General features: G+C 43.5%; 102 protein-coding genes, 2 rRNA genes and 2 riboswitches (1 of these 106 running past the window's edge). Of the genes, 13 read left to right on the top strand and 91 right to left on the bottom strand.

The window, feature by feature from the left end:
- Positions 1 to 107 carry the 3' portion of a hypothetical protein gene (locus MHZ92_RS16655; RefSeq protein WP_239432837.1) on the top strand. 94 nt of this gene lie to the left of the window's left edge, so 107 of the gene's 201 nt are visible here — the last part of the coding sequence; its start codon lies off the left edge, out of view; it ends in the stop codon at positions 105 to 107.
- A 675-nt stretch (positions 108 to 782) separates the two neighbouring features.
- The gene (locus tag MHZ92_RS16650) at positions 783 to 5279 is read left to right on the top strand and encodes a S8 family peptidase (RefSeq protein WP_304649718.1); all 4497 of its coding nucleotides are present in this window, start codon (positions 783 to 785) and stop codon (positions 5277 to 5279) included.
- A 202-nt stretch (positions 5280 to 5481) separates the two neighbouring features.
- On the opposite strand, the gene MHZ92_RS16645 is transcribed toward MHZ92_RS16650, so the two are convergent.
- From MHZ92_RS16645 to MHZ92_RS16570, 16 genes are all read right to left on the bottom strand, one after another.
- Positions 5482 to 6084 carry a response regulator transcription factor gene (locus MHZ92_RS16645; RefSeq protein ID WP_239432835.1) on the bottom strand — a complete coding sequence of 201 codons (603 nt, stop codon included), beginning with the start codon at positions 6082 to 6084 and terminating at the stop codon, positions 5482 to 5484.
- Complete coding sequence (locus tag MHZ92_RS16640; protein ID WP_239432834.1) at positions 6081 to 7199, bottom strand: sensor histidine kinase; 1119 nt, start codon at positions 7197 to 7199, stop codon at positions 6081 to 6083. Before MHZ92_RS16640 ends, MHZ92_RS16645 begins: the two co-directional genes overlap by 4 nt.
- A 2-nt stretch (positions 7200 to 7201) precedes the next feature.
- Positions 7202 to 7939 carry an ABC transporter permease gene (locus MHZ92_RS16635; protein ID WP_239432833.1) on the bottom strand — a complete coding sequence of 246 codons (738 nt, stop codon included), beginning with the start codon at positions 7937 to 7939 and terminating at the stop codon, positions 7202 to 7204.
- Entirely contained in the window at positions 7940 to 8839 is a 900-nt protein-coding gene (locus MHZ92_RS16630) for an ABC transporter ATP-binding protein (protein WP_239432832.1), read from the bottom strand. It abuts the gene before it with no gap.
- A 61-nt stretch (positions 8840 to 8900) separates the two neighbouring features.
- Positions 8901 to 9305 carry a hypothetical protein gene (locus tag MHZ92_RS16625; protein ID WP_370644769.1) on the bottom strand — a complete coding sequence of 135 codons (405 nt, stop codon included), beginning with the start codon at positions 9303 to 9305 and terminating at the stop codon, positions 8901 to 8903.
- A gap of 51 nt (positions 9306 to 9356) precedes the next feature.
- Entirely contained in the window at positions 9357 to 10436 is a 1080-nt protein-coding gene (gene rsgA, locus MHZ92_RS16620; protein ID WP_239432887.1) for a ribosome small subunit-dependent GTPase A, read from the bottom strand.
- Between the two features lie 253 nt (positions 10437 to 10689).
- Positions 10690 to 11211, bottom strand: coding sequence for a hypothetical protein (locus MHZ92_RS16615; protein WP_239432830.1), 522 nt, complete (start codon positions 11209 to 11211; stop codon positions 10690 to 10692).
- A 3-nt stretch (positions 11212 to 11214) separates the two neighbouring features.
- Entirely contained in the window at positions 11215 to 11793 is a 579-nt protein-coding gene (locus tag MHZ92_RS16610; RefSeq protein WP_239432829.1) for a VanZ family protein, read from the bottom strand.
- A gap of 280 nt (positions 11794 to 12073) precedes the next feature.
- On the bottom strand, positions 12074 to 13147 hold the full coding sequence (locus MHZ92_RS16605) for a metallophosphoesterase (RefSeq protein ID WP_239432828.1): 1074 nt from the start codon (positions 13145 to 13147) through the stop codon (positions 12074 to 12076).
- 103 nt (positions 13148 to 13250) lie between these two features.
- Positions 13251 to 14006, bottom strand: a complete 756-nt coding sequence (locus MHZ92_RS16600) for an energy-coupling factor transporter transmembrane component T family protein (RefSeq protein ID WP_239432827.1) — start codon at positions 14004 to 14006, stop codon at positions 13251 to 13253.
- Entirely contained in the window at positions 13987 to 15357 is a 1371-nt protein-coding gene (locus MHZ92_RS16595) for an ABC transporter ATP-binding protein (RefSeq protein ID WP_239432826.1), read from the bottom strand. Before MHZ92_RS16595 ends, MHZ92_RS16600 begins: the two co-directional genes overlap by 20 nt.
- Positions 15350 to 15931: an ECF transporter S component gene (locus MHZ92_RS16590; protein ID WP_239432825.1), complete on the bottom strand. Its 582-nt coding sequence runs from the start codon at positions 15929 to 15931 to the stop codon at positions 15350 to 15352. Before MHZ92_RS16590 ends, MHZ92_RS16595 begins: the two co-directional genes overlap by 8 nt.
- A gap of 1 nt (position 15932) precedes the next feature.
- Positions 15933 to 16514, bottom strand: a complete 582-nt coding sequence (locus MHZ92_RS16585; protein ID WP_239432824.1) for a Ykof family thiamine-binding protein — start codon at positions 16512 to 16514, stop codon at positions 15933 to 15935.
- Positions 16515 to 16591: 77 nt separating this feature from the next.
- A riboswitch (TPP riboswitch) is annotated at positions 16592 to 16698 on the bottom strand.
- Positions 16699 to 16973: 275 nt separating this feature from the next.
- Positions 16974 to 17456, bottom strand: coding sequence for an NUDIX hydrolase (locus tag MHZ92_RS16580; protein WP_239432823.1), 483 nt, complete (start codon positions 17454 to 17456; stop codon positions 16974 to 16976).
- A gap of 168 nt (positions 17457 to 17624) precedes the next feature.
- A complete protein-coding gene (locus MHZ92_RS16575) occupies positions 17625 to 17939 on the bottom strand; it encodes a hypothetical protein (protein ID WP_239432822.1) in 315 nt (104 codons plus the stop codon).
- An 84-nt stretch (positions 17940 to 18023) separates the two neighbouring features.
- Positions 18024 to 19019, bottom strand: a complete 996-nt coding sequence (locus MHZ92_RS16570; RefSeq protein WP_239432821.1) for a YecA family protein — start codon at positions 19017 to 19019, stop codon at positions 18024 to 18026.
- A gap of 250 nt (positions 19020 to 19269) precedes the next feature.
- Here MHZ92_RS16570 and MHZ92_RS16565 point away from each other — a divergent pair, with 250 nt between their 5' ends.
- A complete protein-coding gene (locus MHZ92_RS16565; RefSeq protein ID WP_255723619.1) occupies positions 19270 to 19650 on the top strand; it encodes a helix-turn-helix domain-containing protein in 381 nt (126 codons plus the stop codon).
- Positions 19651 to 19696: 46 nt separating this feature from the next.
- Here the strand turns inward: MHZ92_RS16565 and MHZ92_RS16560 are convergent, their stop codons facing one another.
- The 3 genes from MHZ92_RS16560 to MHZ92_RS16550 form a co-directional block, all read right to left on the bottom strand.
- On the bottom strand, positions 19697 to 20188 hold the full coding sequence (locus tag MHZ92_RS16560; protein ID WP_239432819.1) for a hypothetical protein: 492 nt from the start codon (positions 20186 to 20188) through the stop codon (positions 19697 to 19699).
- Between the two features lie 87 nt (positions 20189 to 20275).
- Positions 20276 to 21205 (bottom strand): polysaccharide deacetylase family protein, encoded by a 930-nt coding sequence (locus MHZ92_RS16555; RefSeq protein WP_370644768.1) that lies wholly within the window; start codon positions 21203 to 21205, stop codon positions 20276 to 20278.
- Positions 21206 to 21277: 72 nt separating this feature from the next.
- Complete coding sequence (locus tag MHZ92_RS16550) at positions 21278 to 21874, bottom strand: ATP-binding protein (protein WP_239432817.1); 597 nt, start codon at positions 21872 to 21874, stop codon at positions 21278 to 21280.
- Positions 21875 to 22005: 131 nt separating this feature from the next.
- On the opposite strand from MHZ92_RS16550, the gene MHZ92_RS16545 reads away from it, so the two are divergent.
- Complete coding sequence (locus tag MHZ92_RS16545) at positions 22006 to 22335, top strand: DUF3889 domain-containing protein (RefSeq protein WP_239432816.1); 330 nt, start codon at positions 22006 to 22008, stop codon at positions 22333 to 22335.
- A gap of 161 nt (positions 22336 to 22496) precedes the next feature.
- Here the strand turns inward: MHZ92_RS16545 and MHZ92_RS16540 are convergent, their stop codons facing one another.
- From MHZ92_RS16540 to MHZ92_RS16530, 3 genes are all read right to left on the bottom strand, one after another.
- Positions 22497 to 23342, bottom strand: a complete 846-nt coding sequence (locus tag MHZ92_RS16540; RefSeq protein WP_239432815.1) for an MBL fold metallo-hydrolase — start codon at positions 23340 to 23342, stop codon at positions 22497 to 22499.
- Between the two features lie 30 nt (positions 23343 to 23372).
- On the bottom strand, positions 23373 to 24422 hold the full coding sequence (locus MHZ92_RS16535; RefSeq protein WP_239432814.1) for an LLM class flavin-dependent oxidoreductase: 1050 nt from the start codon (positions 24420 to 24422) through the stop codon (positions 23373 to 23375).
- Between the two features lie 291 nt (positions 24423 to 24713).
- On the bottom strand, positions 24714 to 25376 hold the full coding sequence (locus MHZ92_RS16530) for a ribonuclease H family protein (protein WP_239432813.1): 663 nt from the start codon (positions 25374 to 25376) through the stop codon (positions 24714 to 24716).
- 156 nt (positions 25377 to 25532) lie between these two features.
- Between MHZ92_RS16530 and MHZ92_RS16525 the strand changes: the two genes are divergently transcribed.
- On the top strand, positions 25533 to 27287 hold the full coding sequence (locus tag MHZ92_RS16525) for an EAL domain-containing protein (protein ID WP_239432812.1): 1755 nt from the start codon (positions 25533 to 25535) through the stop codon (positions 27285 to 27287).
- A 37-nt stretch (positions 27288 to 27324) separates the two neighbouring features.
- Here MHZ92_RS16525 and MHZ92_RS16520 read toward each other — a convergent pair whose 3' ends face one another.
- From MHZ92_RS16520 to MHZ92_RS16465, 12 genes are all read right to left on the bottom strand, one after another.
- Entirely contained in the window at positions 27325 to 28092 is a 768-nt protein-coding gene (locus MHZ92_RS16520; RefSeq protein WP_239432811.1) for a polysaccharide deacetylase family protein, read from the bottom strand.
- Between the two features lie 58 nt (positions 28093 to 28150).
- Positions 28151 to 29143, bottom strand: coding sequence for an LLM class flavin-dependent oxidoreductase (locus tag MHZ92_RS16515; protein WP_239432810.1), 993 nt, complete (start codon positions 29141 to 29143; stop codon positions 28151 to 28153).
- 132 nt (positions 29144 to 29275) lie between these two features.
- Positions 29276 to 29722 (bottom strand): YueI family protein, encoded by a 447-nt coding sequence (locus tag MHZ92_RS16510; RefSeq protein ID WP_239432809.1) that lies wholly within the window; start codon positions 29720 to 29722, stop codon positions 29276 to 29278.
- Between the two features lie 81 nt (positions 29723 to 29803).
- Entirely contained in the window at positions 29804 to 30742 is a 939-nt protein-coding gene (gene arcC, locus MHZ92_RS16505; RefSeq protein ID WP_239432808.1) for a carbamate kinase, read from the bottom strand.
- A 95-nt stretch (positions 30743 to 30837) separates the two neighbouring features.
- Entirely contained in the window at positions 30838 to 32112 is a 1275-nt protein-coding gene (locus tag MHZ92_RS16500; protein WP_239432807.1) for a DUF1116 domain-containing protein, read from the bottom strand.
- A 71-nt stretch (positions 32113 to 32183) separates the two neighbouring features.
- Positions 32184 to 33932 (bottom strand): acyl-CoA synthetase FdrA, encoded by a 1749-nt coding sequence (gene fdrA, locus MHZ92_RS16495; protein ID WP_239432806.1) that lies wholly within the window; start codon positions 33930 to 33932, stop codon positions 32184 to 32186.
- Between the two features lie 118 nt (positions 33933 to 34050).
- Positions 34051 to 35100, bottom strand: a complete 1050-nt coding sequence (gene allD / locus MHZ92_RS16490) for an ureidoglycolate dehydrogenase (protein ID WP_239432805.1) — start codon at positions 35098 to 35100, stop codon at positions 34051 to 34053.
- Positions 35101 to 35154: 54 nt separating this feature from the next.
- On the bottom strand, positions 35155 to 36204 hold the full coding sequence (allD, locus tag MHZ92_RS16485; protein ID WP_239432804.1) for an ureidoglycolate dehydrogenase: 1050 nt from the start codon (positions 36202 to 36204) through the stop codon (positions 35155 to 35157).
- Between the two features lie 25 nt (positions 36205 to 36229).
- Positions 36230 to 36997, bottom strand: coding sequence for a (S)-ureidoglycine aminohydrolase (allE, locus tag MHZ92_RS16480; protein WP_239432803.1), 768 nt, complete (start codon positions 36995 to 36997; stop codon positions 36230 to 36232).
- 38 nt (positions 36998 to 37035) lie between these two features.
- Positions 37036 to 38286, bottom strand: coding sequence for an allantoate deiminase (allC, locus tag MHZ92_RS16475; protein ID WP_370644773.1), 1251 nt, complete (start codon positions 38284 to 38286; stop codon positions 37036 to 37038).
- 255 nt (positions 38287 to 38541) lie between these two features.
- Positions 38542 to 40167, bottom strand: a complete 1626-nt coding sequence (locus MHZ92_RS16470; RefSeq protein WP_255723618.1) for a PucR family transcriptional regulator — start codon at positions 40165 to 40167, stop codon at positions 38542 to 38544.
- An 88-nt stretch (positions 40168 to 40255) separates the two neighbouring features.
- Positions 40256 to 40426, bottom strand: a complete 171-nt coding sequence (locus MHZ92_RS16465; protein WP_239432801.1) for a hypothetical protein — start codon at positions 40424 to 40426, stop codon at positions 40256 to 40258.
- 136 nt (positions 40427 to 40562) lie between these two features.
- On the opposite strand from MHZ92_RS16465, the gene MHZ92_RS16460 reads away from it, so the two are divergent.
- Entirely contained in the window at positions 40563 to 41432 is an 870-nt protein-coding gene (locus tag MHZ92_RS16460) for an alpha/beta hydrolase (protein WP_239432800.1), read from the top strand.
- 188 nt (positions 41433 to 41620) lie between these two features.
- Here MHZ92_RS16460 and MHZ92_RS16455 read toward each other — a convergent pair whose 3' ends face one another.
- Together MHZ92_RS16455 and MHZ92_RS16450 are read right to left on the bottom strand one after the other, a co-directional pair.
- Positions 41621 to 42994, bottom strand: coding sequence for a uracil/xanthine transporter (locus MHZ92_RS16455; protein ID WP_239432799.1), 1374 nt, complete (start codon positions 42992 to 42994; stop codon positions 41621 to 41623).
- Complete coding sequence (locus tag MHZ92_RS16450) at positions 42981 to 43955, bottom strand: DUF2877 domain-containing protein (RefSeq protein ID WP_239432798.1); 975 nt, start codon at positions 43953 to 43955, stop codon at positions 42981 to 42983. The genes MHZ92_RS16455 and MHZ92_RS16450 overlap by 14 nt, the downstream gene beginning before the upstream one ends.
- A 213-nt stretch (positions 43956 to 44168) precedes the next feature.
- On the opposite strand from MHZ92_RS16450, the gene MHZ92_RS16445 reads away from it, so the two are divergent.
- The gene (locus MHZ92_RS16445; protein ID WP_239432797.1) at positions 44169 to 45818 is read left to right on the top strand and encodes a PucR family transcriptional regulator; all 1650 of its coding nucleotides are present in this window, start codon (positions 44169 to 44171) and stop codon (positions 45816 to 45818) included.
- A 643-nt stretch (positions 45819 to 46461) separates the two neighbouring features.
- On the opposite strand, the gene MHZ92_RS16440 is transcribed toward MHZ92_RS16445, so the two are convergent.
- The 20 genes from MHZ92_RS16440 to MHZ92_RS16345 all read right to left on the bottom strand — a co-directional run bounded on the left by MHZ92_RS16440 (position 46462) and on the right by MHZ92_RS16345 (position 68595).
- Positions 46462 to 47802, bottom strand: a complete 1341-nt coding sequence (locus tag MHZ92_RS16440; protein ID WP_239432796.1) for an allantoinase — start codon at positions 47800 to 47802, stop codon at positions 46462 to 46464.
- 70 nt (positions 47803 to 47872) lie between these two features.
- Positions 47873 to 49231, bottom strand: a complete 1359-nt coding sequence (gene allB, locus MHZ92_RS16435) for an allantoinase AllB (protein ID WP_239432795.1) — start codon at positions 49229 to 49231, stop codon at positions 47873 to 47875.
- 82 nt (positions 49232 to 49313) lie between these two features.
- The gene (gene allW, locus MHZ92_RS16430) at positions 49314 to 50783 is read right to left on the bottom strand and encodes an allantoin permease (RefSeq protein ID WP_239432794.1); all 1470 of its coding nucleotides are present in this window, start codon (positions 50781 to 50783) and stop codon (positions 49314 to 49316) included.
- A 302-nt stretch (positions 50784 to 51085) separates the two neighbouring features.
- On the bottom strand, positions 51086 to 52474 hold the full coding sequence (locus MHZ92_RS16425) for an NCS1 family transporter (protein WP_239432793.1): 1389 nt from the start codon (positions 52472 to 52474) through the stop codon (positions 51086 to 51088).
- A 179-nt stretch (positions 52475 to 52653) separates the two neighbouring features.
- Entirely contained in the window at positions 52654 to 54042 is a 1389-nt protein-coding gene (locus MHZ92_RS16420; RefSeq protein ID WP_239432792.1) for an NCS1 family transporter, read from the bottom strand.
- Between the two features lie 303 nt (positions 54043 to 54345).
- Positions 54346 to 54918: a GNAT family N-acetyltransferase gene (locus tag MHZ92_RS16415; RefSeq protein ID WP_239432791.1), complete on the bottom strand. Its 573-nt coding sequence runs from the start codon at positions 54916 to 54918 to the stop codon at positions 54346 to 54348.
- Between the two features lie 67 nt (positions 54919 to 54985).
- Positions 54986 to 55522: a DUF4256 domain-containing protein gene (locus MHZ92_RS16410; protein ID WP_239432790.1), complete on the bottom strand. Its 537-nt coding sequence runs from the start codon at positions 55520 to 55522 to the stop codon at positions 54986 to 54988.
- Between the two features lie 81 nt (positions 55523 to 55603).
- Complete coding sequence (locus MHZ92_RS16405; RefSeq protein WP_239432789.1) at positions 55604 to 56311, bottom strand: DUF4386 domain-containing protein; 708 nt, start codon at positions 56309 to 56311, stop codon at positions 55604 to 55606.
- Between the two features lie 61 nt (positions 56312 to 56372).
- Positions 56373 to 56885 carry a DinB family protein gene (locus MHZ92_RS16400; protein ID WP_239432788.1) on the bottom strand — a complete coding sequence of 171 codons (513 nt, stop codon included), beginning with the start codon at positions 56883 to 56885 and terminating at the stop codon, positions 56373 to 56375.
- 143 nt (positions 56886 to 57028) lie between these two features.
- Entirely contained in the window at positions 57029 to 57796 is a 768-nt protein-coding gene (locus tag MHZ92_RS16395) for a 3-hydroxybutyrate dehydrogenase (protein ID WP_239432787.1), read from the bottom strand.
- Positions 57797 to 57873: 77 nt separating this feature from the next.
- A complete protein-coding gene (locus MHZ92_RS16390; RefSeq protein WP_239432786.1) occupies positions 57874 to 58593 on the bottom strand; it encodes an ABC transporter ATP-binding protein in 720 nt (239 codons plus the stop codon).
- The gene (locus tag MHZ92_RS16385) at positions 58565 to 60379 is read right to left on the bottom strand and encodes a branched-chain amino acid ABC transporter ATP-binding protein/permease (protein WP_239432785.1); all 1815 of its coding nucleotides are present in this window, start codon (positions 60377 to 60379) and stop codon (positions 58565 to 58567) included. The genes MHZ92_RS16390 and MHZ92_RS16385 overlap by 29 nt, the downstream gene beginning before the upstream one ends.
- A 1-nt stretch (position 60380) precedes the next feature.
- Positions 60381 to 61283, bottom strand: coding sequence for a branched-chain amino acid ABC transporter permease (locus MHZ92_RS16380; RefSeq protein WP_239432784.1), 903 nt, complete (start codon positions 61281 to 61283; stop codon positions 60381 to 60383).
- Between the two features lie 150 nt (positions 61284 to 61433).
- Positions 61434 to 62690: an ABC transporter substrate-binding protein gene (locus MHZ92_RS16375; protein ID WP_239432783.1), complete on the bottom strand. Its 1257-nt coding sequence runs from the start codon at positions 62688 to 62690 to the stop codon at positions 61434 to 61436.
- Between the two features lie 238 nt (positions 62691 to 62928).
- The gene (locus MHZ92_RS16370; protein WP_239432782.1) at positions 62929 to 64269 is read right to left on the bottom strand and encodes a sigma-54 interaction domain-containing protein; all 1341 of its coding nucleotides are present in this window, start codon (positions 64267 to 64269) and stop codon (positions 62929 to 62931) included.
- 148 nt (positions 64270 to 64417) lie between these two features.
- A complete protein-coding gene (phoU, locus tag MHZ92_RS16365) occupies positions 64418 to 65077 on the bottom strand; it encodes a phosphate signaling complex protein PhoU (RefSeq protein WP_239432781.1) in 660 nt (219 codons plus the stop codon).
- Between the two features lie 43 nt (positions 65078 to 65120).
- Positions 65121 to 65888, bottom strand: coding sequence for a phosphate ABC transporter ATP-binding protein PstB (pstB, locus tag MHZ92_RS16360; protein ID WP_239432780.1), 768 nt, complete (start codon positions 65886 to 65888; stop codon positions 65121 to 65123).
- 69 nt (positions 65889 to 65957) lie between these two features.
- Positions 65958 to 66782 carry a phosphate ABC transporter permease PstA gene (pstA, locus tag MHZ92_RS16355; protein ID WP_239432779.1) on the bottom strand — a complete coding sequence of 275 codons (825 nt, stop codon included), beginning with the start codon at positions 66780 to 66782 and terminating at the stop codon, positions 65958 to 65960.
- Position 66783: 1 nt separating this feature from the next.
- The gene (gene pstC / locus MHZ92_RS16350; protein WP_239432778.1) at positions 66784 to 67698 is read right to left on the bottom strand and encodes a phosphate ABC transporter permease subunit PstC; all 915 of its coding nucleotides are present in this window, start codon (positions 67696 to 67698) and stop codon (positions 66784 to 66786) included.
- 54 nt (positions 67699 to 67752) lie between these two features.
- Positions 67753 to 68595 carry a phosphate ABC transporter substrate-binding protein gene (locus tag MHZ92_RS16345; RefSeq protein WP_239432777.1) on the bottom strand — a complete coding sequence of 281 codons (843 nt, stop codon included), beginning with the start codon at positions 68593 to 68595 and terminating at the stop codon, positions 67753 to 67755.
- 311 nt (positions 68596 to 68906) lie between these two features.
- Between MHZ92_RS16345 and MHZ92_RS16340 the strand changes: the two genes are divergently transcribed.
- Positions 68907 to 70973, top strand: coding sequence for a S9 family peptidase (locus tag MHZ92_RS16340; RefSeq protein ID WP_239432776.1), 2067 nt, complete (start codon positions 68907 to 68909; stop codon positions 70971 to 70973).
- Positions 70974 to 71040: 67 nt separating this feature from the next.
- A complete protein-coding gene (locus MHZ92_RS16335) occupies positions 71041 to 72249 on the top strand; it encodes a DHH family phosphoesterase (protein WP_239432775.1) in 1209 nt (402 codons plus the stop codon).
- An 86-nt stretch (positions 72250 to 72335) separates the two neighbouring features.
- On the opposite strand, the gene MHZ92_RS16330 is transcribed toward MHZ92_RS16335, so the two are convergent.
- The 9 genes from MHZ92_RS16330 to MHZ92_RS16295 all read right to left on the bottom strand — a co-directional run bounded on the left by MHZ92_RS16330 (position 72336) and on the right by MHZ92_RS16295 (position 83600).
- Positions 72336 to 73907 (bottom strand): SagB family peptide dehydrogenase, encoded by a 1572-nt coding sequence (locus MHZ92_RS16330; protein ID WP_239432774.1) that lies wholly within the window; start codon positions 73905 to 73907, stop codon positions 72336 to 72338.
- Between the two features lie 22 nt (positions 73908 to 73929).
- Entirely contained in the window at positions 73930 to 75870 is a 1941-nt protein-coding gene (locus MHZ92_RS16325) for a TOMM precursor leader peptide-binding protein (RefSeq protein WP_239432773.1), read from the bottom strand.
- Positions 75867 to 77801 carry a putative thiazole-containing bacteriocin maturation protein gene (locus MHZ92_RS16320; protein WP_239432772.1) on the bottom strand — a complete coding sequence of 645 codons (1935 nt, stop codon included), beginning with the start codon at positions 77799 to 77801 and terminating at the stop codon, positions 75867 to 75869. The genes MHZ92_RS16325 and MHZ92_RS16320 overlap by 4 nt, the downstream gene beginning before the upstream one ends.
- Positions 77802 to 77932: 131 nt before the next feature.
- Positions 77933 to 78190, bottom strand: a complete 258-nt coding sequence (locus MHZ92_RS16315; RefSeq protein ID WP_239432885.1) for a hypothetical protein — start codon at positions 78188 to 78190, stop codon at positions 77933 to 77935.
- Positions 78191 to 79108: 918 nt separating this feature from the next.
- Positions 79109 to 79276: a hypothetical protein gene (locus MHZ92_RS16310; protein WP_239432771.1), complete on the bottom strand. Its 168-nt coding sequence runs from the start codon at positions 79274 to 79276 to the stop codon at positions 79109 to 79111.
- A 259-nt stretch (positions 79277 to 79535) separates the two neighbouring features.
- Positions 79536 to 80897, bottom strand: a complete 1362-nt coding sequence (gene rlmD / locus MHZ92_RS16305) for a 23S rRNA (uracil(1939)-C(5))-methyltransferase RlmD (protein WP_239432770.1) — start codon at positions 80895 to 80897, stop codon at positions 79536 to 79538.
- A 209-nt stretch (positions 80898 to 81106) separates the two neighbouring features.
- Positions 81107 to 81217, bottom strand: a complete 111-nt coding sequence (cydS, locus tag MHZ92_RS21685) for a cytochrome bd oxidase small subunit CydS (RefSeq protein WP_441347715.1) — start codon at positions 81215 to 81217, stop codon at positions 81107 to 81109.
- A 14-nt stretch (positions 81218 to 81231) separates the two neighbouring features.
- On the bottom strand, positions 81232 to 82257 hold the full coding sequence (locus tag MHZ92_RS16300; protein WP_239432769.1) for a cytochrome d ubiquinol oxidase subunit II: 1026 nt from the start codon (positions 82255 to 82257) through the stop codon (positions 81232 to 81234).
- Positions 82254 to 83600 (bottom strand): cytochrome ubiquinol oxidase subunit I, encoded by a 1347-nt coding sequence (locus MHZ92_RS16295; protein WP_239432768.1) that lies wholly within the window; start codon positions 83598 to 83600, stop codon positions 82254 to 82256. The genes MHZ92_RS16300 and MHZ92_RS16295 overlap by 4 nt, the downstream gene beginning before the upstream one ends.
- Before the next feature lie 285 nt (positions 83601 to 83885).
- On the opposite strand from MHZ92_RS16295, the gene MHZ92_RS16290 reads away from it, so the two are divergent.
- Entirely contained in the window at positions 83886 to 84320 is a 435-nt protein-coding gene (locus MHZ92_RS16290) for an NUDIX hydrolase (RefSeq protein ID WP_239432767.1), read from the top strand.
- A gap of 21 nt (positions 84321 to 84341) precedes the next feature.
- Here MHZ92_RS16290 and MHZ92_RS16285 read toward each other — a convergent pair whose 3' ends face one another.
- The 12 genes from MHZ92_RS16285 to MHZ92_RS16230 all read right to left on the bottom strand — a co-directional run bounded on the left by MHZ92_RS16285 (position 84342) and on the right by MHZ92_RS16230 (position 99008).
- The gene (locus MHZ92_RS16285) at positions 84342 to 85289 is read right to left on the bottom strand and encodes a diacylglycerol kinase (RefSeq protein ID WP_239432766.1); all 948 of its coding nucleotides are present in this window, start codon (positions 85287 to 85289) and stop codon (positions 84342 to 84344) included.
- A 112-nt stretch (positions 85290 to 85401) separates the two neighbouring features.
- Positions 85402 to 85971 (bottom strand): thioredoxin family protein, encoded by a 570-nt coding sequence (locus MHZ92_RS16280; RefSeq protein ID WP_239432765.1) that lies wholly within the window; start codon positions 85969 to 85971, stop codon positions 85402 to 85404.
- Between the two features lie 323 nt (positions 85972 to 86294).
- The gene (gene gatB / locus MHZ92_RS16275; protein ID WP_239432764.1) at positions 86295 to 87725 is read right to left on the bottom strand and encodes an Asp-tRNA(Asn)/Glu-tRNA(Gln) amidotransferase subunit GatB; all 1431 of its coding nucleotides are present in this window, start codon (positions 87723 to 87725) and stop codon (positions 86295 to 86297) included.
- Positions 87725 to 89191, bottom strand: coding sequence for an Asp-tRNA(Asn)/Glu-tRNA(Gln) amidotransferase subunit GatA (gene gatA, locus MHZ92_RS16270; protein ID WP_239432763.1), 1467 nt, complete (start codon positions 89189 to 89191; stop codon positions 87725 to 87727). Before gatA ends, gatB begins: the two co-directional genes overlap by 1 nt.
- 24 nt (positions 89192 to 89215) lie before the next feature.
- The gene (gatC, locus tag MHZ92_RS16265; protein ID WP_239432762.1) at positions 89216 to 89503 is read right to left on the bottom strand and encodes an Asp-tRNA(Asn)/Glu-tRNA(Gln) amidotransferase subunit GatC; all 288 of its coding nucleotides are present in this window, start codon (positions 89501 to 89503) and stop codon (positions 89216 to 89218) included.
- Positions 89504 to 89620: 117 nt separating this feature from the next.
- Positions 89621 to 90733 (bottom strand): CamS family sex pheromone protein, encoded by a 1113-nt coding sequence (locus MHZ92_RS16260; protein WP_239432761.1) that lies wholly within the window; start codon positions 90731 to 90733, stop codon positions 89621 to 89623.
- Between the two features lie 7 nt (positions 90734 to 90740).
- Entirely contained in the window at positions 90741 to 92762 is a 2022-nt protein-coding gene (gene ligA, locus MHZ92_RS16255) for an NAD-dependent DNA ligase LigA (RefSeq protein ID WP_239432760.1), read from the bottom strand.
- Positions 92763 to 92774: 12 nt separating this feature from the next.
- A complete protein-coding gene (pcrA, locus tag MHZ92_RS16250) occupies positions 92775 to 95009 on the bottom strand; it encodes a DNA helicase PcrA (RefSeq protein ID WP_239432759.1) in 2235 nt (744 codons plus the stop codon).
- Positions 95010 to 95064: 55 nt separating this feature from the next.
- Entirely contained in the window at positions 95065 to 95757 is a 693-nt protein-coding gene (locus MHZ92_RS16245; RefSeq protein ID WP_239432758.1) for a heptaprenylglyceryl phosphate synthase, read from the bottom strand.
- 88 nt (positions 95758 to 95845) lie between these two features.
- Positions 95846 to 96163: a YerC/YecD family TrpR-related protein gene (locus tag MHZ92_RS16240; RefSeq protein WP_239432757.1), complete on the bottom strand. Its 318-nt coding sequence runs from the start codon at positions 96161 to 96163 to the stop codon at positions 95846 to 95848.
- Positions 96164 to 96197: 34 nt separating this feature from the next.
- Positions 96198 to 97280 carry a DUF3048 domain-containing protein gene (locus MHZ92_RS16235; RefSeq protein ID WP_239432756.1) on the bottom strand — a complete coding sequence of 361 codons (1083 nt, stop codon included), beginning with the start codon at positions 97278 to 97280 and terminating at the stop codon, positions 96198 to 96200.
- Positions 97281 to 97289: 9 nt separating this feature from the next.
- Positions 97290 to 99008 (bottom strand): adenine deaminase C-terminal domain-containing protein, encoded by a 1719-nt coding sequence (locus tag MHZ92_RS16230; protein ID WP_239432755.1) that lies wholly within the window; start codon positions 99006 to 99008, stop codon positions 97290 to 97292.
- Positions 99009 to 99195: 187 nt separating this feature from the next.
- Between MHZ92_RS16230 and MHZ92_RS16225 the strand changes: the two genes are divergently transcribed.
- The 3 genes from MHZ92_RS16225 to MHZ92_RS16215 are packed head-to-tail and all read left to right on the top strand — an operon-like array spanning position 99196 to position 102781.
- Complete coding sequence (locus MHZ92_RS16225) at positions 99196 to 100569, top strand: spore germination protein (RefSeq protein ID WP_239432754.1); 1374 nt, start codon at positions 99196 to 99198, stop codon at positions 100567 to 100569.
- The gene (locus tag MHZ92_RS16220; protein ID WP_239432753.1) at positions 100566 to 101684 is read left to right on the top strand and encodes a GerAB/ArcD/ProY family transporter; all 1119 of its coding nucleotides are present in this window, start codon (positions 100566 to 100568) and stop codon (positions 101682 to 101684) included. Before MHZ92_RS16225 ends, MHZ92_RS16220 begins: the two co-directional genes overlap by 4 nt.
- Entirely contained in the window at positions 101663 to 102781 is a 1119-nt protein-coding gene (locus tag MHZ92_RS16215) for a Ger(x)C family spore germination protein (protein WP_239432752.1), read from the top strand. Before MHZ92_RS16220 ends, MHZ92_RS16215 begins: the two co-directional genes overlap by 22 nt.
- A gap of 52 nt (positions 102782 to 102833) precedes the next feature.
- Here MHZ92_RS16215 and purD read toward each other — a convergent pair whose 3' ends face one another.
- The 14 genes from purD to MHZ92_RS16145 all read right to left on the bottom strand — a co-directional run.
- Positions 102834 to 104087, bottom strand: coding sequence for a phosphoribosylamine--glycine ligase (gene purD, locus MHZ92_RS16210; protein WP_239432751.1), 1254 nt, complete (start codon positions 104085 to 104087; stop codon positions 102834 to 102836).
- A gap of 18 nt (positions 104088 to 104105) precedes the next feature.
- Positions 104106 to 105641, bottom strand: coding sequence for a bifunctional phosphoribosylaminoimidazolecarboxamide formyltransferase/IMP cyclohydrolase (gene purH, locus MHZ92_RS16205; protein WP_239432750.1), 1536 nt, complete (start codon positions 105639 to 105641; stop codon positions 104106 to 104108).
- Positions 105638 to 106237 (bottom strand): phosphoribosylglycinamide formyltransferase, encoded by a 600-nt coding sequence (purN, locus tag MHZ92_RS16200; RefSeq protein ID WP_239432749.1) that lies wholly within the window; start codon positions 106235 to 106237, stop codon positions 105638 to 105640. The genes purH and purN overlap by 4 nt, the downstream gene beginning before the upstream one ends.
- Positions 106234 to 107292, bottom strand: coding sequence for a phosphoribosylformylglycinamidine cyclo-ligase (gene purM, locus MHZ92_RS16195; protein WP_239432748.1), 1059 nt, complete (start codon positions 107290 to 107292; stop codon positions 106234 to 106236). The genes purN and purM overlap by 4 nt, the downstream gene beginning before the upstream one ends.
- A 12-nt stretch (positions 107293 to 107304) precedes the next feature.
- Positions 107305 to 108732, bottom strand: coding sequence for an amidophosphoribosyltransferase (gene purF / locus MHZ92_RS16190; RefSeq protein WP_239432747.1), 1428 nt, complete (start codon positions 108730 to 108732; stop codon positions 107305 to 107307).
- The gene (purL, locus tag MHZ92_RS16185) at positions 108708 to 110939 is read right to left on the bottom strand and encodes a phosphoribosylformylglycinamidine synthase subunit PurL (RefSeq protein ID WP_239432746.1); all 2232 of its coding nucleotides are present in this window, start codon (positions 110937 to 110939) and stop codon (positions 108708 to 108710) included. Before purL ends, purF begins: the two co-directional genes overlap by 25 nt.
- Positions 110923 to 111609: a phosphoribosylformylglycinamidine synthase subunit PurQ gene (gene purQ, locus MHZ92_RS16180; protein WP_239432745.1), complete on the bottom strand. Its 687-nt coding sequence runs from the start codon at positions 111607 to 111609 to the stop codon at positions 110923 to 110925. The genes purL and purQ overlap by 17 nt, the downstream gene beginning before the upstream one ends.
- The gene (gene purS, locus MHZ92_RS16175) at positions 111606 to 111860 is read right to left on the bottom strand and encodes a phosphoribosylformylglycinamidine synthase subunit PurS (RefSeq protein ID WP_239432744.1); all 255 of its coding nucleotides are present in this window, start codon (positions 111858 to 111860) and stop codon (positions 111606 to 111608) included. The genes purQ and purS overlap by 4 nt, the downstream gene beginning before the upstream one ends.
- A gap of 52 nt (positions 111861 to 111912) precedes the next feature.
- Entirely contained in the window at positions 111913 to 113031 is a 1119-nt protein-coding gene (gene purK, locus MHZ92_RS16170) for a 5-(carboxyamino)imidazole ribonucleotide synthase (RefSeq protein ID WP_239432743.1), read from the bottom strand.
- On the bottom strand, positions 113028 to 113516 hold the full coding sequence (gene purE / locus MHZ92_RS16165) for a 5-(carboxyamino)imidazole ribonucleotide mutase (RefSeq protein WP_239432742.1): 489 nt from the start codon (positions 113514 to 113516) through the stop codon (positions 113028 to 113030). The genes purK and purE overlap by 4 nt, the downstream gene beginning before the upstream one ends.
- A 184-nt stretch (positions 113517 to 113700) precedes the next feature.
- Positions 113701 to 113801: riboswitch (purine riboswitch) on the bottom strand.
- 84 nt (positions 113802 to 113885) lie between these two features.
- Positions 113886 to 114077, bottom strand: a complete 192-nt coding sequence (locus tag MHZ92_RS16160; protein WP_239432741.1) for an NETI motif-containing protein — start codon at positions 114075 to 114077, stop codon at positions 113886 to 113888.
- Positions 114074 to 114601 carry a DUF2179 domain-containing protein gene (locus MHZ92_RS16155; RefSeq protein ID WP_370644767.1) on the bottom strand — a complete coding sequence of 176 codons (528 nt, stop codon included), beginning with the start codon at positions 114599 to 114601 and terminating at the stop codon, positions 114074 to 114076. Before MHZ92_RS16155 ends, MHZ92_RS16160 begins: the two co-directional genes overlap by 4 nt.
- A 427-nt stretch (positions 114602 to 115028) precedes the next feature.
- A 5S ribosomal RNA gene (gene rrf, locus MHZ92_RS16150) occupies positions 115029 to 115144 on the bottom strand.
- 84 nt (positions 115145 to 115228) lie between these two features.
- Positions 115229 to 115343: ribosomal RNA gene (locus MHZ92_RS16145) — 23S ribosomal RNA — on the bottom strand; the annotation flags it as partial.

Here is a 115343-nt window from a genome sequence, read left to right as displayed (position 1 = left end):
TTAGCCTATTCGACATGCATGAAGATATGCAAACAGTAGATACAATAAACTTGGATGACATGAAAGAGGATTTACGGAAAGAAAGGATCCATAAGAATCCGAGATAACCTACAAAAGCGAAAGCCGTTACGGAGAACGGCTTTTGCGAGCACAAGCGCAGCGTTGCGAGCAAGAATGGAATTAGCAATTTCTTTGCCACGCAGTAGCTTTGACTTATGACCCGAGTGGCTAGCGCCCGGAGTCTAGACGAATACAAAAGCACAGAGAAAGAAGCCGGGAGAAGTTATCGGCTTCTTTTTTATGGGCGACTTGGGAAAATTTATAGAATCATTTTCCCTATTTTTTCAACATAATCAATTCTATTGAATAATACCTAAAATACAATACTTTATAAATAAATAATATCCAATTACTTCTCAAAATAGGACCTTATCATTATCCCCTTCCCTCCTTTTTTCTTCATAGCAAACCTCTCTCATACTAAACAGCAATATAAACCTTATAACAACAGCATTTCTATTTTAAACTTGACAATTCACAACCATTTATGAAACACGAATAAATTCTCATTCCAGTCATCTCCTAGTTAGTTACTTACTATTATTTTTTAACTAGTCGGACGATTTAGCTTTTTATCAACATTTTATGAATGTATAATATTGATAGACAGCCAGATACGGAGTTTCCGACACCAAGAGAACCTGAACGATTAAGAGGAAGGGGGCATCGGGTGTTTTTTTCTTTGGCTTATACAAAGGGAGCGGTTAAAAACAAAAGGAGGAATGGAATTGAGGAAACGTAAGCAGATGAAGTTATTCAGCGTTGCAGCGTCACTCCTAATGGTTGTCTCATTGACGACACCAGCGATGGCAGCAAGTACAGAGATAAACAACAAGCTGCATCAATCGTTACGAGGCTCGAACGAACTCTCTCAGGAAAAAGTCAGCCAACGATTGCTTGATAATTTCAAAGAAGAAGACATGGTCACTTTTCTGGTCAAGTTCAAAGAACAGGCTGATACGGAAAAAGTCGCTGCTCAGGCAAAGCAGCAGGCAAGCCAAGCAAATCTTTCCGGAAAACAATCGGTTATGTTAACAAGATCGGCTGTCGTTTCGGAACTACGATTGACATCCCTTGAAACTCAGCAAAATGTCATGGAGTATCTTGAACAACAAGTGGCAGCCGGCAATGCGAAAGACATTACTTCCTACTTCATCGTCAACGGCATGGCCGTGACGGCGACAAAGGAAGTGGCAGAAGTGATTGCTACTTTCCAGGAAGTTGAAAAAGTCCTTCCGGATGAAATTCGTCAACTGAACGAAACGACAATCATCGAAAATTCGGTTGTTCCGAACTCGCAGCTAGCGAGCGTCGAATGGAATATTGAGCGCGTCAACGCCCCTCAAGCTTGGGATATGGGAATCGATGGGTCTGGTACTGTCGTTGCAAGCATCGATACCGGCGTTCAATGGGATCATCCTGCATTGAAAGAAAAGTACCGGGGATACAACTCGGTGACAGGCGAAGTGAACCACGACTATAACTGGTTCGATGCAACAGCTGGTCGGACAACCCCTTACGATGATAATGGGCACGGAACACATGTAACGGGTACAATGGTCGGAAGCGACATGAACGGGACTAACAAAATCGGAGTCGCTCCAGGCGCGAAATGGATTGCCGTTAAGGCATTCACGGCTAGCGGAGGAAGAGATAGTCATTTATTGGCTGCGGCCCAATGGATTCTAGCTCCTACGGACGCAAACGGAAATGCTCGGGTCGATTTGGCTCCGGATGTTGTCAATAACTCTTGGGGCGGTGGCGCAGGTCTGAATGAATGGTATCGCGATGTCGTCAGAAACTGGCGTGCCGCTGAAATCTTCCCTGAGTTTTCTGCTGGTAACACAACTTTATCGAATCCGGGAGGCGCTGGATCGGTCGCAGCACCTGCGAACTATCCGGAATCCTTTGCAACGGGTGCAACAGACATCAACAATAGGGTCGCAAGCTTCTCACTTCGAGGACCTTCACCTTACGAGGAAATAAAACCTGATATTTCTGCACCGGGTGTCAATATCCGTTCATCCGTACCGGGCGGCGGCTATGAAGGCGGCTGGAATGGAACGTCTATGGCAGGTCCTCATGTTGCAGCAGTGGCAGCATTGCTACGACAAGTGAATGCAAATATTTCTGTCGATGAAATGGAACAAGTCCTATTGAATACGGCAACGCCGTTGACGGACAGTGCATACCCTACATCTCCTAACCACGGATATGGGTATGGCCTTGTAGATGCATACGCAGCTGTTTCCTCCATCGCGAGCGGACTTGGAAAGCTTGAAGGCCAAGTGACGAAGCAAGGCGATGACAATCAACCGCCTACTTTCGAACATTCAGCCCCAAGAGAAACTTACGCTGGCATGGATTTGGATTTACGAATTCACGTAACGGATAATATCAGCATTTCCTCTGTGACATTCCAATACGTAAATTCCGATGGTCAATGGAACTCTATTAGCGCCGAGAGGAAGTCCGGGGATTATCTATCCGGAGAGTTTGGCGTCACTGTTCCAGGCGATAAAATTTCCGGAGAAACATTCACTTATAAATGGGTGATCAATGACTTCGGAAACAATGAAGTATCGAGCGAAGAATACACGGTGCTTGTCAAGCCAGGAATCACCGTCGGCTATTTCGAGGATTTTGAACAACTGCCGGTAGGATGGACTTCGTTTGGAAATAAAAACAGCTGGGAATGGGGTAAACCGACTTCCGGTCCTGGCAACGCGGCTTCCGGCGAAAATGTGTATGCCACGAATTTGTCCGGAATGTATGAGAACAATATGAATGCAACTCTCGTTATGCCTCCAGTCGATCTTCCGGAAGGTGCTGCTTACTTGCAGTTTAAACAATGGCATAATTTCGAGCAGTCCTCTACAGGAAGAGCTTGGGATTATGGACATGTCTTCATTTCCACGGATAGGCAAGAGTGGACGCAGCTACTCATGATCCAAGGAGCTTCGAATGGTTGGATCGATGCGGAAGTCGATTTATCTGCCTATAGCGGTCAGCGTGTCTACATCGGATTTAATGCATTCTCCGATGGAAGCGTAGTAAGGGAAGGCTGGTATATTGACGATGTCGCTTTAAGCGATCAATCTCAAACCGCCACAAACTCAATCACTCCAGGAAATAACAAAATGAAAAATGAAAAGCAAAATGGCCCTCAAGCCTTAAAACCTGGCAAAGGGAAAAATCCAGATCTCATTATTGAAAAAGGAAAAGATGCACTTGAAACACCGATCGATCCTAAAACAATCAAGCCTGTAATGCCGAAAGTTGAGCCGGCACCTCCTGTTGAAGAAGGAAATGCCTCACCTCTCCTTCTGCCATTGGGTGCACAAGTGAATGTCCTTGAGACGAATCGCTCCGTCTATACAAATCCAGCTGATGGATCGTATACGTTAATACACGGCGCGGGAACATTTACTGCAAAAGCAGAGGCATATGGATACCAATCACAAGCACAATCCGTAACAATCAATGCAGATCAAACAACTCGCGCCAACTTCACATTAGAAGAAATGCCTCAGGCAACAATCAGTGGAACTGTGACAGACCAGTCTACAGGTCATCCGATTGCAGGAGCGACATTGCTTCTCATGGAAGATGCGAACATCACACCTGTCCAAACGGACGCAGCGGGACAATTTGCAATTACTGCATATGAAGGCGACTACACGTTGAAAGTCGTGGCACGCGGTTATCATGGCCAAGAGGCAACCGTCAACATTGGCGGACAAACAACTTTTGATTTCGTACTTGAACCGTTCTTCACGTATCCGGGTGGAGAAATCGGCTACGATGATGGAACTGCCGAAAACGCACGGGCGTTTTACGATGCGGGCAACGGTTGGGCCGTAAAAATGTCTCTTCCGGAAGGCAATGATACAGGAATTGTCACAGAAGGTGTATTCCGTTTCTGGACTACTGAATGGCCTGTACCAGGCGGAACTGCGTTCGCTGTTGAAGTTTGGGATGCAACGGGTGCTAACGGAGCTCCGGGACAAAAAATTGCAGGACCGATTGATGCACAAGCGAAACGGAACGGTGACTGGACTGTCGTTGATTTGACAGAGCACAATATCGTCGTGAACGGTGACTTCTATATGGTGTACATTCAAACGGCAGCGAATCCGTATGCCCCTGGTCTCGCAACAGATGAGAATGGAACGAACGCGAAAAGAAGTTACCAGTTCGTCGGCGGCTCTTGGTCACCTGCCCCTACATCTGAAGGGAACTATATGATTCGAGCACGCGTTAGCTTCGAAGTGTCCAAACCAATGATCACTTCCCCTCAAACGGGTACTGTTACGAATGAAGAAAACATCGTCATCGAAGGTACAGCATCACCGACAACGACAATCTCTCTTCGTAATAACGGCGAAGAAGTCGACTCCGTAGTTATCGGGAATGATGGAAGATTCTCATTCCAAACTGTCCTGACAGAAGGCGATAATGAATTTACCGCTGTCGGTTTACTGGATGGACGTGTGACAGGAACATCAGACCCTGTGACAGTCGTGCTAGATACGATGAAACCGGAATTGACGATTACGAACCCGAAAAACGGTGATAGAACCAACCGTGAAACTGTCACAGTAGAAGGTACAGTAGCGGATGCTAATCTCGAATCTGTAACCGTAAATGGCCAAAAAGCTGCTGTTTCGGAAAATGGCACATACTCTAAACGGATCCTTCTGGACGATGGCGTGAATGAAATCACTGTCATTGCAACGGATGCAGCCGGTAATGTAGAGAGTAAAACTATTTCCATCACTGCGAAATATACTGCACCTGAGATTTCGAATTTGACACCGAAACAAGATGTCCATTTAGTAACTGGAAAATCCATTAAATTCGAATTCGACAGTGAACCAGGTTTGACAGCAACTTACGTTATCCATATGCCTCTTACGAATCTCGGAGACAAAGAGATAACGAATGCGACCGAATTACCGATGCAAGAATTATCACCAGGACATTACGTCGGCTACTGGACTGTTCCATTAGGCGTCATAGCTGACGGAGCACGCGTCGAAGTGAAAGTCGTAGATGCTTTTGGAAATGAAAGAAGGAAGCTTGCGGACGGAAAACTGTTCATTAATCTCGGTCAAGTGAACGAAGTGGACGAGGCTAAAGAAGGAACGGTTGAAGAAAGTGAAGAAGGTACTGTGGAAAACGATAGTGCAGAAGAAACAGCTGACGCTATTGAATAACTAAAAGGCTGCGGTCTCATCGGAATATCGATGATGACCGCAGTTTTACTTATCTATTGAATATGATGTTTTATCTATTGAATGACTATAAATATCTATTGATTATTGCGGGTTATCTATTCAATGAAGAAAGTTATCTATCGAATCCCGTAAGTTATCACCATTTCATGACCTTCTACCTAAAATAAATTCTAATGTAAACTCAAATCCATCCTTTCTCCCGACAAATTGAAATGGCTTCTACTTTGTTTTTCGCTTCCACTTTCTGCAAGACCTCTGACATATAATTTCGCACGGTTCCTGGAGATAAATATAGTTCTGCCGCAATCTCCTTCGATGTCTTCCCATCTGCTGACAGCTTCAATACTTCCTGCTCCCGTTCCGTCAAAGGATTATCATCGTGATAGGAATTCATGATCAACTCAGGAGCGAATTCCCTCTTCCCTCGCATGACGTTCCGGATTGCCGCCGCCAAATCATCAATCGACCCGTCCTTCAACAAATAGCCATGGACTTTAGCTTTGATCGCTCTTTCGAAAAAACCTGGCCTCGCAAACGTCGTCAGTATGATCACTTTACAAGGTGAACCGCATTCCTGTAATTCATCAGCTACTTCAAGACCGCTTTTCAACGGCATTTCAATATCCAAAATACAGACATCTGGCCGCAAATCCCGAACAAGACTCACTGCCTGTTCCCCATTTTCTGCTTGGCCAACTACTTTCATATCTTCTTCAAAGTCAAGAAGAGTCCCTAAAGCCCCTCTTAATATGCGCTGATCTTCAGCGATCACAATCCGTATCATAAAGCAACCACCTCTTCCTTCGTCTTGACGACAACCGGGATTGAAATCAGAATAGCAGTCCCTTTCCCAGACTCGACCTTCATGTCTCCTTCGATCAACGAAAGGCGCTCTGCCATTCCCTTCAATCCATTGCCCCACGTTCGGTCCGGCATACCAATTCCATTGTCTCGGATCTGCATCTCAAGTTCATGCGAATTATACAGTATCGTCACCGAGCTTTGAGTCGCTTTACTATGTTTCACAATATTTGTCGAAGTTTCCCGCAAGCACATCCCTGCAATATTTTGCTGAAGTGGTGACAGCTCATTGATTGCCCCGTCTACCGTACACTGAAATTCAATATTACCCGCTACAAGGAGCTGTTCCAAATGGACGAGCTCTTCCTCGATGGTACTCACCCTCATATCTGACACAAGTTCTCTGACTTGTTGAAGGGCAGAACGGGATGTTTTCTCAATTCCCTTAGCTTCTGCCCTCACTTTATCGGGATCATTTGCAACTCTTTGGATAACTTGGCTCTGCAATGTGATAAGCGACAATGTATGCCCCAATGTATCATGCAAATCGCGGGCAATCCGCACTCTTTCCTCTTGCTTGATCAACGTTTTGATCTGTTCATTCGCCTCATTCAACTGGTTTTTCAATTCCATTCGTTCATTCATATGCCTGATACCGTATGGGGAGAGGATGATGACAACCAAAAAAGGTAAGAGGTTCATAAAACTAGATAATCCATATTGGAACAATATCCAACCAGCGCAAGATAAAACGATACTAGTATATATTTTCAGTGTAATCAGGAATTTCTTCTTATCGTCTATCCAGCCGACAAAGTGAGAGGTATAAAAACTTAAAAAGATCATGTATGGATCATAAAACACTACGAAGACAACAGTGACAGCCACTTGAACTACCAGCCAAGCGTAAAATTTCTCTATACGGATCGGCTGATAGCACTGCCTGTAGGTGATGAAAAAAAGCATTATCAGCCCATAGCCGATTACCGCTTTCACTCCTACTTCACTGTTCACTTGATAGAGCGGCATTATTAGATAAACTAAAAAAATATAAGGAATGTAGCCAAATCTTTTTGGAAACAACCTAAAGTTTTTCATGTTTACACCGCTTCCTGTTTCCTTCTGATATATATTGATAATACCATGAATACAAGCAAGTAGATTGCCAATATTGCAATACTTTTCAGTTCAGGTATTTGACCACGGACGATTCCCCATGCACCACTGCCATAATGATATGCCGGCAGCCAAGAACCGATCAGTTGAATGGTCTTCGGCATGATTTCCATTGGCATCCACAGCCCTCCTGTGATGGCCAAGGCTAAATAAATAATATTACTGACACCGGAAGCTGTATCGACCCGTTTCATCGTACCGACTAGAACTCCTAGTGCAAGGAACGGGAAGGACGCTGCCAATATCCACGCGGCACTTGCCAACCATTGTACAAATGGCATCGAAACTCCGTTTAAAATGATACCTGATAAGAAAATGACGGCGATCGAAAATACATGGACTGCCGATTGGCCAACCATCTTTGCAATGAAATAACTAGAACTCGGCAGTGGTGTTACTTTAATCCACGTTGTCCATCCTTCGCTCCTCTCCTGCACCATCCGGATGCCAAGCGTCATAATAGCGCTCCCCATCACACTGAACACCGCAATGGACATAAGGAAATGCCTATTCCACAAAGCCTGGTCATCTGCCCCTGTATCGACGACTTTCGTGAAAATGAAATAGAACACAATCGGCATGAATAACGACCAGAATACGAAATAGGGATTGCGGAAAATACGAATCATTTCAATCTTGCATTCATTCAATAGCATTTTCATTTAAGATACCCCCTGTTCTACTGTCAGTTGCTCAAACGCATCTTCAAGTCTTCCTTTGTCGATGGAAATGTCCGAAATGGGAATGCCTTCGGAGAAGAGCGATAACAGTACATGGTCGGTATCGTCTGTTTGGATGACAATCTTTCCATTTTCCGATTGAATGTCGGATACACACTCCATTGACAGGAATCTTTCGAACGGGAAGATCCCTTCTGCCTTGAACGACACTGTCTTCTTTAATAACCGCTGTTTAATTGTAACGGGGCTGCCATCCGCGATGAGTTTCCCTTCATCGAATAACAGGATACGTGTCGCTACATCATCCGCCTCTTGCAAATAATGAGTGGAAAAGAGAACCGTTTTCCCGGCTTTTGAAAGCTGTTGAACTTTTGTCCAAAACTGCTTGCGGGCAGTACTGTCCATCCCTACGGTCGGTTCATCAAAAAAGACAAGATCCGGATTTCCTGCCATCGCAAGTGCGAAGCTGACCCGACGCTTTTGCCCGCCCGATAATTTTTCTGTCCGTTTTTTTAATTCATGTTCTTGCAGGCCTGTCAGCCGGATCATTTCTTCCATTGATAACGGATTTGGGTAATAGCTTCTGAACACGGCGAGCACTTCTTTCACTTTCAGTGCGTCCATGAGACTCACTTGCTGAAGCATGACACCGATCCGTTCGCGTACCTTTTGATGGTGGGGGCTTTGATTGAAAAGCGATACTTCACCCGATGTCGGATGCAGCAAACCGAGCATCATAAGGATTGTCGTACTTTTCCCCGCTCCATTTGGTCCGAGAATCGCTACGACTTCTCCGGATTGAATAGAGAACGAGACATCGTCCACTGCCTTTTTGCCTTTGAATTCCTTTGTTAGATTTTTACATTCAACTATAGTTTCCATACGTTCACACTCCCTTATCCAAACTATAAAGGATAAGAGAAGTTTTTTTCAGTATGCTCTGTCACGATTTGAGATGACATTTGTCATGAAAAAGCGGAGAGTCGTCCAGCAAATAAAACGGTGACCGCCTGAAATAACATGAGGACCGCCTGATAACATCGACAAACCGCCTGAAATAATATGAAGACCCTGATAACATCGACAAACCGCCTGAAATAATATGAAGACCGCCTGATAACATCGACAAACCGCCTGAAATAATACGAAGACCGCCTGATAACATCGACAAACCGCCTGAAATAATATGAAGACCGCCTGATAACATGGACGAACCGCCTGAAATAATATGAAGACCGCCTGATAACATCGACAAACAGCCTGAAACAACATGAAGAACGCCTGATAACATGGACAAACCGCCTGAAATAATATGAAGTCCGCATAAAAGAAAAAGAAGGGGTGTCACAGAAAGTCAGTTTCTACTGACCTTTTGACAACCCTCCGCTTTTGTAATTGCTTATTTCTTATTCGATGGATGCTTTCGCATGCCTTTCGTTATCTTCTTCCATTTATCCCGTTCGGCGGCTTGCGCTTGACGATCCATTTTCCGGTCGAGAAATGCGAGTTCTTTCTGGAGTTTTACATAGTTCCCGTAACGTTCTCTCGACAATTCGCCAGAATCGAGTGCTTGTTGAATCGCGCAACCCGGTTCGCTTTCGTGGCGGCAATCTCCGAATTTGCAGGATGCTGCCAATTCCTCGATATCTTTAAAGCCGGAGTCGAGGCTCTCACTTTCATTCCACAACTGGAATTCCCTCATCCCCGGTGTATCGATGAGCACTCCTCCTGTTGGAATTTTAATGAGCTCTCGGTGGGTCGTTGTATGCCTTCCTTTTGCGTCATCTTCGCGAATGCCTTGCACCGCCATCTTCCCTTCCCCGCAAATCGAGTTGACGAGAGATGATTTTCCGACACCGGAAGATCCTAGTAATGCTGCCGTTTTGCCGTTTTTCAGCAAATCCGTAATCTGTTCGACGCCTTCTCCGGTCGTATTGCTAACCGAGAAAACATCCGTACCGAATGCAATGGCTTTCGCCAATTCCAAATAATGATCGGGATCATCGGTAAGATCCTTTTTTGTGAGGACGACAACTGGCGTCGCTCCAGAATCATAGGCTGCGACAAGATAACGTTCCAATCGTCTTGCATTGAAATCATCGTTCATCGACATGACGAGAAAAACGATGTCGACGTTCACTGCAATGATCTGTTCGGAAATCGTCGAACCTGCCGATTTTCTTGAAAAGAGCGATGTCCTAGGCAGAATCGCATGGATAATGCCGCGCTCCTCGCCGGGCATTCTTTCAACGACTACCCAATCCCCGACTGCCGGATAATCCCTTCGTTCATACGCGGCATGTTGAAATGCCCCCGAACAGACGGATAGCCATTCCCCTTCCGCAGTCATGACTCGGTACATCCTTTTATGTTCAAGCGTGACGCGTCCCGCACCGCAATTTTCCGCTTTCAATTCTTCAACTATCGTATCCATATTTTCTTGATGGAATTGATTCCAACCGTATTCGTTTAAATTAATCAAATTACTTCCTCCTATTATGGGCATATAAAAAAGCATGGTTCCGGATCGGACACCATGCTTTCACGCGCATAACAGAAGAAACATGCCTATTACGAAGGCATGGCAGGTGAAATTATGGTGCCGATCAAATTTGCAATAGCCGTATTGATTTTAACCATAAAACATCACCTACTTTCTGAAAAGTTAAGCTAACTATAACTGAACTACGTAGAATTGTCAATGACCCAATTGGATAAAATCTCTATTCTTTCTACTCCACATCAATTTCCTTTTTCACGTAGTTTGCGATATCCGAATCCCCGTCACGGAACTCTTTGTACCAACCATTCCTTTTGCCCTCAGCTATTGTAATGACTTGCCCAAGTACCGTCCTCACAAGCAAGACATCCTCATGCATCCGAGTTTTCTTTTCTTCACTGAGAGTACCCTCTTCCTTTAATTCCTCTAAATGATCTCCAATAGACTTAAGTGGTACAGCGACCCTCGAAATGGAACTGTCTAAGAAAAGAAAATACCACTCAGACTTACGGAGCTCCGAGATATACTGCTCTAATAAAATCTCCCCATTTTCTTGTTTAATCTTTACTTCCCAATAGGAATGATCCTTGTCATAAACGTTTTTCAGTTTCTCAATCGTTTCGTTTACAGCCCTTTTGTTTTCCCATCCTGCTTCTTGTTTTAATTCACGATTTTCTTTAAATAAGTTTAAACTCGCATACCCCAATAACAAAAGCATGGCGACCAATATCTTAATGACGTTTTTTGAGTTCATCCCTCACTCCCCCGTTGGTTTCCAAACTTTTCGATAGCCTATATTTACGAAATACCCAATAAGAACCCCAACCGTATTCAAAATAATATCGTCAATATCGGTGCTACGACCGATGAAGTATTGTATGCTTTCAATAAAACATGTGACGCCCAAGCCGATAAAGAAGATGGATGTGAATGAATCAAACCTTCTCCATAACAGCGGAATGAAGAATCCAATTGGTGAAAAAACGAACACATTTCCGAGCAGGTTCACGAGCGAAACACTATCCCAATCGCTCACATATTGAGAGTAACTGAAGATTGTTCGAAATGGGATGAAGTTGACAGTCGTAAGATTATTGTAAAGGTAAACGTCGAAATAAAATCTGCCTCCCTCCACGCGTATATTCCACTCTGGAATAATCGTTTGAGAAGCTAGCCCAACTAAGTACAAGACAAATAGTGCGAGCAATATTTCTCGCGATTTACTGACCGGCCGTTTCCTTATTTTAACGAAAATTAGTCGTGCGATGAGATATATCGGCAAGGCAACAATCATATATCCAAACATATTCACGAAGTATGTAGCAATTAATCCCATGGCTCCTCCTCTTGACTCCGTTTACTTCTCATAGAGCTTGACGTGTCCATGTTGAGAGATGTTCCAATCAACTATTCTTGAATGTTTACCACCTGCTACTAGTTATCAATCATTTCCCGGAAGTTATCGGTCATTTCCGGGACTTTATCGGTCAATTCTCAAATTTTATCGATCATTCTAGACGAGTTATCGGTCATCTTCACAACTTTATCGTCATTCTATGACCTTTAACCTATAATGAAAAGCTTCGACAGGCCCCTAGCCTTCGAAGCTTTTATCATCAAACCAAGCAATTCTTCGGAATCCAACCGACTTCGCCAGTCCGCAATTTCACTAATGTATATCCCGCTTGTCGCTCATCAATGATTGAGACGGTTTCCCCTTTTTCAACAGATAAAAAACTTGTGCTCAAGTCATTTTTACATTGGTTATCTTGGATAAATTCATTTTTGATCCACTGCTCTATGCCTAGATTTGTATTCTCGCATAATGTAAAAAACTCGTCTTCCTGAACAATGCGTACTTCATAATTCGGGTATGTTACTGTTCCGACCCGTCCCATATCCTCTGTATGACTCCGTAAAATCGTTTTTTCATTCAAACCGTCCACATATGTATAACTGATGTCTTCACCCGTCATCAATAGTGCATTTAGCTGCCCATCGCTTTTGATTTGATTCCCGCCATCTATGGAAATAATCCTCTTTTCCAGATCAATCAGCGGGCTGTTCGAGCTAACTGAATTTGCCCGATAGTTGACGACCGGCCAATGCCCAACGATGACCGTCTTATCCGCCTGATGCCCTTTCTCGTAAAATGCAGGAGTATAAAGAGCAACTTCTCGGCTCGTCTCCTTCCAATCCAGAATGTCCTCAACGCCTGCATGAATGATGATGAAATCGTCTGTCTCAAAGGCAATTGGCAGTTGATCCAGCCAGTCAAGCACATCACCGAACTCACTCCGATAAAAGTCTCCAAGTTGCTGGAGCGTTTCAAACTCGTCAAGCGTTTTCCCGTGGCGGTCAAGCATTTCATTCAAAATAGAGTTCTTCCTTTGACGCATGTAGTTTTTAATGCCTTCCACATGATTGAATACGTAATCGTGAACGACATCGCAATTCCCTTTTGTAATAAAAACCCGATCTGACTCGGCGCTTAGCCTTCTTGCAAATGCTACTGTCGACAAGCTGTCCGGCCCTTTTTCGCAAAGGTCTCCGTTGATGAATAAATAATCTTCTGTCGTATAGTTCACTTTCTCAAGTAACTCTTGAAACAACGGGAGATTGGCATGAATATCTGAAGTGACAATGACTCTTCTGTTTTTATCTAATTTCAATTCTCTTACATCGATCATCTCTATATCCCCTTTAGCAGAATCATCTATATTCTCTAAGAATGACTATACCATATGGAAGTTAAAGGGTCCCACTGAAACAGACAGGTGGGACCCTCGAAACTTAATTTATATAAAATACACTCGTACAGCTTACGACAAGCAGGATCATGAAAAGGCCCACCATATACCCGTCTACTTTGCCAACGCGAATGACCTTGTAAAAGCTGTTCCTTTTCTCTCCCGTAAATCCCCTTGCCTCCATTGCGAATGCAGCCCTTTCCGCTTTTCGGACAGCACCCGCGAGCATCGGCAGAAGAATTTTTCGCATATGCATCAGCCGGCGAAACACATTTTTCTCCTGTGCCGCTCCTCTAAGACGATGGGCTTGCTGGATTTGGACGAATTCATCTTTCAAGACAGGCAGAAACTGATACCCTACGAGTATGCTATATGCAATTTTCGGTGATAGTTTCATTTGCTGCATTAAACTTAAGATGAACGAAACAGGATTGGTCGTCAATGCGAAAAGCAGTGATAATCCGGAAAACGCCAAGACACGAAAGCTTAGAGATAGAGCATGATTCAGCTGGACTTCTGTAATATGGAACGACCAAATTGAAAGGACGACTGGCCCTGACTTATCTTCAGCAAAAACGAGCGTCGTCCAAAAATAACCGAACGCCATGATGAAGAACGGAATCATGAATAGAATCCATAGTTTCCAATCGATCCGGCTGAAGAGTAGTTGCAATGCCAGTACACCGATCCAGACAAACAGCGGTGTCCAAGGATTGAAATAGAAGGCGAGCGTGAACATGCAAACTGTTACGGCAATGAACTTTACAGAAGGGTTCATATTATGCAAAGCTGTATTCACGCTGCACCCATCCTTTCGGCTGCAATAAATGATGCTTAGCAAGCATTTCCTCGTCTTCCCAAACTTGCTCAGCGTCAAACTTCCCAGTCAGAGTACCATTTTTCATTAACAAAATCGAATCCGCCACATGGTAAGCAAATTCCATATCATGAGTGACAAGTAAGAAGGTAGTCCCTTCCCTTGCCCGCTCATCGATCAACCGAAACAACTCCGCCATGGAAGCGGCATCTTGCCCGGACGTCGGCTCATCCATCAATATGATTTCTCTGCCGTCGCACAACATCGAAGCGATGGCCACTCTCCTCTTTTGCCCATGGCTGACGGCAAAAGGGTGGGCATCATCAACTGTCAACAAATGCAAACGATCAAGCAATTCGTCCACGCGAGTGCCGCCACCGAACGCAATTTCGTTACGAACTGTTTTCGTCACGAATAAAAATTCAGGTGATTGAGGGACATATCCTAGGTTAGAAGGATGCACTGTTCCATTCGCAGGAATCAATCCGCATAACGCTTTCAACAAGGTAGATTTGCCACTTCCATTCGGACCCGCAAGGACTGCCACTTCCCCTCGGTCTAAAGTGAATGAAACCTCTTTCAGGAATGAATCCGTATGAACTTGACTAACATCAAGTGATCGCTGGTTTTGTTTGCTGCTCATCCTTTTATGCATTGGAGAAGCGATAGCTTTTTTCTCCAACTGAATTTCCCGGTCGAAGAAATCACCCCAGACATCCAACCGATGCTCAATGGCCAAAATCGTCAAGGACCGTTTCCTTTGAAGCTCATCCAACCAGCTAATAAACTTTTTCGCTGTATAAGGATCCAAATGAGAGATTGGTTCATCAAGCAGAAGAACTTCGGGCTCCATAATCAATGCACAGGCTGTAGCAATCCGTTGCTTTTCCCCGCCCGACAGCTGTTGAATGACGGAATGACGGAAATCGGTCAAATCCGTTAACTCCAAAACATCTTCGATTCTCGCATCCATTTCAGCTCGATCCACGTTCAAGTTTTCAAGCGTGAAGGCAAGCTCTTCTTCTACAGTTTGCATGCAAAATTGTGAATCAGGATCTTGGAAAACTGTCGCTATTCGATGATTCACTTCACCAGGCTTATAGGAGTCGCTTTCCCTATCGAATAATTTGACAGAACCTCTCACAATGCCATCGCAATTTTCCGGGTACAACCGGTTGCATAAATAGAGCATCGTCGATTTGCCGCTTCCGCTCGACCCTGTGATGACAACCCTTTCCCCGCTTTCCACGGAAAATGAAAGGTTTTCAAAAATCCATTTCTCCTCATCGGGAAAGCAGAAACTTACTTCATCGAACCGGATGACTTCAGGCACTGGCCTCACCCTTCTTCGTACGTGTAATCGCATATCCGCGGAGCGAACCCGTCGCTAGTAAGCCATCGACGACTACCTTGCCACCAATTCCCGCGAGCACCGCTCCACTCACAATCCGGATGCCTAGCATAAGTAGCACATAACCTGTACTGAACACCGTAAATCCACCTAATAGATAGCCATAGGTGAAGCTGAATATCGAGGCGCCAACACCCGCCAACATCAGCACCCATAAATCAAATCGCTTATAGCGTGTTGCCGCAAAAGCCGCCTCGGCCCCTAACCCTTGGATGACACCTGCCAGGATCAAACGAGGACCTACCGCATTTCCAAGCAAGACCTCAATAGCTGCGGCAATCGTTTCCGAAATAACAGCAGCTCCAGGTTTCCGGATAATATACATACAAATGATCGAGACGATAAACCAGATGCCGAAGATCCATTCATAAGCGATTGGCCCAATAAACCCCGCCCAAATATTCCCGACATGCAAAAAGAGCAAATAGACGATCCCGAACACGACCGAAAACAATGACATCAGGACAACTTCTTTCAACTTCCATGACTTCAACATGTCACTGCACTCCATGAGACGGACTGTTAATGCTCATCGAAACAGTCATGACCAAATGTTTATGTTCTTCTGAGCGTGCATGACTGAATGTCTCCTCGTAAAATGCAAATACTTCATGGATATCTCCGTGAATACCACTCGCATAATGCATCGATTCGTTATAGACGCCCCACTCTTTCGCCCTCTCCACCTCGCGATAAATGACATCCATATAATTTGGATTATTCATCGGATAGAGCGCAAATTGAGAGGAGACATACTGTTTCGTATCATCCGTATTCGCCGCTTCATCACCTTTATCTAAATACACATCCCCCGCTGTATCACCAGGGCATCCTGCTGAAAAAGTTCCCGATAACGCGATATGCTTGCCTGTTTTCGCCGCATGGAGCGTAATTGCCTTCGCCACGTTAAACACATGTACCTGTTTGCCTCGAATAACAGTCGACACATCATCTGTATGCATCCAAACATTCGACGTATCCGTTTGTTCAAGCGCTCCTTTAATCACACTTACAAAATCATCTGCCATCGGATGTAATGAAAAACGAAATCCGACGATTGGGCTTAATCCACATTCCATTTCCTTCGACCTCCCGAAAATTTTCATAAAAAAAACTACATCCCGGAAGATGTAGCACTTCTCCAATATGAAAACAATGGAAAGCCACTACACTTCCCCACGCAGGTATTATCCTGATCGGGTTATAAGGGATCGGAGCTCTTGCTCGCATCTCAGCCAATATTGGGCACCCCTAGTGCAGAAACGGTATGTAGTTGTCTTTTATGTTGCCACTAGTATAGACGATGAATTTTTAATTGTAAATGAAATCTGGCAAACTCGTACTTTCGTCCATATCTTTCCACTAATTTCTCACAACTACGCATAAAACTAGATTTTCAAGCTTAAATTCATGCATTCACGCATAAACCCAAATACTTACGCATAATTCCATAGAAACGCGCATAAAGCGCTAAAACGACGTATAAAGTAATTTATTCACGCATAAATGAACAAGCATTTCTATCTCAACTGCTTCGCTTACACCTTTCTGCTCAATTTAACTTTAAACTCCGGATGCGTGACATATTCTTGATATTCCACTTGGCCGTCAAACGCAAGATATTCTTCAATTCGGGTCCGGATCGCAGGTTGTGTAATATAATCCAATACTTCTTCTTTTGGAACCCACTTGCAATCCGTTGTCTCATCTGATGTGCAAAGCTCCCCACCAACCGGCTTGCATGCAAAATCGAACATCACTTTCGTTGGGACGTCCGTCACTCCGTCATACCATTTATAGATGGCTGAGTTTGTATACATCCCAATTAAGTGGCTCACTTCCACATCGATGCCACTTTCCTCTTTCACTTCACGGATTACTCCATCGATGAGATTTTCCCCCACTTCAACTTGTCCACCCGGAAACACCCATCCACCATGATGCGTTTTCACGATTAATAAATTCCCTCTTTCATCCTCAACGAGCCCTCCACAGGCTATAATATGCGTCGGCCAGGCCATTTTCCCCATCCCCTATTCTTTGAATACTTATTCTATTCATAATAACAATCTTTTCCTATTAATTAAAGCTCTTCTTCGAGATGATTGATCTTACTTGCTAAACAAAACCCTTTGACCAATACAGTCAAAGGGTTTGATGAATGAATTGCCTCGATGCTTGCTACTTTATTAAAAATTACTAAAGCCTCCGTGCATTCCATGCATTCCGTGTTGGTGCATATGGTGGTGCGTATGGTGGTGTGTATGGTGGTGACTATGGTGGTGACCCATATGGTGGACACCTGTATGATGGACACCCGTATGATGGACACCTGTAGGATGGACACCTGTATGATGGACGCCTGTATGATGGACACCTGTATGATGCATACCATGATGGCTCATTTGTCCCGTGTGAAAATGGTGATGGTGATGGTGATGATGCTCATGCCGGTGATCATGATGGCGCCTTTCCCCCATGTGATGTTGTTCAGGGTTTCTCACATCTATACCTCCTTCATTTCTCATTCATCTATAGGGTATGTATGAAATGAAATGAATTGTAGGTGTATTACACACTCGTGTAAGTTAATTAGTAATTTTAGAACGATAATATGCATCCAATTCTTTATAATATTTATTCATCGATGAAGGTGAAACCCCGAACCATTCTGCTATTTCTTTCATCGTCATGGAAAGCGGTTCGTAAAAGGAGTGTTCTTGGCCGAAACGAATAGCACCCGCTGCAATGGCTGTCTCTTTACGCGCATTCGGTTGTTGCTCGACTAAGAAATCTTCCACAATCTCCAATAGCTTATTTGGATTGCGATCATGTTTTTCTAGAAAATCCATGGCGTCTAGTAATACACCAGCTTCAAATTCGGTAAACTCTCCGCCTTGATAGCCGTTTTTCCCAAGCAACAGCCAGAATTTAATTGTATTTTCCTTTATGAATTCGTTAACCTTCTGTTCTTGCGATTCAAATTGCTTTGCAAATTCCTCGAACACTTCTGCATGATCTGTCGGGAAGAAGAGTAGGCTGGAGACGGCCAAATATTGATTTTCCTCCCCTGTCTCGTCAGGGAGAATGAAACAGAATAGGTGAACACCGACAGGAATCGGCTTTTCATTTTCCCGCCGTAACCGAACCACTTCTTCGTTAAAGATCAACTTCACAGTTATGTATGCATCGTCAACATCGATAACTTCTCCAATAAATGCACGGGGCTGCTGCCAAGTGTCAAGTATTCGTAATACAGAAGGACGCAATTGCTTTTTCCTCTGTTTGTCCAAATAGCCAATCCAAATATCCGGTCGATGATGGAAGAAGAATTCATCCAACACAATCGCTTCAATCATCTCTTCTTCAGGCAAATAAGTGCCCAGCGACTGCTTCCATTCATTCGCTAGCTTCAAATATTCCGGGATATCTTTCCGCTCAGGATATTCATCATAAAACGTCTGTAAAATTCGCTCCAGTTCTTCCGTATGGACCGTCTCAACGGAGATGGCCTCTTTAGATTGACAACATTTCTTATATTTCTTTCCGCTGCCACAAGGGCAAGGATCATTACGTCCAATCATTTAAAACACTTCCCTTACCAAATTTACAACTCTTCCAGTTTACCATTTTTATGGCGTATTCGAAACGGTTCCAACTTCTTGTTTTGCTTTGGCAACTGGTCCTTTAGGCTTTTAGTGATTGATTTTACAATAAAATTGTCGAGATTTATCCTATGTACGTTATATAGTACAAAGAATGATATTTGTAGCATTTATAAGGATAATCAACTTCCAATTTTTACTCTACGCTCATAAGTAGAGGTGATAGGTCATGGTTGCGTCTTCAAACTTCATACGTCTTGTTGGAGAACATTTACAGATGATTAGAGAAGCAAAGGGAATGAATCAAGAAGAATTGGCGGAAAAAGCAGGGATTGCCCGAGCACGAATTTCTGAAATCGAAAACGGAAGAGGCAATGCGACATTAGCAACTTTGGAAAAAGTCATCGATGCTCTTGAAATAACGCCAATGGAGATATTCAACTTCCAAAACCTTTCAGATACAAAGGATATTACAGACAAAAAGCTACTGATAGAAATCCATCGGTCCATGCTTATGGAACGTGACATTAGTGAAATTCAATATGTCATTGATAATACCAAAACTGTTTTACGGTTAATGGATAAAAAGACGGATTACGGAAAAGAATGAAAAGAGCCAATCGGCTGGGCGGTCGGCTCTTTCGTATAAGTTAAGTTTAACAAAGCACAATGATTTTAAATGGTGTCGTTTGCGCTGGAATGCTTCTCGTCGAAGCACCATAGATGACAACCAGATTTCGGTTTGCAGGATTCCCAGTAAAGGCTTGCTCGTTTTGGAGAACGATTTCTGTTTGCCTCGATAAATTCAATTTCAAATTACCGTCGCTGCTTATGAATTGGCTATTAAAGAAACTCACTTCCACAAAGTAATTTGGATTTTCCTTCGCCATTACAATTGCCCGATATTGCGGAGGGTAAATTAATGGCACTGGCGCGTCCACATCGAAAAACCCCGTTACAATATCCCCTACCTTCACTTGTACATGATCCACAAAATAAGTGGAAGGTTCGACAACAAAATTAACAGTCTTACCGTCTCGATCCGTCAGTGAAAATAACTTATAACAGCCTAATTGGGGATCATTTTGTACAATTGGAAAGTTATCGATTCCCATCACCCTGCCTGTAAAAGAAAGAAAGTTCGTCAATAACATACCTCCATCACGATTGGAACGTTCGCTACATAGTATGCATCTTCATTAGAAAGTGATGGCCTTTGAATGTTGATTGACCTTTCAATTAATCCGTTCCTCACTCATTAACTCACTGACTGTCCCGAGCTGATATCCTTTTGCCTTGATGTCGGCTATCATTGCGCTTAATCCTTGTGCAACGGGCTCTGTAGGATGCATGAGAATCATTGCACCGTTTTCCACTTTTGAGACGACACGATTGACCATTTCGGTTGGTGAAGGCTTTTTCCAATCCACCGTATCGACCGTCCATAAAATCGTTTTCATTTGAAGCTCGTGGGCGACATCGACAGTTTGTTGATTAAAACTTCCGCTTGGTGGTGCAAACCATTTCGGCTTGAACCCGATCGTCTTTTCGATGACATCATTCGTTTTTGAAATTTCCTCCATCGTCTCAGTCCTTGAACGTTTCTGAAGATCAGGATGGCTGTAGGCATGATTTCCGATTTCATGGCCTTCATTGTAGATCATTAACGCTAAATCTGGATTCTTTTTCGTCCAACTGCCATCGAAGAAAAACGTCGCTTTCACTTGATGCTCATTCAAGACGTTAAGAATGGTTGGAATGTATTCATTTCCCCATGCAACATTAATATTCAAAGATACCATCGGCTTTTCCGGATTTCCGCGAAAAATCGGTTGAGGATCGAGATCGTCCAAATGGACATTCGGTGGCACTTGTTCAAATACGAGCAACGTTTCATCGAACTTCCCTTTTGCCTTCATTTTTTCATAACTCGCTTCAACGTTAATACGCAATCCGTTATACCCCGGTATCGCTTTCCAAACCCTGTCCACTTTTGCATCGATGGGCTTAATTTCATGCTGTTCGCTGTAGGTTTTGATTTTCTGAAAAAGAGCTTCATTTCGCAAAGTTTTTTGTATGTTTGAATCTAAAAAAATAGCATTACTTGGAATTGCAAAGCAGCAAAATGCAAAAATTAGTGTGCTAATGAGCAGTCCGTATTTCATGACATTTTCACCAAGTTATCGTTTGTCATCGTAAGTCCTCCATTTTGATGATGTTGGCTTTACGATTCCCGTTCACTTCGGAACTATACTTCGCGTATCGTTACCAATCTCCAGTTCGTCAATCATTAGTATTCTATCGATAACATGTTCCACTTCTTCACTGTTTTTAATTACAAATAAATGATCCGCTTCACCTTCGACAGGATCCACAACATCTTCCTTGAGAGAATCAGCATTTTGTCGATCAAGCACTTGTTCAAAATTAGAAGCACTTCTGAATATATCCGTGCTGCGTTGGCTGTTTAGTACACGAGCATGAAGTACGTGATCTGGTAAATCGAAATGGACAAGGATGCGGATGAATTCATGCTCCGGAAATAACTGTTCAAGCAAATATGTTCGACCGCTCCGACTTCGATTCGAATTGCAAATGATTAAATGACAGTCATTATGTTCTTTTGCATAATCGACGATTAGTTGAGAAATGGCATGCTTAAGCGTATTTGGCCCTGTTTTCGGTTGTAAGTTCTTGTAATACTTATTGATGAATGCCCCATGATTATCTTGATCCATCACAATAGAATTTTTAAGCTCTTGCTCCAACTTCCGCGCAAATGTAGTTTTCCCACTATGCGTCTTGCCAACTGTAATGACGACTAACCTTTTCATTACCACAGCTCCTTATCTTTCATTCTCTGAAACTGTTTACGACTTTCCCTTCTTACTCGTGCACGAACGGAATGAATCTACACAATTGACTCATCCTACAACTACTTAATGTAGAATGGAGTTGGTGTCTGATGAGAAATTTAATTATGGCCCTTGGGCTTTTGATGGCTGCTTATCCCTCACTCATATACATCCCAAACCTCACTCCCGCACAGCAAGAAAACCCAGCATACGCTAAGTGGGGAATGCTTGCGATCAAAGAAACAAAACAAAAATATCCCGACGCAAATATTATTGACTATTTGCATGTCGGGAGCGAAACAAATGGCGATACAACGATTGAAAAATTTAAGTTATGGCTAAAAGAAGACCGCCACGAATTCGGCGTATTCGTCAACATCACATTCAATACCGAAACCGGCAAATTCCTGAAAATCAATTTCCAAGAAACATCCAAGTAAAAAAGCGGTGCCTGTGCAGCGAACAATTCTGTTTATTCAATACAGTTGTATAAACAGATAATCAAGTCCCCTATATAATAGACTTTCACCACAATATAAATGAATTAATATATATGATGATGAATAGTCATAAATGTGTCTTGCACAGGCACCGGCACAATTTAGTGGCCGTTTACGAAGAAGGTGATTGTTTCAAGTTCGTCTTCGTTGAGATTTCGTTGTAAGTGGACGGACAATTCTTGACGAATGGCTTCTTCGTTGCCGGCGTGTTTCTGAGTGAGCTCGGCGACGCTTTTTAATAAGTACACTAACGAGTTGAAGGCCTCTTTCGTCAATGGACCTGGATGATGGGAAAGGAAAAAGATATCCGCATCATAGGTCTCCAGTTTCTGTACAAGTTTGAGCGTTTTTTCTACTGTATAATTCCATTTTTCGGCGTACATGTTTGCGTATAGACAATCTCCTACAAACAAAGCCTTTTCTTCTGGGACGAAAATGACACAGGAATCGCTTGAATGGTCGCCGCCTACATGTTCAATTTCACACGTCAAGTCGCCTAAATGGATCGTCATGCGTTCTTTAAATGTCATCGTTGGAAGCTTGACTTCAATGTTTCGCTCATTCCCAAATTCCAACTTGATCGCATCTGCACAAAATTCGATTTCTGTCCCTTCCCGAACACGTTGATCCAGGTCTTCGTCCTCCCAGGAGAGGGATTGCATTTCTTTCATATTCTCGTATGACTCTTGAAAGGCAATGCTAGGCATATCCACTTCACTCAAACCGAAGACATGATCCCAATGCCAGTGAGTAAGGGCGAGCAGATCGGGTTCAACCCCAATTTCCTTTAGTTGTTGTAAAAATAGGTTTGTATGTTGCGAGGAGTTCCCCGCGTCAATGAGCAGCGTCTTTTCTTCTCCAATAATTGCTCCTAAAATTGGACGGTCCGTTTCTTGGACAGACGGTAAATAATAGAGGCGATCAGTCACCTTTACTAGTTTTTGCATATTTGTACTCCTAACATATAGCTATCACTTTTATTGTTCATTTTCCCAACGTTCGATTTCAGCTTTCACAATTGGCGCTACCTTAGTTCCGAGCAGCTCAATCGCCTTCATGACTTCTTCTTGCGGCATGGAACCGACAGGTACGTGGAGCATGAACCGTTCTACCCCCACATTTTTACGAAGGAAGATGATTTTTTCCGCCACGGTCGCTGCGTCCCCTACGTACAAGGCTCCTTCCAAACTACTCGCTGCCTCGAATGTATCCCGTGTGTACGGTCCCCAACCACGCTCTTTCCCTAACACATTCATTGCCTGTGCAGTGGACGGGAAGAACTTGTCCTTCGCTTCCGCGGTTGTCTCTCCGACAAATCCATGGGAATGGGAAGCGATTTTGAGCTTCGATACGTCATGCCCTGCCTGTTCTGCCGCTCGCTTATATAAGTCGACGATTCGGGCAAAGTGCAACGGGCTTCCTCCGATGATGGCAAGGACTAAAGGCAATCCAAGGACTCCTGCCCGAACTGCAGATTGCGGGGTACCGCCACTTGCAATCCAAATCGGCAATCGGTCTTGTTCAGGGCGTGGATACACACCTAGATTGGGAATGGATGGACGATGCTTTCCATTCCATGTGACCTTTTCCGATTCATTTATTTTCAATAATAACTCCAGTTTCTCATCGAATAATTCATTATAATCCTGAAGATCATAGCCGAATAGAGGGAATGATTCGATGAATGATCCACGGCCTGCCATGATTTCCGCCCGTCCGTTTGAAATGGCATCGACTGTCGCGAATTGCTGATAAAGTCGTACAGGGTCATCAGATGATAGGACGGAGACCGCGCTCGTCAATTTAATCCTACTCGTCCGTGCAGCAACTGCAGCGAGTAATACGGTAGGCGCTGAACAGGCATAATCCGCGCGGTGGTGTTCCCCCACGCCGAAGACATCCAATCCGACCTGATCTGCCAATACGATTTCTTCCACGACTTCGCGGATACGCTCCGCATGACTTATGACTTGACCCGTTTCGACATCCGGAGTCGTTTCTACGAAAGTTGTTACACCAATTTCCATTACAATTTCCTCCCCATTGAATAAACACTTTTGCATTTATTGTATACCAACTTGCATGCAACAACTGTTTTGAGCGCTTCTTCATAATTTTATTGTCCAAGCTTTGGTAGTGCATATCTGTGATTCCATTTGAATAAAGTTGGATATAGCCTCGTAAAGGAGTGAGCGTGTGGCAAAATGCAAAAAATGTGGTAAGTCGGAATGCAAGACTTGTAAAAAATAAAGTTACACATACTTATTCGCTGTTAAAAACTATAAGTTAAAATCCTTGGTTCCCAATTGGGGACTTTTTTATTCCTTACTTAATTCACTCGTCGCCGTTATTTCAATACCGTTCATTGCCTGGCCTGCAAGCCGGTCTGCCTCCGTATTTGCTTTACGGGATACGAGCTCATACTCCGGACGAATGCCCAGTTCTTTCATTTTCGCTTCGATTCGGTCCGCCCAACTGAATAAGTTCTGTTCAATGACCGGCCATTCCTCACTCAAATGGTTGATCACGACACGGGAATCGCCGATAAATCGCACGTCCAAGTTATGGACATTCAACAGTTCCAGCTCTTGCAATGAAAAATAAAGTGCTGCGTATTCCGCCTCATTATTCGAAATAACTTCATTGATGGAAGCATTTCTCCTAAGTCTGTACGATTTTCCATTTTGGTTGTAATAAATGACACAACCTAATCCCGCCACTTTCGTTGTTACGTCGAATCCCCCGTCAAAATAGACTGTTATATTATGCGGTTCCGTTTCAATCCCTTTCAAGTAGCCCTTCATTTCCTTAACTGTCCACGAACTATCAAACCGATCGATAAATACAATTTGTTTCGTAAGGCCTGTCTTTTCCAAATCCTCTGCAATGATGACTGCTTGTGCTGCGTCCATTTCTTCGGAACGGAAGACCGTTTCAGGTCCCTTACGAGCTTTGTATGTCCATTCGACGCTAACGTACATATTTACCCCTCCCATTGCAATCCTTGTTGCCTAGTAGTATTCATCTATTCCCCAATTAATTTACAAACTCTTTACACAAAATTTACCTTCCAACGATAATAGTCCCATTTTTTTCATTATAATGATAGTAATGACCTACCGAATGGAGAGAGAGCCTTGATCAGGTTGAAGGAAGACCATTTGAAAGAATTACTTTTCCGCACAATTCAAAACGAAGATATTCAAACGGTTTTCCAACCGATTATTTCTTTGAAAGATGGAGAACTTCTTGGGTATGAAGCGCTTAGTCGAGGGCCATCGAATACTCCATTGCAAAATCCCGAGAAACTATTCTATTACGCGATGGAACATGATTTGCTTTGGGATTTGGAATATTTATGTCGTACAAAAGCATTAGAATCGGCTTATACACTTCAATCTGAAGGTAAACTGTTTTTAAACGTAAATCCTAATATAATGAACGATCCGAAGTTCAAGCATGGGTTTACAAAAGAATATTTAAGTCGGTATAAATTTGAATCTGATAAAATCGTTTTTGAGATTACAGAGAAAGAAGCGATTTCAAAGTTATCACATTTTAAAAAGACCGTTGACCATTACAAAGAGCAGCTTTATCAAATTGCAATCGATGATGTAGGTTCCGGATATTCCGGCTTGAACATCGTTACAGATATCCATCCCCACTTCATGAAGCTCGATATGAAGTTAATAAGAGATATTGACAGCGACGCAACAAAGCAATCACTTGTGAAGAGTTTAAATGAATTTGCGGCTCAATCACAAATAAGTATCATTGCTGAAGGAATTGAAACGAAAGAGGAATTATGTAAATTAATTGATTTAGGAGTTCGATATGGACAAGGTTATTTCATTCAAAAACCTAAGTCTAACTTGTTGCCAATTGCTGATCATATCATTGACATCATTGTGAATGAAAATGAGCGCAAACGTAAGAATTCATTGAGTCGAAAAATGGATACAATCATCGGGGACATCTCGACCCCCTTACCTACTATTGATGTGGCAACGTTAATTGGCGAAGTGAAATCTATGATGGATCAAGATAACTCCATACCGGGCCGCTGTATAGTTGAACAAAATCGATTAGTTGGCGTTATCACTCGAAATCAATTGCATTTTAAAATTAGTGGGCCTTACGGGTACAGTTTATATAGCAAACGAAAAATACAAGAAATTATGGATACGAATTTCTTACAAGTCGATGTGGATACACCCATTCATGTAGTTGCAAAACTTGCTATGATGAGGGATTCAAACCGCTTATATGATTTTATAACGATTACGAAAGATAGACAGTATTATGGAATTGTCACGGTCAAGGAATTATTGGAGAAGTCGATGGAAATCGAAATCAATGTTGCAAAACATATGAATCCGTTAACCGAGCTACCCGGGAATGTATTAATCGAACAGCAGTTGCAGCACTGTATTGACTCAACTGACAGTTATGGCATTCTCTATTTAGATCTAGATAATTTCAAGCCGTACAATGATGTATACGGATTTGAAAAAGGCGATCAAGTGCTTATGCATCTTGCTCATATTTTGAAAGAAGTCGTGTCTCCAAATGATTTCATAGGACATATTGGGGGCGATGATTTTATTGTTGTTGCGCCTTCAGCTCTAAGTGTCGCGTATAGTGAACAAATTATTGAACAATTCGATGCAACGATCACTCAATTTTATACCGAAGAAGATGTAAAGGCTGGCTGGATCGCTTCAAAAAACAGACATGGGAAAGATGAATTGTTCCCATTACTGACAATTTCAATCGCCATCATAGCCAATCATCCTTTTCAATCTACATATGAGTTAGCGAAAGAAGGCAGTGAAGTAAAAAAGCAATGCAAGCAATTACCCGGAAGTAACTATATACTTTCGACAAGATAGTTGAATATCCCCCACTTCTTTAAGTGGGGGTAGTTGATTAATTTTTATCAACTTGTTGCTCGTTTTGGTTTTCTTCCCTTATCTTCATAAGCTCGGATATCGTCACAAACGTATACCCTTTCTCTTCAAGATCGGGAAGGATTTTTTCTAATGCTTCGACTGTTTGATGGCGGTTACCGCCACCATCATGGAACAGAACAACGTTCCCTTCACTCACTCCTTCCAAAACAAACCTTACAATCCTTCCAACCCCCGGATTCTTCCAATCTAAAGTATCCAAATGCCATGACCACATGACTATTTTATACCCTTCCTTGACAACTGCCTCTACCAGCTCGTCTGTATAAATCCCTTCCACTGGGCGAAATAATGTAGTTGATTGACCACTAATTGAAAATAGCACTTCATTTGTTTTTTTTATTTCCTCCATTACATAAGGGACGCTCCGATTTCTCGAATGCGTATACGTGTGATTCGCTAATTCGTGGCCTTCTTCCGCCATTCGCAAAACGATATCTGGATTCTTCTCGGCATGTGCTCCAACAATAAAAAAAGTAGCTTTAGCATTATGTTTTTTCAATAGATCTAATATTTGAGGGGTATACTTTCGATGAGGACCATCATCAAATGTTAGAGCAATCACTTTTGCTTCAGTATTGATTTCCCAAATAATGTGACCCGCTTCTTCATAATACTGTCTTCCCCTGTCTGCGTGTGTTGTATCCAACACCGAAAAGAGGAGCATGACGGCTAGTAACGGCATTAAAACTTTTTTCACAACAACACCCCTTAGCAAAGTTTTCATGCCATTAGTATTCGCCTTTTTGTAATATACATGCCTATCCTAGAACATTTCAAAATACTTACAATAACTCGCGTGCTAGTAATCGGTACACTTCCAACCTCTTTTCTTGTGAGTGGGTAATGCTGCAGATCATCGCTTCGTCAAACCCATAATAATCTTGCTCTTCTTGTAGAAAAGCTGCAACCTCCTTCACATCTCCTACGATATGAATTTTACGGTTTTCCTGAATGGTCATCCGATCCATTTCAGTTAACGGGTAATTTTGTGCTTCTTCAGGTGTGAGCACTTGACCAATCTTCCCTCTCATTAACCATAGCCTCGCAATGTCCTGAGGAAGTGCTTCAAATTCAGCCTCTTCCTTCGTTTCTGCAGTCGTTACTAAATAAGTCACTTTAATGTTCGGCTTTTCCATGAACGGTGTCGGTTTAAAATTCTTCCGGTAGGCGTCCAATATCTCCGTTGTCATACCGCCCATGAAAAACTGTGCAAAGGAGTACCCAATGCCCATCAAACCGGCTTGTATCGCGCTATTCCCTGTTGAACCGAGCAACCATGCTTCCGGTAAGACGACGTTGGAAGGGGTCGCAATCGTTCGGCTATACAAGTCATCGGCAGGTACTTCATCGTTCAGCAATTGCAATGTAGTTTCCAGTTTTTCATACATATTATTCGTCATTGGTTGACGGCCTTCTGACAGTGCGTAAATGGCATGATTGTCTCCTCCAGGTGCACGGCCTACTCCGAAATCGATACGCCCAGGAGAGAAGGCGCTCAATGTTTTAAATACCTCGGCTAACTTTAAGGGGGAATAATGCATCATCATGACCCCGCCTGTACCGATCCGGATATGTTTAGTTTTGGCTGCCAAATGGGCCGCCGTCACTTCAGGCGCAGAACTGGCTAAACTGTTTGTTCCATGGTGTTCAGCCATCCACATACGCGTGTAGCCTAGTTCATCCGCCAAAATCGCTAATTCTTCCGCTTTTTTTAATGCATCGGGTGCAGGATTTCCCTTCGTTATCGGTGCTTGGTCCAATACGCTTAGTTTCATGGTATTCCGTCCTTCCTTTCATCATCTATATATGTAAGGGTAACGTAAGTAAACTCGAACAAGATAGCATTCTGTTTCTAGAAGGATCTAACGAAATCAAAAAAGGCAGCTAATCGCTACCTTTGGGGTTTACTAACTATCTGTCTTAAACAGCCTTGCCAATTTGGATAACAGACCTTTATTATTACTCTGCTGTGGCTCTTCAGCCACAACCTCCTTTTTCACAAAAATCTCGTCTTTATTAACAGCATAGTCATGTTTTAAGACGAGGCCAATTTCAGTAGTATGATTTTTATTTGTAACATATCGATAAGGTACGTTGTATTTAGAAGCAATCTTCGTGTATTTTAGAAGCACTTTATAGTGGATATTTCCATTCAAAAGTAGAAGAGCTTTTCTGTTTTCCTTTATGGCATCCTCGACTTGACTATAAATTCCTTTTTCTCTCACTTGTTCTTGAGTAAGGACTATAACGATCTGTTCACGAGTTGTCCCAAGAAATTTCCGGCGCTCGTCTGGCTTCGTTTCTTTAGGACCATAAATCCCTTTTTGAATGTAATCATCAATATTACCTGACATCGAAACACCCCCTTCTTTGAAGGTCCATGTCATATAAAAATGCACAAAAAGACAGCTTCAAAAGCCGCCTTTTTGTTTCTATTATAGAGTTACACGCGTACCTGTTTTGCCTTCAAGTGCATCTTTTAGTTTGTCGATTGAAGTGATGACAACGTTCTTGCCGCCTTTTTCTAGGAACATAATCGCTGCTTCGATTTTTGGACCCATGCTTCCTTTCGGGAAGTGGCCTTCTTCCATATAACGAAGTGCTTCCTCAACTGTCATTTCAAGCAAATTTTGTTGTTGTGGAGTTCCGAAGTGGATCGCCACTTGTTCAACACCTGTTAGGATGAAGAGGTAATCTGCTTTTACTTCCGCTGCAAGTAATGCACTTGCGAAGTCTTTATCGATAACGGCATCTGTACCTTTTAGAATACCGTTTTCTTCAGTGACAGGGATTCCGCCGCCGCCAGCTGTAATAACAGTGATTTCCTTGTCAAGAAGTGCTTCAATCGCTTCTTTCTCAACGATCTTAACCGGTTTTGGAGAAGCGACAACGCGTCTATATCCTCTACCGCTATCTTCAATGTATGAAATTTTCTCTGTCTCAAGGATTTTGTCTAATTCTTCTTGAGTGTAGAATGGACCAATTGGCTTTGTCGGATTATCGAAAGCTGGATCCTCTTTAGAAACAACGGATTGTGTAACAACTGTTGCAATAGGTCTGTTAATATTACGTTCAACCATTTTGTTCTTAAATACTTGCTGGATCAAATAACCAAGGTTACCTTGTGTTTCAGCATCCAATACATCTAGTGGATAAGAAGGAACAACAGATTCCGCCATTTGGTTTTTAATTAACGTATTCCCCACTTGCGGACCATTTCCATGAGTGATCACAACTGTGTTACCTTGTTCAATCAAATCAAGGACTGGACCGCTACTTTCACCGATGTTTTGGATTTGCTCTTCAAGCGTACCTTTTTGACCTTCTTTAATGATCGCGTTTCCGCCGATGGCTAGAACGATTTTTTTACTCATCGATAACTCTCCTTTAATTAAGAAAAATAAACTTCATTTTCAAGAGAAAAGAGGAGAGGAACGAGCCTACAACCATCCCTCTCCACTTTCATTCCTTATTCCGCTTCGATTAAACCAAGTTTCACTGCATATGCATCGATCGCTTTTTCGAAAGCAGCCAAAGGAGCACGAACAGTACCTGCACCGATTTGCCCAACGCCAGCTTCTTTGTGAGCGATACCCGTGTTGATAATCGGTTCGATTCCAGTTTCAACGACTTTACGAGCGTCAATTCCTAGGCAAGAACCTTTGAAGTCCCAAGTAGGGATTGAGAAGTTCGGGTTGTGGTCGATACAAATATCCATCATATCGTTACTTGTCGTAACAGCATCGTCCATTCCGCCTGCACCTACGAAACGTGTAACACCCGGAGCAGCGATCATTGCAAATCCACCAACACCGAATGTTTCAGTGATTGCACTGTCACCCATGTCTTTACAAGCCATGTCTTGATCGTATCCTGTGAAGAATAGACCTTGTGGCGTGTTAACCGGTGCTGTGAACCATTGGTCGCCCATACCTGCGATACGGATTCCGAACTCGTATCCGTTACGGCACATTGCTGTAACAACTGTACCATGTTGGATTTGTCTTGCTGAATCCATTACTGCTTTTGTGGAAGCCATTGCAATGTTCAAGAAGTATTGATCTGTGTCAGCAAGGAATTGGATAACGTCTTGCTTGTCTTTTTCATTTACATCTGTTTGTAGGATGTAAGGAACGATCTCTTTTAAGAAGATAAGTGATCCAGCAATATTACGTTGGTGGAATTCGTCACCCATTGTAATTGCTCTAGCCATCATAACGTTAACGTTTAGACCGTCACCTTTAATTTTAAGAGCTTTGGATAATGTCGGGCCCAGGATATCTCTAAACCAGTTAAGACGGTTAATAACTTCTTCTGAGTATGCGCCGAAACGAAGTACTGCACCGATTCCTTCGTTCATTGTGCAATATGCGCGGTTTCCGCCGTCCATATTTTCAACGACAAGAACAGGCATATTTCCGGAAGTGATACCGCCCATTGGACCAACTGCGTTTACGTGGTGACATGGAATGAATTCGATTTCTCCGTTTTCAAGCATGGCACGTGCCTCGTCCGCATTCGTAGCCCAACCTTCAAATAGTGTAGCACCCACACAAGATCCTTGCATCGGGCTTGTCATGTTTTCCCATTTAATTGGCGGGCCAGCGTGAAGTAATACTTTCCCGTTAAGTTCTTCAATAACAGATTTAGCTGGAGCTACATCCAATAAGAAAGGTGTCCCTGATACAACTTTATCGATAACCGCTCGGTTTGCTTCATCAATTGTTTTAAATTGTCCGTACATTGTGGTTTCCTCCTGAAAAATCAATATTTCTAAAAAGATTATCTACTTTGAGCTTCGACCTACTCTTAAGCTTATTTAAGAAGGCTCAAGATTTTGCGAAGTCTTGGGTTTCCGCCAGCAACTGGACGCCAGTCATATTGAACAACTCTGCCACCGTTTGCAGTAACCGATTTAGTGAAGCTCTTCAAACCAACGTTAACAACACTCGGTTTTTCATTCAATAGCTTCTCGATTGCTTCTGAAACTGTAAAGTCTACATTTGCAGTTTCTACTTTCGCAGGAACTACTTCTTTTGTTACTTCTTCAACTTGATGGCCGAGCATTGCTAAAGCAGTAAGAGTAGCTTGGTTGTTGCTATCACGGATGATAACCCCAGCTTTTTCTAGTTTCGCTTTTTGCTCATCGATGCCTTGTGGGTCTTGGTCCGTACCACAAACCGTTGCAACGAAGTAGATGTTTTTGCCATTTGCTTTTGTTTCTTGTTGGATTTTTTCGATGCCTGGTAGCAATGCGCCAGCCATATCTTCGTGTGCACCATATCCAAGAACAAGGTCAAATAGGATGACTGCTGTTGATTCATCTTGTGCAGCTTTTTGGAAGAATTGAATTCTCGTATCCGGATCGATCATCGGATGCGGTTTACCTTGCGTGTAAATATCATCACCAAGGTCGATGATTTCAAAACCGTTCGCATTTAGAAGGTAGCCAGCTTGGTCATGATCAGTTTCTCCAAGGTTCAAGCCTCTGCTAATCAAAGTAGCTGCTTCATACCCAAGCGTACCGCCGGAATATAGACCTTTGATTGTTTTTTGTTCTAGCTTCAAGTCAACCGCAGGTACGTCTGAATGTAGCGTGTTGTAATTTGGTTTAATTGGGTTGCCTTTTACAAGATCTACAGCGATTGCTGCTGTTTCTTCAAGAGTGTTTGCATAGTACACATTTCCTTCATGGTTATGTGGCTCTTCTCCAAGGAAAATTGCAACAACCGGTTTAGAAATGCTGTGTAGCAATTGTACAACTTCGTCACGAACTTCTTTCGCAGGTGGCTTCGAAACAAGTGTAATCACCTCTGTTTGGTTATGTTGCGCCAATGCTTTAAGGCCGTCCAACATTGTGATTGCACCGATCTTGTCTGATAGGTCGCGTCCGCCAGTACCGATTGCATGGCTTACACCTGCGCCTAGACGGTCGATTTCAGTAGTAACTTCCTGGATACCAGTTCCGGAAGCTCCGATTACACCAATTTTTCCAGTTTTCACAACGTTCGCGAATGCAAGAGGAACACCGGAAACGATGACTGTACCAGCATCAGGACCCATAACGAGAAGGCCTTTTTCATGTGCTTTTTCTTTAATGCGGCGCTCATCTTCAGTCGTTACATTGTCACTGAAGATCATAACGTGCATATCACGGTCAAGTGCTTTTTCTGCTTCTTCAGCAGCATATTGACCCGGTGTAGAGATAACTGCAATATTTGCATCAGGTAGTGCATTTACAGCTTTATCCCATGAGTTAACAGTTTCGAAAGCTTCTTTACCAGCGCTAATTGCTTGGTTGCTTAAATAGTTATCCACTTCGTCGAGTACTTCTTGGATTTTCTCTTCCTGTTCCGTGTCGACAACGATACACATATCATTGGAAGCAGCACTTTCAAGTTCCTCAGTGTAAAGACCTGCAGCTTTGAGGATATCCTTGTTAGCAGGCGTCCCCATCATGATTTGAACTTTAGTAATGCCTTCCATTGTTGAAATTTTATTTGTTAGAAGCATTAGGTTTACTGAATCCTGGTATGAATTCTGTTTGACTATCGTGTAAAGCATGTTTTCACGCACCTCTTATTGTTATTTTTTCTACATTCACTACTTAAAATCAAAGACGCCAACGTAAAATCGGCACAGAAAAGCGGGTGGCCGCAAATTGACCACCCTTTATAAAGTTTTACTTAGCAAAAGGGCTTTTATGATCATACGAGTTGTTGTGTACAACATCTGAAATCAAATATTCATAAATATGATCTACAATTTCGATTCCGTTTTCTTCGTAGTTCTTTTCCCTTTCAGCACTTCTTTGTCCAGGGTAAGAAACTTGGTCGAAACCAGGAGCCGGTTTAATGTTGTTCAAATCTTGCATAGTTGTCGCAATGCTTTCTTGGAATGCGTTTAACGTTGTAAAGTATTCCGGATTAATAACAATGTGAAGCTGTCCAAGATTTCGATATTCAGTTAGATCATGGTACATGGAAGATACTTTGTTTCCAAATGGAAGGCCAAGTAAGATTCCAGATAAAACGTCCACCATCATCATTAGGCCGTATCCCTTTGGACCAGCAATCGGTACTAACGCATTTACTTTAAATGGATCAGTCGTCGGGTTTCCATCGCTATCAACTGCCCATGTATCTGGAATGGATTCGTTTTTCGAACGAGCGTGAAGAACTTTCCCCCATGCTTGAACGGTAGTAGCCATATCAAATGTAATATTCTCTCCGTTTTTGCCCGGAGCTGCAAAAGCAATCGGATTTGTTCCGTAATAAGGCTCTGCTCCGCCGAAAGGAACGACCATCGGATCCGATTGGCAAACCGAAATACCAATCAAATTCTCATTTGCTGCTTGTTGAACGAAGTAAGAAAGTGCACCACTATGTCCGATTCTTCTTACGCCTACAACAGCTACTCCATTTTCTTTTGCCATTTGAATTGCTTCGTCCATTGCCAACTTAGCTGCTACATGCCCTACCGCATTGTCGCCATCAAAAATAGCTGTGGCAGGACCGGTTTTTTCAAATTTGAATTCCGGATTTGCATTCAAGCCGCCTTTTGCAATTCGTTCTGCATAATACTCAACTCTCATTGCCCCGTGAGAATGAACTCCTCTGGCATCTGCATGAACAAGTACATCTGCAACGCCACGTGCATGTTCTTCAGTTAATCCAGCCTTATGCAGCTTTTTCGTAATCAACTCATTCAATTGCTCACTACTTAATCTCATTCCACACACCCCTATTAAGTTTTTCAACCGATAGATATATTCGAATAATGAATATTACTCAGCAAACGGGTTCTTATGGTCATATTGGTTATTATGGATGACATCCGATTTTAAATACTCATAAATGTCATCGACAATCTCAATTCCATTTTCCTTATAATCCTCGATGACAACATCGTTGTTTTGTCCAGGATAAAGGACTTTTGAGAAGCCCGGTGCAGGTTTGATTTGATTTAGATCGCTCATTGTTTCAGTGATACTATTTTTGAAATCATTCAGACCTGTAAAGAATGCCGGATTGATGACAATATGAAGCTGTCCTAATTTCCGGTACTGAGATAAATCTTCATACATGGAAGAAACTTTGTTACCGAACGGAAGGCCAAGAAGGATTCCAGATAGTACGTCTACCATCATTGCAAGACCATAGCCTTTTGGACCTGAAATCGGCAATAATGCATTTACTTTCATCGGATCTGTTGTTGGTTCGCCGTTGCTGTCAACAGCCCATGTGTCAGGAATGGATTCATTTTTTGAACGAGCATGAAGAATTTTACCCCAAGCTTGTACCGTCGTAGCCATATCCAATGTAATCATTCTGCCGTCACTGCTTGGTGCAGCGAAAGCAATCGGATTTGTTCCGTAATATGGCTCAGCACCGCCAAATGGAACGACCATCGGATCTGATTGACATACCGAGAAGCCGATTAAATCTTCACTTGCTGCTTGGTTCGTGAAGTATGAAATCGCTCCGCTATGAGAGATGTCTCGTACGCCGATAATCGCGACTCCACTTTCTTTCGCCATTTTAATTGCTTCATCCATAGCTAATTTCGCTGCTGTGTGGCCATTTCCGCCATCGCCATGAAATATACCAGAAGCAGGACCCGTTTTTTCAAATCTAAAATCCGGGTTTGTATTCATTCCGCCTTTGGCAATGCGTTCTGCATAATATTCCACACGGATTGCCCCGTGGGAGTGAATGCCTCGTTCGTCGGCAAACGTAAGGACGTCTGCCGCGACATCAGCATGCTCTTCATTCAGACCAGCTTTGTGAAGCTTCGTTTTTATAAGATTTTTTAATTCATCTCTACTTACTCTCATCATGACACCTCTTCATTGGGGATTTTTATAGCGATGCATCCCGATTGCAATCTTTGGAATAAACATATGTCAATGGCTCTCTACCAACTGCATACGCTGCTTGGTGTACATATGGCGCCATGAAGATATAATCGCCTTTTTTAACCGGAATCCATTCATTGTCAAGGTTATACATACCCTCACCAGACAATAGGTACGCACCGTGGCCTTGATAATGTGTTTCGACAAATGGGTGGCTTGCAGCCGGGTCGAATGAAAGAATATGGAAGTTCATATCGAACTCAACATCCAATGGCAACAAGTCTTTTAAGTGAACGTTGTGCATTTCATCATAGTCCATATACTCGATGTCGTTCGCATGGCCAGATACAACCCATGGCTTACGTCCGTCAGCAAGTGGCTGGTGTTTACGTTTGTAAAGGAATAGACGGGAATCACCTGACTCCATGTTTTCCAAATACATTTTCACGCCTGGTGGGCAATATAGATAGCCGCTCTCTTCTAGAATGAATTCTTGGTCATCTGCTTTTGCTTTCACTTTACCGCTAATAACGTAAACGAAGCATTGTACATCTTCTTCACCGCAGTATCCTTCAGTGTTTTTTCCACCTTCATGCAGTGTGACCATATAGTCTACAAAGTCTGCACCAAGTTTCGGTGAAGCTAAGATAGAGATTCTGCAATTTTCAAATCCAGGGATTACATTATTTACTAACCCTTCTGGAGCGATTAGTGCATATTGTCCAGGTTTAATAATAGATCTGCTTGTAAGAATATCTTTTGGATAACCCATCGTTACATTCTCCTCTGTTTGTCTATTTTTTCTTTGTGTTACTCTTTATACCCTAATTCGTAAAGTGCACCAATAAGTGCTTTTACGCCCTCTGCCAAGTCTTCTGGCTCTGTAAATTCAGCCGGATTATGGCTAATTCCTTTAAGACTTGGAACAAACAGCATCGCTGTCGGTACAACTGGAGCAAAGATTTGGGAATCATGCCCTGCACCACTGTGCATCAATTTGTAATTGAGTCCGTTGTCTTTACATTGTTTCTCGATAAGTTCAACGACCTTTTGATCCATTGGAACTGGATCTTCATCCATCCAAAGATCAATATTCATTTCCACTTCATGTTCTTTTGAGATATCCTGCATTCTCACTGTTATTTGTTCTGTAAAAGAAACAATGGCTTCTTTGTCAGTATGACGAACGTCGATTGTAAAAATGGCTTTACCCGGAACGACATTAACGATATTCGGAGAAGCTTCGATTTTACCGACTGTCGTAACAAGTGGATCACCGATTTCTCTTGCCATCGAAATGATTTCATGAATCATATGGCTAGCTGCATATACAGCATCTTTCCGATAACCCATCGGCGTTGTACCCGCATGGTTAGCTTCACCTGTTATTTCTACCGTATACCGTCTTTGCCCGACAATGTTGTTTACTACACCTACTGGGATTTTTTCTGTTTCTAGCACGCTTCCTTGCTCAACATGAACTTCTACGAAAGCCTTTAAGTCCTTACGCGGACCCTTTGACTCATCTCTGAAGCCGAAGCCTGCATTCTTCATTGCCTCGACAAACGGAATACCGTCAAAATCCTTGATCTCTTCAACATCTTCTCGTTTAGCTAAGCCAACGATGTTTTTAGATCCCCAGAACGAGTAAGGAAAACGGCTTCCTTCCTCTTCCGCCATCGAAACGACTTCGATATTCCTGACCGGTTGACCAAAATGCTTTTTCAAGTATTTCAATGCAAGAATTCCCGCGACAATTCCGTATGCACCGTCAAAACGGCCACCATTCTTCACAGTATCCACATGGGAGCCAGTCAAAACCGTTTCGTTTGTATTTGTACCTTTTAACGTCCCATATAAGTTCCCGATTTCATCAAACCGGGCTTCCAAGCCTTCGTTCTCAATCCATTCTTTCAGTGCGTGTTGACCATCCACCCACTCTTTTGTATAGAGTAAACGAGAAACGCCGCCTTCAGGGTCTTTTCCATATTCGGCTAACCATCTAAGCTTTCCAGCTGTTTCTTCAGCTAGTTGATCTAGCTGTTGTATAATGTCTTTCACATCGTTCACCTATTTCACCACCCTTTTCCACGCTATGTAAGTAAAATTATTTGGGTAACACTATTTATTGTTTGTAATACATGTGGATAGTATGCACTGAAATGTCTTTCATTTGAGTACGGTCTATCTCCACCCTTAATTGTAAATGTTGCTATCAAAATAGTCTTTGGCAACTGTAGATAAAGTTTTATATTTTATTTACCCACTTTGGATAGTTCGCATGAAAAAAGAGGCAGCATAACCAGCTGCCTCATCCTATTCTATCTTTTCCCTCTGAATCAGTTCGTAAATCTTCAGCCCCACTCGAACGGATAACATTTCTTCCGAATCATCAAAATCCATTCCTGTTATTTCTTTAATCCTCTCTAACCGATACACAACGGTCTTATAGTGTACAAAAAGGAGTTTGGCTGTTTGAGCGGCGTTTTGATTGCAATCCAAAAACGTTTGTAACGTTTCCAGCAAGTCTGATTGATTCGCTTGTTGATAATCTAGCAATTCCTTTAGCGATTGTGGAATAAATTGAAGCAACGCAGAGGAATCGTTAATATGGCGCAGCAATCTAAAAATCCCCAATTCCGAAAATGCGGTGATGGATGCTAAACCGTTCAACGTCGCACCTAAATCGAGTGCATCGTGAGCTTCCCTATAACTTTTAGGTATTTCGGAAATTTGATCTACTACATTCCCGATCCCGACTTGGACATCAATATCCTTCACTTGCTTAGCTAACAGTGATTGGATTGCTTCTGATGTTTTTTTAATTTCTTTCATCCAGGACGTATCATTTTTACCAGTCTTGTCAACTTTCCATAGAACAATAAATAAATTACTTTTCGTAGAAACGATGCCATTCGGTAAATAATGATGAATCGCTTCACGTAAAAGGTATTGGCTTCGATCGGATAAGCCACTCTTTTGGTTTGAAGAGCTTTCCGGATGACGATTGATTTTGAATAATACCGTAGTAAATGCGCCTGTGAAGTCCCAGCCGATGACATTCGCCTTTTCAAACACACTGTCCATTGATTGGATTCTTCCACTAATGAGTTCCTCAATCAAATCGTTTTTATATTTGTTTTCTACCTCTGCAACTGCAAATTGTTTTACTAATTCAAGAGATAAGGAAGTTGCCGCATTTTCAACAGCAATTAAATCAAGTTCCCCTAGTGATTTATTGAACTCACCAATCATTAAATACATTTTGTTATGGTTAAGCGTTTCAATCGGAACGACCATTTGATGGCCTTTAATATTATCCATTTCGGGGTATTTTACGATTTGCCGGTAATGAGGAAACTTTATTCCATCGGGTTGATCGTAGAAATGGACTTTCTCCACCATCTCAAACTTTTCAAGCTCAGGATTCGTAGAAACAATACAGCTGAAATTCCGATCAAACAGCGCGACGGGATTTCCGATGAGTTTCTCAAGTGTATGAATAATTTTTTCAAGACCTTTATCAGCAAGTGCTAAAGCGGTAAACCGGTCATGAATCTCTTTAAAATATTGTAGTTTTGTAACCTGTCTATTGAATAGCTCCCCCATGATTGGATACATGATATCGACAAATGGAATTTCCATTGGAAGCTGAATGATTGGCAATTTATTTTGTTCGGCCGCTTCAATCAACGGACGAACGATTTCTTCACTTTGTTTTTTGATGACAAGAGCACTTACTCTCTTTTCCCCTAAGTTCGCAATAAAATCTCCTAGCTCTTTTTCATTAAAATTACGAATTGAATAGAGGCTCGTTAAGATCACTTCTCCGCCCTTAATCCATTTTGCGATATCGGGCCCTTCCATGATTGTCACACCTGCTATTACATTATGAATATAATGATGCCCGCCTAAAACTTCAGCGTTCTTCATAGGTTCCATCGCTAATAAATCTTTAACCTGCAACTCCAATTGCGACAGTCCTTTCTACTTATATAAAGGCCATGTTAAATAACAGTGTTGATTTCCGCTACAGGCGGACGCTTTCCGCGGGCGTCGCCTCAGCCAATCGAACTGCGAAGGGTTCGATTTGCCGTATTTCTGCGCCTTTTGCAGAAATTAAGGCATCCTCAACAAATTCTGCTCGCAACGCTTCGCTTTTGCTCGCAAACGCCGTTCTTCGTAACGGCGTTCGCTGCAATCAACGTAGCTCCCTTAAATTAACAATGTAATGTAACAAAGCCTATATAAAAAAATTCCATAGCATGAAATATAATTCATCCTATTATACAATACTTACACAAAGCATATCTTACTTCAGAAAAGAGAGTGGCATCATGTCAAAAACAACGGTTATTTATAAACAAAGAGAAAATTACGAGCTTAAAGCCGACTTCTACCCGGCTTCCGATAAATCTCGACCGATAATTGTCTATATACACGGCGGTGGTCTTGTTTGGGGTTCCCGTGAAGATATGAAGCCCGAACAGATTGATTTTTATCAACGAGCCGGTTTTAATATCTTTTCAATCGATTATCGATTAGCTCCAGAAACCAAACTTCCCGCGATTAAAGAGGATATAGAAGACGCCCTCTATTGGGTTGAAAATGAAGGTACTCAGCAGTTTGACTACGATCCAACTAAGATTGCGGTCATTGGAAGCTCCGCGGGTGGCTTCCTTGCCCTTCTAACAGGAACCTTCAAGAATAAACCGAAAGCGATTATATCCTTTTATGGTTACGGTGAAATTATTGGCGATTGGGCAGTAAAACCGAGCCCTCATTATTCAGCTATGACAAACGTGCCAAGAGAGCTAGCCAAGATGCTTGTGAAGAACGATATTATATCAGTCGGCCCGATTGAAAAGCGGTATGCGATCTATATGCATGCAAGGCAGCATGGTGTTTGGATAGAGGAGATAAGTGGACTTATTCCAATGATTGAGAAAGAAGAGCTGTCAAAGTACTGTCCTCTGTACCACGTTGAAGCTGATTATCCACCAACTCTGCTTTTACACGGCACGAATGATGAAGACGTCCCCTACGAACAATCCGTCTTAATGGTGGAAAAACTACAAGAAATCGGGGTCGAAAGTAAACTCATCACAATTCCAGATGGCAAGCACCAATTCGATGAAGATTGGCAAAGCCCAGTCGTTCAAAATGCTTTCGAAGAAGTCGTTACCTTCTTAAATAACAACTTATAAAATCAATCACGCCTCGAAGTGATTGCGTCAGGATTTTGAATTGCGCTTGCGCAATTCACTCCCCTCAAAATCCGTGACATCATCCGGAGGAAAAACTTAAATTAGCAGTGGAACTGCTGATTTAAGTTTGTAAGACAAAAGGGCATGAGAGTAGAGTATACCTCACCGCCCTTTTTCTTTATCCACATTTAGTTTATATCGTTTGTATCGGTAACCGTCGTGCTCACTGTTTCCGTTTGCTTGCCTTGTACTTCATTACCGTATTCGTCCCAATCAAATAGGTTCTCCAATAGGAGTGCTAAAATGATCCCTACCAATAAACCGCTGCTAAGAACTGGACGAACGATACTTGGGATTGTAACAAAATAAGTAGCAGGAAGAGTCATAATGACAACACCTACAAACAATGGAACAGCTGAACGATAAACATTGACCGTATTGAATTTGACCTCTTTGAAGAAATTCAAGGAAGAGTTCAACAGAAGTAAGTAAGAGACGAACAACGCCGCGCTACCAATGCTTAACGGAAGCTGTGAGAAAAAGTGGCCGACTGGCGGAATAAGTCCCATAACGAGGAACATAAAGCCGCCAAGAACAAATGGAATTCTTTTTATAATTCCTGTTTGGCTCAAGAAACCAATTGATGAAACGTAAGGTGAATTCGGAACAAGTCCAAAAATACCTGCGATTAATGTGAAAACACCTGTAATCGTAAAGGATGCTCGATATTCGGATTTAGTCGTTTTCACGTTATACATATCTTCCGTACCTTTTAACGCACCAAACGTATTCGCCGCATTTAATAATCCCGCAATGACTGTCGTAATAATAATTCCCATGTCCCATGCTGGCTTCCCTAACGGAAATAGTTCGAGGCCAAACGATGTTGCTTCGCTAACTGCACTTTCCGGTTTGAAAATAATCGCATAAATGATCCACCCGCCGATGATTCCAATAAGTAAACCGTATCGACGAATGCTTGATGGTGCCTTTACGCTGATCACGATCACAATAATTGCGATAACGATCGATAATAACGATACACCTACATCGATAGACGCGTCCGCAGCCTGGTTACCAAATGGAATGCCTAGCATCCCCTTTAAAAAGATGCCTATCAATTGACAACCGAATAAAAACATAAACACGCCCATGACAGCAGGGGTGAATAACTTAGCGATGCGAGGACCTATCCCCGTTACACCAATTAAAAACGTCAAAATCGCGACGATAATAATTCCGACTGTCAAACTGCCGCCCAAGATATCTAAAGGCATCCCTTGTGCCACAGCCGTAGAAACGAGCGTTAAAATGACTCCCCACCAAAGGCCTGATTGCCCTTCCATAATAGCTCGCTTATGGCCGAAAAATGCTTGGATTATACATGCCAACCCTGTCACGATAAAGGATAGCTGAAGCATATTGACTATTGTCCCTGGCGAAAGTTCAAAAGCCGCTCCAACGGTAATTGGGATGACAACGATGTTCGTAAAAATAAAAAAGAGCCACTGTAAGCCCGAAATCCAGTTACTTGATTTTAATAACTCGTTAATAATAATCACCTTTCTTTTTATGCATAACAACAGCTTTAATGCCTATGAGAATGCCGACTAATGTATCTGCACCGGATGTATGACCAATCCCCTTCATCTCTTCAATCGCTTTTGAAAATTCGGTTACTGGTCGTTTGCCCAAAGCATTGCACACGTTTAGAAGATGTGAATGAAACTTATTTTCAGTCGCGTAAAGAAGATACTCAAGTGCAATATGTGTCGTTCTTTTCCGGCCCCGTTCGACCAAATAGGATTGGAGCTGGTGTATAAACGCTTGGTTTGTCCCTTCAAGTGCTGAAAAGACCGCACAAATCCCAGTTATACAATCATCGCCGCTAGGAGTGAGCCCAAGACCTCTGCCGATCCAGTAATCGAAGACCTTTTCAGCATCGGTACTTTCTTCATTGAATGCGAGATTTTGCAACCTCTCCAATTCATCTATAACGGGGAAATCCTTGGTAGTAGACGATGAAGGATTCAACACATACTGAATGAAACGCTTTTTTTCTTCCTCTGATTGGGCCAGGCCGATTTGCCAATCAGCTTGCATCAATGTATTTGCGAGTATTGTAAAATTTTCTTCCAATCTCATCAATTCATAGTGAGCTTGTTGTACTTTATGGTTTGTCCAATTCACCCGGTCGAGCGACAGTATAATCCCTTTAGGAAAAATGAGTGAAACGGATCGTTCATCCCAATAAACGTCCGAGTTCACAGCAAGCAGCTTCGTAAGCAATGTTGCCTGTCCTTGCTCCATGCCAATTCCAAACGGAGCAACACCATTCCCAACCGCGCCAACATGAACAAGATGGTCGCCAAACGCTAAGTTGAAGCTCGTATTAAAAACACTATGGATATGGCCTTTCGACTGTTTATCAAAAATCCGGGTAATATCATCACTCGCTACGAAGGCAGTCAATACAAAAGCTCTGCCATCATGATCGGGATTTAAATTCTTTGAATTAAACAATATGTTCACCCCAGACCTACATTTAAATCCAATGTATAGTATTCCCCTATTTTTAACCTTTATCTATTACATTCTACAGCTACAGATTGAAAATGTCATTGTTTACTATGACCAATTTATGCTTTGATTTTTGTTTATTTTTAACGTAAAATATATTATATAGAGAAAACAGCGAGGTTTCTGATTGAAATTTAGAGCTAGAGGGGTTTATACATGAAGACGATAAATGATCTATTTATTTTGGAAGGTATGAAAGAAGCGATTGTACTCGCTGGTCACCGCGGTCTGACGAGAAACGTACAATTTGTAAATATTTCCGATACGCCCGATGTCATTAATTTTTTGGCTGAAAATCATCTTCTCCTTTCAACCGGATATGCATTCAAGGATGATACGGAGAAATTCTGCCAGTTAATCAGACAAATGCATGACTTAAATTGTTCAGGTCTGGTCATTAAGATAAGCAGGTTCTTCCATCAACTGCCGCCTGAAGTAAAATTACTCGCCGATGATTTAGCGTTTCCGATTATTGATTTACCAACAACTCACACATTAGGTGAAGTGTCTCGCCATATTTTAAATTATTTGAATGACGCTGAAGCTGAGCAGCTGTATTATGCCTTGCATGTTCAAAAAGAATTTTCCAATATGCTCATTAAAGGATACAGTCTAAGTGCTCTGCTAGAACAGTTAGGCTATCTTTTGGCTCGTCCTTCCCTTTTATTGAATCACAGGGGAGAAATGATCGCCCAAAGCCATGACTTTGTAAAAGAATCAATGAAGGACGTTAAAGAGGAGATCCTTCTGAAGGTAAAAGAAAACATACATGCTGCACGTGAAGGGACAACCTTTTCAATCCCGTCAAGGGAACATCAATCCGTGTCGACGTTTCCAGTTCATACGAAGCGTCAATATCCAAGCATGCTCGTTATTTTCGATTCACTTACGTTACCCTACCCTTCTTCACAAATGGCAATTGAACAGGCAGGCAATGTCATTTCATTTACAATCGTGAAAGAGCAAGCCATTGAAGAAAACTCCAGATTGCTAAAAAACAACTTCTTTGCTGATTTGATTGAAATGAAAATCCAGTCCGATGAAGAAATATTTAGCCGTTCAAACTATTATGGACTCCAAAAAGGCATGGAGAACGTTTGTGTCGTCTGTACAATTGATGCCCAAGGGGAAATCTATGAGACCTTACAGCTTTACGAAAAAAAGGTTGGAGAACTGCATAATAGCGTGTACGACCAGCTCGAGGATGAAATTATTAATGAAGGGTTAGAAGCTACTTTATTCACAAAAGGAAAGTACTTCGCGATGATCTTACAGTTTTCGAAATATAGTGATGAAGAAATTGATAAGATTACACACTTCATCGAAAATGTTCAAGCCAGCTTTAATGGAGATTTCACTCTTTCCTTTGGGGTCAGCCATTCGGTTCCGTCACTCAAAGAAATACCGACGGCTTATTATGAAGCCGTGGAAGCGATCATGACGGGATACGAACAAAATCTAAAAGGGTTTATCAAATATTACAAAACAAGGGATTTGGAGGAGTTGTTGAAGACCCTTCCTCGCAAAGACTTAAAGGCCCTTTATGAGAACACGTTGAAATCATTAGCGTATCCAAAAACAAAGGAAGAGCAAGAATTAATCAAGACGATTCAAGTCTATTTAGATGCGCAATGCGAGTTTTCGGAAACGTCGAGAAAACTATTCGTTCATCGGAATACGGTGAAATATCGAATCGAAAAAGCAGAGGAAGTATTAAACTGCTCCCTCCGCGACCCAGCCGACTCGTTACGCATCCGCGTAGCCCTCGTTATTGGTGCCATACTAAAAGAAGACGATGAAGCGTGAAAAGCGCAAAACACCTGCTTAAACTAGAGAGCAAATAGGGGTTGTCCAGAAAATCAAAAAACCGACTTTCTGGACAACCTCTTTTTAACTAATAAAACTGTACTGTTGATTTCCGCTCCAGGCGGACGCTTTCCGCGGGCGAGCGCTGAGCCGCTTCGTCGTTACGCTCGGCTTCACTCCTGCAGGGTCTCAGCTGTCTCGCTTTCCCGCAGGAGTCGCCACCTTCCGCTTCAATCAACGGAAGCGGATTTTGATGATCAATTAAAAAAGAACACAAAGTAAGCCCCATAAGATTGTGGTGTTACATATGAACAAATTTCGCCATGTCTATTTGGGATAATCATTTATTTAGTGTCACCTATTGCTTGGAGTGCAGGCGCTCGACTCCTGCGAACGCGGTTACGAAGAACGGCGTTTGCGAGCATAAGCGTAGCGTTGTGAGCAGAATGAGGATGCCTTAATTTCTGCAAAGATCGCAGAAATTAAGGCAAATCGAACTCTTCGTGGTTCGATTGGCTCAAGCCATGCCCGCGGAAAGCGAGCGCCGGAACGGAAAGCAACTTTTTATAGGATTACTATAGTAAAAGAAAAACTGTAGACAAACGCCAATATTCTGGTGTTTATCTACAGTCTTTTTTTATTTTTAAGCGTTCACTTTTTGTGCAGCGGTGATTTCTCCGTTTTCAAACACGACTTCACCGTTGACAATTGTTGATTTAACTTTTCCTTTGAACGTCATGCCGACGTAAGGAGAGTGTTGGTGACGATAGAATAAGTCTTCGTTCGTCAGCTCGAAACTTTCTTCCAAGTTTACAAGTGCTAGGTCGGCATCATAGCCTGCAGCAATAGTTCCCTTATTATCAAGTCCGAACAATTTTGCTGGGTTTGTAGCTGTTAGGGCAACGATTTTCTCTAATGGAAGGTTACGTTTGAAATACCCTTCCGTTAACATGATGTTCAATGTTGATTGAGCACCGGAAATTCCGCCCCAACCTTCAAAATAGTTATCTGTAATTGTTTTCATAGATGCTGGAGCTGGTGAATGGTCAGAAGCGATGACGTTGATTTCCCCATTCACGACTGCCGCCCATAGATCTTCGACTTCGTCTTCATCGCGCAACGGAGGGCAGCACTTCGCCAATCCGCCTTTTTCTTCAAGGTCTTTGACAGTTAACGATAAATAATGCGGGCATGTTTCAACAGTTATATCTACGCCACGATCTTTCGCTGCCTGAATGACTTCAACGACTTTTCTGCTGCTTGCATGGACAACATGCACTTTACAGCCAGTCGCTTCGGCATATGAAATGATTCTTCTGACAGCTTCAATTTCAGAGATGATCGGTCTTGATTCAACAAAATCTCTTGCAGTTGTCTTCCCTTGTTTTTGCTTTTCATCAGCAAGTTGATCACAAATGACTGTGCTTTCCGCGTGAACTGCAAGAAGGGAGCCAAGGGAAGCGATTTCTTTCATCCCTTTGAAAATCGTTTCATCATCAACATGATTGAAATCAGCGATACCGCTCGGTGACATAAACGCTTTGAATCCGATAACGCCATTTTCATGGAGTTCTTTTAGATCTTCAATATTTTCAGGAACAAGGCCGCCCCAGTAATAAGGATTCACGATTGATTTTTCCTCGGCGCATGCCTTTTTCAAGTCTAAGTTTTCTTTATTGATCGTTGGAGGAGTACTATTTAAAGGCATATCAAAGAAAGAAGTTACTCCACCAGCTGCTAAGCTTCGACTTCCTGTCTCTAGCCCTTCCCATTCCGTTCTTCCTGGCTCATTGAAGTGGACGTGTGTATCAATTAATCCAGGTAATACATGAAGCCCTTCTGCATCGATTACTCGATCTGCTGAGCCTTGAAGTGATTGACCTACTTCTTTAATTTTGCCGTCTTTAATGGCAATATCTCCTTGGACAATGAATTCAGCTGTGACAATCTTGCCGTTTTTAATAAGTAAATCGTATGTAGTCATCTTTCATTCCTCCACGTATGTAGTCCCCTTTGCTATTGACGATAGGACAATAGCAAAGAGGTTGACTGAATTATTTGCTTGCAGAAATCAATTTGCCGATCGGCTCTCCGACAATGCCTTTTTCCAAGTCGAATACGACATTTCCGCGAACGATTGTTTTGGTTACGCGGCAATCAATTTTTCTGCCTTCATATGCACTATGTTTGTTTTTGTAGTAAAGGTCTTCCCTTTTCACCGTATAAGACTGGTTAGGGTCCACTAAAATGATATCCGCATCTTTTGAAACGGCGATTTCACCTTTATGTGCAATATTGAAACGTTCAGCTGGATTCGTTGCAATTAAATCAACGAATTTATGAACAGGTAGACCGCGTTGTTTCACAGCCAAGTCAAACATAAGGTCGACGTTGTTTTGCGCACCGCTAATTCCGCCCCATGCTTCCCATAGCGTCCCTTGCTTCAAGTCCTCCGTACAAGGGGAATGGTCAGATGTTAACCAGTCGATGTTCCCAGCAAGAAGCTCGTCCCATAATTTCGCTTGATCTTCCGCTTTTCTGATTGGAGGCTGACATTTTGCACGAGGGCCAATTTCATCGACTTGATCGGCAGTAAATGCAAAATAGTGAGGGCATGATTCAACCGTTACATCTACACCTTCTTCACGCGCTTTCAAAATCGTCTGGATTGCCTCTGACGTACTAATATGGACAAGGTGCAATTTACAGCCAGTTTCTTTAGCAAATAAAATTGCACGTTGAACGGCTTCCACTTCTGTAAATACCGGACGTGATTCCGCATATTCCACTCCGGAATTTTTGCCTTCTCTTGCAAATTCCTTTGCAAGGCCAGATGGAACTGCTCCGTTTTCTGCGTGGATGCATAGGATTTGATCCAATTCAGCCAGCTTTTGCATGCCTTTGTACAATGTGAAATCATCCACATTTATAAAATCATCTGGAATATCACTTGTTATATCAGATAAGAAACATTTGAAAGCGAGAACGCCAGCGTCAGACATTTCCTTTAGCTTATCTACATTCCCAGGGACGAGTCCGCCATAAAATGCATAGTCGACGTAGTTTTGGTCAACAGCAGCTTCTAGTTTCAAGTCTAATGCAGCTTTGTTAGTTGTAGCCGGCAGGGCATTCAGTGGCATTTCAACATAGCTTGTCGTTCCGCCAGCAGCTAACGATTTCGATCCTGTTTCGAAACCTTCCCACTCTGTACGTCCAGGTTCGCTAATGTGTACATGTGTATCAATCATTCCTGGCATAACGTATTGGCCAGTTGCATCGATCACTTCTTTTGCCTCTTCCGTGATTTGTTCCGCAATACAAGAGATTTTTTCATCTTTAATCCCGATATCAACTTTGTAAACACCATCACGTAATACTACGTTTCCACCTTTAATAACTAAATCATATGCCATTTAAAATTCCCCTTTCAACTATCAATGAATTTTACATACATCAACATTTTTATGCTAAATATCAGTTTCGGCATTTCTAATGTTAACTATTCTCCTTCGTTAATTCCGGAGTTTTGTCTAACACCGATCTTTTTGCCGACGCTGATTGAAGCACTGTGTAAAGAATAAAGGCTACAATGATCCCGACAAACCAAGACATATCGTAAAGCGGTTTAAATAAGGGAACAACATTACCGATCAAACAAACGACACCTGCAATAACTGTTGTGACAATCGCATTTACATTGAAACCGTTTTTATAATGGTACCTTCCCTTCTTCGCATCATATAACGCATTCAAGTCGATATGCTTTTTAGCGATGATGAAATAGTGGGCTAACATAATACCGGTAACCGGAGCTAAAATACCGCCAACAATGTTCAGGAAAGTAAATACTCCTGTTGCACTCTCCATCAATTTCCACGGCATCGTGAGAATCCCGATAATGGCTGCAAGAATGGCACCAGATTTGAAAGTCAGTTTTTTCGGGAATAAGGATGCTAGTTGGTATCCCGCAGGTACAATATTTCCTGTAACGTTAACCGACAATGTTGTTAAACATAGAGTAAGGACAGAAATAGCGATTGCAAACGTACTGTCAAATCTAGCTACAACATCAAGTACGTTCCATATTGGTGTCCCGAAAGCGATTTCAGAGCCAACAATAATCGAGATGCTCGCAATCGCAAATAACAGGTATGCCACTACAAGTCCAGCGGTTTGTCCAACTGCCTGTGCTTTCGTAGATTTCGCTAGCTTCGTGAAATCTGATACGTTTACAATCGGCGCTGCCCATGCTGCGATCACTGCTGTTACCGCTGCAAAGAAGATGATGATTTTATTACCAGCAACTCCTGAGCCTGTGTATTCTAAAATAGGTCCAATTCCACCCGCTAAATTTATGGCCCAAATTGCCATACCACCAAATACGATGTAAACAAGCGGTGAGAGGATGTTCGTGAATTTCCCTAAGAACCCCATGCCTCCATAAATTAAAGCAACATTAAACAACCAAAACAGTACAAACGAAATCATCGCTGGCAAAGTCAAACCTAGTAAGTTCCAATCTCCGCCTAATGTTAAATATGTCGGCCAAAGCTTGCCGATTAAGATTGACAACGCTTGACTTCCTGCGTATGTCTGAAATCCAAACCACATAATTGCCGAAATAACTCCCCTTAAAACGCCGGGAATCATTGCTCCTTTCGGTCCATACGATAAACGCAACAACATCGCAAATGGCAAGCCATATTTTGAACCCGCATGACCGTTAAGAACTAACATCGCCGCTATGATAACGGAAGCAACCAAAATAGCTGCAAATACTTGACCAACCGACATTCCTAAAGCAAAAAGACCGCCGATGGCAATATAGTTTGGAATGTTGTGGACGGAGCCCATCCATACAGAGAAGAAATTCCCTATGCCCCAATTCCGATTTTTTTCTTGAGTTGGCAAAACGTCTTTGCTATATCCAGCTGCTAACGCATCCTGTCTATTCAATTGACTCAAAAAAACTCCTCCTAAAATGATTCACTATCTATCGACACACTTTGTCTATTCGTAATGAATGATATTATTAATTAATACATGAGTTAACTGAATGTTTTTGTACAATAATAGTTAACAGCATTATTATAAGACAATAAAAGCAATAATTCTTTAGTTTAGTTAACCAAAAGATTCAACTTTTATTATCTAATGTTAATAAGGAGGGTAATCAATATGTTCACTATAGACAACGATTTGTTCAAAAGAAACAACAGAAAAACCTCGTGAAGAGTCCATCTCCATGAGGCGATTCTAAAGGTATATTATTTCTCAAAAATCGTCCCTTTTTTAAAACTTGACCCTGTAAAAGCAAACTTCGATAAAAGATAATACGCTATTCCAGCCACGACTACACCAATAATCCATGCAAGCTTAACCACTATAAACGCAGCGGCTGCACCGATCAGCATCGCAAGCAAACCTGCTTTATTAAATCCGGCAAAAGGACCATCTTCCTTGTATAAATCAGTAACATTGACCCTCTGTTTTCTTAAAATATAATAGTCGACTAACAGAATTGAAATAACTGGCCCTAAAAACGCGGAATAAATAAGAATGAACATATCCAGACCTGTAGCCGACGACTCTTTAATAAGCAACCAAGGGAATGCGCCTAGCGCAAGCAGTCCTGTAATAATGGCGGATGTTTTGTATTTCAGTTTCGTCAACATTGTAATAACATAAACCGGCGGGATAATATTTGCGACCATATTTGTCGCAATTACCGTAAATACGATAAATGCAGATACCGCAACAGCAAGAATGTCGTTATTTAGTACGACCGGGAGTGCTAGTGCAGGATTTGTTATACCTGTTGCTGCGGCAAGCATTGCACCGATGACAATAACAAAACCATATGAAAGGGTAATCGGGAAAAAGTATAAGGATGCACGTTTCTTATCACTCATACCAGTTTTCAGCTCTCTGGAATAGTCTGCCGCACTTACAAAAATACCGGCATAATTCCCTAGGAAGACCATGATGAGACCGAAGAACGGCAATCCCCATGAGCCTTTTGCTTGTACCCAATTTTGTGTAATTTCAGCACTGTAGTTCGACAAAAGAATTACAAATACATAAATCAATCCCACAATGAAAACGACAGATGCAATTGTTTCTACCCATTTAACTGCATGGAAGCCGAATAACGAAAGTACAATTTGGAATAATTGTAGCGCGACAAAACAAATAAAAATATTATTAAAGGATCCACCTGTAATAATCTTGGCAATCTCGTTTAAGGCAGTTCCGCCAATCCAGCTTTGAATACCGTACCAAACGATGGCAGGTATACCACGTAATAGTGACGATATAACCGTTCCTTTTACCCCGAACGACATTCTAAGCTGAACAACATATGGAATGCCTTTTCTGTAGCCCAGTCGATCATTTAAAGCAAAGACAGTGGAAATGATTGCAATTGCGACAAGAGCAGCCAAAATTGTTTGGAAGATGTTTAGTGTTGCCACACCTGCTACAATTACACTGGCCCCTAACGTCATATTCCCTAAGTTGACGCCGTCGCCAATCCACATAAATATATAGTCTTTCGGTTTAACCGTCCGATCTTTATCAGTTTTTGGATGTAGTGATTCATCCAACCCCGTAGCATGTTCGATCTGCGAGTCCGGACTTGCATTATTTGTAGACATAAACCATACTCCTTTGTATTGTGTGAAGTACTTACAGAGGATCCCGAAAGTGTAAATTTATTTCATTCAAGGACAACATATTAATAAATAGTATTATGTACTTCTTTTCCTTTATTATGTGCAATACAAAAATGCCCCAGGGAGAACGATTCTCCGTGAGGCATTTCGTGTTTATAAATTTACTTTTCGAAGATTGTTCCTTTTTTGAAGCTTGAATCTTTAAAGGCATACTTCGATAGAAGATAATATGCTGTTCCTGCGACAACTACACCGATGATCCATGCGATATCAACCACTAGGAACGCAGCGGCAGCACCGATCAGCATTGCAAACAAACCTGCTTTATTAAATCCTGCATAAGGACCTTCTTCATTGTACAAATCAGTAACATTGACTTTTTGTTTTCTGAGAATATAATAGTCGACTAACAGGATTGAAATGACCGGTCCTAAGAACGCGGAATATATCAGAATGAACATGTTCAAACCTGTAGCTGATGATTCTTGAATAAGCAACCAAGGGAATGCGCCTAACGCAAGCAATCCTGTAATAATTGCTGATGGTTTGTATTTTAGTTTCGTTAACATTGTAATAACATAAACTGGCGGGATAATGTTCGCCACCATATTTGTCGCAATTACCGTAACAACGATAAATGCAGAGACAGCAACAGAAAGAATATCATTATTCAGGACTACCGGAAGTGCTTGGGCAGGATTCGTGATACCCGTTGCAGCGGCAAGCATTGCACCGATGATAATAACGAAACCGTATGAAAGAGTGATTGGCACAAAGTATAATGCACCACGTTTCTTATCACTTAGGCCAGTTTTCAGTTCTCTTGAGTAGTCAGCTGCACTTACAAAAATACCAGCATAGTTCCCTAGGAAGACCATAATGAGTCCGAAGAACGGCAAGCCCCATGAGCCTTCTGCTTGGATCCAGTTTTGTGAGATTTCAGTGCTGTAGTTTGACACAAGAAGAGTAAATACATAAATAAGCCCGACTGAGAAGACAATTGATGCAATTGTTTCTACCCATTTAACTGCATGGAAGCCGAATAATGAAAGTACAATTTGGAATAATTGAAGCGCTACGAAACAAATAAAGATGTTATCGAAGGACCCGTCTGTAGCAATCTTCATAATTTCGTTTAAGGCAGTTCCACCGATCCAGCTTTGAATACCGTACCAAACGATGGCAGGTATACCTCGTAAGAGTGATGAGATCACTGTTCCTTTTATACCAAAGGACATTCGAAGCTGTATAACGTAAGGGATTCCTTTTTTGTAGCCTAGTCGGTCATTCAAAGCAAAGACAGTTGAAATGATCGCGATTGCGGCTAAAGCTGCTAAAATTGTTTGGAAGATGTTTAGTGTTGCGACACCTGCTACAATTACACTGGCCCCTAACGTCATATTACCTAAGTTGACGCCGTCGCCAATCCACATAAAGATATAATCTTTCGGTTTAACCGTTCGATCCTTATCGGTCTTCGGATGTAGTGATTCATCCAATCCAGTGGCATGTTCAATTTTTGTATCGTAACTTTCGTTAACTGTAGACATATGCCATGCTCCTTTGCATTGTATGTTGTAGTTCGAAATTATCCTCATATAATAAACGGCCGGTTATAATTTGTTTTTAGTTGCAAACAAATAAGGTTAAATCAGCCTTTTCATATCCTTAGAGAACGTTTCCGTTGTTTACAATAGTTATTATACATAGCTTTATGAGGCTGGTCTTTATGTCTATTTAACAAAGTTAACAAAGCTCCGCTATATACTCTGCATAACAAAACTAACAACAACAGCTTCGGCGTACAGTCACTTGTACACTTTGAACAATACACCGGAACAATTGATTGAAAGTTATAAATCTACATACCAAATGAGTTGTACTTCATCCTTCACCGGAGCCTCATTGTAATACGCATATTCATCTATCTTACCTAAAGTCGCACCTTGTTTTTGATAAAATTTACAAGCCGGAACATTGTTATTTTGACATTCAATCTTCATCTGCCTAAACCCATTCAATCTAGACCATTCAACAGCCATCGAAAAAAGCTTTGTCCCAATGCCCTGTTGCTTGTATTGATCATCTATTCGTATATCCCATAACACAGTCATGTCGTCCCTGCCGTCGAGCATTTGAACACCTTCTGTTTTAGAGGCCACTGTTACAGCACCAATTGGAATGTCGTTATCGAATGCCATGAAAAAAACCCAATTTGTAATATCAAATTCATCGGCATATTGGCTTGCTTTTTCATATACTCCTAAATCTTTTATGTATTCCTCGACCGGGGACTCGATAAACAAAATTCCTCCTAATCCACATTCGATCTTTTCAAGTCGATAAATACTTTTTACACGGACAATCATCGGAATTTGGTCATATTGATCAAAGTAGGATGAATCGATTTCTTTGTATGTAATCATTTTCCTTCCTCCCCCAAAAAAGCACTGGCATCGTAACCAGTGCTCACAAGTAAAATATTGTTGTTCATTACACTCGGAGCGAGCCGCGGAAGCTTCTGGCAGCGTAGTAGGAATCGGCTCCGTTGTGATAGAGAAAGACCGTATCGTATCGACGATCACAAAAGAGCGCTCCCCCAAGTTTTCGAATGCGAGTTGGCGTCTCCACCCAGCTCGATGTTTTCAGATCGAATTTACCAAGCGTCTGCAACCAACGATATTGTTCTTCTGTTAACATGTCAATGCCCATAGCCTCAGCCATATCCATAGCGCTAGTTTCCGGCTTATGTTTTTTTCTTGCTTCTAAGGCTTCCCGATCATAACAAACACTTCTACGTCCTTTAGGACTTTCCGCTGAACAATCGTAAAAAATGAATTCGCCCGTATCTGTATCATAAGCAACAACATCCGGCTCACCACCGGTTTGTTCCATCTCTAAGAGCGACCGTAGTTTTTCTGGATTGGCCTCTAACTTTTCTTGAACTTGAGTCCATTCAAGGCCAGTATGGCGTTCCATATTGTTTGCAAAACGTTCTTTCAGTGTAATAATCAGTTCTTCATGTGTCATATTAGTCTCTCCTTTATATCGGGCGCCTCTGCAGCACACCAAACTCAACTAACTTTAATATGACCTGCTTTTGCCCATAATTCAACCTTTGCGTTTACCTCTTTTTAGTTTTTCGAGATTTTGCTTATGAAATCCCTTCCCAATTAACCAGATAGCCAAACTCATTTCATAAACACCTACAGGTAAAGCAATGATTCCCTTTGCTGTAGAAATAGGGTCCACAATACCAAACATGTCTAGTAAACCACCTATGAATACCATAACGGCTGTAACCATACCAAATAGCGCTAGTTTTCTTGGCACTAATCCAGTCTTATATAGTAAGTAACTGTACATGAGTGTATTTAAGCCTAACATTAAATTGGGACCCAACATAAATGTCCACCGATGAAATGATTGCAACAGTAAACCTGCAGCGTGAAGATACTCACTGGCTAAGTTGCCTTCTTCGTAATGTACACTAAGGTGCAATAGACCTAATATACTTACCAAACCGATTGCAATGAAAACAGCTTCCATATATCGAAAACATAGATATCCTAGAGCAATATGTTCGTTCCACCTCCGGAGATATGGAAACAGCATGACTGCTGTCCCAATAGCCGCACCTACTAGACAAACATCGTTTAGAACTCCTATTAACACCTTCGCATCTAATCCATTTGCCGCGGACATATACCATTGCTCTGACAGTACTGACTGATAAAAGACAACAGCTATGACGGAAGTGACCGCAGCTACAATATATAAAATGCCTATTATCAATCCATTCTTTCTATCCTGCGTCATACACTCCCCCCTCTACGGTGTTATCACAATCAAAAATGAACTGAATATCCACGAAGGTATGTCAGTTCACATTTAAATGGTACTTCAGTTCTTTTATTTGTTCGATATGTCGCTGTTCATGCAAATAGACCTGTTCAATCCATTGATCAAGAGGCAAATCACCTAAAGCGGGATGTTTGACCGATTTCTCCGTTAAGGTGGATAGATCATCAATTCCATTCAAAAAAGTCAGTAGTTTACTTCTAGATTCGTTTAACAGTTCAATGATTTGCTGAACTTCAAATGGTTCTACGCTAGGTTCAACAATTTGTGGTGCTTTCCATTTGTGCGTTCTGTCCGATAATTTTTGATCAATCCTCTTCCGTTCTATCGGGGCATTATCCCCCCTTTTTAATCCCCAATCAATCGCTTTTATCGTTGACTGTTCCACTAACACTAAATGGTGGCAAACTTGTGCGATACTCCAACCATTCATGTCAGGCTTACTATTGAATTGAACATCAGTTAAGGTAGCAATTTCTTTTATGAGGTCACTTCTCGTTTCATCCAAATTGTCATGTACCGACTTATTCATTAGGTTTCTGCCCTCCTGAGACATTGCTTTTATAGATTCTTATTTTATATATGTTCTCTGTGACGAATGTATTCTCCTTGGAGAACCCTTTGGTTATGAGGGGAACCAAAAAAATAACCTCTCCAAATAGAGAGGTCACTTCGTTACTGCACTGTATATCCGCCATCTAATACTACTGCTTGCCCGGTCATTCCTTTTGCTTCATTGCTTGAAAGGAATAATGCTAAATCAGCGATCTCCTTAACATCTAAAAGCCTCTTCTGTGGTACCAACGGATAAATGACTTCCTCCAATACAGACTCAAGTTGAACATTGCGTGTTATAGCTAAGTCTTGTAGCTGATTGCGCACCAACGGCGTGTCAACATATCCTGGACAAATCGCATTTACCGTAATTCCGTCTGCCGCCGTTTCAAGAGCAGCTACTTTTGTTAAACCGATGACACCATGCTTCGCCGAGTTATAGGCGGCTTTCCCTGCGAACCCGACGAGTCCATTGATGGACGCCATATTTAGGATTCGTCCAAAACCGTTTTTCCGCATATGCGGCAATACGAGCTTTGTTGCTATAAATGGCGCTGTCAGCATAAGTTTAACAAGGAACTCGAATCGGTCCGTCGGAAAATCCTCGAGCATCGCTACATGCTGCATCCCTGCATTATTAATGAGGATATCAATTTTCCCAAAATGATCGATTGCTTCATCGATTGCCTTTTGTAAGTCAACTTCGGATGTAACATCGCATTTGATACCAATTGCGTCTCCGCTTAGATTGTCGGCAGCTGCCTTCACTTTCTCCTCATGAATATCCGATAAAACAACCTTCGCACCGGCTTTGGAAAATTCTTGAGCAATTTCAAAACCGATCCCTTGTGCAGCTCCTGTTATAAATAAAACTTTTCCTTCCACCATATGAACTCCTCCTGAAACATAAATACAGAGCGCCTACGTGATATACCTTATGGATAACAACGTATTTTAAATCTATATTAGTTCGCTGTAGCTGAACCTAAATACGTTTTCACCAGACTATTATCCCTTAACAAATCTCGTGATTGTCCATGTAACTTCACCTCACCTACTTGTAAAACATAGGCTCGGTCAGATATGGCTAAAGCAGCCATGGCTAACTGCTCGACAACCATAACGGTCTTGCCAGCCTTCTTCAACTCTATTAGCGTGTCAAATATCTGTTTTACAAATATAGGTGATAAGCCCATCGATGGCTCATCCAGAATAACAAAATCAGGATCAGACATAAGCGCTCTGGATACAGCTAGCATCTGTTGCTCCCCACCGCTTAATGTACCTGCTTGCTGCCATCTTCTCTCCTTGAGTCTTGGAAATCTTTCGTATTCTCTTTCGATAAGCTCTTGGATTTTTTGTTTTTCTTTTTTAATCGAAAATGCACCTAAAATTAGATTATCCTCTACCGATTGATCACCAAAGACTTGACGACCTTGAGGGACATGGGAGATACCAAACCCTAAAATTTTATGTGCAGGAGTACCTGAAATCACATTATCCTTATAGAGAATCGTCCCCTCCTTTGCCTTCAGCAACCCGGTAATCGTGTTTAACAGTGTAGTTTTGCCAGCCCCATTCGGACCAATAACAGCAACAATTTCGCCTTCATTTACTTCCATTGATACTTTGTGTAAAGCAGATGCTTGCCCATAACTAACCGATAGATTTTGTACCTGCAACAAGCTCGTTCACCTCTTCCCCACCAAGATAGGCCTCAATTACCCTTGGATCGTTTTGAACAGTTTCAGGAGTTCCCTCACAAATTTTCTTACCGAAATCTAAAACTGTAATATAATCACAAATATTCATAACGATATCCATATGATGTTCAACCAAAATAATAGACAATCCTGCATTCTTTAAACGTTGGATTACATCCATGATTTTTTCAATTTCTACTGGACTCGCTCCTGCTGCTGGTTCATCTAGAATAAGCAATGAGGGTTTCAATGCTAACCCCCTAGCTATTTCAACTAATCGTTGTTCACCATATGATAAGTCAGATGCCTTTTCATGGGCTCTGTCTTCTAAGCCAACAATCCGTAGTAGATCATAGGCTTTTTGTGCATAGTGTCGCTCTTCGGCAGATACCTGACCTAGATACAATAGGTTCTTCAGGAAACCTGTTTTAAAGTGACGATGAAAACCAACCATGACGTTTTGTAAAACGCTAATGTCTTCAAACAACTGTAGATTTTGGAACGTTCTCGTAATTCCTTCTTCTGCAATACCATGAGGAGCATATTTTGTAATGTTCTTACCTCTCCAAAGGAGGCTTCCGCCAGTCGGCATATAGACCCCACTTAGAACGTTCACCGTCGTACTTTTTCCTGATCCATTTGGACCAATAATTCCGTGAACAGTCCCACCTAAAACTTCAATGTCAACATTGTCGACTGCTTTGAGTCCACCAAAATGCATCGAAATATTTTTTAACTCTAACAGCTTCCCGTCAATCCCATCGGGTAAATCGATTGTTGCCTCCTGATGATCGTGTAAGATTCCTAATTCAGTATTCACTTTTTTACTCGAAAACTTTTTAAAGAAAGAAAGCTTAGATAAGGCACCTACAATACCATCAGGTAATAGAACTAGGGCGATTAATAATATTCCACCAAAGATCATTAAGTGATAATCTACATAGTTGTGGAGGAATTGAGGTAACCCAACAATAATCGCTGTACCTATAATAGGACCTATTTTTGTTCCTGATCCACCGATTATAACCGCAATGAGGAACATAATCGATAAATGCAAATCAAAGGTTGTACTACTGACAAACTGGTTTTGAAAAGCGAACAGTCCGCCTCCTATTCCTGCTAAAAAAGCGGAGATAGAAAAGGCTAGTATTTTCCAATTTCGAACATTAATCCCTAGCACCTCTGATGCAACTTCACTATTTCCAAAAGCAATAAAGGTTCTTCCATAACGGCCTCTAAATATATTCGTCGCGCCTGCTGTGAATATAATTGCCAATAGACCGATAAACCACATATATTCAATCGGTCCAAGCTCAAAACCGAATAGGGATGGTTGCGAAGTTCTAAGTCCTGCAGGACCACCCGTGACATCTACCCAGCGGTTGGCGATAATACTAATTAATTCCCCAAAGGCGATTGTTACCATTGCCAAATATGGACCTTTCGCTCTTAAAGAAAGAAGTGCTACGACTGCCCCAAATACTGCAGCAATTAAGGCAGAGATCACAATACTAACGAAGAAATTCAATCCTACTTTCATGGTAAGGATGACAGATAAATAGGCTCCGATTGCATAAAATCCGACATGTCCCAAGGAAATCTGATTGGAGAGTCCCACGAGTAGATTTAACCCTACGATGACAATGTAGGTAATTAAAAATGACTGGACTACATGAATGGTATGAGCATTATTAAAAACCCACGGAAATGCATACAAGAGGACGAGCGGGATCACAATTTGATAAATCCACCATTTTGCTTTTATCATTTTAGAACTTCTCCTTTACTCGTTTTCCAAATAACCCCTGAGGAAGGACTGCTAAAATGACAAGAATTAAGAAGAATGCAGCAGCTTCTTTCATGGATGTACTGTATAAAGTAAAGAGATTTTCTAACACCCCAAGCAGTAGTCCTCCGATAAATATGCCTCGTGGATTCTCGATACCGCCAATAATTGCAACCGCAAATGCTTTTAATCCTAGAAAAAGACCAATAAATGCACCTGGATGAACCATCGGCCCGACTAAAACTCCACCTACTCCTGCCAGAATCCCTGCAATGATAAATGCTATGGAAGCCATTAATCGAGGATTAATGCCCATTAATGAAGCAGCATCTCTATTGAAGGCAACTGCTTCAAGCGCCTTTCCAAATAAGGATTTCTTTAAGAAGATGTATAGTAGGAACATAATAACGGCAGCACTAACGAGTACAAATATTTCATGATAGCGGATTTTCAATATACCTAAATCTAAAATGGCGCGTCCAAAAGGTGAGGGGGCCATTAATACATCTCTTCCCCAAATAAGCATTGCTACGTTTCTTACAATCATCGCAACGGCTACAGTACTTAAAATCCACCCAATAGAATGCCAACTTTTTAATGGACGGATAGCGACTTGTTGCAATCCCCAACCAGAAATTGCCAATATAACGATTACCACAAGTAATGATGCTAAAAAGGCAATCCATACTCCCCCACCTGAAGTAGTTACTGCCGTGAATGTGGATAATCCAATAAGTGAACCAAGCATGACAAAGTCACCTTGACCAAAGTTCATCGTTCTAGTGGTAATAAAGGTAATATAGTAGCCTTGGGCAATGATTGCGTAAATGCTTCCATACACGAGCCCATTAACAATGGCTTTGATGATATCTGTTAGTAAATCCAAAGCAAACGCCCCCTTGTAAAATGCTACAAAATTCAGCAGCGGTGAAAAGGGAAATCTTCATAGATTACCCTTTTGCACCTAATTATATGCACCTTTCCCTCGCGACTAAAACAGGACTAAATAACGTTAAACGTCAACATGTTGACTCTTTTATTCTGCTGAAACAATTTGTAAATCTTCGTTATAGGTGGCGATGAATACTTCGTCAATACCAAATGCTTCATGGTTATCTTTAGTGAAAGGTGTTGATTTAATTGCTGTTACACCATCGAAGTCCGTGAAGGACTCAATTTGATCCCGAATTTTTTCACTATCCAAACCAACCTTTTTTATTGCATCTAAGATAAGTTTTGCACTGTCATATCCTTGTGCTGTGGCAATAGGGAATACATCCTCACCGTACGTATCCACTACTCTTTTATGGAATGCTTTTGCTTTATCATTTTGGTCAATCGTATATGACTGTACGAAGAATAGATCACCCAATACAAGATCCCCAACTAAATTTAAAACAGTAGGGTCACCCGTAGCCCAAGTCGCGTAAATAGGAGCATTCAACCCTTCATTGAAACGAGCTTCAAGTAACTTGGCTGACTGTGGTGCAAGTCCGTAGAAGATGACTGCCTCCACCCCTGCATTATTCATTTCTCGAATAGAAGGCTCAAGATTCAATTCCTTTGGATCAAAGGCTGAAATAGCAGTCGGTTCCATATTGTAGACTTCCTTCATTTGCTTTACAATATCATCCCTACCACCTTGGCCGTACCCTTCCGTATCATGGATGACACCAAGTTTTGTCAGTCCTTGTTTTTCGATAAGTTCTTTTAAAATAGCGGACACTTGAACCCCATCAAGAGGAGCTACACGGAAAATATAGTTTTTATCGGCATCTTTATACTCTTGTGTAATTTTTGTCCCTGTAGCTACTGGTACAACTTCAGGGATTTTTGCCTCTTGAACAAATGGAATATGAGCCATGGCATTCCCGGAGTTAGCAGGTCCAACGAGGGCCACAATTTTATCTTGATTAATTAACTTTTGAACAATCTCGATCGACTTTTCCGGTTTCGCTTCATCATCATAGAGGACTAAATTTGCCATTTTCCCTTCAAAACCGCCAGCGTCGTTAAAGTCCTTAATAGCTAGGTCCACACCCCTTTTTACTCCTTCACCAAATAGAGCTGTTCCACCTGACATAGAAATAGCTAACCCTAGGTTAAAGGTCTCTTGTCCTGAAGATTTACTAGAATTACTAGTATTTGATGCATTTGTTTCTTTTACCTGTGGACTACATCCTGCTAAAATTGTAAATAATACCAGAAACGCTACTAGAAAGATTGAACTTGATTTTCTCAAAATAATTCCTCCCCTTTTTAATAAACCCAAAGTTCCCCATCCAATCTTCAATCCTCATGCAATTACCGATGCTACAGCTTGTCTTCCTTGGACCACCTCCAACAAAAGTAAACGCTTTCATTCATTTAATCAAAGCTTATGAAAACTTGCAAACCCTTATTTTAAGACGTTTTACGAGGGACATAGAAAAAACAGTCCGATAATCCGGACTGTTTTTTTCCAGCATATAAACAACGCATTGTAGGAAGTCCGAATTTCCGGATTACTGTCCTGAAATTCGGAAAATAGGTCAAAAGCCATATTTTTTCAACTTTTCATAAAACGTACTTCTGCTTAGCCCTAAAACCTTTGCCGCTTCTCTTCGATTCGGGTAGATCTGAAGGGTTTCAGAAATTAAGTTCCTCTCCAATTGTTCAACTGCTTCCTGTAACGTTTGGGCATGGTTCGAATAGTACCGGGACTTGATTCGAACTTCTTGAGGCAAGACACTAGGGAGGATTACGTCTCCATTTGTTAAATAGACTGCCGCTTGAATGACATTTTGCAATTCCCTTACATTCCCCGGCCAACTATATTCTTTCAAATATTGCATCGTCTCCGGTGCAATGGAAAGATTGCGCTTTCCCACTTTTGCAATCGTATCGTAAAAAAAGTGATTCGCGATTTCCTCGAAATCATCCATTCGCTGACGAAGTGGAGGAATGTGCAGGGTAATTGCATGAACCCGATAATACAGATCCTCACGCAACTTCCCCGATTCCATTAAGGTTTTCAGCGGTTGATTTACAGCAGCGATAATTCGGACGTTTACTTTACTTGCTTTGTGTGATCCAATCGGTTCAATCGTACCTTCCTGGAGCGCACGCAATAATTTAACTTGCATTGCTAGTGGCATGTCCCCTAAATCCTCAAAGAACAATGTACCGCCTTCGGCTTGATGGAATCTCCCTTTTCTTTGGATTTGCCCGGTAGGTCCAACACTTCCAAAAAGCTCAAGTTCAAGAAACTCCACTGGAATTAATGCACAGTTCACTTTCACAAAAGGCTTCTCAGAGCGATTCGATCGATAATGAATACTTTGCGCAAACATTTCCTTTCCTGTCCCGCTTTCTCCCTGAATCAATATAGGTAAATCACTCGGAGCAATCATTTGAATCGTCTCTTTGACCGATTTAATCGCATCAGAGGACCCAAGTATATCCTGAAGCTGAAAAATCGTTTTCTCTGTTTCCTGTCCAATTTTTATTTTCTCCATTGTCGTTTTCACATGAGAGCTCAAATTATGCCAATCGTTTAAGTCTCGGAAAATGACACTTCCGAAAGCCCCTACAATTTCCCCGTCAACTCGTAATGGTACCCGGTTCGCTAACATATAGGTTCCTTTAATAAAGTGCGGTGAGGCTATATGCACTTCACCTGACTCTACCACTTCATGCATACGAGTGTTTTCAATGACTTCATTTACAGGCTTTCCGATTGCTTCTTCACGAGTCGTTTCGAGGAATTTACAGTATTCTTCATTGATATATAGAATGTTCGTCTCTTTATCAACGACAACAAACCATTGAAAAGCATTCTCCAGGATCTCCAATAAGACTGACTCCGTTAATCGATCCGTCACCGCATTCATAATACCCCTCCCTCATATTCTCTAATGTGAATATCTTCTCAGAATAGTAAATATAGTGCAAATAGAATAATTTTGGTAGTCCCCGATTGTGAAAGACAAAAGAGGTGAGAGCCTTCCGAAACGAAAGGATCTCACCTCAAGTGATTGGTTATTGATTTAAATCGTAAATCTGACCTTTAATTAAGTACGCAGCACTTTCCGCGATGTTTGTAATGTGGTCGGCAGTGCGTTCAAGATAACGGTTGATGAATAGTAATTGGACGAGCTGTGTTGTTTGCTCAGGATGTGTACGCAAGTATTCCGTGATGCTTTTGTATGTTTCTGCATAAGCATTGTCGACGATATCGTCCAAAGCGGCGACTTCCTTCGCGTACTCCATATTTCCATCGATGAAGGCTGTAACTGCCTTTTTAAGCATGTCAAGGGATACTTCATTCATTTTCTCAAGACTTGTAATGTTGATCAGTGATTCAGTATTTCCGATTTTAGCTGTCGCTTTCGCGATGTTTACGGCGAAATCGGCAATTCGTTCAATATCAGAAGTGATTTTTAATGACGCAATAATTCTTCGCAAATCCGTTGCAAATGGTGTCTCTTTTGCAATGAGCCACACTGCAAATTGATTGATTTCATGGTCAAGATTATCAATTACTGTGTCTTCATCAATGACTCGTAACGCTAATTCAACATCTTGTGTTTTGAAAGCAGTGAACGCTTTTTCGAATGCAGATACGGTTAGCGCGTTCATCTCCATCATTTTGTTTTGTAACTGTTGCAAGTTCTTGTCAAAGTTTTTTCGTACGTTCATCATCACAGTCACCTCTCATGTCATCATTTTGGCCTTTGCGCAATTAACCGAAACGACCTGTTACATAATCTTCTGTTCTTTGGTCTTTCGGATTGGAAAAGACGGAATTCGTGACGTCATATTCAATAACTTCTCCATTTAGGAAAAATGCAGTTTTGTCCGATACCCGGGCAGCCTGCTGCATATTATGTGTCACAATTACAATTGTATATGCTTTTTTCAATTGTGCAATCAATTCTTCAACTTTTAACGTAGAAATCGGGTCAAGTGCGGAAGTAGGCTCGTCCATAAGAATGACATCTGGCTTCATCGCAATGGCACGGGCAATACAAACCCTTTGTTGCTGACCACCTGAAAGGCCAAGTGCGGAGGATTTCAGTCTGTCTTTCACTTCATCCCAAATTGCAGCTCCGCGCAAACTTTCCTCAACGATTTTGTTCAATTCTTTCTTGTTTTTAATGCCTTGAGCCCGCGGACCGTACGCAACATTATCGTAAATGCTCATCGGGAATAAATTCGGCTTCTGGAATACCATGCCGACTTTTGTACGCAGTTTAATGACATCCGCTGATTTATAAATATCTTCTTTGTCGATAACGATGTCCCCGCTGATTTTAACGCCATCGATAAGATCGTTCATCCTATTCAACGTTCGGAGAAACGTTGACTTCCCGCAACCCGAAGGCCCGATTAACGCGGTTACTTTCTTCTCTTCAATATCTAACGACACATCAAATAGTGCCTGCTTCTCTCCGTAAAATAGATTCAAATCTTTTACACTGATCTTGGCTGTTCCCTCTGATTGCTTCATAAGCGCTCATTTTTCCTCCTTCAACTTCTATATCCCGCTCAAAAACTTGATTTGCACGCTATTGTACTATTAAAAATCTGCTTTGTTTAACTTCTTGGAAATGAACGTAGCCAAGAAGTTCAAAGCTAGTATAAGGACGATTAACACGATTCCAATTGCAGCTGCAAGTTCTATATCTCCCGCCTCCTGAGTAACTAAGAAGGAATGGACCGTTAATGTCCTTGCAGAGGAGAAAATACCGGAAGGCATCGCTGCCACAGTTCCAGCTGTTAAAAAGATCGCAGCGGACTCACCAATAATCCGTCCCATGGAAAGAATAATACCTGCCAGTATTCCAGGCATTGAACTTGGTAAGATGACTTTTGCAAGTGTTTGAAGCTTCGTTGTTCCTAAAGCTAAAGAACCTTCACGATATGCTTGAGGCACCGTTTTCAGTGCTTCTTCAGTTGTACGAATCACGACCGGCAATACGATAATTGTCAACGTCAAGGAAGCAGAAATGATCGACATGCCAAGTTTTAACGTCGTCACAAAGAATACTGCCCCGAACAATCCATAGATGATCGAAGGAATCCCCGTTAAGCTTTCTGTCGCAAAACGGATTGTTTTTACGAGCCGGCCTTGCTTTGCATACTCTTGAAGGTACACCGCTGCCAAAATTCCGATAGGCGTTGCAATAACAAGTGAAATAACGATTGTGTATACGGTCGTGACGATCATCGGCCAAATTCCACCGCCACCCGTTGGTGAATAATCTCCGAAGATAAATTCAAAATTGATAAGACGGTACCCTTTATAAAAAATGTATCCAACAATGAGCAATAAAATCGCAACTGTGACGAAAGCTGAAAACCATAGAAGTCCGCGCAATAAGTTATCTTTAAACGTTCTCATCTTAGTTAGCACCCCTTGCACTGATTTTTGCCAAAACGAAATTCAAAATCAAGATGAAGGAGAACAATACAATCCCTGTTGCGAACAACATTTCTTGATGGACACCTGCAGCATAACCCATTTCCAATGCAATATTTGTTGTCAACGGGCGGACACTGTCTGTCAAGCTTGTAGGAATGATCAAACTGTTTCCTGCTATTAAAATAACTGCCATCGTCTCACCGATCGCTCGTCCTAAACCTAAAACAACGGCTGCCATAATTCCGGACTTCGCTGCTGGTACGACTACTTTAAAAATGGTGCCGATTTCGGAAGCACCAAGTGCCAAAGAACCTTCACGATATGTTCTTGGAACAGCACGGATCGCCGTTTCAGCTACCGTCACAATTGTCGGAAGCATCATGATCGCTAATACGATAATGACTGCTATCAAGCTTTGCCCTTTCGCTAAACCTAAGTTATTTTGCAAAAACGGCACGATGATCGCTAGTCCAAAAACACCATATAAAACAGATGGAATTCCTGCTAGCAACTGTACTGCTGGCGAAATGATTTTCGCAAACCGCTTTGGCGCGATTTCCGATAGGAAGATTGCTGTGAACAATCCAATGGGCACGCCTATGATCAATGCACCAATTGTTGCATAAATGGAAGCGACAATCATTGGGAAGATACCGAATTTATCTTCACTCGGCACCCAATCTACGCCAAAGATGAAATCCAAGAAGCTGTAGCCCTCTGCTATGAACGGATGAGAACCTCTATAAAATACAAAGCCGACGATTAACAACAAACTGAACACTGATAATAGCGCACAGAATAAGAAAAGCTTTGATGATAAGCTTTCCAATATATATTTACTTCTATTTGATTTACCGTTACCTATATTTTGGTTTTCAATAGGTGGGCTTGTCATGATTGCATTCCTCCAAGATAACTATTCATGGCAGATGTAAGTGTAAATAACAAATTACTTAACTGGAATCGCACCAGTTTCAGCAACAATGGCTTGTCCATCTGAACTTAAAATGAAATCAATAAATTGTTGTCCTGCCTCTGTTAAATTTTCTTCCTTGTGAACAAACAAGAATGGACGTGCTAGTTGATATGTTTGGTTCAGAACATGATCCGGTGTTGCTTCCACGCCATTAATGTCCAACGTTGAAATAGACTCATCCACATATTCGAAGGAAACAAAACCAACTGCATGTTTATTTGTTGCAACAGTCGTTTTAATATTTCCGTTTCCACTTGCGATAATGGCACTTCTAACTAACTCCCCTGACGAGTAGTCTACGATTTCCTGGAATGCATCACGTGAACCTGAGCCATCTTCGCGAGAAACAACGACAATTTCCATATCATCTCCGCCAAGCTCTTTCCAGTTCGTCACCTCACCAGTGAATATTTTCTTCACTTCTTCCAACGTGAGATCTTTCACTTTGTTCGTCGGATGGGTGACTACTACAATGCCATCGAAAGCAATAATTGTTTCTTTCAATCCGCTTTCGATCTCTTCCTGTTTTAAATCGCGGGAGGCCATACCGATTTCAGAAACCCCATTGATTGCATTTGTGATCCCCGCTGAAGATCCGATCTGATTAATTTCTATTTTAACATCCTTGGTCTCTTCATATTTATATGCTAATTTTTCAGCTAACGGTCCTACAGATGTAGATCCGGAAATAGCAATTGTCGGTACACCTTCTTTTGAAGCTTTGGTACCTCCCTCGTCATTGTTGCCGCAAGCAGCTAATACAACGGCTAAAGAAATAACCAATAATCCTTTCGTTACTTGCCTAATTAATTTCATAGTTGTCCCTCCGGCATGAATTGTTGACCCAATGTAAATAATAATGCCCATTTGTAAATTTTAATAGGTGTTATTGTAAAGGTTTTGTAAATTCTATTTACACTTTCTGAATTCTACGATATATAGATCTTTTTGGAATTCCTTCTTGATCGTTTGATTTCTTTATTTATTCCTTCCCTTTTTCAATCAAACTAATCTAATTTCGCAATCGTTTACTTATAATAAAAAATATTTCCACTTTCGAAATAAAAGAGGACTTTCCAAGGAATGTCACGAAAGTCATATGTATAAAGGAAAGGAGGGGCTCAAATATGAAGCCACCTGTAGCAAAACGCATTCCCCATCCCCATAAATTGCATGGCGATGCGCGGGAAGACGACTATTATTGGCTGAAGGATCGCACCAATCCGGAAGTCATCCAGTATTTAGAGGAAGAAAATCGGTATTACGATGAAATTATGCGTCCCCTCGAGGAACAAACCGAACAGATTTATGAAAGCATGGTTGAACGTGTTCCCGATACGGAAGTGAAAGTGCCTGTGCAGCATGGACAATTCTTCTACTATTCTCGTTTGGATAAAAACAAACAATATCCGATATTTGCACGGAAGAAAGCAGCAAGCCGCGAGTCCTTGCACAATGTGCCGGAGGAAGTGGTGCTCGACCTGAATGAATTAGCGGAGGAAGACGATTACTTAAGCGTCACGGTGTCGCGATTGACCAACGATCATAACCGCCTCGCTTATTTGGAAAATCGTGACGGCACGGATCGGTATACGATCTACGTGAAAGATATTGGAACAGGTGAGCTTTTACCTGATCGGATACCGGATGTGTTTTTGTATGGCAGTGTAGAGTGGAGCCGGACCGCTGACTATATTTTTTATATTACTGTTGATGACAATCAGCGGCCTTGCAGGCTATGGAGGCATCGTTTAGGGAGTGACACGGAAAGAGATGAGCTGATCTATGAAGAAAAGGACGATACGTTTACACTATTCATTTCAAAATCGCAAAGCGGGAAATTTATCTTTGTGCATTCCTCCTCGAAAACAACGAGTGAAATTCGCCTATTAGATGCAGATTCGCCGTTAGCGCCTTTACAGTTGTTTGATGCCCGGCGTGATGGGATCAAATATGATGTCGAGCATTGGGAAGATGAATTGCTCATCCTGACAAACGAAGATGCACTGAACTTCCAGCTGCTTCGTTGTCCTCTCGATGATTTTCATGCGCGGACAAACGTAGTGGCATATAATGAGAACCGCTATCTTCAAGGTGTATACCCATTCCGTGACAAATTACTTGTCGCTGGCCGGGAAAATGGTTTGACGCAAATCTGGGTATTGCAAGATGGTGAGTTACAGCAGATTGAATGGGACGAATCCCTCTATACAGTGTCAATTTTGGATGACCAAGCCTACGAGACAGAAGAGGTATTGATCCAATACGAGTCTTTGCTCACACCAAAAACTACGTACGGGCTCGGTCTGCTCACCGGGGAGAAGCAACTTTTGCAAGTTGCTCCTGTCAGTGGTGAATATGACTCTTCCCGCTTCCGTCAAGAGCAGTTATGGGCTAAAGCCGAGGATGGCGTCAACGTACCGATGACAATCGTTTACCGAGAAGGGGCGCTCGATGCTGGGCCTGCGCCGTTGATATTGTATGGGTATGGATCGTATGGAGCAAACAGCAATCCGCATTTTGATCCGTATCGTCTTCCGCTCTTGGAAAAAGGAATTGTATTTGTGACAGCGCAAGTGCGCGGCGGTTCTGAAATGGGACGGCATTGGTATGAAGACGGAAAAATGCAAAACAAGCGAAACACGTTTACCGATTTTATCGCTGCAGCGAAACATCTTATTGACGAGGGTTACACAACCCCTAGCCTACTAGCAGCTCGCGGAGGCAGTGCAGGAGGATTGCTCGTAGGCGCAGTCGCCAACATGGCAGGAGAACTGTTTAAGGTCATCGTTCCGGCAGTGCCCTTTGTCGATGTCGTCACGACAATGCTCGACACGACGATTCCCCTCACCACACTGGAATGGGATGAATGGGGCGATCCACGGACGAAAGAGGACTATTTCTATATGAAGTCCTATAGCCCTTACGACAACGTGGAAGCGAAAGACTACCCGCATATGTATATTACGACCGGAATAAACGATCCACGTGTCGGCTATTGGGAACCAGCGAAATGGGTTGCTCGTCTGAGAGCTTTAAAAACCGATGAGAACACGCTTGTCATGAAAACAAATATGGGCGCCGGCCATTTCGGCAAATCGGGCCGTTTCAATCATTTGAAGGAAGCTGCGGAATGCTATGCATTCATTTTGGATAGGCTCGGTGTTACTGCAGAAATTCCAAACCCTCGTTAATCGAGGGTTTTTTTGATGATTGTCACCAACACAATTTGACTATACTGTCTTTCAAGGAGTGAATGACATGTATAAATTGTTGTCTCATAATGACTTGGATGGTGTAGGTTGTGGGATTTTAGCGAAGCTTGCCTTTGGGAAGCAAGTGAAAGTTCGCTATAATTCCGTTTCCGGTCTTGACCGAGAAGTGGAGTGGTTTTTGGGAAATGATGATCAGGAAACATTTCTGTTTATTACGGATTTGTCGGTCAATGAAGAAAATGAAGAAAGACTAGAGACGTTTTATCAAGATGGCGGAAAGATTCAATTGATTGATCACCACAAAACGGCGCTGCACTTTAATGAGTATGAATGGGGTCATGTTGTCGTTGAGGATAACGAAGGAAAACTAACGTCGGCAACTTCTCTATTCTATGACTATCTGGTGACACATCAGTTATTAGAGCCTTCTGACGCGATAGCCGAATTTGTCGAGCTCGTCAGACAGTATGATACATGGGAATGGGAGAAAAATAATAATCAGTCTGCACAGCGACTCAATGCTCTCTTTTTCCTAATTACGATTGATGAATTCGAGGAAAAAATGATCGAACGACTACTTCCAGATGACCATTTCCACTTTGATGAATTTGAGAAGAAAATACTTGATATGGAAGAGGATAAAATCGAACGGTATATTCGAAGGAAAAGACGGGAACTTGTCCAGTCGCAAAACGGAGACCTTTTCGCAGGAATTGTTTATGCGGAATCTTACCATTCGGAACTTGGCAATGAACTCGGCAAAGAATACCCGCATCTCGATTACATCGCCATCCTGAATATTGGAGGGAAACGAGTCGGTTTTCGTACAATCCATGATCATGTAGACGTATCGGAAGTTGCCGGGCATTTTGGCGGTGGCGGGCATGCGAAAGCTTCTGGATGCTCGTTGACTCAAGAGGCTTTTCAACAGTTTGTACTGGACACGTTCCATTTAGAGCCATTACGGGAAGATGCGCGGCGAAACCGCTATAATGTAAAACAGTCTTCGTTCGGTTCCTTGTATAAAAACCGAACGGAAGAGAGCTTTTTCGTCTATCCGGAAACTGATCAAGTATGGGCAATCGAACAAAACAACAGTAAGTTAGAACAAACCTTTACAAGTTTCGAGGAAGCGGAGCGTTTCCTCAAAAGAAACTACGAAGCATGGCTTGTACGCGATGATGCTTTTGTCAATTATTTAATCGAGCAGATTAGGGTTAATAAATCTGATGAAAAACCGGACGATTTGAATTAGATATAACACAATGAGAAGTGCCAGTACCCAATGAGTTAGAGACCTTGGGTATTTGGCACTTTTCATATGATGGCGTTTCCACTTACTTAGCTATGCAGACCTCCACTTAACGAAGGACGGTGTCGATATGAACCTGTCGGGATTTGGATAAGGCTTGTTTTTCCTTGTGTATTTAGCTTGTAAATAGCATCACTACTGTTCACATCAAACCCGAGAAGTGGGTGCCCTCCGAATCCGAGGGATGACGCGATAAGCAGCAACCTTTGCACCAGCATTCCCGCTTCCATTTGTTGAATTCGGTACCCTCGGTATCCCAATTCCGTATTGTAATAATTTTTGTCCCCAACCACTTGTAAACAAAGCGGTACTTGAAACAGATTTACATTGCTTCCGGACAATCCTTGCTGTAACCGTAATCGCTGATCTCCGAGTTGTACTTGGCGTAACGCATGGCTATCGCTATCATAGTGATAGGCACCGTCCGGAATACCCTCGACATTATACAGAGATCCATAAATGGAGACGCGGGACTTCTGATTCTTTTGAACTCCATCCAAATCATTTTGATACGAGAAGGAATCCATCGCTCCCTTAAGTAGTGTGGCAAGCTGAAGTTGACGAACATTCCCCAACACAAAATCTACGTCCGGTGAAAATCGCTTTCGGGAGACCGATGCCAAATCATACGATAATTGCTCCACATAAGGCAAATTCATTATTTGTTCCTCGTCATTTATGTGCTCCTCTTTAATCTGACGAAACGATTTCGTTGATTCCAACATAGATGCTTCATTCATCTTTGTTAACATCGGAAACTCCAGAACCCTTCGTGAGTGAACGTAATGAGTAGACTGAATCGCCGGCAACTCTTGGCATAATTCAGTTGCAGTATCCTCCCCATCTATGTTACTTCTGTTGAAGCAGCTTGTTAATTCCACAGATAGCGGAATGACTGCATACACACTTTCCTCTTGTTCGGAAAGCCCAAGGAGATGGTTGATGGCCCGATCAAGGTACTGGAAGTATACCGAAGAGCCGAAACCAAAACATTTTGTAACTTCCAGTAATTGTCCAATTAGAACACCAGCATCCAATCCTTGAAGACGGTAGGAAAAGTTATTATATTTAAAGAAATTCTTCCAAAACATTGTCGATACAAAAACAGTTCCAAAACAATTGGATAGGTCACAGCGATTACCAAGTGCCCGGGATATATATGAATCGAAATTTCCTTCGCGCAGCAACACTAAGCGGTGATGTGCAACATCATAATGGTATACACCGGCAGGCAAATCCTCTATCTTCAAATACACGTACAATTCGTTGGGATACAGCGCTCCACCTGAAGGAACAAACCGTCGTTTCGATTGCATTATGTTCATGGCTGGATCGCTGAATTCCAAGTTCATGATTGACTCGCTAAATTGAGTAAGACCAAATACATACCAGAGTAAATGACCGAATTTGCTCTGATCAGGCTTTGTAGGTACCTCCGTCCTTTTAAGCATCAATGGTACTTCCGAAGAAAGCGGAATCACCGGTAAACCGCGGTAGAGCTTATACGGTAGCGGTGCATCGCCCCAATCCACTTCCCAGTCTGGCGGGGTTACTTTGTCAATGTCAAAATGGAGATTGTGCAGAAATGCCTCAAGATTCATCCTCCTACCTCCTAACGACTGGTTATGGGAACGGATGCGGATATGGATTGAGCTGTTCAAGGGTTAGCGGTTGTTCCTTATATCCAAGTTCCATTGGCACATGCAGCACTCTCTCAAGCCCTGTTAGTCGGATAAGGTGTTGACCGAATGTCATCGGCAGCATCCCCGGGATCAGGACTTTAACGCAAAATAGTCCGTTTTGTTTGAGTTCCGGTGTCGTTTGGTCCACTACGATTACATCGAGGTTCAACCTCCTGAACGCCTGGAGAATATCCCGTAGATCTTCCGTAAGGTCTACATGCACTGCCTCCCATTTGAATTCCTCGTCAAACGTTCGCAATGGCCGATTTTCATCTAACAAAAACTGTAGGCGTTCTTCTGCTTCCGGCAACCCATACAACATCCCATGATGATCCATCTTACGTACCAAGGAAGAGTCTTTCAACATTTGCAAATACTCCTCCCGGTTTGCTTCTAAATTCCCGTCAAGTATTAGCATCATACCAGCCAACTCATGAATCGAGCTTTTCGCCGCACGTATCGGATCCAGATGAGCACCTGCCGCAGCAATGATATTCATTCCCGTTTTTTTCCTGTTTTTCGCCAGTACCATAACACTTGGAATCCCGTTCTCCATCGTCGAGTTATAAAAATGAAGATCATACCCACAAACCGCCCGTACACGGTCAATCATCAGTATTAATTCTTGGTCATTGGTAGAATAAGGGTCAAGACGTGGAAGTGCCAGCTCTGCGTACCAAGTCATCAGGAACGAATCACGCTCCACAACTTCCATAATACCGTAGAAAATGGCCTCTTCTAAACTACCGCCTACCGCACAACCATTGGAAGTTTCATAAATGAATCCTTCACCAGAACTCACACTATAATAAGCAAGCAACTCCGGAATCAGAATCGGACGCTCTTCCAAAAACGAATAACCCCAAACCCAATCGATGGAACGATCAGGGTTAAACGCTTTGAACGGAAAGTTAGGCAGCTCATACTGCTCTTTTGAATGCACACCTACTTTAAGAGGATTAAGCGCTCGGTCTGCCAGATTGCGGTAGCTGTCATGAACTACTGTTCGTTTTCCACTTGGGGACAGACCACAGTACCGCTCCAACCCTTCCAAAATAGCCGTAGACTCACTAATCTTGTATGAATGGGTTCGGCCTGCTACACCCTCGTCTCCGCCAAACAACGGCAGATTAACATTTACATCGGCAAACGGAAGCCCAAGGTCATACATTTTACCATTTAACAAACCAGTCCGATTATCTAGATAATCCTTGCTTAGAAACTTTTGCAGTTCATCCATGGAACGACAACGGTAACTGTCAGGATTGTTTTTCGGACTAGATTGCAGTGTAATTCGGGCCGTGGCCGGTGAATCATCGGGTAATTGACTGCAGACTGGACACAATGAGTCAGGAAGAAACGAATGCCATGAACTCTTTAGCGATTTCAGATTGATGAAACATACACGACCTTCCGAATGAGCCTGATCTCCATTTAGTATGCTCTGTACCTCCGACTCGAGAAGATGCGCCATTTGCAATAATCCCGTACGCGATGCCCAAGCATCACTCGAAATTTCACCATGTTCCTCAAGTCTCTGTCCCATCTCCCAAGTCTCTTTACGGTCTCTTCCCGCCATGAGACGTCGCTTGTCTGCACACTGGGAGCAGCCTGGTATTTCCGGACGTACTAGTGGCCCAATCACTCCTTCTCCATATGAAACAAAACCCCGCAGCCAAGGGATACCGGTTGGCTGCAATACCTCTTCAGTTCTTTTTTGATTGGGATTCAAGGCATCGTGCAATACTAGAACCAGATCAGTTGTTTCTGGTACGCCCTCTTCGAAATCGTAACAGCGTATGACTTCGTATTGAGTGGATAAATCCTCGCTCACACGGTCAGCTAAGAATCCTTCTCCAACAACCATCACGACGGAACTCACCGGAATCCTCCCTCCTCACCTAACAACACGCCAAACACCCCTGCGAGCCCCTCTTTCAAAAACGGTTCAAATGCTAAATCAATTACTGATAGCCATTTGTGATTTTGTTCTAGGATTTGTATAGCGGAATGCAAAATCTCGGAGTGTCTTTTCTCATCATAAGCGGAGATCGCAAGGCGGAGTGGTACCTTTTCTTCCAGTAGAACGGACGAAACTTCCAGCGCTTGTGCACTGTTCATAAGGGCCTGTTGTAGCGCTTTTCGCAACGCTAATGTACTATTCAAATCTACACCACCATACCAGCGGTCATTCGTTCCGACCCAGATGACAGGGAAACCGTTCACTTCCTCTCCTAAGCCGATCGTCGGTGAGCCATGTATCGTAGTTAGTGCCTCCAAATAAAACCGGCAGCGTTCATCTTCCACCGTATCAACTTGCAACGGAGCAACCTGGATTTTTTTATTTGTTAGCTGAAAGCTTAGTTCTCTGTCCAAACACTTTTGCAGCCCCCGACAAATACCTTCCGCAACTGTTTCCCCCGCTCCAACTCCGATGAATTCCTTTATTTCTACTTCATTCTTCCTAGTTTCCTTATAGGAAGGCAGGGTCGCTACGAGTCGTTCAACCGCTTGTGATACATACGATTCTATCCCGGCAAGTCCCGCATTCCTCCGTGCTTCCTCATGCGTCAGACCTGCACAAACAATGTCTGGTAAAAGCTCAGCGGGCCCCTCCGACAATAGATCAACTGCCTGAACGCGACACTGAGATAAAGGCAGCTGCTTTAGATCTTCTTCCTCCCATTTATGAAAAATCCCTGATACTTCCGATGTCAACTGGCTGAAGTAAAGTAACAATTGATTATTTGTTTCATTTTCGTTTAAGCTTCTATTGAGACGTACATCCAAATCTGTTACCCATTCAGTAGACAAATGTCCATCCACTAAGGGATGGGGCAAAAATAAATGCCAGTTCCCTTCCAACGTATCTAGATCAAGCAGATAGAATAGATTCCTCTGTTCCGCTTCGGTCACTTCTGTAATTTCTTTAAACAATTCAAATGTGATGACATTGGCTAACATTGCCCCTGCTGTCGTAGAGAAAGCGGTGAACTGCTGCTCTTTCGAAAGTGCAGCTCGATGCATACGCCTCCACGCAGAATCCCAACACGTATTAGAGTCTGGATGGACTAGCGGACCCGCAAGACCCACGTCCTCATGACAAAGAGCAGGAAGAAACACCTTCTTCTCTTCCTTACAAATCTTTTGAAGAGCTCGGATTTCCTCTATATCGCCCTCCTGAGACACATACAAAATCGAATCAAACGGTTTAATAATTTCCCGCCAATCCTTCTGTAAACTGACCTCTTCCACCGCAATCTCGGCATCTGTATTACGGGCATGCTCCACAAGTTCCATCAACCGCTGTCTATTGGTCGGCACTGAGTCCGTTATTAGCATTTGGAACTTGGGCAATCCGGATTCAAGTAATGAAGAAACTAACGAAACAAAAAAAGGGCCAGCACCTACTGCCAACACTTTTGCCTGACGATAGGTTTGAAATCGGTACGCACTCGAATCGCCAAAACTGTCCAAAAACTCGATTTGGGAGGCATACTTAGTAAGAACCTGGTTAGACAATTCATGGGGAAGATCTTGGCTCACATCCCGAACATACTCATTTCGGTACAGCACTTCCGCAATTTCATATACACGATTGCGGTATGGAACAGGCAACCCATCTGTCAAATCCCCTAGCGTGAACTTCCCGTTGAACATCGGCAGCAGTTTTTCAATCCACTGACCAATACCATCTCCTTCCATACGAAAAGAACTTTTATTATTTCTAAAATACACACCACTATTTGAATCGGGGAGAAAAAATGTGTCTCTTTTCACTTTGAGTCGCATCATAGGGGTCAAGTTTGACATTTCGTTCCTCCTTTTAAATCGAAATTATGACCAACACTATAATCATATGTACCGTAACTTGTATCATATGTTTACCCTTCTATAGAAAAGTCCCTGCAACAAATGCAGGGACTATGGCAATCATGTTTTTCTTAGAAGCCGTGGCAACGGCCGCAGCGATGAAAACCGCAACGGAAACAACTAGAGCAACGGAAACAACTAAAGCAACCAAAGCAGCTAAAGCAGTTAAAGCCGCAACGGAAAAAGCCACCGCCAAAGCAACCGCCAATCCCAAAGCCTCCGCCAAAGCAACCGCCAATGCCACCGAGCTGCGCAGTTTGATTTGTTAAACCTCCGCTTTGGTCAAAAGCAACTGCCTCACCCGCATTGAAATCTCCAACATTCAACATCTGGAGATCATTCTGGAATTCATACATTCTTGACACCTCCTGATTTTTTTAATTAACAAGATGTGATATGAACGTGCAAGGGGAAGCACAATAAAAATAAGTTAAAATCAACTAGGTACTAGTTGAGTCAACCAATAGTTCATATACACTCCTTACCAATTTATGAAGGTTGGGTGGGTATTGCTACCGATTAAAACGCCCATTTCTATCGTCTAGGCATGGAGTATTTTGAGATAATTACCACCAAGAGAAGAACACGGCTAAAAAAATTGATAAAAAAGGGTAGCATAAAAATACCCAGAAATCGGAAATATTCATTTCACGAGATCTGGGCTTGGATCAGTAATGTTTAGTTTTAATATCATGTGTTTATTTTAGTTAGACAATTTAATGTCCCCTTATAATATATTCCCTACCTTTTTACCCCACGCCAACCCCCGTTCCTTCGTCACGTTTACAATAAAGTTTTGGCAAGAACCCTCATTTTCCCCCGCTTTTTCTTCACGTTTTGCGCGCTTCTTCACGCTTTTTGTTCACGTTTTTCTCTGTTTATAATAATGAATATAGAGGAATAGGTTCGAGGAATGTAGGACGAGCAGGTTCAAATGATTACTTAAATAATAGTTTCATTAAAGTCTAATTCCAAACAGCATACTGCCATATATTATAGATAGGTTAGTCTGTTAGGAGGTGAGTAAATGCTACATTTTTCACCAGGTCCAGGAAGATCCTTTCCCCCAAGAAATAGACAGGTATTTGGCCCTCAGTATCAGGGACAACAGTTTGGCTCTCCTTTTCAAGGACGACAATTTAGAGCCCCTTACCAAGGACGACAGTTGGTCTCTCCTTTTCAAGGACTACAATTTGGAGCCCCTTATCAGGGACAACAGTTTGGCTCTCCTTTTCAAGGACGACAATTTAGAGCCCCTTACCAAGGACGACAGTTTGGCTCTCCTTTTCAAGGACTACAATTTGGAGCCCCTTATCAAGGACGACAGTTTGGCTCTCCCTTTCAAGGACGACAATTTGGAGCCCTTTATCAAGGACGACAGTTTGGCCAAATTCACGACAATAGATGGGGCCCATCTTTCAGCCCTAACAATTCATCTCCAGGTAGTATTTTAGGAAACCTGCCGAACCATATCAACACATTTATGGGTCACGCCAATACCATATACAATGGATATAATTTGATGAGACAATTAGGATCTGTTATGGGTATGTTTAGATAGTAAATGCCGATGTTCTTTTATATATTGGACATCGGCTTTTTTTAAACAGTTGAAAATGGATGATTGATTTTTTTATAAAATGCAAGGGTTTATTGCTTTATTGCGGGCTACAGTTAGATTTCCAACCAAGCAACGCATTCCACATGGCTCGACTGTGGGAACATGTCAACGGGCTGTACTTCCTTCGTGCGGTAGCCGCCGTCTTCCAAGATTCGCAAGTCGCGCGCTAGTGTTCCTGGGTTGCATGATACATATACAACACGCTTCGGTTTGTATTCCAAGATTGTCTGCAATAGTTTTTCGTCGCAGCCTTTACGTGGTGGGTCAACGACTAGGACATCGAACCGTTTTCCTTCCGAGTACCATCTTGGGATGACGTCTTCTGCAGCGCCCGCTTCAAAATAGGCATTGGTAATACCGTTCAATTCCGCGTTCCGTTTGGCGTCCTCGATCGCTTGGGGGACGATTTCGACGCCGTATACTTCCTTCGCCTTTTGCGCAAGGAACAGAGAAATCGTGCCGATTCCGCAATATGCATCGATGACCCTTTCGTCACCTGTCAGCTGTGCATACTCGAGAGCTTGTCCATAGAGGACTTCGGTTTGTTCCGGATTCACTTGGTAAAAGGAGCGCGCAGATATTTCAAAGCGAATGTCACCGATCGTGTCGATGATGAACGATTTTCCGTAAAGAGGAATTGTTTCATTCCCGAAGATGACGTTCGTCCTCTCGCTGTTGACGTTTTGCATGATCGACGTCACTTCCGGTACCACCCGTTTAATGAGTTCAACTACCGCTTCTTTCTGGGGAAATTTCTTTTTGAGTGTCACGAGGACAACCATAATTTCTCCTGTCGCCTTCCCTTTTCGGACAATCAAATGCCGAAGCATGCCGCGATGAGACTTTTCGTTGTATGCTTCAAGACCAAGTGCGTGCATTTCGTGTTTCAACGTAGACATCAGTTCATCCGCTTCTTCGCTTTGTATAATGCATACGTCCGTGTCAACGATGTGATGGGTGCGAGACTTATAAAAGCCTGACACGACTTTGCCGTCCCTTTCACTGAAAGGGATCTGGGATTTATTGCGATAGCGCCACGGGTCTTCCATCCCTTTCACCGGATGGACAGGCACGTCCGGCAATTTCGCGATGCGGTCGATGACATCCCGAACCTGCTTTTGCTTTTGGATGAGCTGGGCCTCGTATGATAAATGCTGCAATTGGCAGCCGCCACATTCCCAAAACACATGGCACGGCGGTTCAATGCGATCCGGGGATGGCTTCGTCACTTTGAGCAGACGGGCGAACCCGTAGTTCTTCAACGTTTTCCCGACCTGCACATCGACTTCCTCGCCAGGCAATGCGCCTGGAATGAATAGCGGATAGCCTTCCACTTTGGCAACGCCTGATCCGTCATGCGTCAAATCCTCCACATAGACAGAGAGACGATCATTTTGATTTACAATATAAGACATGCTGTTTCCTCCAAATTTCGTATGTTCTCATCTTAGCACGTTTTCAATCAAAAGCGGAGGGCGGTGGCTTAGCCTCGACAGGCGTTGGAGGGCCTGAAAAAAAGGCGTTCTTTGCCTTTTCTTTCAAGCCCGAAACGACCCGAGAGGCTGCCACCCGTAGCTGGACGGGGAGACGAAAAAACAGACGCCGTCATGACGTCTGCTTTCCGTTACTCATCTTCCTTCCTCACCGAACCATCTCGATCCGCTACGAGAAACGCGATGACAATCGACGCAATGAGAATAATGAAAGGTGCATAAAAAACAATGAAACTATGCATGCCGCAATCCCCCTTTACGCATGATAATCCTCTTTTCCACGGACGTAGTTTTTATTGAATAGGAACAGTCGCATGAGCAGGACGAGCGACGGGATCAATAGGCAAAGTCCAAGAATGAAAGCTACAATGAGTGAAATTGCCATCACCGGGTTTGTGAAACTGTCATACAACGTCAAATGAGGATACAGCAAATACGGATAATGCGATACCCCGTATCCAAAAAACGCGAAAACAAATTGACCTAAAAGCAGGCCGACAGCCAAGCCGTAGCTGCGACGTTTCCATAGGAGCCAAACTGTCCCGGCAAATAAAAGGAACGAGATAAGGAACATTGGCCAAAACGTTAGAATATTATGATAACGCGCTAAATTATGTCTGCGGAGCTCGAAAATGATGCCACCTGCTGTAATAATTGTCGGCAACGACCAGGTGAGTGCATATTTCCGAAGCAGGTCTGTCGCTTCTCGGTCTTCGGCTTTATTCGCATACCACGTGAGAAAGACCGCCGAGATGTAAAGTGTCGCAGAAATACTAAGAACGACGATTGACCAAGTCAATGGACTTGTGAATAAAGCCCAGTAATCGAGCACCGGACGTCCATCCACCATATCGATGAAGCCGCCTTCGGAAATTGTCAGGACAATCGATAGCGAAGCAGGTAGCAACAATCCCGAAAGTCCATACATGAAGGAATAGCCTTTATGTCCCCTTGCGCCATATGTTTCGAACGCGTAATACGATCCGCGGATCGCCAGCAAGATGACACCGATGCTGACCGGAACAAGTAACGTCGTCCCATAATAAAACGCCGTTTTTGGAAAGAACCCGATAATCCCGACAAAGAAGAAGACGAGAAATACGTTTGTCACTTCCCAGACAGGAGATAAATATCGTTGAATAACCTTCGTTAAAATTCTCTGTTTCCCAGTCAGCAAGCTGTACGCGTTAAAAAAACCTGCTCCGAAATCTATGGCCCCGACGACAATGTAACCGAATAGGAACGTCCAAAGAACCGATATTCCTACGATTTCCAAGTTCATTGTACATCACCGCCCTTTTCCATTTGCCGATCTGCTAGTTCACGTTCGACTGGATTCTTGAGGAACATCCTTCTTAAAACGACGATCGTTCCGATGCCAAGGATCACATAGAGCGCTGAAAATAACATAAGCATCAGGTCCACTTGCCCGCTCGTCGTGGCAGCATCCTCAACCCGCATGATTTTTCGAAGAATCCACGGTTGCCGTCCGACTTCCGCAAGCCACCATCCCGATTCAATCGCAATGAATGTTAGCGGTGCGCCGAGGACAATGAGCCAGCGGAACCACCTTGTCGTCACACTTCGCCAACGACGTCTCATACCGATCCAGTACCATGCTGCAAGGAAGACCATCCACATGCCGATCAATACCATAATGTTGAATAAATAATGGATATACAGAGGTGGGATTTCATCTTCCGGGAATTGATCCAACCCGATTACTTCTGCGTTTGGGTTGCTATACGCCAGTAAGGATAGACCACTCGGAACTCTGATCGCGTACTTCACTTCTCCATCATTCATAATACCAAGCAAGACAAGCGGTGCATTTTCCTGCGTTTCAAAATGCCATTCTGCTGCCGCCAGTTTTTCAGGCTGATACTCGGCCAAATATTTACCGGAGAAATCCCCTATAATGGCAGTTGCAATCGAAAAAACCAGTCCTAGTTTCATCGTCAAGTGAAGAGCTTTCTTATGATAAATATGATCAGAGCCTCTCAATAATCGGAACGCAGCAATTGCCGCCAGCACAAAAGCCGCGGTCATATATGCCGTGACGACGACATGCGCTACTTTGGTCGGCATTGCCGGATTGAACATCGCGATGATCGGGTTAATGTTCACGAGTTGCCCATTTACGATGTCGAAGCCTTGGGGCGCGTTCATGAAGGAATTGACCATCGTAATGAAGACAGCAGAAAAAGAAGCACCGATTGCAACCGGTACTAGTAGCAGTAAATGCTTTTTTTGATTTTCGAACCGATCCCATGTATATAAATATATCCCGAGGAAAATGGCTTCAAAAAAGAAAGCGAACGTTTCCATGAAGAGCGGAAGCGCAATGACATGTCCTGCAAACTCCATGAAATTCGGCCAAAGCAACGATAATTGTAAGCCGATTGCCGTCCCTGTCACGACACCGACGGCGACAGTAATGACGAATCCCCGTGCCCATCGTCTAGCAAGCAATATATAATGCTCGTCGTTTTTCCGAATTCCGACCCATTGCGCAATCATAATCATAAGCGGGACACCGACACCGATTGTCGCGTAAATGATATGGAAGGATAAAGTCGTTTCCGTTAAGACACGCGAATAAAAAACCGCTTCTTCATTCCCCATCTATTTCCCCTCCCTCAACTTCCAAAAATTCTTCCGACAATAGAAAGAAACATGATTCCCGCCACGACAAAGACGAGCCACATGAGCCATTTTTCTTGTTTCTTATACACGGGTGCCCCTCCTTCGCCCTCATTCCTTACTTACCTTATCTGTCTATACTTTTCCCCTTTTTCCAGTGAATTAACAAGATATTGATTGATCACAAAAAGTTTTTTATAGATGTTAAGTCTCTTGAGAGTATTTTGAATGTTATGTATAATAGAAGGATTACAAAGGGGGGACACAATGGAAATTAAACGAAAGGTATTAGCGTACATTACAAAGGATGATCATGATGAACGGAAAATCCTTGTGTTCGAGCACAAAGATCATCCAGAGGCAGGATTGCAAGTACCGGGCGGAACGATTGAAGAAGATGAACCGCTCATCGAAGCACTCTACCGGGAAATTGAAGAAGAAACCGGCATTCGTCGGGAACAGCTTCGGTTAAATGGTAAATTGAACAAGATGAATTACTTTCCCGCGCACCGCAAAAATGTCATGCATGAGCGGAATATCTTTCATCTTACGTACATCGGCGAGGATAACAATGAATGGGAAATTTGTGTCAGCGGTACGGGTGTAGACAACGGCATGATTTTCTGTTGTCGTTGGATTCCGCTAAATGATTTGCCTGCGCTAGCTGCAAAACAAGATGAGGCGATAGCATTAATTATTTGAACCTTAAAAAGCTGCTTGGAATTAATCCAAAGCAGCTTCTTCATTTTCAGATTCTCTATCAATTCTGTCCTGCTCTCGCAATTGATCGAACGGGGCAAACATTTCGATATGGCGATACCGGTTTTCAAAAGTAGCTGGCAAGGTGCCGCCGTATTCTCCGTCCAGGTTCAGCAGCACTTCTTCAGACGAAGTGACCTTCACTTTAGACGGCTGTGCGGAAATGACGAGTGGGTCATCCAAATGCTCTCCACGCAACGCCAATGTGACAACTCTAATAAATTCCGCCATATTACATTTTTTCAAAATTAATAACGTAAATTTGCCATCGTTAATACTTGAGTGCGGTGCTAATTTTTCGAAGCCGCCGACGGAGTTTGTCAAGCCAACGAGGAAGAGCATCGCTTCCCCTTCGAACACTTCATCGTCGTACTCAATTTTCATTTGACTTGAATGGAAGTTAGGGAGCATTTCAATCCCTTTCAAGTAGTAGGCAAGCTGACCGAGCATCGTTTTGAGCTTGATTGGAACATCATACGTCAGCTCCGTCATTTGTCCGCCACCCGCAATGTTAATGAAGTAGCGGTCGTTCATCATACCGACGTCAACGGGAATGGTTTCTCCACGGACGATGATATCGACAGCTTCGTCAATATCCCTTGGAATCCGCAATGCTCGGGAAAAGTCGTTCGTCGTCCCAGTCGGAATGAGCCCGATTTTCGGCCTTTTCTCAAATGGGGAGACTCCGGCGACGACTTCGTTTAACGTACCATCTCCGCCTGAAGCAATGATGACGTCAAAGCCCCGTTCCACAGCTAGCTTCGCAGCTTCGGTTGCATCACCTTCTCCTGTAGTCGCATGTACTGATGTTTCATAGCCGGCAATCTCCAGCTTCTCCAGAACTTCAGCCAGATGCCTACGGAATATTTCACGTCCAGCTGTCGGATTATAAATAATTCGTGCACGCTTCATACACATGTTCCCTCTCAATTCATACTAATTGCAACGCTTACATACGTCCAATGCTCTAACATCGGACACTTAATTGGACTATCTGTCCTGCTAAAAAGTTCCCATGACACAATTACTTTGTCTGTTGCAACGCAGGCATGAATGTCTTTCGGATGTCTTCGTAAACAGTGAGCCACAATTCGGGTTGTGTCGTATATTCTTTCATCAATTCTGAAATGAATGCCCGCTGCTTTTCATCGAAATCAGGTGCTTCTTTTGCCGGAAGTGCTTTGCGGCGCTCCATGACGTCTTCCTGTATGGATGCTGCGCGAGGCCCCCACTTTGCTAACACTTCGCCTTCATTGTCGAGCAGCAAGTAAATCGGGATGGAGCGGCCGCCATTTGTCAAATGCCTGTCGATCAAATCTGTATCTTCATCACGATAAACCGCACGTACATCCAAGTCAGCTGCTTCTGCAATTCGGCGTAGGATCGGATTGTTCATCATCGCGTCCCCACACCAATCTTCCGTTATGACTAGTATATTGGGCTTTTCTTGTTTTGCTATTTCGATGAATGCATCATCTTGGGGCACATCGAATTTCTCATAAATGCTGAAGCTGTTTTCCTTATGCGTTTCCATACGGTCCATATAGTCCGCTAGTGAGATTGCTTCATCAAAATATTGTTTTTCAGTTTTCATTCCCACACACACTCCTTTTTCTTAAGTGTAAGGCTATTCGTTTCCCGAATCAAATAGGATGCCATTTCTGCACAAAAGCGGAGGGTGGCGGTTAACTTCGACAGGCATAAGGCGGATCTGCGAAACGGCGCTTTTTGCCGTGCAGCAGAGCTGACTTATGACCCGAGAAAACCGAACAGCGTAGGGTTCGGTTTGCCGTATTTCTGCGGTCTAAGCAGAAATTAAGGCAGCCTTCTGCCACCCGGAGTCTAGACGAGGCATAATTTAAAACGCCCTATACGGAGACTTTTACAAGACCCCGTATAGGACAGTTTGTTTCGAACTTATCGTTTTTTAATTTCCTCGAGGAGGATTTTATTGACCATTGGCGGGTTTGCTTGTCCTTTAGTCGCTTTCATCACTTGTCCGACGAGGAAGCCGACTGCTCGGTCCTTGCCGTTTTTGAAGTCCTCGATTGATTGTTCGTTTGCGTCGAGCACTTCCGTGACGAATTTGCGGAGCGTATCTTCGTCGGAAATTTGGACGAGGCCTTTCTCCTTGACGATGTCAGCGGCGTTACCGCCTTTTTCAATCAATTCCTTGAAGACTTTTTTCGCGATTTTGGATGAAATTGTGCCATCTGAAATCAGTTTGATCATGCTTGAGAGGCCTTCTGGTGTGAGTGCCGTCTCATGAAGCTCTTTCTGTTCGGCATTCAAGTATGCAGACACTTCTCCCATCAACCAGTTGGAAGCGAGTTTCGCATCGGCGCCTGTTGCAACGGTTGCATCGAAGAAGTCGGACATCTCTTTTGTCAACGTCAAGACATGCGCGTCATATTCCGGCAGATCAAGCTCATTGACATACCTTGCCTTACGCGCATCCGGAAGTTCCGGAATCTCTGCGCGGACACGATCCATCCACTCTTGGTCGATATGAATTTCCGGCAAGTCCGGATCATTGATGAAACGGTAATCATTCGCGCTGCCTTTTACACGCATGAGGACAGTTTGTCCAGTCGATTCGTCATAGCGGCGTGTTTCCTGTTGGATCGTACCACCCGAAAGAAGGATTTTTTCCTGGCGCTCGACTTCATTGGCAATCCCTCTACGAACAAAGTTGAAGGAGTTCAAGTTTTTCAATTCTGTTTTCGTTCCGAATTCCTCTTGTCCGAACGGACGCAATGAAATGTTGGCGTCACAACGAAGTGAACCCTCTTCCATACGGACGTCGGAAACGCCTGTATATTGGATGATCGCTTTCAGCTTCTCAAGGAATGCATATGCCTCTTCCGGGGAGCGGATATCCGCTTCTGTGACGATTTCGATAAGCGGCGTACCTTGTCGGTTCAAGTCGACGAGTGAATAGCCGTTATCAGAGTGCGTCAGTTTACCAGCGTCCTCTTCAAGATGAACGCGTTCGATGCGGATTTTTTTCTTTTTCCCATCCACTTCGATTTCAATCCAGCCGTTTTGACCGACGGGACGCTTATCTTGTGAAATTTGATAGGCTGCCGGGTTATCCGGATAAAAATAATGCTTTCTGTCGAAGTTCATGACTTTCGCCACTTCGCAATTAAGGGCCATGGAAGCTTTCATTCCGAAGTCGACCGCGCGTTTGTTCAACACCGGCAATGCTCCCGGGTATGCCAAGTCCTTCACATGGATGTTCATATTCGGCTCTGCCCCGTAATGGGAAGGCGCCGGTGAAAAGATTTTAGTATCGGTTTTCAATTCAACGTGGACTTCGAGTCCGACAATCGTTTCAAAGTTCATTATTCATTCCCCTCCCCGATTGATGGAGTGCGCTTATGGAAATCGGTCGCTTGTTCAAACGCATGTGCCACTCTGTAAAGGGTCGCTTCATCAAAATGTTTCCCGATGATTTGAAGACCGACAGGCAATCCATTTGAAAAACCGCACGGAATCGAAATTGCTGGAATACCAGCCAAGTTGACGGATACGGTCAAAATATCATTTGCATATAACGTCACTTGATCCTTCATGGCTCCGCCGATTTCGTATGCTGTTGTCGCGCTAGTCGGGCCAACGATGACATCATAGTTGTCAAATACGGAGGCGAAGTCTTGTGCAATAAGCGTACGTACTTTCATCGCCTTCACATATAACTCTTCGTGATGATCTGCGCTTAATGCATATGTCCCGTACAAAATCCGTTTTTTAACTTCTGTACCGAACCCTTCCGCACGTGAACGCGTATAAATCTCATCAAGGTTTTTTGCGCCTTCCGAACGATATCCATAACGGATTCCGTCAAATCTCGCAAGATTTGAAGAGGCTTCTGCAGTTGCAATCGTGTAATAGGTTGGAGAAGCATATTTAGAATGTGGAAGCGATACTTCACCGATCGTTGCACCAAGTGACTCTAGTACTTTTAAGGACGCACGGACTTTGTCTTTCACGTCTTCCTCGATGCCTTCGCCCAAATATTCCTTTGGAACCGCGATTCGCAGACCTTTTATATCACCTGTCAACGCTGCTCTGAAATCCGGCACTTGCTGCGGTGAAGAGGAGGAATCCCGATGATCTAGTCCCGAAATGGCATTCAATAACAGTGCATTGTCCTCGACAGTGCGCGTGATCGGGCCGATTTGATCCAAAGATGAGGCGAACGCAACAAGTCCGCTGCGGGACACTCTGCCGTAAGTCGGCTTCATCCCGACGACTCCGCAAAATGCTGCCGGCTGGCGAACCGATCCACCCGTATCCGTACCGAGTGAGAACGGCACTTCTCCTGCTGCAACAGCAGCTGCGGATCCGCCTGAAGAACCTCCAGGTACACAGTCTAGGTTCCACGGATTATGCGTTGTCTGGAACGCAGAACGTTCAGTTGTAGAGCCCATTGCAAACTCGTCCATGTTCAACTTACCGACGCTGATCATGCCGGCTTCATTCACTTTTTCAACGGCTGTCGCGTTATAGACAGGTACGAAGTTTTCGAGCATTTTGCTTGCGCATGTTGTTGCAGTGCCTTTCGTGACAATATTGTCTTTAATGCCGATTGGCAATCCGAAAAGCGGACCACGGTCTTCCTTTGGTCCGTTGTCCAATTCCTCCGCTCTCGCCAATGCTTCTTCTTCCGTTAGCGTAAGGAATGCTTTCACTTGTCCATCCAATGCAGCGATCTGTTTGAATGAATCTTCGGTCACTTCTTTGACAGAGACTTCCCGGTTATGTAAAAGTGCTTGAAGTTCTGCTGCCGTCTTTTTCATTAACGTCATGTTACATCCTCCTAAAAATCAGTCTCATAGGATATTCGGAACTTTGATCATCCCGTCTTCATGCTCTTTTACACTCGACAACATTTCGTCACGGTCGAGTACGTCTTGTGGTATATCTTCCCGAAGCACGTTGAATAGCTGCAACGGATGAGTCATCGGCTCAACTTGATCTGTATCGACTTCTTTTAATTGATCAGCAAATTCGACCAGTTCGGAAATGAGTTCGGAAAACTCCTCCGCTTCCTCATTCGAAAAGGCGATTCTTGCAAAATTCGCGAAGTATTGTACATCTTCTGCCGTAAATTTCGTCATTTGATTTCCTCCCCAATTGCAATTGTACGACTAATCATACCACCTTACCGGTATGTTGAAAAGTAACTGCGCATCCATTGTACCTTGATACGGACGCGCTTAAACCCCTTCTGACAATTAATATCTATAAATATGGACGAACGGTTCATCGTCCCCAGCTTCTTTGACGATCAATGCCTCAGGACCATTTACTGAAGTGATGCTCACTTCGACATCTATATTCGGGAAGTACTTAATGACGTGGTCTGTTAAAAATTGTGTAAACCCAATGATCTCACTCTTCCCGAAAAATTGAATTGGAATTTCAATTGAAATGGATTGCAGCCGGTTCTCTTTGAAGAAACCTTTTCCGATTACATTGACGAAGCTCGGGAAATAATTATCGATATCTTGCTTAAAGTGACTGAAAGTCGTATTGATATCACGGTAATTGTCGATGTCCGCTGGGGCGGGAAACAGTACGTACCGCTCATTCACTTGTTTCCATCCGGAAGCGGATGATTTTCCTTTATCTGCAAAAGCAGTTGCGAAATACGTGCCCGGGACGATCGCATTTCTTCTTTCCTGTTTAAATAGACCAATGACGATCGGAATATCTTGAAACCCTTCTTTCGCACGCAGCCTGCTGACGATTTTGTCCGCCATGGCGATGCCTTGCTTTTCAAGTTCCGCGTCTGGTATTTCCGTTTCCTTCCCGTTGCTATAATAGACGGAATTCAAAGCGAGTCCAATGGAAATTCCTGATAGACGCACTTTTTTCTCATCTGTCAATGTTAAATAATTTTGTTCGATAATATGAGCCAAGTAGATAGGCTTCTCTTCTGCATCCTCCCCTTTCGCTTCTGGGGGATTCAAGCCCGCTTCATTCGTTGAACTTCTTGCGAGCCAAGCACTCGCAGTCTTCCTATCAATATATTGACCTTCCTGGAAGAAATGGTTTTTCGTGTCGAAATGCTGGGCGGATAAACGCATAAGCCCTTGTTCAGCTTCCTGGATATCGTATTTCGTATAAATATTGTTTACAACGAGACCACGGCTAGCGCTCTTCTTTATCGGAATGAGCGTCCTGTAATATTCATCCTTCAATTGGACATTTGGAATCATAACGGTTTCTTCGATCTGCTCCTCGTTCTCTTGGATAACTTCCTCTTTTTCGGGTCCGATAGACGGCAGGCAGCCGCTAAGGAGCAGGACGGCCGCCAATCCAGGTAGTACAAATAGCCTTTTCATGTAAAAATTACTCCTTTTCGCCGAGCGCGTCGACTAACTCTGTTTCGTTCCAAACGGTAATTCCGAGTTCCTCCGCCTTTGCAAGCTTCGATCCTGCTTCTTCACCGGCAATGACGAGATCCGTCTTTTTACTGACACTCCCGCTCACTTTTCCGCCAAGCGCTTCGATTCGCTCTTTCGCTTCATTGCGCGTTAACACTGAAAGTTTCCCCGTCAATACGACCGTTTTTCCGACGAAAATGCCCTCGGACGGCAGCTCTTGGCGCGATCTGCCTTTATAGTCCATATTGACGCCATACGATTTCAACTTGCTTAGCAGTTCCAACACATCTTCATTATCGAAAAATGTCACAACAGCGTCTGCTACTTTGTCGCCGATTTCATGAATTGATGTAAGCCGTTCCGTATCCGCTTTTGCGATTTCGTCCATCGTGCCGAATTCCTCGGACAAAATGCGGGCTGCCTTTTCCCCGACATGGCGGATGCCAAGTCCGAAAAGAAGCTTCTCCAACGAATTGGATTTTGATGTTTCGATCGCGGTCAATAAATTCGTTGCGGACTTCTCTCCCATCCGCTCTAATCTCAAGAGCTGCTCCATCGTTAAACCGTACAAATCTGAAACGTCCTGGACGAGACCCGACGTATACAATTGATCGACGACCCGCTCTCCGATCCCTTCGATATTCATTGCATTACGCGAAACGAAATGGATGAGTGCTTCCTTCATTTGGGCAGGGCATTGCGGATTGACGCATCGTAAAGCCACTTCACCTTCGATCCTAACGAGTTCAGAGTCGCAGACAGGGCAATTGTCAGGCATATGGTATGGCTCTTCATGCCCTTGCCGCTGTTCAATCAACACACTGACAACTTCAGGTATGATATCCCCCGCTTTACGGATGACGACCGTGTCGCCGATCCGGATATCCTTTTCACGGATGAGATCCTCGTTATGGAGGGAAGCCCTTGCTACTGTCGTTCCGGCAACACGCACCGGCTCCAAAATGGCGGTAGGCGTGACAACTCCCGTCCGACCTACACTCAGCTCGATATCGAGCAGCTTCGTATGGACTTCTTCCGCAGGAAATTTATAGGCAGTCGCCCATCTCGGACTTTTCGCTGTGAAGCCCAATTGCTCCTGATCTTCGTAGCTGTCTACTTTAATGACGATCCCGTCGATTTCATAATCAAGGTCCTGCCTACGTTCCTGCCATGACTCGATATATTCAAGAACCTCTTCAATTGTTTTGCACCGTTTGCTATTCTTGTTTGTCTCAAAGCCGATTGATGCGAGATAATCGAGCGAGTCGGAATGGCTGTCCTGCCCGTATGCACTGCCATCACCGCCGATTCCGTAAATGAAGACGGCAAGGTTGCGGCTCGCGGCTATTTTCGGATCCAATTGCCGAATTGAACCTGCGGCTGCATTCCGAGGATTCGCAAATGGCTCTTCCCCATTTTCATCTCTTGACTCATTTAATCTCATAAATGATTTCTTCGGCATATACGCTTCACCGCGCACTTCAATGGAAACCGGTTCGGAGAGCTTCAACGGAACTGTCCGGATCGTTTTTAAATTCGCGGTAATATCCTCTCCTTCCGTACCATCGCCACGTGTTGATCCTTGGACGAACATCCCGTTTTCATATTTCAATGAAACGGCAAGCCCATCGATCTTCAATTCACAAATATATGTGGCTTGTCCCGCACCTGCTCGCACACGCCTATCGAAATCGCGGATATCTTCTTCGTTGAACGCGTTCGACAAGCTCAGCATCGGATATTCATGAACGACTTTGTTGAATCCTTCAAGGATTTCCCCGCCAACGCGTTGCGTCGGTGAATCGGGATAAATCAAATCTGGATTTTCCGCTTCAATAGAGAGCAACTCCTGCAGGAGGCTATCATAGACGGAATCGGGCACGAGCGGCTGGTCTAGCACATAATAGGCATGTCCATACTCTTTGAGCAGCTCATTAAGTTCCTGCACACGTTTTTCGATTTCATTTCGATCTATGTTTCGATCCATTCTTTCCTCTCCCTATGCTTTTTCTATCGGAGCGAATTTGGCTAGGAGCCGCTTGATGCCGACTGGTTCCGGGAATGCAATATCGAGCTCAAGATCGTCTTCCTTCCCTTTTACACTGACGACCATGCCAGTTCCCCATGCTTTATGTTGCGCTTTGTCGCCAGCCTTCCAGCCCATCTTCTCACCACCGCTTGATTTATAGACCGGTCTTTTGACAGCAGGTCGTACAGGTGCTTCCGATCGTGAAAACCCACCATATGAAAAGCCTTGATTGTTGTTGGAAGTCACTTCAATGATTTCTTCTGAAATCTCGTTCAAAAAACGAGATGGATTATTGAAACTAGAACGTCCGAACAACGTTCTGTACGATGCACAAGTCAAGAACAGTCTCCGTTCAGCACGGGTAATGGCGACATAGGCAAGTCTTCGTTCCTCTTCCATTTCCTCGTCATCACCAATCGATCGAGCGTGCGGAAAAATATTTTCTTCCATTCCGATAACGAAGACGACCGGAAATTCAAGTCCCTTTGCAGCATGCATCGTCATCAGGACGATTTTTTCCGATGATTGGTTCTCTTCTTTATCCAATGAATCAATATCGGCAATCAATGCAAGATCTGTAAGGAAAGCGACGAGTGAGCGATCGCCCTCCTCTTCGGCCGCCCGCTTTTCGAATGCTTCCGTAACGGAGAGGAATTCTTCGATATTTTCCAGACGGCTTTCTGACTCGATTGTTTTCTCCCGAATGAGCATGTCGCGGTAGCCCGTTTTTTCCAACACTTGCTCGACAAGTTCTGTGACCGATAAGTATTCTTGCATTTGCGTAAATCCTTTAATCATATCTCTGAATTTCACAGCTTCGTTTGCGGCTCTTGCCGTCAACCCCATGAAATGTACTTCATGCAATGCGTCGAAAACGGACCGTTCATTCTCAATCGCAAATTGCGCCATCCTTTCGAATGAAGTTGCCCCGATACTCCGTTTTGGTTCGTTGATAATTCTTGCCAATGCTAAATCATCATCGTTATTGGCAATCAAACGCAAATAAGCGAGCAAGTCCTTGATCTCTTTCCGGTCATAGAACTTCGTGCCGCCAACGATCGTATAATCGAGATTGGACTTCACAAGATATTCCTCGATCACACGGGATTGGGCATTCGTCCGGTACAGGATGGCAAATTGGTCAAGCCGCAAGTTTTCACGTTCCTTGAGCTCGATGATCTGTTGAACAATGAACTGGGATTCGTCCTTTTCATCCGATGCCTTGTAGATCGTGATCGATTCCCCTTCGTCATTGTCCGTGCGGAGCTTTTTGTCGTAGCGGCTCCTGTTATTTTGGATGACATCGTTCGCCGCCTGCAAAATCGTTTTCGTCGAACGGTAATTTTGCTCGAGTAAGATGACAGTTGCATCTTTATAATCCTTTTCAAATGAAAGGATATTGCCGATGTCGGCTCCGCGCCATCTATAGATTGATTGGTCCGAGTCACCGACGACACATAGGTTCCGGAATTTCGCAGCAAGCATGTTGACGAGGCGATATTGGGCGTTGTTCGTATCCTGATATTCGTCGACGTGGATGTATTGGAATTTATTTTGATAAAATTCGAGGACTTCCGGGACGCGTTCGAATAGTTTGAGCGTCATCATGATGAGGTCGTCAAAATCGAGTGATTGGTTTTGTCGCAGTTTTTTTGTATAGCCTTCGTAAACATTTGCAATCGTTTTTTCATAAGGATTATGCGGATTGATTTGTCCTTTGTACGTTTCCGCATCAATGCATTCGTTTTTCGCTGAGCTGATTGCACCGAGCATCGACCGCGGATCGTATTGCTTCGGATCGATATTTTGCTCCTTCAGCACATTTTTGACGACCGTTAACTGGTCGGAGGAGTCAAGGATCGTAAAGTTTTTTGAAATACCGATACGGTCGATATCTCTGCGTAAAATACGGACACACATTGAGTGGAACGTCGATACCCACATCCGTTCTCCTGTACCAGGTCCAAGAAGGCCGTCAATCCTTTCGCGCATTTCCCGTGCGGCCTTGTTCGTAAATGTGATGGCCAATATATTGGAAGGATACACGCCTTTTTCCACGATCAAATAGGCAATTCTATGTGTTAGCACTCTTGTTTTTCCAGAGCCTGCACCAGCCATGATCAGAAGGGGCCCTTCCGTCTTTTTCACTGCGCGGGCTTGTTCAGGGTTCATGCCTGCAAGCAGATTATCCGCGATTTCTTTCATTCGTAATCCCGCCTTTCAAAGAACGTTTGTTCTTCATTATATCGTAAACATCCTGTCAATGGGACACTGATTTCACTGCTTCCACCGTTGAAAGGGCTGCCTTCAGGTCCTCATAGATGATATTGCCGACAATGACTGTATCCGCAAGCTCCGCCATCATTTTGGCATCCTTTGCGTTGCGGATTCCACCTCCGTAAAACAAACGTGTATGCTCGAGGACTCGGGCTGCCGCTTTCACGATCGCCGGGTCTCCAAGCGTTCCGCTATATTCCAAATAGAAGACCGGCAGCTTGAAGAGATGCTCCGCCATCCGGGCATATGCAATGACATCCTCAACGTCAGGAGCTTCCTTCACACCGGTCAACCGTGCCGCTTTGCAATCGGTGTTCACAATGACATAACCTTCCGCTATCACTTCGTCCCAGTTCATCATATGGCCGTATTCTTTCAAGGCTTCATGATGGATGCCGTTCACCCACTTCGTCTCGGGCGAATTAAGAACCGTTGGGATGAAATAATTATCGAATCCCATTGTGACCGATTCGACAGTCGATACTTCTAGCGCCACAGGTACCGAGAATCGTCGGATGCGGGCTAACAGATCGAGGACATTTTCGAGTGTAACGCCATCTGATCCTCCGATAATGATTCCGTCTGTTCCGGATTCTGCAAGAAGTTCGAGATCTTCCTCAGCTAATTGTTTAGCTGGGTCCACTTTAAAAGCGTGGCGCCAATTTTTATAATCCATTTTGTCAACCACCTAATTTGTTAAATACGATTCGTTTTTGCTCTTAACAGTATACCAAAAAAACCGGACGGAAAGCTTCTCCGCCCGATCACTTCTTATCATTATTCTCCGCAAGCTCCGGGTAGAGTCGATCCAGCACGGTATTGTAGCCGCCAGACCCGTAATCGACGCAGCGTCTCACTCGTGAAATTGTCGCTGTGCTTGCGCCGGTTTCGTTTTGAATCCGCTCATACGTCTTTTTCTGCCTTAAGGCGTGTGCGACTTCCAAGCGTTGAGCCAATGATTGCAACTCGCTCATCGTCGCGAGATCATCGAAGAACATATAGCACTCTTCAATGTCCTTCAATGCCAATATCGCTTTGAACAGTTGATCCGTTTGTTCACTTCGTATTTTATCGATTTGCATTACGCATCCTCCCCCCTCTTTCTTTCACTATTGTTTAAGGAGTGTATGTTACAGATTTTGAAATTCCGGAATAGGTCGGGATAATGTGGATCCATGTCTTTCCAGGAAGCAACTTTGCTGGAACTCCGTTTTCCATCGGCATGAGGAAACCTTCAACATTTCTCCATTCCAGCTCTTTGGCGATACCGCCCTGGAATAGGATTGCTTTGCCGCCACTTTCAATATCGACAGATTGCCTCCCGACACTATCAATTGTATGATGATCCGCTTCCATCACTATGATGTTGGACAGTCCGACTTGTTGTCCGTTCCCTTTATCGATCGTCAAGACACCATTCACCATCCGGTTGTACGTTTCCGTTTCCGTATCGTAAGAGAATGTGTTAATGAAATCTTGACTCGAGCTGAACCGGACGATGATCATCGAAGCACTATCCCCTATTTTAGCATCCTCAACCGACTCATGGAAAGCAAATGAAGGAACCTTCGTAATTTCATCTGCTGCACCGACTTTATCCATTGCGGCTACAATGTTTTCACCGCTAATATATGAATTATGCGGAGCCCTGCGGTCACTCGATCTTTTGAATAGTGTCCCGTCGTATTGCATGCCGTTGATATTATCGACATACCTATTTGCGAGAAGCTTCTGTGCATCCGGGCTATAGCCATGAGCAACGTAAAATGCATCCATGCCTTTCGCCAAATGAATGAAATAGTCACGCGCACTTCTGATCGGGCCGACCGTATCCGGGAGCTCGCTTTGGAATAACGCTAAAAACCTCGTGACATTCCCTTCTGCGAGGAATTCATAAATGATATCCGCCTCACTAATCCCTGATTGCGGCCTCGCATGCGGATGATTGTTGATTGTCGCTAGCACGGGTCTCGTCCAATTCTCTTCCTCAATCAATTCTCCCGTAAACGGTGCGCGATAACGGAGTAATCCTTCTTCCTCCGGCTCTTCCTCAGGTTCTTCTTCAATGACAACTTCTTCTTCAACCTCTTCCGGCTCCGGAATCTCTTCCGCGCCGGCTTTCTCTTTTTTTGAACACGCTGACAACAACAGCAACATGATAGCTAATCCGAGCAGCCATCCTCTCTTTTTCCCTTTCATCCGTGCCTCCTATCTTTCCGTTGCCGGAACGAGTACTTCATTTTTCATAACTTGATAAAGCCCAACTTGTGTCGCCCGTATGTACGGCAAATGGGTCGATTGGAGGAACAGGAATGTATAGACGGCATCGCCATGTTTGTATCCCCGTTCAGCCAACGCCTGTTTAAATGCAATTTCCTGTTCAATCAAAACTTCCATGCGCGAAGCTGATAGCCCCCCGCCGATAGCAAGCGGGATGGATGCGATCAATTCCCCGTCTTCAACGAGCACCATGCCGCCCTTCAACCGTTTCATTTCATTGAAGGCAAGCAGCATTTCCTTCTTGTCTTTCCCGATTATTATAATATCGCCTGTATTCGAATATGAGGAGGCGAGCCCTTGTACGTCGTTTGCGAAACCCTTAATGACCGTGTTCACTCGCCACTTCCCGTCTCTATCGATGAGCATGAGAAAGCTTTCTTCATGCTCCGATGAAAGCTTGTCCAGAGATAGATCCAGCTCGACTTCATATGGTTTTGTAATGACGTCATTCACCATTTCAATGCCGACTGTTTCATCGAATATAAAATCGTTTTCATCCAAATCAAAATCCGGGTTGAATACAGGGACGATTGACCAGTCGACCTTCTTGAACTCCTCCGTCGCCTCATTATCGCGTTTCAACCACTTTCCTTTCGACAAGACATCCGTCGGCACCGGATTTGTTTCATCTTCAAGGAAATTGAACGTTGCATATCTTCCCGTCGCAATAACACCATGCACGCTATCGATGCCGTAATAGCGCGCAACGTTATAAGAAGCCATTAAATACCCATCGATCGGTTTCACACCGGCGTCGAGCGCGACTTGGATACATTTGTCCATGACCCCGTCGACATGGAAGGAAGGAGTCGATCCATCCGTCGTCATCATGAGATGGTCGAATACGTCCAACCCCTTATCGAGGACTCCTTTCAAAAGTTGCGGTAAATCAGGGCGTATCGATGAATGACGAAGCGTCACCGCATACCCTTGTAAAAGGCGCGCCTCCACTTCTTCTGCCGTCATCGCTTCATGATCCCCGTCAGTCCCGAGCAGCTTCATCCGCGCTAGCGTACGCTCGGAAGCCCCAGGGAAATGCCCTTCGATTCTCTTTCCAGCTTTTTTAGCAGCCAGGACAGACGCGGTCATATCCGGATCGCCGGTCAAAAGGCGCGGCCAGCCCGTCAATTCGCCACCCATTAGCACATCATCCCGTTTTAGCCATTCGGAAATCGCCGCTAGGTTGAAAACGTCTTTTTCTTTTTCCAAAACCGTTTGGGAATCAAATCTCGCCCACCAATAAAACGAAAACGGCAGCTCGTTTAATTGGTCAATCAACTTGAATGCCTTTTCATTACCGAGAAGCAAAAAGAACGTCAAGTTATCCGATAAGAACGTTGTCGTGCCAAGCCTTCCCGCGTACTCTGCAAATGTTTCTGGATTGTATAGCTGGAACGGATGGACATGCGGCTCGATATATCCTGGTACGATTTTTTTCCCGCTTGCATCGACGATTTCCGCACCTTCCGTCATGGCAGGCATTTTGCTGCCTGTATAGACGATCCGATCTCCTTTGACCCAAATATTGCCTGTCACCCATTTTTTGAAGATGGAATGGAGATACGTCGCATTTTGAATGATGAGATCCGGTGCTAGTTTACCGTTAATAATCCCGATCTGCTGCTGAATTTCACGTTGGTCCCACATTTCGACAAACCCCTTTTGAAGAGTATTCTATAGATTTAATCGTAGCATAGCATTCACTTGAAATATAGTGGGTTTCCATTATTTTCATGACATTTCAATCTCCTTATGTGGTGCGTATCATTTCCTTTATTGCGGGAATTCTAAGGACAAACTTTTTTTCTTGCTCCACGTGAAGGGAGAGTTGGAAATGAATGAGCAACAAGGAACCTCTGGTGCACCCGAAGCACCTCCTTTATTGAACACATTGTCGAAGGAGTTCAAACCATCGAATGACGTCGTTCAAACGCCTTTGCAAATAAAAGGCGAATGTGCTTTCCTCTTTTATTTAAAATCCGTGACAGATGGCGATAAGATCCATCAGACGGTCATCCGGCCTTTTTTTGAAATGGCATCTGAAGAAAGCTTCACATCTTATATCCAATCCTTGCCGAATCAATCGGAAGTCCCCGCTAAAGAGCAATTGTTCGTGAAAATAAGTGCTGGTTCTGTTTTGATTGCTATACGTGACCGAACTTTTTTACTTGATGTCCGTCTCGTCAAGAACAATGAAGTGCAGGATACGACGATTGAGCCGACAGTCCACGGACCGCAAAAAGGATTAAGTGAGGACATTGGAACGACAATCAATTTGATTAGGCAACGGTATCATAAACCCTCCTTAATCGTTGAAGAGATTGTAACAGATGATGAGACCAATCGCACCGTCGCTCTCCTCTATGATAATGACCTTGTCGAACCGGAAGTCTTGAAAAAGATAAAAGCAGAACTTGAGAATCTCCAGACTCCGTTATTCCAATCCGCCGGAGAACTCCAACATTTCCTGAACAAAAGCAGATGGACGCTCTTCCCTACGACGATAATAACGGAACGCCCCGATCGAATCATATTTAACCTTGTCGGCGGCAAAGTCGTCATTGCGATTGATGGCAGTCCGAACGTCATCATTGCACCCGTCATTTTTTTCGATTTCATGTCATCGATGGAAGACAATTACCGTGTCTCTGTCTTATCAGGAATGACGATACTATTAAGATATATAGGTCTGTTCATATGTATATTACTTCCCGGTTTATATGTGGCAATGACATCTTATAACCCGAATATCCTTCGAATTGAACTTGCCCTAACAGTTGCAGGCAGTAGGATTGGAGTGCCGTACCCATCATTCTTCGAAGTCTTATTCATGCTCTTATTCATGGAATTGTTGACGGAGGCGAGCATGCGGCTGCCGAAAGCCGTGAGTGGAACTGCAACGACTGTTGGGGGACTTATTTTAGGGACAGCGGCAACAGAAGCATCACTCACATCGACAATTATGATCATCATCATTGCAGCGATGGCCATTTCCACATTCGTCATTCCCATCAATGAAATGAGTTTTACGATGCGGGTCGTACGTGTTTTATTACTTATTTATAGTTCATTATTCGGAATGGTCGGCCTGCTAATCGGCTTCATGGGAATCATATTTTTAATGGTAAATAAAGAAAGTTTAGGAATACCTTATTTGCGGATTCCTTGGATCGGTAAAAACGATGAATTGAAGGCGGACAATAAATGAGTCGGTTCCTATTCTATTTGATTTTGATAAATATGATGACGAGTATGGTTTCCTTAACACCAAGAATTCTGATTGCCGGAAGTGGCAGCGGGACAGTTGTTTCATTAATAATCGCACTGTTTGTTGGAATAGTAATGACGTATATCCTTGTACGTCTTTTCAGCCACTTCCCTGGACTTGGCTTGCCCGAAATTTTGAAAGCATACGCTCCCAAATGGTTTGCAAAACCTATCCTCCTTTTTTTCGGACTTGCCTGGTATACTGCGGGTCTATTTACGCTTATTGCTTATACAATTATCATTATCCGTTTTCTGACTCCTAATATGTCGATTTATACGATCGTGTTGACGTTTGTCATCGTTGTCACATATGGGGTATTCATGAAAGCGCGCAACATCTTATATATGAGTGAAATCATTTTTATCGTCGTCGTTCCTCTTATCGTCTTCATTCAATTAAAAGGGTATATTAATCGCGATTTAAACTGGGATTATGTACGGATCGCTCTTATGGAAATCAATCATTTGCCGGATTACGGAGCTTTTACATCTTCCCTATTTATCGTCATAGGGACTGCAAACTTAGTCATTTTTAATCGGGTTTTCACGCAACTGAAAAAGCCGACAGGCAAAGGAATGGCCCTTCTCACTTTCCTTTTAGCCTATGTTCTTGCGTCGACTTATTTCCTTCCCATCGGCTTTGGAGGGTACGAACCCCTGAAAACTACTATTTTTCCATGGATTATGACGAGTGATTCGATAAGGATGAAATTCGGGATTATCGAAAGGATTGTCTTTATTTTCACTGGCGCCTTTTTGGCTCTTGGCGTCGTTAGCATCGTTATGCATTGGCATGTTTCGATTCAGTTGCTTGCGAGTGTGTTCGATTTTAAACGTTTCAAGTGGAAATCGTTCAATTTGACTTTCCCTTTATTGATCGTCATGTTTTGGGTCGTTGCCATGTTCGTTATAGCAAAGATCTCGACCGAAGGCCTATTCAGAGCTGTCGAGATGTATGATGACTACTTCACCCCAACCTTGCTAGTTTTGTTAGTCTTTTGTCTTCTTTTGGCACGGAAAGGAGCGGCTTCCAAATGGCGGAAAAGCAAAAAATAATAAAAGGGTGCATAGCAACAGGCCTTTTCCTTATGATGCTTCTACAAGCGGGATGTGCATTCAAAGACATCGACAAAAGAATTTTCGTTGTCGGAATTGGAGTTGATCCTTCTGAAAAGGTAAAAGACGGTTTCAGAGTGACATTGAAGTTGGCAAAACCATACGGAAATGTTAGACAGGCACAAACTCCCACATACGCCTATTTATCGCATGATGCCGATTCAGTTGCGGTAGCCGTAGCAGAAATGGAAACCCGTGTCGACAAACTATTGGACTTAACACATAACCGGATCATTATTATAAACAAAGAATTGCTTACGAAGGATTTGCATACTGTCATGGATTTTTTTACAAGGCGCGGGGATATTCAGATGGTATGTTATATCGCTATTGCTGGTACTACGTCCGAAGAAGCGATTTCCTTTGAACCGACAATTGAAACACCTGCATCAATTGCCTTATATAATTATTTTGATAATACGGGAACGGAAAGCCCGTACATCGTGACGACATTTCTATTTGAATTCAGACGGGAACTGTTAGAAAAAGGGAAAGATACAGTTTTGCCAATCATCGATATTGACGAGGAAAATCAAGAATACAAAGTCAATAAATCAATTGTTTTTAGATTGGATAAGGAACCATTAGAATTGACACCCGAAGAAACAAAATATTTCAATTCGCTCGCGAATAGAGCTTCCGGATTCAGTTATAAATTTCAAGATAAAGACCATTCCGTAGTGTTAAACATCTATGAAGTGAGATTCAAATATGAAATAATCCTGAACGAGGGTGAGCCTCGAATAGATATAAAAGTTACAAAAGTAGGCTACATTGGCGAATCCAAGCATCGTTTGGATCCAAGTAAATTAGATAAGTACAATAAATTAGCAGCTAAAGACACGAAAGCAGAAGTAATGGATTTATTGACAAAGCTGCAAGAAAAAAATCTCGATCCATTCGGTTTCGGCTTACGGTATCATGCCACAAGATTATCCCGCAAAGGCATTATGGAGGAATGGGAGCGTATTTATCCAGAAATCAAATTCAATGTAACTGTAAACGTCAAACTAAAGGGCACAGGAGCGGTTGAATAAAATCTAAACAAAAAACAGACCACATATTTTCACGTGTGGTCTGTTTTGATTATTAGCTGAATATCCGCCAGCCGATATCCGTGCGGTAGAAAAATCCGTTCCATTCCAATTGGTTCAAACCTTCGTACACTTGACGTTGCGCTTCTTTCAATGTATCAGCCTTGGCTGCTACGAGGATAACACGGCCGCCGTTACCAACAAAATGACCGTCACTCTCTTTTGTACCAGCGTGGAAGGTTTCGAGTCCGTTCAATTGTGTAAGATCCGGTAATTTTGCACCTTTCACTACATCTCCCGGATAGCCGTCCGATGCAATTACAACTCCGAGCATCGCTTCTTCATGCCACTCTAGATCAAACGGTTTTTTATCCATGAGCGCCATCATGAATTGTCCAAAATCGGATTTCATCCGAGGCAACACGACTTGTGTCTCAGGGTCGCCAAAACGGGCGTTGAACTCAATTACTTTTGGCCCTTCATCTGTAAGGATGAGACCCGCATAGAGGATTCCCGTAAACGGCGTACCTTCTTCCTCCATCGCACGGACTGTTGGAATGACGACGGTCTGAAGCGCCTCTTCCACGACCGCTTCTGGAATATGAGGTACCGGGGAATATGCCCCCATTCCTCCAGTATTGGGCCCTTTATCGCCATCATACGCGCGCTTATGATCTTGCGCGATGACCATCGGATAAATCTGACCGTCATGCACAAATGACATGTAGGAGAATTCTTCCCCGTCCAGAAATTCCTCGATAACGACGCGGGATGAAGATTCACCAAACCGTTGATTGCCAATCATATCGTCAACCGCTTCGATCGCCTCTTCGACAGTCATCGCGACAATGACTCCTTTTCCCGCAGCAAGTCCGTCTGCTTTCACGACAATCGGGGCGCCTTGCTGATGAATAAATGCTTTCGCTTCATCGGCGTCCGTAAACGTCCCGTATGCAGCTGTAGGAATTGAGTATTTCTTCATCAGCTCCTTCGCGAAAGACTTGCTCCCTTCGATTTGAGCAGCAGCTTTCGTAGGACCAAAAATCCGTAGCCCCCGGTCTGTGAAGGTATCAACAATCCCTTCCGCCAATGGTTGCTCAGGACCGACAAACGTCAAGTCGATCTTTTGTTCAATTGCAAATGAAGCTAGTGCATCGAAATCAGTTGTATTGATTGCCACGCACTCCGCATCATTTTTCATGCCGTCGTTTCCAGGGGCAACGAACACTTTCGCCACGGAGGCAGAGTTATTGAACTGCCGCGCAATTGCGTGCTCCCGGCCGCCACTGCCGATGACGAGTACTTTCATCAGTATCCACTCCTTCGATCAATGTTTAAAATGACGTACTCCAGTGAATACCATAGCAATGCCGTATTCATTCGCTTTTTTGATAGAATCTTCGTCTTTTACGGAGCCTCCAGGCTGGATAATAGCTGTAATTCCCGCTTTCGCGGCAGCTTCTACAGTATCATCCATCGGGAAGAATGCGTCTGATGCAAGCGCTGCACCTTTTGCAAGCTCCCCAGCTTGTGTCAATGCAATGCCTGCTGCACCTACGCGGTTCATTTGCCCCGCACCTACGCCAAGCGTTCTTTGTGAATCCGATACGACAATTGCATTCGATTTCACATGCTTGACGACTGCCCAACCGAGTTTGAGCGCTTCCCATTCCGCTTCTGTCGGTTCACGATCCGTTGCAACGCGGATATCGGCATTTTCAAATCCGAATGTATCTGGCTCCTGCATGAGAAGACCGCCTTCAACTGATACCGTATTCCATGCATCCTTTTTCTGTTGTCCGAACGGAATCGTCAGTAGTCGAATGTTTTTCTTCTTCGTTAATAAAGCGATCGCTTCATCCGTGAATGACGGTGCGATAATGATTTCAAGGAAAATTCCTGAGAGCTTTTCAGCTGTTTCCGCATTGACTTCACGATTCAATGCGATGATGCCCCCGAAGATGGAAATCGGGTCGGCTTCATATGCTTTATTGAACGCATCAGCGATTGTTGCACCGACTCCAACACCGCAAGGATTCATATGCTTCACGGCCACTGCCGCAGGTTGCTGGAATTCCTTCACGATTTGGATAGCCGCATTGGCATCCTGGATATTGTTATAGGATAGCTCTTTGCCGTGCAATTGCTCCGCATTGGCGATGGAGAAATCTGAACCGAGTGGACGGCTATAGAACGCCGCTTTCTGATGTGGGTTTTCACCGTAACGAAGCGGTTGTTTCAGCTCATATGTAAACGTCACTTGCTCAGGGAATTCTTCGCCAGCAAGGTCTGTTAAGTAACCGGAAATGAGCGCATCGTAAGCAGCTGTATGACGGAATACTTTCGCAGCAAGACGGCGGCGAGTCTGAAGAGTCGTTTGCCCATCCGCTTTCAACTCATCAAGCACTTGCTCATAATCTGTGGAATCGACGATAACCGTTACATAGGCATGGTTTTTCGCAGATGCACGGAGCATCGCAGGGCCGCCGATGTCAATATTTTCAATCGCGTCATCGACGGAAACGTCCGCTTTTGAAATCGTTTCTTTAAATGGATACAGATTCACACAGACGATATGGATCGGCTCAATTCCGTGCTCTTCCATTTGCGCTATATGCTGCGCGTCGTCTTGCTTCGCAAGCAATCCGCCATGGATCATCGGATTCAATGTCTTGACCCTGCCTTCCATAATTTCAGGGAAGCCCGTCACTTCATCGACAGCTGTCACCGCAACGCCGTTTTCCTTTAAATGTTTCATCGTCCCGCCAGTTGATAGAATTTCATAGTCCAATGCAACAAGAGCTTGTGCAAACTCCAAAATTCCGTTTTTGTCCGAGACACTGAGCAATGCTCGTTTTTTCACGATTGAACGCCTCCGAATATCAATTTATCTGTAAAAAGCTTCTGTAAAGTTTCTTTATAAAGTACATGCTCGACCTTGTGGATTGCTTCTGCTGTCTTCGCTATATCGCCTTCAACGACGGGAACCGCTGCTTGCGCTAGAATCGGGCCCGTGTCCATTCCTTCATCGACAAGGTGAACGGTAACACCTGTCAATTTGACGCCATGAGCGATTGCCTGACCGATTGCATCCTTGCCAGGAAATGAAGGAAGCAGCGAAGGATGGATATTGACGATGCGCGATGGATAGGCGGCTAATAACGTTGGTCCGATCAGCCGCATATACCCCGCTAGCGCAATCCATTCGACTTCCGCTTCTCGTAAAATGTCAATCAAAGCTTCCTCGAATGCCTGTTTCGATGGAAAAGCTTTCGGCTCCAAAGCGACGACCCGAGTGTTTGTCTTACGAGCACGTTCCACAACGAATGATGCAGGTTTATCCGTCATGACGAGGACGATTTCAGCATCTAATTCACCGTTGCGACATGCTTGCTCAAGCGCTTCGTAATTGCTGCCGCTTCCGGAAGCGAATACTGCGATTTTCGTTTTTACCTTCATTCTGCCAAGCTCCCGTCATGGGTACCATTGAAAATGACGCCTGAACCGCGTACAACGCGGCCGATTTCATATGCATCCTCGCCGTGCTCCGCAGCAATTTGAATGGCGCGTTTCGCTTGTTCCGCTGGAAGAGCCACAACGAATCCAATCCCCATATTAAAGACACTGTAAAGATCTTTGTCGAGAAGTTCGCCTTTCTCTTTCAACATTTTAAAGACTGGTAGTACAGGCCAAGAGCCAAGATCGACTTCAACGCTGAACCCTTCTTTGAACATCCGTGGAAGGTTTTCGTAAAAACCTCCGCCCGTAATATGCCCCATGGAGTGGACGTCAAGTTCTTCATGAATTTGCATGACAGGCTTCGCATAGATTTTCGTCGGTTCAAGCAACGCTGTACCCACTTTACCGAGTTCTTCATAGCCCGCAATATACTCATCTACTTTATATCCTTGCTCTTCAAGTACGATTTGACGGACTAGTGAAAATCCGTTCGAATGGATGCCGCTAGAAGCGATTCCGACGAGTACGTCTCCTTCAGAAACCTTTTCGCCAGTAACGACTTTGCTCTTTTCACATGCTCCGACCGCAAATCCAGCGAGGTCATATTCCTCGACATCATAAAGTCCAGGCATTTCAGCCGTCTCTCCGCCAATCAATGCTGCTCCTGATTGCACGCAGCCGTCCGCAATACCTTTGACAATCGCCTCGACTTTTTCAGGGACCGCTTTTCCAAGCGCAATATAATCCAAGAAATAAAGTGGCTCCGCACCTTGTGCGACGATATCATTCACACACATGGCAACACAATCGATGCCGATCGTATCATGTTTATCGGCTAGGAACGCCAATTTCAATTTCGTGCCGACACCGTCCGTACCAGAAATGAGCACTGGCTCTTTATAGTTCAGCTCAGAAAGATCGAACATCCCTCCGAATCCTCCGAATGTACCCGCAACTCCTTTGCGAACAGTACGCGCTACGTGCGACTTCATCCGTTCGACCGATTCATAGCCAGCCTCGATATTCACTCCCGCTTTTTCATACGCCTTTGACATGGAAGATCCTCCTTATCGCCCGATTTCTTTTTCATGTGGCAGTACTGTATCCGCATAGATGTCTGTCGGATAATTACCTGTGAAGCAAGCAAGACATTGTCCGCAATTCTTCATGTCAGACGGTCTACCGATTGCATTCAGCATTCCTTCTGCTGAAAGGAATGTCAGAGAATCCGCACCGATTAATTCACGCACTTCATCAACCGATCGATTTGTTGCGATTAATTCCGAATCCGTACTTATATCAACACCATAGAAGCAAGGGCTCACTAATGGAGGCGACGCAATGACGACGTGGACCTCTTTCGCGCCGGCTTCCTTCAGCATTTTGACAATCCTTCTCGACGTCGTCCCGCGGACAATTGAATCATCCACCATGACAACCCGCTTGCCTTCAATCACTTGACGCACCGGAGAAAGCTTTAGCTTTACGCCTCTTTCACGCATCGCCTGTGTCGGTTGGATGAACGTCCTGCCGACATACCGGTTTTTAATTAAACCGAGTTCGTACGGGATGCCGCTTTCTTCCGAAAATCCGATCGCAGCAGAAATGCTCGAGTCAGGGACACCTGTCACGACATCCCCCTCGATTTGGACTTCCCTCGCAAGCTGCTTGCCGCATCGTTTCCGAGCCATATGAATATTAATGCCGTCGATATCCGAGTCAGGTCTTGAAAAATAGACATATTCCATCGAGCAGATGGCCCGTTCCGCTGGTTCCGCAAATTGGTCGGAGTGCAACCCTTTGTCATTGATGACGATCAATTCTCCAGGTTCAACTGAACGGATCGGTTCCGCTCCGATTAAGTCGAAAGCAACCGTTTCAGATGCGACAACCCATGCATCACCCAATTTCCCGAGAGACAAAGGGCGTAAACCATTCGGATCCTGTGCAACGAGCAAGCCTTCCTCCGTCAAGATGACGAATGCAAAAGCACCTTTCAACATCGACAATGCTTTTTTAACCCGGTCCCGCTGTGTCAATGAACCACTGCTGCTTCGTTTAATCAAATGGGCCAATACTTCCGTATCGGACGTCGTTTGAAAAATGCTGCCCTGCTTTTCAAGACTTTCCTTCAAATCCTTTGCATTAACTAAGTTGCCGTTATGCGCAATCGCCAAACTGCCTGTCATTGAACGGAAGACGAGCGGCTGCACATTTTCTGCGCCCCGCCCCTCTTCTGTCGTGTAACGGACTTGGCCAATTGCCGCATGACCCGTCAAGTTTTTCAACGCATCACCGGAAAACACATCATTCACAAGTCCTTCGCCTTTTACGACGTGAAGCCCTTTGCCATTCCTTGTTACGATTCCTGCGCCTTCCTGACCGCGGTGTTGTAGCGCATGCAAGCCGTAATAGCTGATCTGCGCTGCATCTTCGTGACCCCAAATGCCGAACACGCCGCATTCTTCGTTCAGGCCTCTGAGTTCAGCAAGCATGGAATTGCCCCTTTCCAAGCGGAACGGAATTCTTCCACCGTCCCGTCAATTAAAACTGTATCGTTGTCGCCTTTAATGACGATTTTATCTTCATTTGTAACTGTACCGATTTTCACTGCATCTTGTACAAGCGCCTCAAAAGCAGTCGTCAGCTCTTCTTTCACCGTTACGATGAAGCGTGATTGCGTTTCACTGAATAATGCCGTTACTGCTGATCCCTTCACAGTAACATCTGCCCCAAGGCCTTCCGCATCGAATACCTTCTCGCAAAGTGCAACAGCGAATCCGCCTTCTGATAAATCCGTCGCCGATTGGACGAGTTTGCTTTGGATTGCTTTTAGAAGAGCTTGTTGACGGGATGCTTCCACTTCCAAATCGATCGCAGGTGCTTTTCCGAAAATCTTCCCATGGATCATCTGTTGAAGTTCACTGCCGCCAAATTCTGTTGTCGCTTCGCCAATCAAGTAAATTACGTCACCCGCTTGTTTGAATGACGTTGTCGTCACTTGCGACAAATCATGCACCAGGCCAACCAAGCCCATCGTCGGTGTCGGGTAGACTGGAACCCCGTTCACCTCATTCGACATCGAAACATTCCCGCCGATAATTGGCGCATTCAACGTACGGCAAGCTTCGGAAATGCCATCTGCCGATTTCTCGATTTGCCAAAACACTTCCGGTTTATCCGGACTTCCGAAGTTCAAGCAGTCCGTTGCTGCAATCGGCTCAGCGCCTGAACAGATAAGATTACGCGCTGCTTCTGCAACTGCAATTTTCCCACCCGTTTCTGGATCTAAGTAAATATAACGAGAGTTGCAATCTGCGGTCATCGCAAGCCCTTTATTCGTACCGCGAACGCGGATGACACCTGCAGAAGAACCTGGTGCTACGACCGTATTCGTACGTGCCTGCGAATCGAATTGGCTGTATACCCACTCTTTTGACGCGATTGTCGGGCGTTGCAATAATGCGGTCAATGTCTCCTTCAAATCGGAGACTACCGGCTCTTCATTATCCATCGCTTGGAATTCCCTGAAGTAAGCAGGTTCTTCCGATTTCTTATAATAGACCGGTGCATCTTCGGCAAGTATATCCGCTAAGATTTCCGCGACAACTTCACCTTTATGAGTAAGACGTAGCATTTTATCATCCGTAACTTTCCCGATTGCTACAGCTTCAAGTCCGTACTTTTTGCATAAGTCGATGATTTCTTGTTCACGACCTTGCTTGACAACGACAAGCATCCGTTCTTGCGACTCGGAAAGCATCATTTCATACGCAGTCATACCCTCTTCACGCTGCGGAACGAGATCCAAGTTCAATTCGACACCGTAGCCTGCTTTTGAAGCCATTTCAGCAGAAGATGAAGTAAGGCCTGCAGCACCCATATCTTGAATACCGATCAAAGCATCCGATTTCACAAGCTCAAGGCATGCTTCCATGAGAAGTTTCTCAAGATACGGATCGCCCGCTTGCATAACTGGCAACTCTTCCTCTTTCTCGACCGCGACTTCTGAAGAAGACATCGTCGCTCCATGGATTCCGTCACGTCCTGTTTGTGCACCGACGTACAACACTGTATTGCCGACTCCAGATGCAAGACCTTTCTGGATATCTTCATGATTCAGCAATCCGACAGCCATTGCGTTAACGAGCGGACGCTTCGAATAGCTATTATCGAACTGAACTTCACCGGCAACTGTCGGTATCCCGATCGTATTTCCGTAGCTTGCAATACCTGCAACCGCTTGTTCAAATAAATAACGATCGCGCTCATCCGACAAATCGCCGAAACGCATTGAGTTGACAAGTGCTACAGGGCGAGCACCCATCGAGAAGACGTCACGGATAATACCGCCCGCTCCTGTTGCTGCACCGATGAACGGCTCGATTGCGGAAGGAGAGTTATGCGATTCCATTTTGAAAACAGCCGCTTGATTGTCACCGATATCTATAATTCCAGCACCTTCCCCAGGACCTTGTAAAACACGTGCCCCTTCGGTAGGGAATTTGCGCAATACCGGTTTCGAGCTTTTATAAGAACAATGTTCTGACCACATTGCAGAAAACAATCCTGTTTCTGTGTAGTTTGGAAGGCGTCCAATCATTTCGACTGCACGATCGAACTCTTCATCGGTCATTCCCATTTGACGATATAGTTTTTCATCTTTAATTTGCTGAGCTGTTGGTTCATGCATTGTGGACATTCTTCTCACTCCAGTTCTTCAAAATTGATCGGAATAAAGGCAAACCGTCCGTTCCGCCGATGATTTCTTCGACTGCCCGTTCAGGCAGCGGCATCATGCCGAGGACATTTCCTTGTTCATTCAAAACACCCGCGATTTTCTCGACACTGCCGTCAACATTGCCGTCTTCGTACGTAAACACGATTCGATCTTGCTGTTTCAATTGTTGTGCTGTGTCCGCGTCTACATAATAATTGCCGTACTCATGGGCGAATGGAATCGTAAGCGGCTGTCCTTGTTCGTAATTGCTTGTGAAGATCGAAGATGCATTTAGAACAGCCAGCTTTGCATTTCCGCTTCTGAACTTCAGTCCTTTATTTTTCAAAAATGCTCCTGGAAGGATTCCTGCTTCCACAAGAATTTGGAATCCGTTTCCGATACCAAGTACCGGCTTGCCGGAAGCAACGAACGCCTTGAGGCTTTCAATTGACTTGGAGCTTTGGGCTAGTGCGCCCGGACGTAAGTAGTCCCCGTAGGAAGCGCCTGTAGGAATGACGACCGCATCAAAATGTTCCAAATTAGCATCCTGATGGCTGATGATTTCTGCACCGACGCCAACGATATCCACTAAGGCATGATACATGTCCACATCACAGCTGGACCCCGGGAAACTTAAAATAGCGAACCTCATTTGCCCGCGACCTCCCCGATTTCATATCTATAATTCTCGATCACCTTATTGACAAGTAGTTTATCGCACATTTCCTTTACACGCGCTTCGATTTCATTGTTCGTTCCAGCTAGCTCAAGCTCGATCAATTTTCCGATACGAACACTTTCAACTTCATTAAAACCAAGTGCTTGAAGCGCATCCTGAACCGCAATTCCTTGTGGATCAACAACACTTTCGCGTAATGTTACGTAAATGTTTACTTTTGTCATGTTAATTTCCTCCCAAATGGAATAAGTTTGTAATCGAATTGATGTATAGCTGTTATGCCCAAATGCTAGTAGAATCGATTTCTTCTAACGTCTTTTCAATATCATCCGTCATGATGGTAACATGGCCCATTTTCCGCTTTTCTTTCGCCTCGGCCTTCCCGTATAAATGGACTGACCAATCCGGATAGTTTGTAATGATTTTCTTCAGCGGCACGACATGCTCTCCAAGCACATTCACCATGATGGATGGTGCCCATAGCTTCGGCTTTCGAAGCGGCCATCCGCACACTGCGCGTACGTGTTGGTGGAACTGGGATACACTGCACGCCTCGATAGAGTAATGACCCGAGTTATGAGGGCGCGGGGCAAGCTCATTGATGACAATTTCATCGTTCTCGAGTACGAACATTTCCACCGCGAGTGTTCCGACGAGATTGAGATGATCTGCGATTTTTTTCGCAGCTTCCTCCGCCTTTTCGATAACTGCCGGGGCAACTCTTGCAGGAACGATTGACTCATGCAATATATGATGCTTATGAATATTTTCAGCGATTGGGAGACAATAAGAATCCCCTGCAGGATTACGCTGAATGATCGCGGAGATTTCTGTTTTAAAAGGAACGAACGCTTCCGCGATGCAATCCGAATGGGCAAATAGCGGTTCAGCATTTTCAAGATCGTCAATAGAATCCAGTTTCACTTGGCCTTTGCCATCGTATCCGCCAAATGCCGTTTTCACGATACACGGAAACCCAACTTTCTCAATTTCCTTTTTCAATTCATCGAAAGACTTTGCTGCCACATAGTTTGCGACCGGAGCACCTGAAGCTCTGATTTCTCCCTTCTCAGCGATCCGGTTTTGCGTAATCCGAACAAGCTCCGCTCCTTGCGGGACGTAGGCGATTTCCGTAAGACGTTTCAACCCTTCATAATCAATGTTTTCAAATTCATACGTAATGACATCACTTACTTCGGCAAGCTCTTCGAGTGCCGCCTCATCGTTGTAAGGAGCAACGATGCGTATATCGGCAATCTGTCCACACGGTGAATCCATTGTCGGGTCGAGGACAGCAATTTTGAAACCGGCTTCCTTTGCGGCAAGCCCCATCATGCGACCTAGCTGACCGCCTCCGATAATCCCGATCGTCTGTCCAGGTAAAATAGTTTTCATTCCAACTCACCACTGCTTTCTAAAGCGGCATCCCGCATTTTTTCGCGCCGCTCTTCGAGACGGCTGCGCAGCTCAACGTCATGGACCGCTAAAAATTGGGTTGCCAGCAATCCTGCATTCGTTGCGCCTGCTTTGCCGATCGAAACTGTTGCGACAGGAACACCTCCTGGCATTTGAACGATGGAAAGCAACGAGTCCATCCCGTTCAACGCTTTCGATTGAACTGGAACACCAATGACCGGCAACAACGTTTTGGCAGCGACCATTCCAGGAAGATGGGCAGCACCGCCAGCACCTGCAACGATCACTTCAATCCCCCGTCCTTGCGCCTGTTCCGCATATTCAAACATGAAATCCGGAGTCCGGTGCGCTGAAACGACTTTCTTTTCATAGGCTACGCCTAACTCATCCAATATGTCGCAGGCATGCTTCATCGTTTCCCAATCACTTTTACTTCCCATGATTACGCCGACTTTCGGTCCCATAAACAATCTGCTCCTTTAGAAAAATATTTACAAATAAAAACATTTCACATCTTCACTTGTATGAAGGAATAAAAAAATCCTTGAAAAAGCTACTTTCCAAGTGCATGGAAAGCAGTTCATTCAAGGATAGTTAATAAGCGGTAAGATGAACATATCCATTAGGCATGGCACACCCTTCGCTAATCCTATAAACGCTTTCCCGCATAGTCCGGACATTTACGGTGTCCTGGTAGAAACACTGAAGCCAATCCTTCAGCATATATGTGGGATATCTGACTACAATCAGTGTAACAACTGAAGTCGAATACGTCAATAAAAAATACGAACAATAATCAATAACATATGTCCATCGTTCGTAAAACAGGTGATTTATTCATCCAAAATACCTTTAAACTTTATTACTTGCCGAATTGGGACATACTCGCCATCCTTCTCCATGAATACCGGCTCTTCCATCCTTCCAGCTACTCGATAACCTGCGTCTGACAATCGGTTCAAGCAATCTTCAATCGATTCGTCTTCCTGTACTTCAAACCAAACCGTTTTTTTCTTCGTACTCATTTAAATAAATTTCCTCTCCTTACAGTCTTGACCCAAAATCCGCCATGGATTGTCCTAGCCTCATACGCAATAATAAACGCTTTTGGATCGATCTGTTTGATTGTGTCATAAAGCTTCAATTCATCTTTGCGTGGTGTCAATATTTGCATGGCAGATCGATTGCCTTCCAATCCGTGTGCCGCCCAGTCCGTTACACCATATCCTTTTTCCCGTAAGATCCTTGGCATCTCATAATCAACACTTGCAGTAATGACATTCACTGTAATATACCCAAGCGCCATTTTCTCCTCAATCTTCGTTCCGATGATAACACCGATTCCATACCCGAGTGCATACGCAATAATATTTTGTATTTCATTAAGGTTTTCCAATACTAAACCGAGTCCTACAACATAGATGACAACCTCTACGACACTTACCCCTGCAGCAAAATACCGATACCCTTTCAACGTTAGTATCATACGGATCGTAAAGAAGGTAACATACACAATATTAATAACAAAAATGATCAATAACATCTGCATTTCCATCAGACCTCCCCATGTCTAGGTTGACTTCCATCGTATCGTGCTGAGTAATGGATTACAAGAATTTGTTATTGTGGAACAATGGAAGATCTTATGAAATGGTGTGTAGGTGGTGAAGTTGGGGGGAGTTATGAGTTCGTGGTGACTTGCTTTGGGCGTGGGAGGGAGCTCTTTGGGCGCGGGATGGGGAACTTTGAGCGTGAGGCGGCTTGCTTTGAGTGCGGGATAGAGCTCTTTGGGCGCGAAGCGGCTGGCTTTGAGCACGGGAGGATTTGGTTTGGACGTGGGATGGATTGCTTTGGACGTTGGAGGGCTCGCTTTAGACGCGGGGTGGCTCACTTTGGACGTGGGAAGACTTGGTTTGGACGCGGGGTATGGAGTTTTTGAAACACAAAAAAACCATCTCCCAAAGGAGATGGCATTTGCCCGGCGACGTCCTACTCTCACAGGGGGAAGCCCCCTACTACCATCGGCGCTGAAGAGCTTAACTTCCGTGTTCGGTATGGGAACGGGTGTGACCTCTTCGCCATCGTCACCAGACAATTGAACGATACTTGTTCGTTCAAAACCGGATAAAACAAACATTGTCGCTGAACTTCAAGTTCAACCGTACTTAAGTAACTTAAGGTTAAGTCCTCGATCGATTAGTATCCGTCAGCTGCACGTGTCGCCACGCTTCCACCCCGGACCTATCCACCTCATCTTCTTTGAGGGATCTTACTTACAAATGTAATGGGAA

This window comes from Sporosarcina sp. ACRSL (genome assembly GCF_022346605.1).
Lineage (GTDB): Bacteria > Bacillota > Bacilli > Bacillales_A > Planococcaceae > Sporosarcina.
Note: the sequence above shows the minus strand (reverse complement) of the source record. Positions and strands in the feature narration are given on the sequence as shown.

Excerpts from the sequence above, each read along its gene's own strand:
- MHZ92_RS16570 (WP_239432821.1), bottom strand. The coding sequence starts at position 19,019 with ATGATTGGACGTAATGATCCTTGCCCTTGTGGCAGCGGAAAGAAATAT.
- MHZ92_RS16470 (WP_255723618.1), bottom strand. The coding sequence starts at position 40,167 with ATGGAACCTATGAAGAACGCTGAAGTTTTAGGCGGGCATCATTATATT.
- MHZ92_RS16160 (WP_239432741.1), bottom strand. The coding sequence starts at position 114,077 with ATGAGTACGAAGAAAAAAACGGTTTGGTTTGAAGTACAGGAAGACGAA.
- MHZ92_RS16310 (WP_239432771.1), bottom strand. The coding sequence starts at position 79,276 with ATGGGCCCCATCTATTGTCGTGAATTTGGCCAAACTGTCGTCCTTGAT.
- purD (WP_239432751.1), bottom strand. The coding sequence starts at position 104,087 with ATGAAAGTACTCGTCATCGGCAGTGGCGGCCGGGAGCACGCAATTGCG.
- MHZ92_RS16400 (WP_239432788.1), bottom strand. The coding sequence starts at position 56,885 with ATGAATAAGTCGGTACATGACAATTTGGATGAAACGAGAAGTGACCTC.
- allB (WP_239432795.1), bottom strand. The coding sequence starts at position 49,231 with ATGGCATATGATTTAGTTATTAAAGGTGGAAACGTAGTATTACGTGAT.
- purE (WP_239432742.1), bottom strand. The coding sequence starts at position 113,516 with ATGGGACCGAAAGTCGGCGTAATCATGGGAAGTAAAAGTGATTGGGAA.
- MHZ92_RS16240 (WP_239432757.1), bottom strand. The coding sequence starts at position 96,163 with ATGCAAATCGATAAAATACGAAGTGAACAAACGGATCAACTGTTCAAA.
- MHZ92_RS16335 (WP_239432775.1), top strand. The coding sequence starts at position 71,041 with ATGTATAAATTGTTGTCTCATAATGACTTGGATGGTGTAGGTTGTGGG.
- MHZ92_RS16460 (WP_239432800.1), top strand. The coding sequence starts at position 40,563 with ATGTCAAAAACAACGGTTATTTATAAACAAAGAGAAAATTACGAGCTT.
- gatB (WP_239432764.1), bottom strand. The coding sequence starts at position 87,725 with ATGAACTTTGAAACGATTGTCGGACTCGAAGTCCACGTTGAATTGAAA.
- MHZ92_RS16530 (WP_239432813.1), bottom strand. The coding sequence starts at position 25,376 with ATGTACGTTAGCGTCGAATGGACATACAAAGCTCGTAAGGGACCTGAA.
- MHZ92_RS16410 (WP_239432790.1), bottom strand. The coding sequence starts at position 55,522 with ATGACACATGAAGAACTGATTATTACACTGAAAGAACGTTTTGCAAAC.
- MHZ92_RS16585 (WP_239432824.1), bottom strand. The coding sequence starts at position 16,514 with ATGGAATGTGGATTAAGCCCAATCGTCGGATTTCGTTTTTCATTACAT.
- MHZ92_RS16535 (WP_239432814.1), bottom strand. The coding sequence starts at position 24,422 with ATGGAAATTGGTGTAACAACTTTCGTAGAAACGACTCCGGATGTCGAA.
- MHZ92_RS16260 (WP_239432761.1), bottom strand. The coding sequence starts at position 90,733 with ATGAAAAGGCTATTTGTACTACCTGGATTGGCGGCCGTCCTGCTCCTT.
- pstB (WP_239432780.1), bottom strand. The coding sequence starts at position 65,888 with ATGAAGCAATCAGAGGGAACAGCCAAGATCAGTGTAAAAGATTTGAAT.
- MHZ92_RS16545 (WP_239432816.1), top strand. The coding sequence starts at position 22,006 with ATGAGAAATTTAATTATGGCCCTTGGGCTTTTGATGGCTGCTTATCCC.
- MHZ92_RS16220 (WP_239432753.1), top strand. The coding sequence starts at position 100,566 with ATGAGTCGGTTCCTATTCTATTTGATTTTGATAAATATGATGACGAGT.
- MHZ92_RS16415 (WP_239432791.1), bottom strand. The coding sequence starts at position 54,918 with ATGATTACATACAAAGAAATCGATTCATCCTACTTTGATCAATATGAC.
- ligA (WP_239432760.1), bottom strand. The coding sequence starts at position 92,762 with ATGGATCGAAACATAGATCGAAATGAAATCGAAAAACGTGTGCAGGAA.
- MHZ92_RS16345 (WP_239432777.1), bottom strand. The coding sequence starts at position 68,595 with ATGAAATTAATTAGGCAAGTAACGAAAGGATTATTGGTTATTTCTTTA.
- phoU (WP_239432781.1), bottom strand. The coding sequence starts at position 65,077 with ATGAACGTACGAAAAAACTTTGACAAGAACTTGCAACAGTTACAAAAC.
- MHZ92_RS16320 (WP_239432772.1), bottom strand. The coding sequence starts at position 77,801 with ATGTCAAACTTGACCCCTATGATGCGACTCAAAGTGAAAAGAGACACA.
- MHZ92_RS16280 (WP_239432765.1), bottom strand. The coding sequence starts at position 85,971 with ATGAAAACTGAAAAACAATATTTTGATGAAGCAATCTCACTAGCGGAC.
- MHZ92_RS16555 (WP_370644768.1), bottom strand. The coding sequence starts at position 21,205 with ATGAAATACGGACTGCTCATTAGCACACTAATTTTTGCATTTTGCTGC.
- MHZ92_RS16590 (WP_239432825.1), bottom strand. The coding sequence starts at position 15,931 with ATGTTGAAGTCATGGAAGTTGAAAGAAGTTGTCCTGATGTCATTGTTT.
- pstA (WP_239432779.1), bottom strand. The coding sequence starts at position 66,782 with ATGAGAACGTTTAAAGATAACTTATTGCGCGGACTTCTATGGTTTTCA.
- MHZ92_RS16385 (WP_239432785.1), bottom strand. The coding sequence starts at position 60,379 with ATGATAAAAGCAAAATGGTGGATTTATCAAATTGTGATCCCGCTCGTC.
- MHZ92_RS16630 (WP_239432832.1), bottom strand. The coding sequence starts at position 8,839 with ATGGAAACTATAGTTGAATGTAAAAATCTAACAAAGGAATTCAAAGGC.
- fdrA (WP_239432806.1), bottom strand. The coding sequence starts at position 33,932 with ATGCTTTACACGATAGTCAAACAGAATTCATACCAGGATTCAGTAAAC.
- MHZ92_RS16445 (WP_239432797.1), top strand. The coding sequence starts at position 44,169 with ATGAAGACGATAAATGATCTATTTATTTTGGAAGGTATGAAAGAAGCG.
- MHZ92_RS16285 (WP_239432766.1), bottom strand. The coding sequence starts at position 85,289 with ATGAAGCGTGCACGAATTATTTATAATCCGACAGCTGGACGTGAAATA.
- arcC (WP_239432808.1), bottom strand. The coding sequence starts at position 30,742 with ATGAGTAAAAAAATCGTTCTAGCCATCGGCGGAAACGCGATCATTAAA.
- MHZ92_RS16540 (WP_239432815.1), bottom strand. The coding sequence starts at position 23,342 with ATGCAAAAACTAGTAAAGGTGACTGATCGCCTCTATTATTTACCGTCT.
- MHZ92_RS16500 (WP_239432807.1), bottom strand. The coding sequence starts at position 32,112 with ATGTACGGACAATTTAAAACAATTGATGAAGCAAACCGAGCGGTTATC.
- MHZ92_RS16440 (WP_239432796.1), bottom strand. The coding sequence starts at position 47,802 with ATGACTACATACGATTTACTTATTAAAAACGGCAAGATTGTCACAGCT.
- MHZ92_RS16635 (WP_239432833.1), bottom strand. The coding sequence starts at position 7,939 with ATGAAAATGCTATTGAATGAATGCAAGATTGAAATGATTCGTATTTTC.
- MHZ92_RS16245 (WP_239432758.1), bottom strand. The coding sequence starts at position 95,757 with ATGGATTATAAAAATTGGCGCCACGCTTTTAAAGTGGACCCAGCTAAA.
- MHZ92_RS16550 (WP_239432817.1), bottom strand. The coding sequence starts at position 21,874 with ATGAAAAGGTTAGTCGTCATTACAGTTGGCAAGACGCATAGTGGGAAA.
- MHZ92_RS16330 (WP_239432774.1), bottom strand. The coding sequence starts at position 73,907 with ATGAATCTTGAGGCATTTCTGCACAATCTCCATTTTGACATTGACAAA.
- MHZ92_RS16395 (WP_239432787.1), bottom strand. The coding sequence starts at position 57,796 with ATGGTGGAAGGAAAAGTTTTATTTATAACAGGAGCTGCACAAGGGATC.
- MHZ92_RS16615 (WP_239432830.1), bottom strand. The coding sequence starts at position 11,211 with ATGAACTCAAAAAACGTCATTAAGATATTGGTCGCCATGCTTTTGTTA.
- allD (WP_239432805.1), bottom strand. The coding sequence starts at position 35,100 with ATGAGATTAAGTAGTGAGCAATTGAATGAGTTGATTACGAAAAAGCTG.
- MHZ92_RS16520 (WP_239432811.1), bottom strand. The coding sequence starts at position 28,092 with ATGAAAACTTTGCTAAGGGGTGTTGTTGTGAAAAAAGTTTTAATGCCG.
- allD (WP_239432804.1), bottom strand. The coding sequence starts at position 36,204 with ATGAGAGTAAGTAGAGATGAATTAAAAAATCTTATAAAAACGAAGCTT.
- MHZ92_RS16425 (WP_239432793.1), bottom strand. The coding sequence starts at position 52,474 with ATGTCTACAAATAATGCAAGTCCGGACTCGCAGATCGAACATGCTACG.
- purL (WP_239432746.1), bottom strand. The coding sequence starts at position 110,939 with ATGTCCACAATGCATGAACCAACAGCTCAGCAAATTAAAGATGAAAAA.
- MHZ92_RS16340 (WP_239432776.1), top strand. The coding sequence starts at position 68,907 with ATGAAGCCACCTGTAGCAAAACGCATTCCCCATCCCCATAAATTGCAT.
- MHZ92_RS16640 (WP_239432834.1), bottom strand. The coding sequence starts at position 7,199 with ATGAAAAACTTTAGGTTGTTTCCAAAAAGATTTGGCTACATTCCTTAT.
- purM (WP_239432748.1), bottom strand. The coding sequence starts at position 107,292 with ATGTCAAAGGCGTATGAAAAAGCGGGAGTGAATATCGAGGCTGGCTAT.
- gatA (WP_239432763.1), bottom strand. The coding sequence starts at position 89,191 with ATGACGTTAATGAAAAAGACGGCAGCAGAACTTCAAGCACTTTTACAT.
- MHZ92_RS16290 (WP_239432767.1), top strand. The coding sequence starts at position 83,886 with ATGGAAATTAAACGAAAGGTATTAGCGTACATTACAAAGGATGATCAT.
- gatC (WP_239432762.1), bottom strand. The coding sequence starts at position 89,503 with ATGACGAAATTTACGGCAGAAGATGTACAATACTTCGCGAATTTTGCA.
- MHZ92_RS16230 (WP_239432755.1), bottom strand. The coding sequence starts at position 99,008 with ATGTGGGACCAACGTGAAATTCAGCAGCAGATCGGGATTATTAACGGT.
- MHZ92_RS16420 (WP_239432792.1), bottom strand. The coding sequence starts at position 54,042 with ATGTCTACAGTTAACGAAAGTTACGATACAAAAATTGAACATGCCACT.
- MHZ92_RS16645 (WP_239432835.1), bottom strand. The coding sequence starts at position 6,084 with ATGATACGGATTGTGATCGCTGAAGATCAGCGCATATTAAGAGGGGCT.
- purK (WP_239432743.1), bottom strand. The coding sequence starts at position 113,031 with ATGAAAACTATTTTACCTGGACAGACGATCGGGATTATCGGAGGCGGT.
- MHZ92_RS16215 (WP_239432752.1), top strand. The coding sequence starts at position 101,663 with ATGGCGGAAAAGCAAAAAATAATAAAAGGGTGCATAGCAACAGGCCTT.
- purF (WP_239432747.1), bottom strand. The coding sequence starts at position 108,732 with ATGCTTGCTGAACTCAGAGGCCTGAACGAAGAATGCGGCGTGTTCGGC.
- MHZ92_RS16565 (WP_255723619.1), top strand. The coding sequence starts at position 19,270 with ATGGTTGCGTCTTCAAACTTCATACGTCTTGTTGGAGAACATTTACAG.
- MHZ92_RS16510 (WP_239432809.1), bottom strand. The coding sequence starts at position 29,722 with ATGTCAGGTAATATTGATGATTACATTCAAAAAGGGATTTATGGTCCT.
- allE (WP_239432803.1), bottom strand. The coding sequence starts at position 36,997 with ATGGGTTATCCAAAAGATATTCTTACAAGCAGATCTATTATTAAACCT.
- MHZ92_RS16235 (WP_239432756.1), bottom strand. The coding sequence starts at position 97,280 with ATGAAAGGGAAAAAGAGAGGATGGCTGCTCGGATTAGCTATCATGTTG.
- MHZ92_RS16370 (WP_239432782.1), bottom strand. The coding sequence starts at position 64,269 with ATGAATGCGGTGACGGATCGATTAACGGAGTCAGTCTTATTGGAGATC.
- MHZ92_RS16610 (WP_239432829.1), bottom strand. The coding sequence starts at position 11,793 with ATGGGATTAATTGCTACATACTTCGTGAATATGTTTGGATATATGATT.
- purS (WP_239432744.1), bottom strand. The coding sequence starts at position 111,860 with ATGACAAAAGTAAACATTTACGTAACATTACGCGAAAGTGTTGTTGAT.
- MHZ92_RS16300 (WP_239432769.1), bottom strand. The coding sequence starts at position 82,257 with ATGAACTTGGAAATCGTAGGAATATCGGTTCTTTGGACGTTCCTATTC.
- MHZ92_RS16605 (WP_239432828.1), bottom strand. The coding sequence starts at position 13,147 with ATGATCGATGTAAGAGAATTGAAATTAGATAAAAACAGAAGAGTCATT.
- MHZ92_RS16650 (WP_304649718.1), top strand. The coding sequence starts at position 783 with ATGGAATTGAGGAAACGTAAGCAGATGAAGTTATTCAGCGTTGCAGCG.
- MHZ92_RS16295 (WP_239432768.1), bottom strand. The coding sequence starts at position 83,600 with ATGGGGAATGAAGAAGCGGTTTTTTATTCGCGTGTCTTAACGGAAACG.
- rlmD (WP_239432770.1), bottom strand. The coding sequence starts at position 80,897 with ATGTCTTATATTGTAAATCAAAATGATCGTCTCTCTGTCTATGTGGAG.
- cydS (WP_441347715.1), bottom strand. The coding sequence starts at position 81,217 with ATGCATAGTTTCATTGTTTTTTATGCACCTTTCATTATTCTCATTGCG.
- MHZ92_RS16405 (WP_239432789.1), bottom strand. The coding sequence starts at position 56,311 with ATGACGCAGGATAGAAAGAATGGATTGATAATAGGCATTTTATATATT.
- MHZ92_RS16580 (WP_239432823.1), bottom strand. The coding sequence starts at position 17,456 with ATGGCCTGGCCGACGCATATTATAGCCTGTGGAGGGCTCGTTGAGGAT.
- MHZ92_RS16155 (WP_370644767.1), bottom strand. The coding sequence starts at position 114,601 with ATGCAGATGTTATTGATCATTTTTGTTATTAATATTGTGTATGTTACC.
- purN (WP_239432749.1), bottom strand. The coding sequence starts at position 106,237 with ATGAAGGTAAAAACGAAAATCGCAGTATTCGCTTCCGGAAGCGGCAGC.
- MHZ92_RS16225 (WP_239432754.1), top strand. The coding sequence starts at position 99,196 with ATGAATGAGCAACAAGGAACCTCTGGTGCACCCGAAGCACCTCCTTTA.
- MHZ92_RS16315 (WP_239432885.1), bottom strand. The coding sequence starts at position 78,190 with ATGTTGAATGTTGGAGATTTCAATGCGGGTGAGGCAGTTGCTTTTGAC.
- pstC (WP_239432778.1), bottom strand. The coding sequence starts at position 67,698 with ATGACAAGCCCACCTATTGAAAACCAAAATATAGGTAACGGTAAATCA.
- MHZ92_RS16515 (WP_239432810.1), bottom strand. The coding sequence starts at position 29,143 with ATGAAACTAAGCGTATTGGACCAAGCACCGATAACGAAGGGAAATCCT.
- purQ (WP_239432745.1), bottom strand. The coding sequence starts at position 111,609 with ATGAGGTTCGCTATTTTAAGTTTCCCGGGGTCCAGCTGTGATGTGGAC.
- pcrA (WP_239432759.1), bottom strand. The coding sequence starts at position 95,009 with ATGAAAGAAATCGCGGATAATCTGCTTGCAGGCATGAACCCTGAACAA.